This window comes from Paenibacillus sp. JNU01, from assembly GCF_059130585.1.
On record NZ_CP169723.1, the window covers coordinates 3,171,929 to 3,287,271 of the forward strand.

Genomic DNA, 115,343 nt, shown 5'->3' on the forward strand with positions numbered 1-115,343 from the left:
TTGGTTAACTCCGGCCAGTCGCCAATCATGTTGTACCCGTCTACAAGAAGCACATCACGGGAATCAGCCATACCTTCTATTCCTGCGCTTGACGCGAGCGGAGCACTTCATACATGACAACACCCGCTGCCACGGAAGCATTCAAGGAGTTAATCTGACCTTGCATCGGTAATTTGATCAGTACGTCGCATTTCTCACGAATAAGTCGTCCCATTCCCTTGTTTTCATTCCCGATTACCAGTGCAACAGGGCCAGTAAAGACTCCATTACCAAAGACACCTTCATGAGCCGTGACATCTGTCCCTACAACCCATACACCTTCCTCTTTGAGACGATCAATGGTCTGACCAAGATTACTTACACGAGCCACTGGCACGTACTCCACAGCGCCTGCTGACGTTTTGGATACCGTTGCTGTTACTGCTGCCGAGCGACGTTTGGGTACAATAACGCCATGTGCACCCGTGCAGTCCGCTGTCCGCAAAATCGACCCCAGGTTATGAGGATCTTCGATCTCATCCAGCAGAATCAGGAAAGGATGCTCATTCTTCGCTTTCGCTGCGGCAAGAATGTCTTCTACCTCCACATAAGCGTATGGTGCAGCTTGTGCAACTACCCCCTGATGCTGAATGCCTGGTACCGTTTGATCCAGCTTACGCTTGTCCACATGTTGAATGACAATACCTAGTTTTTTGGCTTCCGAGATAATAGGTTGAGTCAGATGTTTCTGTGCTGTATCGGCAATCCATATTTTATTAATGGTCCGGCCTGAACGCAGCGCCTCCGTCACGGAGTGTTTACCCGCGATCCATTCTTCTTCCATCGTTGTTCGTTCCTCTCTGTAATGCGTTGTTTTGTTGAAATTTCTATTTTTTTGTCGGCGAAGACGATTGTTGTTCCGCGTGTTCAATGCCAAGCCTAATCAGTTCAATCATGCGATCATGATGACCACTGCTGTAGAGATAACCAATGAGACATTCAAAAGCCGTGGCATGTCTATACTCCAACACATCTGCATTTTTGGGTACACTACCCGACTTGGCATTCCGCCCTTGCCGGACAATATCGCGTTCTTCCTCTGTCAGTTCAGCCTCAATCATTGCAAGAATGCGGCTCTGTGCCTTCGCTGATACCAATCCGGTTGCACTACGGTGCAGATGATTGGGACGCATGTTGGCTTTCGACAATAGATATTGACGAACAGCTACCTCATATACCGCGTCACCAATATAGGCCAGTGCAATAGGTGGAATCAACTTCGCAGGTCTGGACGGAGGATACGGGAACCATCCTCCCTCCGTGACCTGCTCCTGTTGTTTTGGTGTATTTGGATGTCCTTCGCTCATTTGCGCCGCCATCTCATACCCTGCGCCGTATCCTCAAGCAGAATGCCCCGTGCAGACAACTCATCACGAATTTCATCCGCTCTTGCCCAGTTTTTGGACTTGCGCGCTTCTACACGTTCTTCAATCAACTGTTCTACTTCCTCATCCAGAAGTTCTGGCTCTCCATCTGTATAGATGCGAAGCACAGCATTCAATTCACTGAACAATTCAAGGAGCGCACGTATGTCTGCCGCATTGACAACTTCCTGCTGTAACAGTTGATTGGCTTCCCCTGCCCACTCAAACATAGCAGTGATCGCATCAGGAGTATTGAAATCATCCTGCATCTTCTCATGATATTGCTGACGGATTTGGTCGAGTCTTGCCGCAAACTCTGCTGTGATATCCTGATCTACGGTTACCGCGCTCAGACGATGGTTCAGGTTACCTACAGCATTCGCAATCCGGTCCACACTATTCTGTGCCTGCTCCATCGTATCATCCGTGAAATTCAACGGGTTACGATAGTGGGTAGACAACATAAAGTAACGAATCGCTTCGCGTTTATATTGATTCCGCAAATCTTTAACAAGAACACCGTTACCAAGTGATTTCGACATCTTCTCGTTATCAATCCGGATGAATCCATTATGCATCCAGTAGTTCGCAAGTGGTTTACCTGTTAACACCTCGGATTGGGCGCATTCGCACTCATGGTGCGGGAACTGCAGATCCTGTCCACCCCCGTGAATGTCCAGTGTATCCCCAAGGTACTCCCTAGCCATGGCGGAGCACTCAATATGCCAACCTGGTCGACCATCGCCCCAAGGACTGGACCAATAGATCTCACCTGGTTTTGCAGCCTTCCAGAGCACGAAATCTTCGGGATGCTCTTTGCGCTCGTCCACACCTACACGGATTCCAAATTGCAGCTCCTGTAAATTTTGCTTCGATAGCTTACCATACTCGCTGAATTTGCCTGTACGGTAATAGACGTCACCGCCATTTTCGTATGCGAAACCTTTTTCAACCAACTCACGGATAAAATCAATAATGAGCGGCATGTTTTCCGTTACTCTCGGGTTGCTGCTTGCCTTGGGAATACCCAATCCCTCAAGGTCTTCATAGTAAGCTGCAATAAACTTCTCCGCGACGTGAGGAACGTCTGTTCCAAGTTGTTCGGCTTTGCGAATCAGCTTATCGTCCACATCCGTGAAGTTCACCACATAGTTTACATCATGTCCTGTCTGTTCCAGGTATCCACGAACCGTGTCGAAAAAGATAACCGGGCGTGCATTTCCAATATGAATATAGTCATATACCGTTGGTCCGCAGACATACATTTTTACTTTCCCTGGCTCTTGGGGAACAAATTCTTCTTTTGTACGACTCATCGTATTATAAATCTGAAGCGTCATGGTCACTTATCCTTTCATCCTATACTGCCTTTATTTATTGTATCACGTATCATGCACAGTCTCATTTGCACGGGCATTCTGCAGTGTACGTACTTCTTCCTGCAATCGTTCGAGTTCTTTTTGCATACCACGCAAGGAGTCAACGACCGGATCGGGCAATTGTTGACTGAGGCGGTCTACCCGTCGGCCATCCTGTTTAACAATTCTGCCCGGTATACCTACCACGGTACTATTGGAAGGGACCTCCTTAAGCACAACAGAGTTCGCCCCAATGTTGCTTTGATCCCCCACGCTAAATGAACCCAGCACCTTTGCCCCAGATGAGATAACCACATTATTACCAATGGTCGGATGTCTCTTTCCTTTTTCTTTCCCTGTTCCGCCAAGCGTAACCCCCTGATAGATAACAACATCATCGCCAATCTCACATGTTTCTCCAATAACGACGCCCATTCCATGGTCAATAAACAACCGATTCCCGATCGTAGCTCCAGGATGTATCTCAATCCCTGTCATAAAACGGCTAACCTGCGAAATGAACCTGGCCACCGAGAACCATCTTCGCTTGTATAAAAAATGAGCCATCCGGTGTGCCCATATCGCATGCAGCCCTGAGTAGGTTAGTACCACTTCAAACCAACCTCGGGCCGCCGGATCGTTTTCAAACACCGCCTGGATATCTGATCTGATCTTCTTGAACATGCTCGTTCCCCTCTTGTTCAGGTTCCCGTCCTCCGGCTTACCGGACGGCGCGTTCCTTTGGTAGTGTACTGCACACTCGCCTAAACAAAAAACGCCCCTGCAGCATTTAGCTGCAGAGGCGTTTATCGCGGTCCCACTCTGCTCGGTCCATTCTTAATAGAATGAGCCCTCAAGCGGTTTGGTAACGGAAACCAATCGTCACAACCTATCCTAACGTTTTCCCATGTCATGATCGACAAAGGCGGGGCTGGATTCGGCTGTGCAGCTCACGGGCGCATTTCGACTGATGGACAGTGGATGGTTCACAGCCACCGCATCCAAAGAAATCTCTCTTTGCCGCGGGACCATCCTCTCTGAATCTGTCCGGGTCAGTCTACTCCTCCCGATCTTTGCTGTTCTATTAGATAAATCATATCAATTATTCGTTGTGTTGTTATTATAGCGAAAAGGCCACAAACTGACAACAGCCGACTCCGTAATCCATACATCATAGGACTGTGATCAGATTCCGATTAACGGAATGCCCTCGAATAATCTTATTTTACTTGCGCGAGCAATCGTTCGATCACCGTATCACGACCCAGAAGCACGATCGTTTGGTTCAGATCACGTCCATGCGTCTGTCCAGTCAAGGCTACGCGAATTGGCATAAAGAGCTGTTTGCCCTTAAAGCCGGTTTCTTTCTGTACTTCCTTGATCAAGGCAGCCATTTTACTTGGCGTAAACTCTTCACTTGCCTGCACTTTATCAGCAAATGCCTTCAGCACAGTCGGTACCTGCTCTTCAGCGAGAACTGCGGCACCTTCAGTTTCCAGCTCAATCTCCGAACGGAAGAACACTTCCGACAATTCTACGATATCGGATGCAGCGTTCATCTGTTCCTGATAGAGATGCACGAGGGTATGCGCCCACTCTTTTTGCTCAGCGGACAGATCCCCAGGAAGGCGTCCTGCTTTTTGTAGATGCGGAATGGCCATCTCGGCGATACGTTCCGGATCAGCATGTTTGATATAGTGGTTGTTCAAGTGCGCCAGCTTGTGGGTATCAAATACCGCAGGGCTCTTGGACAGACGTTTCGTATCAAAAATGGAGATCAGTTGCTCTTGCGAGAAGATCTCTTCCTCCCCTTCCGGCGACCAGCCGAGCAGGGAAATGAAGTTAAACATCGCTTCAGGCAAATAGCCGAGCTGATCATATTGCTCGATAAACTGAATAACGGACTCATCCCGTTTACTCAGCTTCTTGTGATTTTCATTCACGATCAGCGTCATATGACCGAATTGCGGTGGCTCCCAGCCAAGCGCTTCATAGATCATCAGTTGACGCGGCGTGTTGGAGATGTGATCTTCCCCACGCAGGACGTGGGAGATCTTCATCAAGTGATCATCCACAGCAACAGCATAGTTGTACGTGGGAATGCCGTCTTTTTTCACAATGACGAAGTCGCCTGATTCCTTGCTGTTGAACGAGATTGTACCTTTAACCATGTCATCAAACGTATATATACGTTCTTCCGGCACACGGAAACGAATACTCGCTACGCGACCTTCCGCTTCAAACGCACTAATCTGCTCTGGAGTCAGATCACGGTGTTTGCCAGAATAACGCGGTGTTTCTCCACGTGCTGACTGCTCCTCGCGCTCTTGCTCCAATTCTTCTTCCGTGCAGAAGCAAGGGTAAGCCAGACCTTTATCCAGCAATTCCTGCGTATATTTACGATAGAGGTCCAGACGTTCCGTTTGACGGTATGGTCCGTATTCTCCGCCCACGTCAATACTTTCATCCCACTCGATTCCGAGCCATTTCAAGTATTTCAGCTGGCTTTCTTCACCACCGGCGATGTTCCGTTTCACGTCCGTATCTTCAATACGAATAATGAATTTACCGTTATTATGTTTGGCATATAGATAGTTAAACAGCGCCGTACGGGCATTCCCGATATGCAGGTGTCCCGTTGGACTCGGCGCGTAACGCACACGAATTTCCGTGCTCATATGATCCCCTCCGTCACGAATTAATTGATGATATCACACACGAACAAGGCAAACCACGGATTGAGTGGCAATGCCCTCTCCCCGTCCCGGGAATCCCAGTTGCTCTGTCGTAGTTGCTTTTACGTTCACCTGTGTTACATCCGCTTCCAGTGCCTTGGCAATCACCTCAGCCATCTTCGGGATGTAAGGAGCCATCTTCGGCTTTTGGGCAATAATCGTTGAATCGATATTGCCTAACCGATATCCGCGATCCTTCACAAGCTGCCATACATGCTCCAGCAATTTCAGGCTGTCGGCATCCTTGAATTCCGGATCGGTATCCGGGAAGTGCTTGCCGATATCCCCAAGTGCCAGCGCACCCAAAATGGCATCACTTATCGCGTGCAACAGCACGTCTGCGTCCGAGTGACCCAGCAGTCCTTTTTCATAAGGAATCGTTACTCCGCCAATAATACACGGGCGTCCCTCTACCAGCTGATGTACATCAAATCCCTGTCCTACACGTATCATCGCTTCTTCTCTCCCCCCAGCAAAAACGCAGCGTATTGCAAATCTTCCGGCGTTGTTAATTTGATATTTGTATAATTGCCTTCCACAACCTTGACCGACATACCCTGACGTTCAGCCAGCATGGCGTCATCTGTTCCCAGAAATCCGTCCTGCTCGGCTGATTCGTAGGCGGAGAGCAGGGAAGAAAGACGAAAAGCCTGCGGGGTTTGAATGCTCCACAGACTGCTGCGATCTGGTGTCGCCGTAACGACTCCCTCCGCATTCACTTGTTTGATCGTATCCTTCACGGGAACCGCCAGTACAGCTGCTCCACCACCGGCTATGGCAGCCGCCATGCATCCCTTGATCTGCTCATGGTTCACAAAAGGACGTACCCCGTCGTGAACGAGAACCCAATCCGTCCCAAGTGCCTCAAGGCCTTTATGGACAGAATGTTGTCTCTCTTTCCCTCCGGGGATAACATGGACACGTGAATCCAGTTGGTATTTTTTTACCCAATCCTGGCAGCGTTCAACATCTGCAGCTCCTGTGACCAGCACCATCTCGCGGATCTCGTCCAGCGCAGCAAATACCTCAAGCGTATGTATGAAAACGGGCTTGTCCTGCAGCAACAGAAACTGTTTGCTCTCGGTCGTCCCCATCCGGGTTCCGCGACCTGCTGCCACAATGACAACGCCCCACCCTTTATCCATGCCGCAATCCCTGCCTTGTCTGTCAGTTTATCGTTCAAAGATACACAATATCATTCAACGATACACTACCCATCATACCGCTTTATTGGGCTTTTTCCAACAGTTTCGGCTTGGCAAAAATCATTCGTCCCGCTGAAGTCTGCAACACACTGGTCACGAGCACTTCCATCATCATGCCAATATACTCGCGTCCGCCCTCCACAACGATCATTGTACCATCATCCAGATAGGCTACACCTTGACCATGCTCCTTGCCATCCTTGATGATCTGCACCATGATCTCCTCACCTGGCAGAACAACCGGCTTCACCGCATTGGCAAGATCATTAATGTTCAACACAGATACACCTTGGAGTTCGCACACTTTGTTCAGGTTAAAGTCATTGGTGACCACTTTGCCCTGAAGCACTTTAGCCAGTTTGACCAGTTTGCTGTCCACCTCGGAGATTTCCTCGAAATCCCCTTCGTAGATCAGGACTTTTACATCAAGTTCCTTCTGGATTTTGTTCAAAATGTCCAGTCCTCGCCGTCCTCTGTTCCGCTTGAGCAGATCCGATGAATCGGCAATATGCTGCAGCTCCTCCAGAACGAATTCCGGAATGACGATCGTGCCTTCAATAAATCCGGTTTTGCATATATCCGCGATACGCCCATCAATAATAACACTGGTATCCAGAATTTTATGTTCTTCCATTCGTCTATCCTCATCCACCTCGGGATGACCCCATCGCCCAGACATCCAGAATGCCCCCAGATCGTCTTTCTTCGCCATGGCAAGGGTGTAGCCGGAATAAGCACCAATCACCGTCAGTGCCACTTGTAGCACTTCTCCTGCCGTTCCCATCCATCCCACAACAGGGTATAACAACAAAGCCACCAGCAAGCCAGCAACGGTACCTGCGGCACCTGCCGCCAGTTCATTCATAGGTACTTTTGCCAATGATTCGATTCCACTATGCAGTCTGTCTGCCATCAATGTTCCACCAATATTACATACAGCCATAAACATTACAGCTCCCAGCAGCGTCGATATACCAGCTCCCAGTAATCCTGCGGACTGAATCCATTCCGCCATCCATGGGACTGATTTTCCTGCCAGATGATATGCCGTGTAGCCGAACCATGCACCGCACAATCCTGTAAAAGTTAAAATGCCTTTTTTCCACATTAGTCCCTGCACCTCCTTCAATGTATCTTGATCTTGATATCCAGTATGATCCAATTCCTAATTTGCTAATCCCTTCCGGAAGAACTTTTTGGAAATGTTGCAATCGTCAGTTGAAAGTAGGTAAATTATTGGCATATAATGAATTCAATTCATATCCCGAGGTGAGTGGCAAAAATGAGTACGCTAAGTTTACAGGCTTTCCAGGATCAAGTTTCTGAACTGTTGTTGCGTCATCGCAGCCTGATTGATGTACTGTCCAAAACGGGACAAGCCGGAGCGTCTGTTAACCGTGCCGTGTCCAAAGCCATTACCGAATGCGGCTGCATCGAGCTGCACGCCACCAAGCAGAAATATGCCCCGGAGAGCGATATCGCTCAAACCAAGGGCCTGCTGGAAACGCATGTGGAAGGTGAATTGTGTGAGAATTGCCGAGAGGTCATCAGCTCTGAACTAGGGCGGAATCTGTTCTACATGTCGGCTCTCTGCAATCTACTGGACATTAACATGGAAGAGGTCGTAAATCACGAATCACAGAAGTGTTCAACGTTAGGGATGTTTAATCTGTCGTAAGAAGATATGTAGGTCGTTCGCAAGGGTTTCTTTTACCGTAAATAGATTGAATAAACAAAAAGCACGCATTCTCCAATGCAGGAGAGTACGTGCTTTCTTTGTCTAGTGTCTGTCACCAAGGTTACTTAACGATCGGAAGGACGGGATGATTTCTCATCCTTGCGCTTTTTCGCCCGACTACGCGAGGCCGCTGTTCGCAGGTTATGCTTCATTCCATACAAGGCGTATAACACCAACGGAATAAAGATCAATTTGGATAGCTGCTCCGGGAAAATCACGGCTACGGCTATGGCAAATAACACAACCCATGGGGCAATCCAGATTGCCTTGCGTGGCAACCCGACCTTTTTGAAATTGGGATATTTAAGCGAACTGACCATCAGATACGATAACAGCAATGTAGCAATCATCATGCTGATGGGACCGATATCCTTGTTAAACAAGGACAATGTGGCCAGCACTCCGCCGGCTGCCGGAATCGGCAAACCTGTGAAGTACCCGGGGATCCCCGGACGAACATTAAACCGGGCAAGACGAATCGCCCCACAGATCGGAAAAGCCGCTGTTGCAATCCAGGCGAGGATCGGCATCGAATCTTGAAACGACACCATAAATATGATCAGGGCTGGTGCTGCCCCAAAGGAAACCATGTCAGACAAGGAATCAAGTTCCTTACCGAATTCGCTCTGGGCATTGAGTGCACGTGCCACTCGGCCATCCAGACCATCCAGCAGCATCGCTACAATGACCATAATGGCAGCCAAACTGTAATTTCCATCAATCGCAAGCAAAATTGCCATCATTCCAAGAAACAGATTACCCAGGGTAAAGAGATTCGGAATGAATCTGGTTAGCATCGTTGTTTCACCTCATCCATTTCAAGCCTTTATATAGGCAAAACCTTACATCTGTCTGTCGATAAACATCTGCTCCTGCAAACGTTTGAGGCCTTCCTTAATGGTCCGGGCTCGAACTTCACCAATACCGTCCACTTCGTCCAGTTCTTCAATTGTAGCCATAATAACATGAGGTAGTTGTTCAAATTGATCCACCAGGTTATGGATAATGACATTGGGCAGACGGGGGATCTTATTTAATACCCGGAATCCGCGAGGTGCAACCGAATCCTCTGACGTGGCCGCTGATGAAGGATAACCGAGCAGACGGACAATATGGTGTGCATCCAGTAATTCATCGTCCGACAATCTTTTCAGTCCCACGATAATTTCACGGATTTTGTCATCACTGTCGTCACGGGCATAGTCTTTATACAACAACCAGGCTTCTTCTTCCGTTGTACCCACAAGCTCTTCCATTTGCATGGAGATGAGTCGTCCCTCATTCCCGAGTTCATGAATGTATCGTTTGATCTCCGTTTTGATCCGCATCACCATCTCGGTACGCTGAATCACATTGACCACTTCAGGAATCGTCACCAATTCCTCAAATTCAGAGGCACTCAGATTCGTAAGGGACTGTGTTAATACCGCTTTGTATTTCTCCAGGGTTTGAATCGCTTGATTCGCTTTGGTCAAAATAACCCCGATTTCCTTGAGGGAATAACGAAGTGTTCCCTGATACAAGGTAATGATATTCCGGCGCTGTGATATGGATACGACCAATTTACCCGTTTGCTTCGCTACACGCTCTGCCGTCCGGTGACGAATGCCCGTCTCTGATGAAGAGATTGAGGAATCGGGAATTAACTGGGTATTGGCGTAAAGAATACGCTTCAAATCTTCGCTAAGAATAATGGCTCCATCCATCTTAGCGAGTTCGTACAGATAGTTGGGGGAGAAGTCACAGTTAATCGAGAATCCCCCATCCACCACTTCCATGACTTCAGGGCTGTATCCTACAACAAGCAGTGCGCCCGTCTTGGCGCGCAGCACATTTTCCAGACCTTCGCGGAAAGGTGTACCTGGTGCGATCAGCCTTAATAATTCATTCATATTATCCAATTGGCTCGAATCTTTCATCTTGTTATGCCCCCTAATCTAAAGCAACCGCTAGTGCATCTGCCACGGTATTCACACCGATCAGTTGTATCCCGCGAGGATGTTTCCAGCCCTTTAAGCTTTTTTCTGGTAAAATAACACGCTTGAAGCCCAGCTTCGCGGCTTCCTTCACTCGTTGTTCTGCTCGTGATACGGCTCGAACTTCACCTGTGAGACCAATCTCGCCAAAGATGACGTCATCCGGCTTGGTCGGTACATCTCTCAAACTGGAGGCAATGCTGACCGCAACCGCCAAATCTACCGCGGGCTCATCCAGCCTTACTCCACCAGCCACGTTAAGATATGCATCCTGGGTTTGTAAAAACATGCCCATCCGTTTCTCCAGCACGGCAATGATCAGATTTAATCGATGCAAGTCTACTCCTGTTGCCATACGGCGGGGAGAAGGGAAATGGGTGGTCGAGATCAACGCCTGCAATTCCACAAGCAGAGGTCGTGTGCCCTCCATGCTGGCAACTACCGTAGAACCCGCTACACCCAGTGGCCGTTCCGACAAAAAGAGTTCTGACGGGTTGCCCACCTCACGAAGTCCATCCTCGCCCATCTCAAAAATGCCAATCTCATTGGTTGAACCAAAACGGTTCTTCACCGCACGCAACAGTCGATACGTATGATGCCGTTCTCCTTCAAAATAAAGCACGCAATCCACCATATGTTCTAACATACGTGGACCGGCAATGGCACCTTCTTTGGTAACATGCCCCACAAGAACCGTTGCAATGCCTCTGCCTTTGGCAATCCGCATGAACCTAGACGTACATTCCCTTACCTGGGCTACACTACCCGGCGCACTGGTAACTTCGGGAAGATACACCGTCTGAATGGAGTCGATGACAAGAAAATGCGGCTGGATCTGATCCACCGCTTCCTCTACACGTTCCATATTGGTTTCACACAGCACATACAACTCGGCAGAGAGTGCCCCGAGACGATCCGCCCGCAATTTGGTTTGCTTGACTGATTCCTCACCAGAAACATATAACACACGTAGACCCGAATGCGTCAAAGCATGAGACGTCTGCAACATCAACGTTGATTTACCGATACCTGGGTCTCCACCCACCAGAACGAGTGAACCTGGAACGATTCCGCCACCCAATACCCGGTTCAACTCGCCGATTCCAGTCTGTACACGCGGTTCCTGACCGCTATCTATATCTATGATAGGAAGCGGTTTATCTTTACTGTCAAACAGAGGAGAATTTCTCCCTTGTGTTTTGACGACCGTCTCTGTTTCTTCCACCATTGAATTCCATGACTGACAACCCGGACACTTCCCGTACCACTTGGGGGCTTCATAGCCGCATTCCGTACATTGAAACTTGGTTTTAACTTTGGCCACTTCAGCACTCCTATAATTTAGTTTTATAACAGCATTTTGCATTATTCGACGAATTTTGCCCAAACTCCCTGACGTGCAGGGTCACTAAAAGTTTACCATTGTTTGAGATTTTTCGTAAAGGATTATCGCAAACTTTACACATGTTCCTGACATAATCATGTCCGTCTTCTGTCCAAAATGCAAAAAATCCTCCCCGGCCAAAGCCGAGAAGGATTAACAATCAATACAAGCTTGAGTTCATTCTCCATAGCTTGTTACATATTATTTGGTTTCGATTTCCTCGTTAGAAGGAACAATCACGTCTTTTTTCGTTACTGACAGTGCACCGTTCTCTTCGTCAATGAGTAGTGAATCCCCTTTGGTTACGTTGCCTGTAAGCAACTCTTCAGACAATTTGTCCTCGATATGCTTCTGGATTGCCCGACGAAGCGGACGCGCACCGTAGGCTGGATCGAAGCCTGCTTTGGCAAGGAATTCCTTGGCATTGTCGGTAAGTTCGAAGTCAACCTCATATTCACGCAGCCGTTTGCGAAGCTCCTCACTCATGAGCGTAACAATCTCTGCAATGTGTTTCTGTTCCAGAGAGTGGAATACGATAATTTCATCAATCCGGTTAAGGAACTCTGGACGGAAGGATTTCTTCAGCTCATCCATGACTTTACCCTTCATGTTATCATAATCCGCACCTGCATCCACAACTGCTGTGAAACCAAGTGTCGAGTTACGTTTGATCGCTTCAGCACCCACGTTGGATGTCAGGATAATCAGCGTATTCCGGAAGTCAACAACGCGACCTTTGGAATCGGTCAGACGACCATCCTCAAGCACTTGCAGCAAGATATTGAATACTTCCGGATGTGCTTTCTCGATTTCATCGAGCAGGACAACGGAATATGGTTTGCGACGAACTTTCTCTGTCAGCTGGCCACCTTCTTCATATCCAACATATCCTGGAGGCGCACCGACGAGTCGGGAAGTCGAATGCTTCTCACCATACTCGGACATATCAATACGGATTACTGCATTTTCATCACCAAACATCGCTTCAGCCAGAGCACGAGCAAGTTCTGTTTTACCTACCCCTGTAGGACCGAGGAAGATAAATGAACCCATCGGACGTTTTGGATCTTTAAGTCCTGCACGCGCACGACGAACCGCACGACTGACCGACTTCACAGCCTCATCCTGGCCGATGACACGTTCATGCAGAATGGATTCCAGATTCATCAGGCGCTGTGTCTCTTCTTCTTTCAGCTTGTTCACCGGAATTCCTGTCCAGTTGGCTACCACTTGTGCGATATCCTCAGGTGTTACTTCGGAATCCGTGCGACCTTGTTTTTCTTTCCATTGGTTCTTCGTTACATCCAGCTCTTCACGGATTTTTTGTTCCGTATCACGCAGAGCGGCTGCTTTTTCGAACTCCTGGCTTTGAACTGCAGCGTCTTTTTCCTTGCGGATATCTTCCAGACGGCTCTCCAGCTGTTTCAGGTTTGGTGGGATCGTGTAAGAGTTCAATCTTACTTTGGAACCCGCCTCGTCAATCAGGTCAATCGCTTTGTCTGGCAGGAAACGGTCTGTGATGTAACGGTCAGACAGCTTAACCGCCTGCACAATCGCTTCGTCCGTAATTTTCACGCGGTGATGCGCCTCATAACGGTCACGCAAGCCGTGCAAGATCTGAATCGCTTCTTCCGGAGAAGGCTGATCTACAGTAATCGGTTGGAAACGACGCTCAAGCGCTGCATCCTTCTCGATGTATTTACGATATTCATCCAGTGTTGTCGCACCGATACATTGCAATTCTCCACGGGCCAGAGCCGGTTTCAAAATATTAGAAGCATCGATGGCACCTTCAGCTCCGCCTGCGCCAATCAAGGTATGCAATTCGTCGATAAACAGGACAATGTTACCTGCTTGGCGAATCTCATCCATGATTTTTTTCAGACGATCTTCGAACTCACCACGATATTTGGTTCCAGCAACTACTGAACCCATATCCAGGGTCATTACACGTTTGTCGCGCAATGTTTCGGGAATCTCATTGGCAATGATTTTTTGTGCAAGGCCTTCAGCAATCGCTGTTTTACCTACACCTGGCTCACCGATCAATACCGGGTTGTTCTTCGTACGACGGCTGAGCACCTGGATGACACGTTCAATTTCTTTGCTACGTCCAATAACCGGGTCAAGGTTATTCTCTCTGGCGTATGCCGTGAGGTCACGTGCCAGACTGTCCAGCGTTGGTGTGCTGACATTGGCAGGTGTTCCATTATGGCTGGATACAGCTTCACTGCTGCCAAGCAACTGTAACACTTGTTGACGTGCTTTGTTCAGGCTGATACCCAGGTTATTGAGCACACGTGCTGCAACACCCTCGCCTTCACGAATCAATCCGAGCAGGATATGCTCTGTGCCTACATAGGTATGGCCCAATTTACGAGCTTCATCCATAGACAACTCAATTACTTTTTTCGCACGTGGCGTATATGCAATGTTGGTAGGCTGCTCTTGGCCACGGCCAATCAGCGTTTCTACTTCATCCTGAATTTTTTCCAATCCGAGTCCCAGGCCGATCAGTGCTTTGGCTGCGATGCCTTCGCCTTCACGAATGAGGCCGAGCAAAATATGCTCAGTACCGATGTTATTATGACCGAGACGGACAGCTTCTTCCTGCGCGAGTGCGAGCACCTTTTGGGCCCGTTCCGTAAATCTTCCAAACATCATATCTCCTGCACCTCCATGGTTTTGGATAAAACGAGGCGTTTCAAAACATCCCCGTCGTATTCTTCATATCATTTTTGTTTGCAGCCGTGCTGCGAATAAAGTCATTCGGCATCGTACATGCCTTATTATATAAAAGCCGCAATGCGGCATGAAACCATAATTCAATACAATATCAGAGTAAGCTAGGACTGCTTCGCTGCATTGATCGTATCACGAATCAACTGAGCTCGATAGATGTCACGCTCATCTGTGCGCATATCTTCCCCGAATGTTTTCTGCAAAAATCCCGGCTGTGTCATCACATTCAACTCATTCATGACCGTGATCGACAGTCCATCCAACAAGCCGAGATCCACGCCAAGGCGTACATCCGATAAGCGCTGTGCTGCTTCCTTGGAATCAACAATAGCTGCATGAGACAATATGCCGTAAGAACGCATGACACGATCCGTAATTCGAAGTCTGGAGTCGGTAATTAACCGCTCTCTGGCTGTACGTTCATGACCAATCATCTGTAACACAACACCATGCAGGTTCTCGATGACTTCCTGTTCGGTCTGTCCCAGTGTAATCTGATTCGAGATCTGGAACAGGTTACCCATAGCTTCGCTGCCTTCACCGTATATGCCTCTTACAGTCAATCCCACTTGGGAAACTGCGGTTAAAATACGGCCAATCTGCTGCGTCATCACCAGGGCAGGCAGGTGCATCATGACAGATGCTCTGACACCTGTACCTACATTCGTAGGACAACTGGTTAAGTATCCTCTGCGATCATCAAAAGCATAATCCACGTGCGCTTCAAAAGCATCATCTATTGCGGAAGCTTTCTCCCAGGCTTCTTTCACCTGGAACCCCGGATAGAGGCACTGGATACGAAGATGATCCTCTTCATTAATCATAATACTGACAGACTCATCCTCACTGAGAATAACCGCACCATGTCTGGATTCATTCGCAAGACTTGGACTGATGAGATGTTTCTCCACCAGCACCCGTTTGTCGAGTTCGTCAATATCGATTAGATCCAAAGTATGAAAATCCCCAAAGGCATGAACATCGTCGTATTGAAGTACTTCGCTCAGCTTATTCAGTACCTCTTCCGATTGCTCATTGGAAGCCAGCATCGGAAACGGAACATGCTGAAGGTTGCGCGCAATCCGGACACGGCTGCTTATGACAATTTCGGAATCAGCCGCATCACTGCGCATCCAGTCGCTGAGCGCCTTCTCTGTAAAGCGCAGATTAGGCATTACGCATCCCTCCTACTCATGACAAACTTTACTCCTGAGCTATTCCTTTTTCAAGTTCTCGAATCTGGTCACGGATCTGAGCCGCCTCTTCAAATTCCTCTTGGGCGATGCTCTCTTGGAGCTCACGCTTGAGATCAGCAATTTGACGTTTCACCTTGATGCGACCACCAGCTCGTGCAGGTACTTTACCTACATGGGACGTACTACCATGAACCCGCTTGAACAAAGGGTCCAGACGGCTGTCAAAATATTTATAACATGAACTGCAGCCAAATCGGCCTATCTTACTGAATTGTGCGTACGTCATACCGCACTCTTCACACTGAAGTGCCTTTGCAGGTGGTGTTCCTGCCGATCCACTTTTGCCGGCTGGATCAAAATCAAGTAACCCGGACAACAAGTTGTGAATGGAAAATCCACCTGCTGTTCCAGGAATCATTTCCCCTTTTTCACGGGCACATGACTCACAAATATGGAATTCCGTCTTCTCTCCATTTACGATCTTCGTAAAATGCAGTGTCGCCGGACGTTTATTGCATTCTTGGCACAGCATAATGATGTACCTCCTTTGACCCCGATAGTTTTCATTTACCGAGCAAAGATATTAGCATCGCCTTTAACATTCTGGCACGAATTTGATCCCGGTAAGGAAGTTTGACCAATATAACCTCTCTAGATACAGCAGCTCGCATCAACCCAGCTTCACGCTTGCTCAAGAAACGTGCTTCTTCCAATTGATAAATCAAACCTTCGGCAGCTGTCTGCCCGATCTCATCACCAATACTATGGTGCAAATGGTTATGCAGAGCTGATTGGGCTGGTAATTCAATGCGCTGTATGCGAACATAACCACCACCGCCGCGTTTACTCTCTACCAGGTATCCCTTCTCGAGTGTAAAACGTGTGCTGATGACATAATTGATCTGGGAAGGTACACATGAGAATTGATCTGCCAGATCATTACGCTGAATTTCAACCATTCCTTCGGGACTTTCATGCAAAATACTCTTCAGATATCGTTCGATAATATCAGAGATATTACGCATCCAATCATCCTCCACTGTCTGAAACGTTAAGTCAATAAGGACCCACACGCCCCCACAGAGTACACCTTCTCTACCCATTTAACCAATCAGGGAAACAGCGAATCTTGCTTCCACAGGAGTCAACAGGAGAGCGAAGGAAGCACGAAGGTCCTTTAATATTCCCTTGATCCTCCGATGAGATGAATCACGTATAGTGGCGATCATGCATCAGATTGTAGAAAGAAAGCTACTTAAGTATTAAACCTTTAGTTGACTTTGACTTTCTTTGACTTTATATACATTATAGCATATTTTGTGGGTTTGCCAAGTGGGGTCACTATTCATTTTTTACGATTTTACACGAAATATTCCCCAGACACAAAAAAACCTCTCCAAAATTGCTGGAGAAGTCCTTTTGTCTTTCAATTACGCCTTATTTCTACATAAGCTAATCCAGTTAAATCGAGTAATCGAGTAGTGGAAGTAGTCATCAGAAGAAATCGAGTAAATAGGTTTCTCGTTCAGGAATCGCTTGTTCCAAAGCCTTGATTGCTGTGTTCGGTCCGTGAATTCTTCCCATTCGTGCCATTTCTGTTGGTCTTCGATATCCCATCAGCACCGCAGTAAGGGCTTGAATATCTACCTTAATAGTCTGATCATCAGTAACTGGCTCCGAAGTTTTCCATATGGATGCTGTTCCATTCATTGCTACGTTCAATTGCCATACTCCTTCATTCCACGGAGCGTGGGAATCCTCTACCTGTAGAACAATCTGAACTGGTGAGTCCTGACTTGCAAATGGATATTGAGATATAAACTGCTCCACACTAACAATACGCGCCATAAAATAAGGTACGATCTCCTGCTGAATCCGTGGATTATCCAACTGGAAAGCAAGCGTATCACTGGCAGGTGCCTGTAATGTAACTTCCTGGATCATGGAATCATGGTTAGCAATAAAGGTCCATAGTCCTTGCCTAGCCTCTTCATTTAGATAGATAATCTCTTTAATGGCAAACTTATTTTCCTTAACCTCATATAAAAGATAACCTTGTGCTGCATTAGCTTCATCGTAATATACAGCCTTTTGGCTGCTTCCATTAACCAGAACTGAATTCTCCCACCTTGCATCGTCCCGAACCAGCGTTCCGTTATAGCATTCAGCATAAGCACTGTATACTTCCTTTAATACACTGAGGCCCGGATCCCCACGCCGAATTGTTCCAGGTGTCGCTTTTTTCAGAGGCAAATGAGCTGTAGGTACTTTATACCGTTTAAATTCAACATACGTCTCCCATCCATACTTTCGATAGAAACCAAAAGAGAATGGATGCAAGAACGATATACTTTGTTTGTTTCGATTCATTTCTTCCAACGCATGCTTGAGCAGACCCGCTACCCAGCCTTTGCGTCTATACTCTGGCCAGGTGGCTACACCCGCAATACCGCCCATCTCGAACGATCTACCATGAATATAGGTTTGAAAAGGAATAATGTGAAGTTTGGCTCCTAACTGCCCGTCCTCATATACACCCCATATATCCTGTGACGAAAATTGACTCCGCCGTTTTTCTTTTTGTTCTTCACTCATTACTACTTGAAAAGCATATTCGGAGAGTGCCATCGCCGGTTCAAAATCATCTACCGTCAATTTTTGAATTTCCATGTCGTCCTACACCCCATTCACTAGAGTTGTTATCAATCCATGATGGCCTGATATCTGATATATGTACCCCTTTGAGTGTGTCAGAGGATTCCTATAAAGTCAAATAAGAGATGCTTGCGCATCCCTTAAAATAAACAAATAAAAACCACCACCGAATAACATCGGCAGTGGTTCTTCGCTTGGCGGCGTCCTACTCTCCCAGGACCCTGCGGTCCAAGTACCATCGGCGCTAGAGGGCTTAACGGTCGTGTTCGGGATGGGTACGTGTGGAACCCCTCCGCCATCGCCACCAAACGCGATTTGTCGAAGCATAGCTTCTTGAAATCAGATATGGAACTGAAAATCATACACACATTCTGTGATGTACCAATTTTCATTTCAGAGATCGTTCTCTGAAAACTAGATTCGAAACGAAACATGCGAATTACAACTTGCTATTGGATAAGCCCTCGACCGATTAGTACTGGTCAGCTCCATGCATTGCTGCACTTCCACCCCCAGCCTATCTACCTCGTCGTCTTCAAGGGGTCTTACATACTGGGAAATCTCATCTTGAGGGGGGCTTCACGCTTAGATGCTTTCAGCGTTTATCCCGTCCGTACATAGCTACCCAGCGGTGCTCCTGGCGGAACAACTGGTACACCAGCGGTACGTCCATCCCGGTCCTCTCGTACTAAGGACAGCTCCTCTCAAATTTCCTACGCCCACGACAGATAGGGACCGAACTGTCTCACGACGTTCTGAACCCAGCTCGCGTACCGCTTTAATGGGCGAACAGCCCAACCCTTGGGACCTACTTCAGCCCCAGGATGCGATGAGCCGACATCGAGGTGCCAAACCTCCCCGTCGATGTGGACTCTTGGGGGAGATAAGCCTGTTATCCCCAGGGTAGCTTTTATCCGTTGAGCGATGGCCCTTCCATGCGGTACCACCGGATCACTAAGCCCGACTTTCGTCCCTGCTCGACTTGTAGGTCTCGCAGTCAAGCTCCCTTATGCCTTTGCACTCTTCGAATGATTTCCAACCATTCTGAGGGAACCTTTGGGCGCCTCCGTTACTCTTTAGGAGGCGACCGCCCCAGTCAAACTGCCCACCTGACACTGTCCCCGCACCGGATTACGGTACCAGGTTAGAACCTAGATACGATCAGGGTGGTATCCCAACGTTGCCTCCACACAAGCTGGCGCTCATGTCTCTCAGGCTCCCACCTATCCTGTACAGATCGTACCCAAATTCAATATCAAGCTGCAGTAAAGCTCCATGGGGTCTTTCCGTCTTGTCGCGGGTAACCTGCATCTTCACAGGTATTAAAATTTCACCGGATCTCTCGTTGAGACAGCGCCCAAGTCGTTACGCCATTCGTGCGGGTCAGAATTTACCTGACAAGGAATTTCGCTACCTTAGGACCGTTATAGTTACGGCCGCCGTTTACTGGGGCTTCGGTTCACAGCTTCGGATTGCTCCTAACCACTCCCCTTAACCTTCCAGCACCGGGCAGGCGTCAGCCCGTATACTTCGCCTTACGGCTTCGCACAGACCTGTGTTTTTGCTAAACAGTCGCTTGGGCCTTTTCACTGCGGCCCCCTCGTGCTATTCACACTACCGGGGCACCCCTTCTCCCGAAGTTACGGGGTCATTTTGCCGAGTTCCTTAACGAGAGTTCTTCCGCGCGCCTTAGAATACTCTTCTCGCCTACCTGTGTCGGTTTGCGGTACGGGCACCTTCACCTGGCTAGAGGCTTTTCTTGGCAGTGTGAGATCATGACCTTCGCTACTACAATTTTCGCTCCCCATCACAGCTCAGCCTTAATGATGTGCGGATTTGCCTACACATCAGCCTTACTGCTTAGACGGACATCCATCAGTCCGCGTCACTACCCTACTGCGTCCCCCCATTGCTCATAACGGCTTACGGTGGTACAGGAATTTCGACCTGTTGTCCTTCGACTACGCCTTTCGGCCTCGCCTTAGGTCCCGACTTACCCTGAGCGGACGAGCCTTCCTCAGGAACCCTTAGGCTTTCGGCGGATCAGATTCTCACTGATCTTTTCGTTACTCATACCGGCATTCTCACTTGTATAATGTCCAGCGCTCCTTACGGTACACCTTCAACCCTTATACAACGCTCCCCTACCCCTGATGCAAGCATCAAGCCATAGCTTCGGTGGTGTGTTTAGCCCCGTTACATTTTCGGCGCAGAGTCACTCGACCAGTGAGCTATTACGCACTCTTTCAATGGTGGCTGCTTCTAAGCCAACATCCTGGTTGTCTGTGCAACTCCACATCCTTTCCCACTTAACACACACTTGGGGACCTTAGCTGATGGTCTGGGCTGTTTCCCTTTTGACAATGGATCTTAGCACTCACTGTCTGACTCCCGGAAGTAAGTCTATGGCATTCGGAGTTTGACTGAGCTTGGTAACCCTTGCGGGCCCCGCACCCAATCAGTGCTCTACCTCCACGACTCTGTTTTCCGAGGCTAGCCCTAAAGCTATTTCGGGGAGAACCAGCTATCTCCGAGTTCGATTGGAATTTCTCCGCTACCCCCACCTCATCCCCGCACTTTTCAACGTGCGTGGGTTCGGGCCTCCAGTGCGTGTTACCGCACCTTCACCCTGGACAGGGGTAGATCACCCGGTTTCGGGTCTACGTCCACGTACTACATCGCCCTATTCAGACTCGCTTTCGCTGCGGCTCCGGCTCTTCACCTTAACCTTGCACGGGAACGTAACTCGCCGGTTCATTCTACAAAAGGCACGCCATCACCCCTAAAACGGGCTCTGACTTTTTGTAAGCACACGGTTTCAGGTTCTATTTCACTCCCCTTCCGGGGTGCTTTTCACCTTTCCCTCACGGTACTGCTTCACTATCGGTCGCTAGGAAGTATTTAGCCTTGGCAGATGGTCCTGCCGGATTCATACGGGGTTTCACGTGCCCCGCACTACTCGGGATCCGTCTCGGAGAGAATCAACTTTCAATTACAGGGCTTTTACCTTCTTTGGCGGGCCTTTCCAGACCTCTTCGTTTAACTGACTCCTTTGTAACTCCATGTGAGACGTCCCACAACCCCAAAGAGCAAGCTCTCTGGTTTGGGCTTCTCCGCGTTCGCTCGCCGCTACTGACGGAATCACTATTGTTTTCTCTTCCTCAGGGTACTTAGATGTTTCAGTTCCCCTGGTATGCCTCTACATAACCTATGTATTCAGTTATGAGTAACTGGAAATTACCCCAGCTGGGTTTCCCCATTCGGACACCCCCGGATCAAAGCTTGCTTACAGCTCCCCGAGGCAGTTTCGTTGTTCGCCACGTCCTTCATCGGCTCCTAGCGCCTAGGCATCCTCCGTGTGCTCTTAGTAGCTTAACCAAATTGCTCCGGTTTCGATCGCTCGCTTCCCTTGTTTTGGACTGCGTCCAAAGCCAAAAGTCGCTCCCACTCGATACCATCGCAACAGCAATTAACTACCGTTTTTATTAAAACTTGTTATACACAAGTTCAGCTAAAAAGGAATGTTCTAATTCGCATTTACTTTCGTTTCGATATCTAGTTTTCAAAGAACAAGCCAAATAGATGAAATTGTTTGGTGGAGCCAAGCGGGATCGAACCGCTGACCTCCTGCTTGCAAGGCAGGCGCTCTCCCAGCTGAGCTATGGCCCCTCAAATTCCATCAAAACTGAACAAATGGATAAGTAACTGTGTTGCTGTTGCAGGTTCTAAGAACCTGCATATTTGAATGTTTCCGCTCGGGAAACGATTCTCCATAGAAAGGAGGTGATCCAGCCGCACCTTCCGATACGGCTACCTTGTTACGACTTCACCCCAATCATCTATCCCACCTTCGGCGGCTGGCTCCTTGCGGTTACCCCACCGACTTCGGGTGTTATAAACTCTCGTGGTGTGACGGGCGGTGTGTACAAGACCCGGGAACGTATTCACCGCGGCATGCTGATCCGCGATTACTAGCAATTCCGACTTCATGCAGGCGAGTTGCAGCCTGCAATCCGAACTGAGACCGGCTTTTTAGGATTCGTTCCACCTCGCGGCTTCACAGCCCGTTGTACCGGCCATTGTAGTACGTGTGTAGCCCAGGTCATAAGGGGCATGATGATTTGACGTCATCCCCACCTTCCTCCGGTTTGTCACCGGCAGTCACCTTAGAGTGCCCATCCGAAATGCTGGCAACTAAGATCAAGGGTTGCGCTCGTTGCGGGACTTAACCCAACATCTCACGACACGAGCTGACGACAACCATGCACCACCTGTCTCCTCTGTCCCGAAGGAAAGATACATCTCTGCATCGATCAGAGGGATGTCAAGACCTGGTAAGGTTCTTCGCGTTGCTTCGAATTAAACCACATACTCCACTGCTTGTGCGGGTCCCCGTCAATTCCTTTGAGTTTCAGTCTTGCGACCGTACTCCCCAGGCGGAGTGCTTAATGTGTTAACTTCGGCACCAAGGGTATCGAAACCCCTAACACCTAGCACTCATCGTTTACGGCGTGGACTACCAGGGTATCTAATCCTGTTTGCTCCCCACGCTTTCGCGCCTCAGCGTCAGTTACAGCCCAGAGAGTCGCCTTCGCCACTGGTGTTCCTCCACATATCTACGCATTTCACCGCTACACGTGGAATTCCACTCTCCTCTTCTGCACTCAAGTCACCCAGTTTCCAGTGCGATCCGGGGTTGAGCCCCGGGATTAAACACCAGACTTAAATGACCGCCTGCGCGCGCTTTACGCCCAATAATTCCGGACAACGCTTGCCCCCTACGTATTACCGCGGCTGCTGGCACGTAGTTAGCCGGGGCTTTCTTCTCAGGTACCGTCACCTTGAGAGCAGTTACTCTCCCAAGCGTTCTTCCCTGGCAACAGAGCTTTACGATCCGAAAACCTTCATCACTCACGCGGCATTGCTCCGTCAGGCTTTCGCCCATTGCGGAAGATTCCCTACTGCTGCCTCCCGTAGGAGTCTGGGCCGTGTCTCAGTCCCAGTGTGGCCGATCACCCTCTCAGGTCGGCTACGCATCGTCGCCTTGGTGAGCCGTTACCCCACCAACTAGCTAATGCGCCGCAGGCCCATCCCCAAGTGACAGATTGCTCCGTCTTTCCAGTTTCCTTCAGGCGAAGGAAACAACTATTCGGTATTAGCTACCGTTTCCGGTAGTTGTCCCAAACTTGAGGGCAGGTTGCCTACGTGTTACTCACCCGTCCGCCGCTAAGCATCAAAGAAGCAAGCTTCTTATCAACTCCGCTCGACTTGCATGTATTAGGCATGCCGCCAGCGTTCGTCCTGAGCCAGGATCAAACTCTCCAATAAAGTATTGAAAAGAGCGATAAGCTCATTTTGAATCTGACGATTCATTGTGAATCAAAAGTTACTATCCATTTGTTCAGTTTTCAAGGAACTTGTATGTCCGTTTTTGTTGATGTTTGTCAACCGGACAGGAATCTTATCATATCATGTTAACTAACTTACTGTCAACACTTTGTTTTTGTCACCTTTCAAGTGATTATGACAATCATTCGTTTGAAGCGACAAGAAATAATATATCATGTCATGATTTATTTAGCAAGCATTTTTTATCAACCATCTATTATCATAAAATCTTCTTAAACGGCACCGTGCTTCCAACCTATATGCGACACATTAACACAATATCTGAAACAAAGATGGAGATTTTAGAAAGGCTGCTCTATATCTAATGAAACGATCATTTCTATATACATTGTATACTTCTATAACCACGAATAATAAGGATCTAAATAAAGATTAGCTAGAGCCCCAATCGGTATAACGCCCTTGCCCTCCTGTTGGTTTGAAGAAAGTGATCCAAAAACTCTATAATAAGGTATATAGATATAGGGATAGGACAGGTAAGCAATTAAATGTAACTCTTCATGTGGTGTGGTTAATTCCTAAACATACGTTAACTGTCTCATACGAACTTTCAACTCAGATATCGCACTCCATTCACAACTGGCTATTACATAACCAATTTCTGAATAAACTCATTACTAAATCTATATGGGGTGATCACACTTGAAACAATGGCTGAAGAATAGACGCAAAGGTTACGGCAAAAAGTTGGTTTCCATCCATGCTTGGAATGCCTGGATTGTTGTAATCCTTGCTATATCAGGTCTTATGTTAGTTGGAGGCTTTTGGCGTGAGATCCTTGGAATCGGGCGTGTATGGTTAAAATGGCTTCATATCATCGTTGGGCTAGCTATGCTGGCACCCGTCGTATATTACTTGATTTTGGCCGGAAAGCATTGGAAACAGCTTCGTAATAGACCTTGGCAAAGGGTGAACACCGTCTTTGTTCTTGCGCTGCTGGTAGGATGGCTACTCTCAGGTATAGTATTATGGCAGTTCAAGCTGGCTGGACCCCGATGGTCGAATGCTGCACTCTTGATCCATGACCTGCTGACTTGGGTGGGCTTACCTTATATTATCTATCACTCAATAACTCGGACCAAATGGTTAAAGGACCCTGCACGTCGTGCGGTTAAAACCAATACAACTTCAACACGAGCTCAAAATGCAGCTGATCCAGCTGATTCAATATTAGATGAAAAAGAAACTCCGGCTGCTATATATTCTTCCCAGTTTGATCGTAATCCCGAGAGAGATTCTCTCAAACCAGAGCAGCGACCTCAACCTGTGTATACACGCCGAGCTTTCATCCGTTCTGCCGTGGGGGTTGGTCTTGCTGTCACACTCGGACCTACTTTTATATCCTGGGTAGGACGCAATCTCAAAATTGATAACAGTATCGACAGTATGCTGGAGAACGATCCTAACCGTATGGTTCCTTTGCCACAACCGTTGTCTGCATCTTCACCTCCCATTGGAGGCGGAGCTGAAGGTCATTTCCGCGTATATACGGTTACGCCCATCCCGTCCTTCTCCAATGCTAACTGGTCTTTCCGTATTGATGGATTGGTTGAACGGGCACAGGTCTGGAACTGGGAACAGTTCGTGAAGCTCGCGCGTACCGTACAGGTTAGTGATTTCCACTGTGTAACAGGATGGTCTGTGTATAAAAATACCTGGGAAGGGATTTCACTTGCACAGCTTTTGAAGCAAGCCGGGGTCAAACCCGAGGCTCATAGTGTGAAGTTTTATTCCGGTGATGGTGTGTATACAGATGCGATTACAATGGATCAAGCACAAATGGAGGATATTATGGTGGCTGTCATGCATGATGGCAAACCCATCCCAGCTGATCTTGGCGGTCCGGTACGGCTCGTCATCCCTCAAATGTATGCATACAAATCAGTAAAATGGTTGAATCGCATTGAACTCATCGACAGTGAACATATTGGTTACTGGGAAGAGCGAGGATATGACAAGGATGCATGGCTTACAGGCGCATCTCAGCGCATCCCTAATAATATAACTGGATCATGATCGGTTCAGTTAAAATTGATTGATTGTTCATTCGTTGTATTAATCATTTCAATAACAGCAAAAGCCCCCGACCACGTTCCGTGTCTTCGGGGGCTTTCTTATAGAAACTCTTTTGTTCGTTTGTCCTCTAACCCTGTGGGTTCAAAAGGCGTACAAGTTCGTCCTCATCCTCAATCGTTGGAATACCGAGATCATGAGCTTTGGTCAATTTGCTACCTGCCTTCTCTCCGGCAATCACCAGATCTGTCTTTTTCGATACACTGCCAGTCACCTTCGCTCCGAGCGCCTCCAGTCTTTGCGTCGCCTCTTCCCGCGTCAATTGGTGCAGCGTTCCGGTCAGGACGACCGTTTTACCACTGAAGAAGGAATCTTCCACAACAACAACTTCTGACACCTCAGGTGCCTGGGCTTTCACACCCAAGTTGAGCATCTTCTCAATCGCAGCCTGTGTAAACGGATCTGCAAAGAAAGTTACGATACTCTCCGCCACAATACCACCAACGTCAGGTAGTTCAACCAATTCTTCTACAGTTGCATTCATAATGGCGTGCAGATCTCGGTAATGATCCGCAAGCATACGTGTGGTAGATTTACCTGTGTTCGGTATACCCAGTGAGTATAAGAACGAAGCCAGATCACGATCCTTACTGAGCTCTAGCGCAGCGAGAAGGTTGTTCGCTTTCTTTTCGCCAAACCGTTCCAGCTTCACCAGATCATCAAACTGTAACGTATACAGGTCAGCAGGCTCGCGCACGTTCAATTCATCGTACAGCTGAATCGCTGTTTTCTCACTGAATGTCTCAATGTCCATGGCATCACGGGAAGCAAAGTGGGAAATACGTGCCACCGTCTGTGGTTTACATGCCAGTCTGTTGTTACAGAACAAGTGCGCTCCACGTTGCTCGAGCGGGAATCCACATGCTGGGCACTGCTCAGGGAAGACGATCTCCTCGCCATCACTTTCCTCAGTCACTTTACCCAAAATTTCTGGAATGACATCATTGGATCGGCGAATAAAGACCCGAGTGCCCAGAGCAAACTTCAGATTTTTGCGCTCAATATCGCCAACATTGTTCAGGGTACAGTTCTGTACCGTTACCCCGGCAAGTTCAACCGGTTCTACGCGTGCCAGCGGAGTCACTTTGCCAGTACGTCCCACATTCCATACCACAGCATTAAGAACTGTCGTGGTCTCTTCTGCCTCGAATTTATATGCTACTGCCCAGCGAGGGAATTTATCGGTATAACCCAATACGTCGCGGGTACGCATGTCTGTAATTTTGATAACAGCTCCATCGATCAGATAGTCTAACTGACCCCGGTTCTCCTGAATCGCAGCCAATTGTTCCATCACATCATCAAACTCATGGAAATAAGTAATCGATGGATTCACCTTGAAACGGTTCTCACGCAAGAAGTCCATCATCTGCTGATGATTGGCGAACTGAATGTCATCCGAATAACCTACGTTATAGAAATAAGCATTCAGTCTACGCTCAGCCGTCGCCTTTGGATTCAGGTTACGCAGTGCTCCCGCTGCTGCATTCCGCGCATTCTTGAGCGGTTCTGCCGCTGTCTCGTTGTATCGCTCCAGGACAGACAGGTTCATGATACCTTCACCCTGTACTTCAATTGTGCCACTTGTGTAAGGAATTTTGAGCGGAACCGATCTGATCGTTCTTACTTGAGCCAAAATACCTTCGCCTACTGTACCGTTCCCTCGTGTAGAGGCTTGCACCAACTCACCGTTGGTGTACGTCAGGTTCAGCGTCAATCCGTCAAACTTCAACTCAATGACATAACCTGGTTCCGGTAAAGGCGTATCGGTATTTTTACTGTTATAATCATTAATCAGTTTCAGTACACGGGTATTCCAGCTGCGCAGCTGCTCAATATTCTGCGCTTTGTCCAGACTCCATAATGGGGATAAATGGCGATGTGGGGTAAACCCTTTGAGCAGTTCCCCACCCACACGCTGGGTTGGAGAATCAGGCAGAACCATGCCGCTTTCCTGTTCCAGCGTAACCAGTTCGTCGTACAGAAGATCATACTCCTTATCGCTGATCTGTGGCTGATCCATCGTGTAGTACTGATAATTATGCTGGTTCAGCTCGGTAACGAGTTGCTCCATCCGGTGCATCGGGTCCATACAGGGCCATCCCTCCGTTAATTTGATCTATATATGTAGAACGAACACTCCTATTGCACTTGAACAACGATAACAGAATAACTTTTCAATCACTGGTGTCACTATATAATTTCAATTAATGATTATCCACACTGACACTCCGATAACATAACAACTTTCCGATCGCTGTTATCTCCAGATTTCTTTTAATTCATGTTAAAAGGTAGAAATCAGGGGATAAAGGCGAACGCGTAGCTTCTACAAGTTATTTATGTTCTCTCCGTTACCGTGCCGATGTTACATTGAATTTATACAGATTTCTAATCATATCAGTAAAGTCAAGCTTAGAAATGACGTGACAAAAACCTTGGCTGATATGAGATGAAGAAGCAGTTTTCTTAGAAAAGTTATTTCTGTTCTCTCGCTAATCGTGCAAAAGGAAGTATCGTTCTTATTCTACTTTGGTAATTGGGGCAAAACCGGCAAGCAAACGTTTCACACCAACCGGAGCCGGGAATGCAATCTGCAGTTCGGTGTCATTCCCTGTCCCTTTGACTGCAACGATTGTGCCTGTCCCCCATTTGCCATGCTGCACTTTGTCTCCTGCCTTAAACCCTGCTTCACCATTCGAAGCTGCCGGCTTGGAAGCAGATGATGGCGTAGAGTATGTCGGGCGGGAAGTACTTGTAGTCACACGCGAAGTTGGCGTGGATGAGGTAGCAGATGAACCGCTCTTGCTTTGATGATCAAAGAGCTTGGTGCCACCACCGAAGTTACTTCCTCCACTGGAACCTAGTCCCCGTCCACCATATGAGCCGCCTCCGCTACTGCCACGGCGGTAACGATCACGAGCCATGGAAGTGTCTTCCTTCAGCTCATCCGGAATTTCGTCCAGGAAGCGGGAAGGTGGATTTGCGGTGGTACGTCCAAACAAGGTACGCATCTGTGCACACGACAGGAAGAGTTGCTCTTCTGCACGAGTAATCCCCACATAAGCAAGTCGGCGTTCTTCCTCCAACTCTTCATTATCCATAAAGGCACGGCTGTGCGGGAAGACTCCTTCCTCCATACCCACGATAAAGACAACCGGGAACTCCAGACCTTTGGCACTGTGCATGGTCATCAGGGTAACCGCATCGCTCTGATCCTCTTCATCATCGTTCATGCTGTCGATGTCCGCAATCAATGCAAGATCGGTGAGGAACGATACGAGCGTTTTGTCTTCATTATTTTTCTCAAATTCCATGGTTACCGACAGGAACTCATCAATGTTCTCGAGCCGTGCACGAGATTCGAGTGTATTTTCATTTTGCATCTCAAGACGATATTGACTCATCTCAAGGATCTTCTCGGTTAATTCAGTTACAGACAGATATTCTACCATCTGATGCAACGCAGCAATCATGTCATAGAACTCCACCAACGCATTACGCGTACGTCCAGCAAAACCAAGATCATCCACAACCTGTAGCACGCGGAAAATGGAAATTCCACGCTCTCCTGCCGCAGCCGCCAACTTCGCTACCGTTGTATCCCCAATGCTACGCTTCGGTACATTAATAATCCGGGTAAGACTGATATCATCGTCGGGGTTGGATAACAGGCGCAGATACGCCAGAATGTCCTTGATCTCTTTACGATCATAGAACTTGATGCCGCCGACAATCTGATACGGAATATCAGACTTGATCAGAATTTCCTCTATAACCCGGGACTGGGCGTTGGTACGGTACAAAATGGCATGGTTTTGATAGGATTTGCCGTTCTTCACATTTTTACTAATCTCGGAGGTTACAAAGTACCCCTCATCATGTTCAGAATCCGCACGGTACACCTTGATCTTCGAACCGCCCTCTTTGTCCGTCCACAGTTTCTTCGGTTTACGCCCTGTATTCAGGCCGATCACTTCATTCGCTGCATTCAGGATATTGGACGTAGAACGATAGTTCTGTTCCAGCAAAATCGTATTTGCTTCTGGATAGTCTTTCTCAAAGTTCAGGATATTGCTGATATCGGCCCCGCGCCAGCGATAGATCGACTGGTCACTATCCCCTACAACACAGATGCGGTGGTGACTGTCAGCAAGCATGCGGCACAGCATGTACTGTGCACGGTTCGTATCCTGATACTCGTCCACGTGAATATACTGGAATTTCTTTTGATAAAAGTCGAGGACTTCCGGTACTTCCTTGAACAGTTGAATCGTCTGCATAATAAGATCATCGAAATCGAGTGAGTTGTTGGCTCTTAACCGTTTCTGATACATCTTATATATTTTGGCTACAATACCCTCGAAATAGTCTCCTGCCTGCTTCTCATATTGCTCCGGACTGATCAGTTCATTCTTGGCCGTACTCATCATCGATTGAACTGCTTTGGGTTCAAATTTCTTGGTATCAATATTCTGGTCTTTCATACAGCTGCGAATAACAGATAATTGGTCCGATGAGTCCAGAATACTGAAGTTGGAGGTGAAGCCAATACGTTCAATATCTCGGCGCAAAATACGCACGCACATGGAGTGGAACGTGGATACCCAAATGTCGCGGCCCTGGGAGCCACCTACGAGTTGGGAAACCCGATCCTGCATCTCACGAGCGGCTTTGTTCGTAAAGGTAATTGCTAAAATGCCCCACGGGGGTGCTTTCCGTGTTGCAATGAGGTAGGCAATCCGGTGTGTCAGCACCCGGGTCTTGCCGGAGCCCGCTCCGGCCATAATCAGCAGCGGGCCATCCGTCGCCTCGACGGCTTGCCGTTGAGGGGTGTTAAGCCGTGCAACGGCATCATGTATATTTACAGGTTGCATGCATGCATGCTCCTTTCGTTGGTTGGTCTATAAAGCAAAATTAATAGGTTACACTCGCCACTCCGATGACAGAATAATCTTCCGATCGCTGTTATTCCCGGATTTTTCGATCTACTTTTTCAAAGGGGAAAATCCGGTAATAAAGGCGAACGCTCCGCTTCTCCAGCTTATTTCTGTCCTCTTCGTTCTCGTGTAAAAATTAGTTTAGCTTATATTTAAGGGTAGTAAAAAAAAAGAGAAAACTTCGTTTTTGTGTAAACATAGTTCCTTTATACGAATTTCCTACTCGTGTAAACGACATTACGCTCATATAACTTCTTAAACTTAGTAAGGGCAAAGTTCTATTTTAACAGATCATAAGGGGAAAATGGGGGAATGGTAAACTAAACCGTTTCATCGGTACCTTTTACGGCCAACACCGTCTCAAGTGCTTTGTTCAGATCACTATACAATATGTTACCTACAACGATGGTATCTGCCACCTGAGCAGCTTGGGCGGCTTTCTCCGGATCATCAATTCCGCCGCCGTAGATGAGATGTGCCCGCTCCAACTGTCTGTGTGTCTCACCAACAAGCTCCATATCTCCGAACGTTCCGCTGTACTCCATGTATACAATAGGAAGATGGAGCAGACGTTCCGCAGCCTGGGCATATGCCACCGCAGCTCCTGTCGTCAGATCCGTATCCGCACCCGTCAACCGCGCTACCGTGGAGTTTGCATTAAGCACAATATAACCCTCGGCAATCAGCAGATCCCATGGGATCAGATAACCGTAACGCTCTATAGCCTTCTGGTGGTGCCCAATCATCCATTTGCTGTCCGTTGCATTCAGCACCATCGGGATCAGATATCCGTCAAACCCGGGAACAACAGCCTCCAGATCGGATACTTCAAGCACACAGGGCAGCTCATAGCGACGCACACGGGACATCAGGTCTACCGTGTTATCATAGGTAATTCCTGAAGATCCACCGACGATAATTGCATCGGTCCCCGACATGCAGACCTGATCAAGTTCTTCGTCCGTAATCTCCCTGTCCGGGTCAAGCTTAAATACATGTCTCCACTGCTTAATCATGTCTATCAACGAACATTCCTCCAGAGGTTCTTCTGCATCCTAGAAAGCTTGTAAACTAAGTCTAAGTCAGCAGACAGTGAGTGTCAATGTTCGTATAAAAAGGGGAACAGAAAATCACAGACATTTCCCTGTTCTGGTATGGAAAAGCCTGTGATTTGGATTTTGTAATGATTGTAATTACGACATTTTACGGTTTCCAGGCAAACCGTGTATTCATCTCATCCAGTTCCTGCTCCGTCAGCACGTCCGAGTACACCCCATACACGCCCCACTTCTCATAGTTAGCCACCTGTTCAGTGTCATTGATGGTGTGCACGTAAGTAACTGAGCCTGCACTATTAAGCTTGGCGACAAAATTCTGGTTTACTTTATATTCCGGCATGGTCACGGCATCAATATCATTTTTTTGCACAAAATCAACAACCTGATCTTCTGTATCCTGTGTGGCGTATAACGTATAGATAATGGAAGGGAATGCATAGACTTCTTTCACCGTTTCAAGCATGGGTTCGTTGTAGATCTGTACAACCACGCGATCAAGCACGGAGGGATCATGTTCTTTGGCAGCATCCACGAGGGATCTTAACACCTGCTGTATATCTTCATCCTTCTGTTCTTTGGTATCGGTTACGATATACATATCCGGGTATTTAGCCAGTACATCTATAATGCCGTCGGCATCCATGGGTTGGTACATACCCAGAATAGGCGTATTCATGAACTCATCATGTGTCAGCGCCCCGGCTTGTTTTTCCTCGGGAAGCTCTTGGTCCTGTCCTAGCATTTTACTCATATTAGCGGTCCACTCATGTCTGGCTACGGCTTTGCGATCCGAGGTCAGCATAAAGTCGATCTCAAAAACACGTGTGCCTTTCTCGTAATTGGCAATCATCGCTTCATAGGCGTTGGTATATGGTTGATCCCGAATGCTGCCCATCGCATGGGCAATTAATCTATAAGCGGTAAATCCGTCCCGTTGTTCCTCACTCTCGCTTTCATAGGCGAAAAAGAGTGTGCCCACGGTAACGATCAGTAGTATTAACACGGCGGCAATGCGTTTCATATCACATTCACATCCTCAGTACCTTTTTGTTAGCTAACTACCCGAATTGAGGAGATGTAAAACAAAATAGCCGCTTGAAGGCGGCTGTTAAATAGAGGATATATTTTAGATAAATCGCGGACCATCAACATGCTCAGTCCTTTTGCTGTGCACTCAACTCATTCAAAAATGCAATCAGCGCCTCACGCCAGTGTCTCAGAGGTTGCAGACCGTTCGTTCGAATCGCCAAATGATCCATGACCGAGTATGCAGGACGAGGGGCAGGACGCGGAAACTGTTCAGTTGTGCATGGTGTAAGTTCGGCTGTAGGCTCGAATACACTCTGCTTACTGGCTTCTTCTCTTATTACCTTTGCAAACTCGTACCATGTGCAAGTTCCTGAATTGGAAGCATGATAGATGCCATACTTTTCACTTACGGAAAGGAGATGGATGAATCGGGCAAGATCCACCGTATAGGTAGGTGAACCTTGTTGGTCATGAACCACTTGAAGTTGTGGACGCTTCACCATAAGTTCCAGCATGGTTTTGACAAAATTATTGCCATGCACGCCAAACACCCATGATGTTCGAATGATAAACCATTGCGTACACAAACTTTGAACCAGCCGTTCCCCGGCAAGCTTCGACTTGCCATAAACACCCTGTGGATTCGTTACATCGTACTCCTGGTATGGTGTGCTCCCGCTCCCATCGAATACATAATCGGTACTGATATATACCAGCTTTGCTTTCACACTCTCGGCGGCAACTGCAATATTTCTAGTACCTGATGCATTGATTGCGAATGCTGTATCCTCATCTGCCTCAGCCTGATCGACAGCCGTAAAAGCAGCGCAATGAATAATGATGTGCGGTCGGAACGTTGTAATTATATCTGTGCACTGCTGTTGATCGGTAATATCCATCTGCTTCTTGTCACAGGCCAATACCTGATGACCCTCTGCTTCGAAGGTCTTCACCACATCATAACCCAGCTGTCCGGCTGCGCCAGTCACCATAACTCTATAATTCATTTGGATGAATCACCCATCCGTTTACCGTACTGAAGCTGAACATAGTCCTGATATGTGCCTGATTGAATTCTCGTCCACCAGTCTTGATGCTTCAGATACCATTGGATCGTCTCCTTGATCCCTGTCTCAAAATTGTGGGCGGGTTGCCAGCCAAGCTCTGTACGTATCTTGGTAGGATCTATACCGTAACGTCGGTCATGTCCCAACCGATCTTGTACATATTGTATCAAACTCGCTGGCTTACCCAGTTGCTCCAATACGCTCTCCACAATGTATATATTTGTACGTTCATTATTACCACCAATGTTGTACACTTCTCCAGATTGTCCATTATGAATTACCAGATCAATCGCGCTACAGTGATCCTCGACATAAAGCCAGTCACGAATATTGAGCCCGTCACCATATACCGGAATGGCTTCATCATTCAATGCCCGGGATATAATCAGCGGAATCAGTTTCTCCGGGAATTGAAAAGGCCCATAGTTATTGGAGCAACGTGTAATATTTACGGGAAGTCCAAATGTTTCATGATAGGCTCTTACAAGCAGGTCCCCGCCAGCTTTACTTGCAGAGTAAGGACTGTTTGGCATCAAAGGTGTATTTTCAGTAAATAAACCTGTTGGACCTAGTGATCCATATACCTCATCCGTCGATACCTGAACAAATTTGGTGACTTGATATTTCTTTGCCGCATCCAGCAGAACCTGAGTACCCATCACATTGGTACGTACAAAGATATCCGGGGACAGAATACTTCGATCCACATGAGACTCGGCAGCGAAATTCACAACCACATCGATGCCTTGGGAAAAAACAGTTTCCATCTGCTGTACATCTGCAATATCTGCTTGGATGAAGGTATATCGGGGATTGGACTCTACCGTATGCAAGTTCTCCAAGTTCCCCGCATACGTTAATGCATCCACATTGATAATCTCATAACTCGGATGTTCACGAAGCATATATAGCACAAAGTTGCTGCCGATAAATCCGGCCCCACCCGTAACCAGTAGTTTCATGCTGTCACTCTCCCTCTGCCTCCAGATACAGAAGTATCTGAATAGTCTGATTAATTAGTCGAAATTCAGTTCAGCATCTTTCAGTAAAGGATGCTTCTGATCCTTCTCCGATAATATAGGTTTCGTCACAGGCCAATCAATGGCGAGTGCCGGATCGTTCCACAGAATTCCACGGTCATGTTCAGGAGAATAATAGGCGTCCACCTTATAAGTTACCTGGGAATGAGGCACCAAGGTACAGAATCCATGAGCAAAGCCATGAGGAACAAGCAGCTGCCGCTGGTTATACTCACTTAGAATGACACTTTTCCATTGACCAAAGGTAGGGGATGAAGTGCGGACATCCACGATCACATCATATATAGCCCCAGATATAACCCTCACCAATTTAGTTTGCGCTTTGGGCTGAAGCTGGTAATGAAGCCCACGTAAAACACCTGCTTCAGCCGACAAGGATTGATTGTCCTGAATAAAGACGTGCTGTATTCCCTGTTCATGCAGAACCTGCTCATTATAACTCTCCATAAAATATCCACGGTGATCACCATAAATCTTGGGTTCCAAGATGGCAGCGCCATCCATAAACAGCGGAAGTACCTTCATGACATCCCTCCGTTTTGCTGTTGACATCATTTCTTCATATTGACTATGTATATGTAAAGTGTCAGGTAAGTGTTTGTTCATTGGCCTGTATAATCCTCATATTTACCCTTCCATAAAATAAATTAAAGCCCAGCCGCGATATCATTCTTCGGCTGGACTTCAAGGACATGCAGTAACCAATTATTGACCCTTTACAACCTGTTCCAAATACTTCAAAAGATCTTTCCGCAGATCCGGGCGCTGCAATGCGTAGTGAATCGACGTTTCGATAAAACCCAACTTCTCACCAACATCATGACGCAGTCCATCAAAATGATACGCGATAATCTGCCGCTGTTCATTCAATCGGGATAAGGCATCCGTGAGCTGAATTTCGCCCCCAACGCCAGCAGATTGTTGACCTAGTATTTCAAAAATATCCGGTGTAAGAATGTAACGTCCCATAATAGCCAGGTTGGATGGAGAATCTTCAGTTTTTGGTTTCTCAATTAGGCGGCGAGCACGAAAGACACGATCATCGGTAGGGGTCAACAACTCTCCGTCCACAATCCCGTAGCGAGATACCTCATTCCAATCAACTGGCTGTACACCAACAATCGGAGATTGCAATTCATCGTAGACCTCGATCATCTGCCTCAGACAGGGATGGTCCGATTCCACGATGTCGTCCCCTAGCAGGACGGCAAAAGGCTCGTTGCCGATAAACTTGCGGGCGCACCAGATGGCGTGACCAAGTCCCTTCGGTTCCTTTTGACGGATATAATGGATATCTGCCATCTCGGAGGGTTTACGTACTTCGTTAAGCAAGTCCCACTTCTGTTTGTCCGCCAGGTTCTGCTCCAGCTCAAACGAATAGTCGAAGTGATCTTCGATGGCCCGCTTCCCTTTACCTGTCACAATAATGATATCTTCAATACCTGAAGCAACGGCTTCTTCAATAATGTACTGGATCGTTGGCTTGTCCACGATGGGCAGCATTTCCTTAGGCATCGCCTTGGTGGCAGGCAGAAACCGGGTACCCAGCCCTGCGGCTGGAATAATCGCTTTGCGAATACGCACACGAACCTACTCCTTTTGCTAAACAAGTTGAACTAAAAGTTATTTACACTGACACTACGATAACAGAACAACCTTCCGATCGCTGTTATCCCCCGATTTTTTAATTCACTTTTACAAAGGTTAAAATCTGGTAATAACATATGCTTCCGATGCAGCTTTCTTTCAGAAAGCTTTTAGGCGAAGTGTACGCTTTCGAAGTAGCTTTCTTGCAGAAAGCTTGTAGCTCCGCTTCTCCAGTTTTTTCTGTCCTCTACGTTTCTCGTGTAAATCATTAGTCCATCTTGTATAGTTTCATATATTTAATGATTCTTATTGCTACGATGCTTGGACTTCATTATACCATCAACAATTCGCGAATATCCTGTTCGGATAAGGTTGTTGATCCGCCGTCTCCCGGCTCAATCACTTCGGCAATCAAGTCCTTCTTCCGTTGCTGGAGTTCCAGAATCTTCTCTTCGATTGTACCTTCGGTAACCAAGCGGATGACTTGCACCACCTGTTTCTGTCCCATACGATGGGCACGGCCAATCGCCTGTTCTTCCACCGCGGGATTCCACCACAGATCATATAATATAACGGTATCTGCCCCTGTTAAGTTGAGTCCGGTCCCTCCAGCTTTCAGGGAGATTAAGAATAGTTCAGCTTCACCCTCATTAAATCTGTGGCACATCTCCACACGGCTCTGCGCCGGGGTCTGACCATCGAGGTAAAACAGGTTTTTTCCCTGTGCCGCGAGTGTCTGACGAATCAGGTTCAACATGCTCGCGAATTGGGAGAAAATAAGAATACGTTTGCCTGCGGCCAAACAATCCTCGACCGTTTCAAGCAACTGCTCCATTTTCCCAGAATCGCCTTGATAGCCTTCGACAAAGAGGGCCGGATGGCAGCACAACTGACGCAAACGGGTGATGCCTGCTAGAATTTTGATACGATTCTTCTGGAATCCATTATCCTCCATGTCCTTCGATGCTTCATCCTGAAGCTGGGAAAGGTATGCGGCGTACAGTTTCTTCTGTTCAACCGTAAGCTCTGACCGCTGTACCGTTTCAATTCGATCAGGCAATTCTTCCAACACATCCTTCTTCAGACGGCGCAAAATAAACGGACGTACCATCCGCGAGATCCGTTCCGGTGGAAGGTCGCGGAATCTTCTGTAGCTTGGAAACAGTCCAGGGAATACCGCTTCGAAAATGGACCACAATTCATCCAGCGAGTTCTCCACAGGTGTGCCTGTGAGTGCAAAACGGCGCGGTGCCTGAATTTGTTTCACTGCCTGTGCAGTCTGGGAAGAAGCATTTTTAATCGCCTGAGCTTCATCCAGAATGAGTGTATGAAATGTTCGGCCAAGGTAGGTGTCCAGATCCCGACGTAACAAAGGATACGATGTCACAATCACATCTACCTCATCCATGCCTGAAAGCATATTGGCTCGTTCTTCTTTCTGCCCGGCTGCGATCAAGACGTTCAGATGCGGGGCAAACCTCGCAAACTCATTCGCCCAGTTATAGGTCAGCGAAGCAGGGGCCACGACAAGTACCGGAGGATGAATAACCTTCGTTCGGACCGTCAATCCATCCTGCTGCATCGTGGACCATGAGCCATCCGTATTCTCTGAAGTCATCTTATCCAAAGGGAGCCCAGTTTCGGGATCAATGCCGGCAGTCGCCAACGTTTCACCGCCCCATAATGAGCCACTCTCCCGGTATTTATCAACGTCCGCATTGTCCGTATTGTACTCGGGCTTCTCTTGAAGTACCGCTGTGATATAGGCGATGCTTTGCAACGTTTTGCCAAGTCCCATATCATCCGCCAGAATGCCGCCAAACCGATAATAAGCGAGGGTACGCAGCCACTGGTATCCGCTGTTCTGATAGTCCCGCAGTATGGAGGTCAGAGGCCCCGGTAATGCAAAATCCATCCGCTCGGGATCTCGGAGATCATCAAGGAAACGTTTCAGAGAACCTCCCCACTTCACATGTCCTGAAACCTCATCCCTGCCTGGCAATTGCAACGCCCGAACAGCTGGCAGCCGGATATGGCTGCTCTTGATGTCATCTGCTCCAAGTCCAAGCGAATCAGCCATGTGAGCGAAGCTGTCTGCACCTTCATTTTCAAGCGAGAGAAAGACACCGCTCTTGAGACGGAAATATGGTTTCTTTTCCACAATGCGGCGCATGAGTTCCTGAAGTTCCTCTTCGTCCACACCTTCCATCTCAAATGAAATCTCCAGCCAGTCCAATCCTCTTCCCAAATCTGCTCGTACTTTCGGCGGTGTTGGATAGGATTGCACCATCGCCTTCACAGCATTTGGCATATAGATATCGACCTGTTTCTCAAGCTCAGGCAACAGATGATACATGACATCATAGATCGCATCTTCGCGTTCGCTCGCCCAGACACTACCCTCCCTTTCGAGAAAGGATCGATCAAGCCGCTCAATCAAGTTCCGTTCTTTATATCGATCACGCACCAAAATAACCTTTTTCTCTTCTTCATCTATCAAGTACTCTGCCAGCGGATTAATAACCATGACCTCATAGTCGAATTCCAGACGTGCTGTAATACGTTCGCGGTAGAAGTCGATGTATAACTTCGGTCTAAGTTCCGGTTCCGCGATCTGTTCACGCACCTGCGAATCAATGGACAGATGTCCAAGCGTACGCAGTTCAGGCACGACATGTTGCACAAATTCATCCACCTGCTGGGTCGAAATATCAATGCTCTCCTTAATCCCATATGAAGTGAGTGCCGCACTCAAGTCCTCCAGACTTCGCATCTGCATCGGCTCCAACATATGCAACTGTCCTTCCACCACAGCAGCATCATAAGCAGGGAGAAGAATCAGCTCGCGCAGTCCCGAAATTTCAAGCTGATACCCTTCATTCGTTCCTTGGGCAATCCGGTAAAACAAAGGTAATACACCCTCACCGAGCGTGAGTGGCCCATTGGCAAATCCTGTACCCTCCATCCGACTGTCGGCCTGTAGTAGCAATTCCAGCAATGGCTTCCATACGAGCGGAGCAATCAGTATATCCCGTCCGTCCGACGCTCCCAAATAACCGGAGATAGATTGGCGATAGGCCTCTTCACTCTGTCTCATTCGAATGAGCATCGAGAGAATGGCCTGATCCTGCGGATTGAACACATGCATCAATGGATCATAGTGGAACAGCTTGGTAAATGCCATCGGCTCGCCCTTTTCAATGCAATTCAGGAACTGCTTTACTTTCTGCACCACATACAGACGTTTGTTACCCACTTTCAATTCAAGAGCAAGTTTCCCACCACCCTTGTGAACCTGTGTCAGCTTGCATATAAACTGGACCTGCAATTCTTCCCGCAGGGAGGAACGGCTGACAGGAGCCGTGTACTTACGATCCTTTCCATGCAGTGGTCTCCGATCCTTGGCAAACATGGACAGAATCTGATCTGCCGTACGGTACGAAGGTTTATCTGCCGAGCGGCCCCACCCCGAAGCTGAACTTGGACGACCTGCTTGGGCAAAGTGAACGGGCGGATGCTCTGAAGGATCATCCAGTTGCTCTCGTTGTGAATAAGACTGGGGGCGCTCCCACTTGCTCTCTTCGACCAGCGTCCCAACCCTGGACTTGGAACCTATGCTAGAACTGGTATTGACGCCTTGACCTGTAGCAGATTGAGCAGGCTTCCCAGATTCAATTGTGACATTACGCTCCTGTTGCTCACCCCATTCGTGAATAGCCAACAGGACAGCAGCCACATGTTTACAATAGTCATAATGCCTGCCGTCACCCGGACAACTGCAGCCTGCCACAACCTCTCCCGTTTCATCTATATCCACCGTTACCTGATAGCGCTCCGATCCACGTACCTGTGCTTCATAATGAAGCTGATCCTTACTGACCACCAGATTGGTCACCCTGCCAGATTGGTTATAATCTTCTCCGCGCTTGAATGCCGTGACCCCGCACAGCAATTTGATATCCATAATTGTGAATGGCGCCACGCTTCTTCGCCTCCTGTGTCATGATGTAAAAAAACCCCAAGAGCTCCTTAAAGCAGAGATTGGGGTTCCTTCATGCTGTAACTGTTGTTGTACCATACAATCTAATTATTTCACCAATTGACCACGTGTAACACCCAGTTGGTTCGTTGCTTTGAGTGTTTTCCAAACTTGTGTACCACTGATCTCCCCGCGCAGTGCACGGTTGTACAGATCAATGACTTCGCGCACCTGATCCGGTGTCTCTTCCAGGAACTCCACACGGTAACGCGATACACCCAGATCCATAAAGTTGGTCAGATACTCGGCACCTGACTGCTCCACTGCATTGTATACCGTATTGCGGCAACCTTCATCCACACGTACCGGGTGGGACATACCAATTCGGTCTTGCAGGGATGCACGTTGTTCCTCACAAGGACGACCACAGTTCGTATAGTCCGTTCCTTCACTCATAAACGTACAATACACACAGTGCTCGGTATGGAACATCGGTAGATGCTGATGGATAACCACTTCGGTCTGACTTGTACGGGAGTGGCCCAGCAAATCAACCATTTGTTGAATGTTCAGGTCATAGGATGGCGTAATCCAGTCACATCCGGCTTCCAGGAACAATTCAACGGCTTTGTGATTGGCGATGTTCAATGAGAAGTCGCCGATCAGTTCCGGGTGCGTTGCATCCGGGTTTTCCATACGGTGGCGCAGGTAGAAGTACAGTGCACCTGTATTACGTACCAATACCGCATCCGGCTTCAGACGCAAGATATTGTTGTGATAACCGTTCTCCCCAGGCATGTGAATACGCGGTGTTGCCAGCGCGATCTTGCGACCAGCGGCATGCACAGCTTCCACAGCTGCCGGGAACTGCTTGATAAACTCGAAGTCGGCATAGATCATGCCGATTCCTGCTTCAATCGCTGCCTCCACTTGTGGCAGGCTGCGACAGAGCGCGGTCAACTCGGCTTGACCGCGAGCGACTGGCGATGCCGGTTTAACCGAATCGCCGTACACATCGACCACCCGTTTCACGTAGACAGGTGGTTTAGGACGTTCACCCGCAAGTTGTTCTACAGCCTGACGGCGAATGTTATTCAACTCGCGCATCGGGATGATGACATCACCGTGCAAGTTGACGTCCATTCCCTCCAACTGGAACACGGTGCCTCCCAGACGTCCGAACTGCTCTTCGAGCAATTCATGCGTCATTGGACGCTTCTGTGCGATGTCCAGTTCCATCTCGGAATCAATCCGGACGGTTGTGCCTTTCTGCACGTCTGTCCACCAAGTGCTAAGCGGCTGGCCTGGGCTGCCGATGACCTTCACCTTCACGGGGAATACACGGAACGGTTTCTCGGTCTCAAAGCTTTGACGCAGACGTTTGTCCAGCGCCGGGTCATTCGTTTTCCACACTTTGTCGCCAACTTTCACGCGGCGCAGATCCACGTCACTGCGGCCTGGTACAACGTCAACGATCCAGCCCTCTTCGGCTTCGCCTTCGAGTTTTACACCTTTGCGACGTACATCGTATACCCGTCCGCCTTCTTCCTTCTTCGTTGGGTCTCCAGCGTCAAATACGATCCCGTCTCCACGTTTCACGGGTGCATCCAGCTTCAGGACCACACCATCGCGCAACACTTGATCCACACGACCAAGGTAGACACCACGGCTTTTCGGGAACGTTCCATCCACCAGTTCTTTATTATTCGTACCGCTCAGGAAACCATGCGTGAATCCACGGGAGAAGCTTTGCTGCAATTCGCGAACTTCTTCCTTGCTTGGCGGTGTGTTATCTCCATCAAAATAACGGTCAATCGCTTTACGATATTTGCTTACCACGTTTGCTACGTATTCCGGCGTTTTGAGACGTCCTTCAATTTTGAAAGAAGTCACTCCTGCTTCGATCAGTTCCGGCATCAGATCAATCGCTGCCAGATCCTTCGGAGACAACAGATAGGCTACATCACCCATCGGCTTGTGCACTCCATCCACCATTAGATCGTATGGAAGACGACAAGCTTGTGCGCACTCCCCGCGGTTCGCCGAACGTCCTCCCCACATTTCGGAAGTCAGACATTGCCCCGAGTAGGATACACACAATGCACCATGAACGAATACTTCCATGGGAAGCTTCGCCTGTTCACCGATCTTCTGGATCTGCTTCAGGTTGTTCTCCCGTCCCAGGACGACACGTTCCATATCAAACGGCTTCGTAAACTCGACCGCTTCCGGTGACGTAATCGTCATCTGTGTTGAACCGTGAATCGGGAAATCCGGCGAGATCTCGCGGATCATCTTCACCAGACCCAAATCCTGAACAATTACAGCGTCTACACCAGCATCGACACATGCATCAATCAGTTCTTTGGCATCCGTCAATTCATTTTCAAAAATCAATATATTAAAGGTCAAAAAACCTTTTACGCCATAACTGTGCAAAAACGCCATAATCTCCGGCAGCTCGTCCATGCGGAAATTGTTCGCCCGTGCCCGTGCATTAAACTTTTCGACTCCGAAGAAAATTGCATCTGCGCCATTGGCTACCGCCGAACGCATACAATCCCAGTCACCAGCAGGTGCCAGAAGTTCAACGTCTTCTCTTCGTATTGTTGCTGTTTTCATGTAGATCCTCCCCATAGCCGGCTATCCGCCGGATTTCATCCCTATATCCTTAAACGCCTGAACATACCAAGCTTGAGACTGCACCTTATCGGGTACACCTACATTGTCACGGTATTTACTATATCTATCTATTATGTCTGTATTGCCTGAACTCCAAGCTTACAGTCATTCATATTCACCAGATCAGCAGTCATAACTCCTGAACTAGTATAGTGTACCACTTCTGCACCGACTCTTCTACGTTTTCCTGAAAAAACCGTTTACCATTTTCATTTCCATTAAGATTTACACTAGGCACTCCGATTGCAGTACCATCTTCCGATCGCTCGATAAACGCGTAGCCTATACTTCCGATGAAGCTTTCCTTCAGAAAGCTTGTAGCTTCGCTTCTTCAGATCGGTTCTGCACTCTTCGTCCCAGTGTAAATATTTAATTTATCTTATAAAGGAAACAAATAAGCCGGAAGGTCACTGACCCTCCGGCATGCATCAATATTATTTAATAAAAGTAAATGAGTTCACTGCTTTTTCCAAGGCTGCCGCCTGAACTTCTGTCTTGTTGGCATCATTCAGACCACTTGTGATCGTATAGGTCGTTCCGTCCTTTTCAAACACGATCTGGCGACCCGCATATGGCACGCCTTTGTCCAGCTCATGATACGTGAAGGAAAATGCAGGCACACCCGCAAACGTCAGTTCCTCACTGCGAAGCAGCTGAAAGTTTTTCCGCGTTTTGGTGGCTTCAGCGTAAGCTTCTCTCAGTTGACTGACCGTCATCTCGATCGACTTGTCTTCACTCGCCGCAATGGAGAATTCTCCGCCCGTGAAGGTGTACACCACAGGTGAATACTCAAAACGATCACTGTAAGGTGTCCAGTAACGCGGAATATCCACACTGTATTTATAACGTTTGGATGTACGCGTAAGTGTCTTCGTTTTGTCCGTCAAATACGGATCTTCATCCAGCTGACCGAAATTATCGGCAACCGTATCAAAATCAATCTCGACACTCTTCATAATCCGTTCAAACCATGCCCGATCTGCACTTTGCTCTTCCGGGAATGTATACTCTGCATAATATCGATACCCATTCTTCTGCAAAAGAACATCGAATTCGGTCTGCCAGCCGCCGCCAAAGTTATAACGGAATTCGTTCACCTCGGCAGTCTCTCCCGAGATATCCATCGTATATGAGCCAATTGGCTCATAACTCTCTGGTGTAAATGTCTCGCGCATCCACTTATCCAGTTGGCCGCTCCAGTCTTTGACCGTTGTACCTGCTTTCGCCGAAGTGACACGCCATTGCAGATATGCACCATCTTTGGCTTCATAGATCATCTGATTGTTGTCGATCGACCAGCCCGCAGGAATCTTAAATTCAATACCATAGTCATCATTCCATGCGGAGCGCATGCCGTTATCTACAGTGGAGAGATCCTTGATCGTTCGATCCGATTCCGCATAGGTTGGCTGGAATGAATTGAGCAGCGCTGCACGTTTGCCCAGATCCTTATAATTCAGGGCTTCGTAATCTGCGAGGTACACATCATATTGACGGCCCTCGTTCAGATACTGACGCATCTCCCACAACATGCCATCTACATCTTTCACAATGATGCGTGCATAAGGCGTTTTACCTTTCGACACCGCTTCACGATCCAGCACCGTATCTCCCGATTGTTTGGCCTCCTGGACAAGTTGCTGCAACAAATCATCCGCATCCAGAGCCACGTCCTGATCGCTGACGTACACCTCAAGATAATAACTGTTGTCCGCAGCGCCAAAAGTCATCATGCGCTCCTGCTCACCGGTCTGGAAAACCATAAGGTCTGCCGGATAGTTAATGGACCAGCCGTAAAAGCTGTTGCCAATTCTGGTTTTGCCTTCATCCGGATGAAGGCCGTCCTCATCGTCTACCGAATCATCGGTTTGCAACAGACGAATCACCATTTCTCCGGAACTGTTCGGAGCTAGCGTTGCTCCAATCCCGGCGGCAACCGGACGAAGTGGAACCATAAGTACGCCATTCACCATCTTCGGAGCGGCACCCATCTCATGCTTTACACCATCTACCCAGGCAATTGAACTGCCAATCGTTAGGGTAACCGTGTGCGGACCTTCCTTGATTTTGACAATATCATTTTTCTCCAGCCGGATTTCACTGCCAAATGCTTTTTTGAATACACCGACAGGCACCATCGTAACACCCTTGACCTTGTAAGGTTTGGCTATGGCCTGCTTATCGCCGTTAATATAAGCGCTTGTGCTGCCCGCTTTGACCCGTAGTTCACTTGTCGTCAGATCAGATGCCCATACAGGTAATGCCGCTCCAATGGTCAGCATCCCGGTTAATACACCTGTGCTTAGCACACGTATCCATGACTTTTTCATTCCGTTCTTTCGTCCTCTCTCCATCCGGGCTGATCGCCGGGCTTTATTGTTCTTCATCTGCAAGGAACGCTTCATCTTCCTCGTCTACGATGTCTGCGCGATCAGCAAGTACCAACGTGCGGGTGACGATATCGCCATCCGATTGCATCAATAGCTTTACCTTTTGCCCAGGCAGATACGTTTTGAGCAGCTCATTGATATCTACTACAGAGGAGACACGTGTACCTGCCACACTATAGATGAAGTCGCCCTCTTTGATTTTGGCTTTCTTCGCTTCAGGAGACAGTACACCCGTGATCGTTAAAGGATCATCTGTAGGAAGGCCCACAATCGCAGACCAGCTTTCTTCCAGCTGTAGTCCCAGACTTGCACGTTTTATTTTGCCATATTTAAAAAACTGATCGATGATGTATTGAACGGTATCCACCGGAATCGAAAATCCCAAACTCTCTACGCCGACCGCAGAAAATTTCATGGAATTGATACCGACGACCTCACCCTTCAGGTTGACCAGCGGTCCTCCGCTATTTCCTGGGTTAATGGCCGTGTCGGTCTGAATTAACCGATAGGTCGCCTCAACACCACGATTCAAACCGCTAATGACCCCTACCGTTGCCGAGTTGCGCAAGGAAAAGGAAATCGGCGTACCCAAGGCGATCACCGTTTCACCAACAGAGGTTTGTGAAGCTTTGGCGAAGCTCGCCGGTTGGAGTGATTTGGCATTGATTTTGATTAGCGCCAGATCACTGAGTGCATCACTGTATGTTTTCGTAATTTTGTATGTATTGCCATCCGTCGTTACGACCACAGGGTTTGTTAATCCATCCACCACATGGGCATTCGTTACGATCCATCCATTGGATCGGATAATGACACCTGTACCATGCGCAATATTATAGCGGTTGTCTGATGATGCACCTTCTTGCACTTCGGTAGATTTCCCAATAATGCCTACAACCGAAGGAGATACCTTTTCGATCACTTTGGGGATGGCTTCACTTCCCTTGTACGTGTACATTCCTGATTTGGCATCATATTGTCCACTTCCACCAACTGCCTTGAGCAGATCTTTGGTATTCACATAGACTTGACCGTCCACCACTTTCGCTTGCATTGCCGCTTTGGATTCAGCCGCACCGGCCGTTGCCGCTACACTAATCGAGAGTACAGCAGCCATCAGTATGGCTATTCCCTTTTTACCCAACACGCTCATATTCTCACCTGACCCTCTCTATACATCCTTCTTGCGCGACTCGACATCGGATTCATCGCTGAATCTATTCTCTCTTTCTCTCATCTGCAATTCCGGTATCCTTCAATGTATCATACAAAATCTGGATATACAATTGTTTTAAGTCCTATTTTAGTAGAGAAGATAGAATCTTAATCAATCGCTCGATATAAACGAAAAAAACACCCTCCATGTCTCCCGTGGAAAGTGTTCCTTCATACCTCTTTTAGAGGTTGTTCAATAAGTTCGCTTTTGATTACGAAGGATGCCTAGTGGCATCATCAGCATCGAAGTTGAAATTCAGCCGAAATGTCCGTTGCTCACGTAGTTTGCCTACGCTCCGCTACTCCATTTCTAGCTTCATTCCATCTTCTCGGCACTGAAAACCGATCTTTTTGAACATGCACTAATCGCTTATATATCCTTCACTTCAGTGGCCTTTCTACTGAGCAAACCAACCGGTTATCATCGCATAATCCGTCATCAAAAATACAAGTAGACTGACTACTGCAAATCCGATCGCAAACAGATTCTTCTTCGGTGCCCGAAGAAGCCGAACGACTCCGATGAAAATCAGGATCGTAAATAAGATGACAAAAATATCAAATGCATTAAAATTCGATGTACTCGCCGTGGCAGCTTCTGCAAACAGCATGGATAGACAGACCTCCTTACCATAGTTGAACAGCTAACCCATACCCTAATATCTTCCTCTATGTTATCTGTACCCTGCTTGTAATGCAAGCCCTATCATCCATAAAAATGAAAAAAATCCAAATTGGCCGAATATTCCTGTAATGCTCGTCATAATGCATATGTAAACACTTTCACGCAATAACCTTAGACCGATCAAAACTGTGCATCATTCAAACTTAAAAAAGCCCTTCTTCCCGGAAGCAGAGCACGTTAGATCGTAATCCAACGTCTCAACCATTTCGAAAAGAAGGGCCAATACTGTCATTCATATGGTTCTAACTACTGGTTAGAGAATCTTAGTCCACCAATTGCAGTGCTTTGCTCCGCTCGGTATCCCGTTCCAGAACTGGCTTCAAGTACTTGCCCGTATACGAAGCCTCCACTTTGATGATGTCCTCAGGGGTTCCCGTTGCAACAATGGTTCCTCCACCGCTACCGCCTTCCGGACCCAGATCAACAACATAGTCTGCTGTTTTGATTACATCCAGGTTATGCTCAATCACCAAGACTGATTCACCTGAATCAACGAGACGGTGCAATACGTTGAGCAAACGGTCGATATCATCGACATGCAAACCGGTCGTCGGTTCATCGAGGATGTAGATGGTTTTCCCTGTACTGCGGCGATACAGCTCGGAAGCGAGCTTCACCCGCTGGGCTTCACCACCAGACAAGGTCGTTGCAGGTTGTCCCAGGTTGATATAACCGAGGCCCACATCCATCAGAGTCTGCATTTTACGATGTATCTTCGGAATGTTCTCGAAGAATTGGGTTGCATCTTCCACCGTCATTTCCAGCACATCGGAAATATTTCTGTTTTTGTATTTCACTTCAAGCGTTTCCCGATTGTATCGTTTGCCTTTGCAGACTTCACAAGGCACATAAACGTCCGGCAAGAAGTGCATCTCGATTTTGATAATACCGTCTCCACGGCAGGCTTCACAACGTCCACCTTTGATATTAAAGCTGAATCGGCCTTTCTTGTATCCACGTACCTTGGCTTCGTTCGTCTGGGCAAACAGATCCCGGATATCATCAAAGACGCCTGTATACGTAGCCGGGTTGGAACGTGGTGTCCGCCCGATTGGCGACTGGTCAATATCGATAACTTTATCAATATGTTCAAGACCACGAATTTCTTTATGCTGACCCGGACGTACCCGGGCACGGTTCAGATCACGTGCCAACGTTTTGTACAAAATCTCATTAATCAATGTGGATTTACCTGAGCCAGACACACCTGTTACCGCTGTAAATACACCTACCGGAATCTTCACGTTCAGATTCTTGAGGTTATTCTCTTTGGCTCCGCGCACTTCCAACCAACGGTCTCCTACACTACGGCGCTCTGTACGCACAGGAATGAACTTGCGACCACTCAGATATTGACCGGTTAAGGAGTTTTCATCGTTCATGATCTCTTCCGGTGTACCTTGTGACATAATGGTGCCTCCGTGGATACCTGCACCCGGTCCAATATCAATAATATAGTCCGCAGCCATCATCGTATCCTCATCATGTTCAACCACGATCAACGTGTTACCAATATCACGCATATGCGCAAGCGTTGAGATCAGACGGTCATTATCCCGTTGATGCAGACCAATACTCGGCTCATCCAGAATATAAAGTACACCCATCAGGCTGGAACCGATCTGTGTAGCCAGTCTGATCCGCTGGGCTTCTCCACCAGACAAGGTTCCGGCAGCACGACTCAGTGTAAGGTAATCCAGACCAACATTCACCAGGAAGCCGAGACGGCTGTTGATTTCTTTTAAAATAAGCTTGGCAATCGTCCGCTCCTTCTCCGTCAAATCCAATGTTTCGAAGAATCGGCCGGCTTCACCAATGGACAAACTAGTCACATAGGCCATGTTGTGATCATTGATTGTAACTGCAAGGCTCTCGCGTTTCAGACGCTGACCTTTACACGTACCACAAGGCTTTGCACTCATGTAACCCTCAATGAATTCACGGATACCTTCCGATGCTGTATCACGGTAACGACGCTCCAGATTGTTCACGATACCTTCAAAGGTAACCAGTGCTTCCTTGCGTTGTCCAAAATCGTTCTCATATCGGAAACGGATTTTCTCCGAACCCGTACCCTGCAGCAACTTGTTCATCTGCTCAGCGGGTAGATCTTCGACAGGTACATTTTGCGGAATGTTAAAGTGCTCACATACCGACTTCAAAAACTGCGGATAATAAGTAGATGTGCCACCTGTCCAGGCATCAAAAGCACCGTCTTCAATCGTCTTGCTGCGATCCGGTACGAGCAGATCAGGGTCAACGATCATTTTGACACCTAACCCATCACAATCCGGGCAAGCGCCGAAGGGACTGTTAAATGAGAACATCCGTGGTGCAAGCTCTTCAATACTGAATCCACACACCGGGCAGGCAAAGTTGGAACTGAAGCGCAACTCTTCTTCACCCATAATGTCCACCAGGAGTTGTCCGCCGGACAAATTAAGTGCTGTTTCAATAGAGTCGGCCAGACGCGCCTGTACATCATCTTTTACAACGATCCGGTCAACAACGACTTCAATTGTATGCTTTTTGTTTTTCTCCAATTGGATATCTTCTGACAGGTCACGAAGTTCCCCGTTCACCCGTACACGGACAAAGCCCTGCTTGGACACATCGGCAAATACACTTTTGTGCTCACCCTTACGTCCCGAGATAATGGGGGCCAGTATTTGTAGCCGGGTACGCTCCGGGTATTGCATGATACGGTCAACCATTTGTTCTACGGTCTGGGAGCTGATTTCCACGCCATGGTCCGGACAGTGTGGATGGCCCACACGTGCAAATAACAGACGCAGGTAATCATAGATTTCCGTCACCGTTCCCACCGTGGAACGCGGGTTACGGCTTGTTGTTTTTTGATCTATTGAAATGGCAGGAGATAATCCTTCGATGGAATCCACATCCGGTTTCTCCATCTGTCCCAGAAACTGCCGTGCGTAAGCTGACAATGATTCGACATACCGTCGCTGTCCTTCTGCGTATATGGTGTCAAAAGCCAGCGAGGACTTGCCTGAGCCACTCAGGCCGGTCAATACAACAAAGCGGTCACGCGGGATGGTAATGTCGATATTTTTCAGGTTATGCGCTCGTGCGCCTTTAATGACAATGTTATCGCTCGCCAATAGTATTCATCCTCTCAAATTTACTATCCAAACCTTTTAAAAGGCTTTTCGATCCCTCCCAAACCCTCCCTTCCAAGGGAGGGCCCCAGAGGGCGCAGCCCTCTGGACACCCGAAACAAGCGGTGCAGCGGTGAGAGGTCGGGTCTTGCTATGTGAAGGGTTGCCGTGTGCCCGCGGTTTCTGATAAGGTTCCGGCCTATTGCCGGAACCTTATCAGACCGCTCTACTGCGAGGGGACGCTCTCGGCTTCGCCACGTTCGCGACGGGTCGCCATTGCCTTTGGCTCGGCTCCGAGGTCAAGAACGGGACGCTCTCGGCTTCGCCTTGGTCGCGACGGGTCGCCATTGCGTTCGGCTCGGCTCCAAGGTCAATAACATCGTACCTCTTGGCTATCAGGGGGACACGACTCCCAATTGCTTTCCTATAAACCTTTTAACCAATTTCAACATTTCTATCAGTATAGACCCGAATTCAAGATTTCAACATCTCTTATTATCGGTACATATCAACGATTTCCTTACTCAACAAGAGAACGGCCAATTGGCCGTTCTCTTGTTACAGATCCATCTTTACTGGAGCATATGAATGAGCTGTATCTTATTCAGCGCGAAGTTCCAGCAACGCATCACGAAGCTCGGCAGCACGCTCAAACTGCAAGTTTTTGGCTGCATCTTTCATCTCTACCTCTAGGCGCTGAATAAGCGCCTGACGGTCTTTCTTCGACATCTTCTCGGCAGCGCCGGTGAGATAGTCTTTCTTAGATTCGGCAACTTTGGTTGCCTCAATCACATCACGCACTTTTTTGCGAATCGTCTGTGGTGTGATTCCATGCTTCTCGTTGTACTCGATCTGGATTGCACGACGACGTTCGGTCTCCTTTATCGCCTTATCCATCGAATCGGTCACTTTGTCACCGTATAGAATAACGCGACCGTCGCTGTTCCGTGCCGCCCGCCCAATCGTTTGGATCAGTGAGCGTTCAGAACGCAAGAATCCTTCCTTATCAGCATCCAAAATGGCTACCAAGGATACTTCGGGCAGATCGAGACCTTCCCGTAACAAGTTGATCCCGATCAGGACATGGAAAACACCCAACCTTAAATCACGTAAAATGGCCATCCGTTCCAACGTCTTAATCTCGGAGTGCAAGTAACGTACCTTAATTCCAATTTCCTTCAGATAATCCGTCAGGTCCTCAGACATCTTCTTCGTTAATGTTGTAATCAACACACGCTCGTCTTTGGCAATCCGGTCATTAATCTCACCAATCAAATCATCAATCTGTCCCTTTGTTGGACGCAGTTCAATAATTGGATCAAGCAATCCGGTTGGACGGATAATCTGTTGCACCATCGTATCGGTATGCTCAATCTCATACGGGCCTGGTGTTGCTGATACATAGATAATCTGATCCATTTTGCCTTCAAACTCTTCGAATTTGAGCGGACGATTATCCAGCGCTGACGGCAGGCGGAAACCATGTTCAACCAGTACTGTCTTCCGCGCTTGGTCACCATTGTACATCGCACGGATCTGTGGCAGAGTCACGTGAGACTCATCGACCACGATCAACATGTCATCCGGGAAATAGTCCATCAATGTATATGGAGTATCGCCGCGTTCGCGGAAAGTCAGGGGACCGGAATAGTTCTCAATCCCCGAACAGAATCCGACTTCCTTCATCATCTCGATATCATACCGTGTGCGCTGCTCCAGTCGCTGAGCCTCCAACAGTTTCCCCTGTTCACGCAACACTTCAAGACGCTCCTCCAGTTCACGCTCAATGTTCACCAGCGCAACCTTCATCGTCTCTTCTTGCGTTACGAAGTGAGACGCCGGGAAGATGGCAATATGTTCACGTTCGCCAATCAGTTCTCCGGTCAACACATCAATCTCCGTAATCTTCTCGATCTCATCACCAAACAATTCAACACGAATTGCATGTTCACCCTTGGAAGCAGGGAAAATCTCAACAACATCCCCACGAACACGGAACGTACCCCGTACAAAGTTAATATCGTTCCGCTGATACTGAATCTCTACCAGACGGGACAAAATCTGATTGCGCGGTTTCTCCATGCCTACCCGAAGTGACAGCAACATGCTTGAATACGAGTGCGGTGAACCCAAACCATAGATGCAAGAAACACTCGCTACAATGATGACGTCCCTACGCTCAAACAACGAACTTGTCGCTGCATGCCGCAGTTTGTCGATCTCTTCATTAATACTTGAATCCTTCTCGATATACGTATCGGAGGACGGAATATATGCTTCTGGCTGAAAATAATCGTAATAACTGACAAAATACTCAACCATGTTATTAGGAAAAAAGTCTTTGAACTCACTTGCAAGCTGCGCTGCCAACGTCTTGTTGTGTGCAATAATCAGCGTAGGACGTTGCAGTTGGGCTATCGTCTGGGCGATCGTAAACGTCTTACCCGTACCGGTTGCACCCAGCAGTGTCTGGTACCTCTTCCCCTCCTGAACACCCTTCACCAATTCTTTAATGGCAGCAGGTTGATCACCTTGGGGAGAAAACTCTGACTCGATTTCGAACGTTTTGTCGCTCATTATAATATCGCTCATTGCCGTATCTCACCCTATCGTCTAAAATAATAGTCACTATATATTGTCGAAGTTCCCCGAATTTTCATATGGGAAAACTTATAGTAATAGGAATATTTGTTCCCTTTTAATTATACCTCGTTCGTTTTAGTGATGCAAACGTGAAATGAAGATAGGAGTGGGTTAATTTATGGATATTGCGACACTTATCGGTATTATTGCCGGAATTGCCGCAGTCATTAGCGGTTTTTTGTGGGAAGGCGGCCAGTTGTCCGGTCTTCTGCAAAAAACGGCTGCTTTAATTGTATTCGGTGGAACGATTGCTGCTGTGGTTGCCAGTTTCCCAGCGCATCGTCTTCGTACGATTCCAGCTGCCCTGCGTATGGCTTTTGGACGTCACAATAATGATTCAGGCTTGTGGGTTGAAGAATTGGTCGAGATGTCTTCGATCGCACGCCGCTCAGGTGTGCTTGCATTGGAACGCAAGGTTATGGATCATCCGCATCCATTTTTGCAAGACGGTATTCAGATGGTTGTCGATGGTACGGATCAGGATGTGGTTCGCCAGATCCTTGAGATGGAGATTGACTCTATTGAACAAAAACATGAGGGCTACGCCAAAATTTTCGAATCTGCTGGCGGTTATGCCCCAACCATGGGTATCATCGGAACCGTGATGGGACTTATTCAGGTCCTTGGCAGTTTGACCGATCCCACCGGACTCGGACCTGCTATTGCTGTTGCCTTTACCGCAACCCTGTATGGGGTCGCCAGTGCCAATCTTATCTTTTTGCCCATTGCATCCAAAATCAAATCCAGAGGTGCTGACGAAGTGCAGACCATGGAAATGCTTCTTGAGGGTGTACTTGCCATTCAGAACGGTGAGAATCCCCAGCTTGTACGCAAAAGACTGGAGTCTTTCACCCTTACGCATCGTCAGCCTATACGCCCCCTAGCAAAGGAGGGATTGGATGAGTCGGCGCAGTAAACGGCGCGGAAAACGTGAAACAGTTGATCATCGGGATCGCTGGATGATAACTTATGCCGATCTCATAACCTTGCTTCTGATCTTTTTTGTCATCATGTACGCCATGAGCAATCTGGATTCCGGTAAATATGACGTCGTTACTCAGTCGTTACAAAATACATTCAATGCGTCCGACTCGATCCTTGAACTTGGTGAAGGACTCGGCGAGAAACCCGGACAGACGATTACTGAGACTCCACCATCCGGAATTCAAGGGGAAGATTCTTCAAAAGGTGAAGGAAACCCTTCCGATTCCGGAACGGCAACGCCAGATGATGATGACAAGCCCCTCACAGAACGGGAAGAACAATTCAGATCACAGGAGCAGGAACTGCAAAATCTGTTCAATGTGATTACCCAATATATCGAGGATAATAAACTGGAAAATCAGATTTTTGTTGCGGACAAGCCACAGGGCCTATCCATTACACTTAGTGACCGCTTCCTGTTTGATCAGGGACAGGCCGCTCTGAAGGACGGTGCAGCACCAACGCTCAGTAAGCTTGCCAGCCTGTTCCGGGATCTAAATACCGTTGTCAGCATTGAGGGTCATACCGATAACGTTCCTGTCGGAGCAAACTCGGCCTATACTGATAACTGGCAGCTTTCCGGGGAACGCGCACTGTCTGTATTACGCTTTTTTCTGGATACAGAGAAACTTAACCCGGACGGATTCCAGTATGCCGGATATGCGGATACTCGCCCAACGGGTGACAACACCACAGCGGCCGGAAGACAAAAGAACCGTCGGGTCGAAATCACTGTCTTGCGTCAACTCCAACCTTAATCATCTATATCTCGTTTAATGCATCATTAACATTCTTTAATCTTCATTCTTATATCAAACAAAAAGCACGTTCTGCTGAATCAAGTTCAGGCAGAACGTGCTTTTTGTTTGATATCTTTTTCGGTTGACATTAGCTCTCCAAAACTCGTCTTGATCTTGATCTACACCTTATGCCTATGCCTCTACTCCTGGCTGGCTAGGACGCAGAATAGCCGAGCCTACAGTCAGCAAAATGGCAGCCATGCCAAACAAAATCAATAGTGGCAGTGTAATATCCGACAGTGTACCACCAGCAGAGATCGTCTCCACCGCCTGAATCGCCCATTTCTGCGGAACAAAGTTGGCGAGCTTTTGCATATAGTCAGGCATGAACGAGATGGGCCAGAAACAACCGCCTATCATACAGGTAGGCATAATGACAAGTGAATTCAGCATATTCGCATTTTTGGGATTACGGATTAATCCTGCCACGGTACTTGCGAGCCCCATGGAGACCAACATGAATGCTGCCAAGATCAGGAAATGAATGCCAAAAGGAATACCGGCATCATAATGAATCAGCCACCTGCTGACTCCCAAAACGATTACAATCTGAATCATACCAATGACAAAGCTACCCAGGAAATTGCCAAGCGCAATCTCATATGCACGAACGGGTGCCGTATATACTCTCGCCATCGTACGTTTCCTGCGATCTTCCATGATCACAGCCACTGCACTGGTCAGCAGCCCCATCATAAACATGATTGTAAATCCAGTCACATTGTTCAGGCCTGGCTTGGGATAGATCTGCAGAGCGGTGACTTCACCAGCAACCCGATGCTTTCCTATCTCCTGTAAAAGCTGTTCAAATCGCTTCTGTATACTCGATAGTTTATCAGTCTCACTTGAGACAGGACCTGCGGCCAACGTAATAGCTGAAGCAGATTGTTGCAATCCACTCGCCAAACCTTCAACAGCTGCTCGCAGTGTGTAGGAAGCTTCGCTTATCCGCAGCTCCACCAGTTGAATTTCAGTTGCCTTGCCTTGTAAGAGATCTTCCGTATATCGCTTTGGAATAATGATGCCAGAACTTCCTTTTTGCTGAGCGATGGCTTCCTTCACTTCTGCTTCGTTAGTCATCGGCTTGAGCAGGTACTCCTCTCTGCCAGCAAGTTCTTGAATCATCCACGCTCCTGCTGCCCCTCCACCCTCATTGACATAGGGGATAACAGTACGTGCACTCTGCTCGTTTCCAAAAAGAGCAACCGCCCCTGTAACCACCAGGCAAGGCAGAAGTAGAAACGTAATGAAGCCCATTTTACGACCTAGTGTACGTCTAATCATCAACCAGGCGATGTGTAGACTATTCATATCGGTATCCTGCCTTTCTATAGATTAATCCCGAGATCAACAGTAATACAGCGCATACCACGCCTAGCATCAGAATGCTATATACAATCTCGCCTACTGGTGCATCCAGCATCATTCTCAGAAAACTCTGGAGCGCCCAGTGGTTAACCGTGAATTCGCTAAGCCGTTGTACAAAATCAATCGGAATGGGTCTAAACCCGCCACTAATGAATGTCATAGCTATGATGATACCTTGGATGGTTGCGCTGGCCGATGCCGTGGTTTTGCATATTAATGCCACGATCACGCCAAGGGTCATGGATGCCAATGTGATTCCTACACAAGTCAGCACAATATACCAGGGATGGGTTCCCCAATCTACACCGTAGAACCAAGACGTCATAAGGATAATCGTCGTTGCCTGCAAGAAAGCGAGCAGACTATTGCCTGCAATTTTGCCAGCGAAAATAACTCCGTTACCAATCGGCGCAGCCTGAAGGCGAATCAACGTTCGGTTATCCCGCTCTCCAAAAAGGCTGGTACTTGTCGTCATACCGGAGTACAACATGAACATGGCCAGCATGGATGCGGCATAGTATTGAGAAGCGCTGTAGGCTGTGCCTGTTTTTCCGGGATTGACGACAGTTATGGACGTGGAACTCTCCGCACCAGACTTCGAAGAAGAGGACATGACAGCAATCACTTCCGGACCAAGCACTCTGGTCATCGCCATCTGTCGGTTCCATTCATCCGTAAATCGCGTGAACAAAGTTTCGCCCAAGATATTGAGCGTATTATCCTTTCCTCGTATCCATTGTAACCTGGCCTCTTTCCCCGTCATCACGTTTTCCTCAAAATCCGAAGGAATCATTACAGCAAAGTCCAGCTTGCCGGTACGCAGCGAATGGACAGCCTCTTCCTCTGTTTTAAAGTTCTGCACCTTGACCATCTCAGCCACTCCCGGGGATGCAACGAATGTATCCAGCGCTTGATTAAGCGTATCTGATCCTCCACCAGATTCAGTACTCAAATGGATAATTCCCACACGTACACTATCTGGAATAACATCATCCGCCGTCCCCATCGTACTGGAAAGAGCCGTGCCCAATATAAAAATCAGTAACAACGGCAGGATGAACAGGTTCAATACCACAGATCGAATCTTAAGAATACGTCTTAACTCAAAGATGCAAATATGCCATATATTCATCTCTTGCTCCCCCTAGTCTCGAAGCGTACGCCCGGTCAGATTGAGGAACAATGTTTCCAAATCCGGTTCTTCAACCTTAAGTGATTGAATGGATATTTCATGTTTGCTGCAAATGAAGAGCAGATCCTGGAGATCCTGCTGTGCCGAAGGCAGCGTAATGGTCAATGTATTCTCTGAAACGTCTACCGATCGCACGCGAGGGTGAAGTTTCAATTCTTCCACGACGCCCGGACCGATACCGGAAGTGGAGAGCACTACTTTTTCCTCCGATGCCACCCGTTCTCTCAGCTCTGCTTCCGTGCCACAGGCAATGATTCGCCCTTGATCCATAATCGCAACCCGGTGACTAATCGCCGCCACTTCCTCCATGTAATGACTTGTATATATAATCGTTGAACCCATCTTGTTGAGTGTGCGTACCGATTCAAGGATATGATTCCGCGATTGTGGATCAATGCCTACTGTTGGTTCATCCATAATAATGAGATCCGGGCGATGTGTAATCGCACATGCGATGTTTAACCTGCGTTTCATACCGCCGGAGAAGGTCGAGGGAGCATCCTTAGCTTTATCCTGTAACCCTACAAATTCAAGGGACTCCTGCACTCTTTCCTTCAGCAATTTCCCACGCAATCCATACAGGCGGGCGAAAAAGGTTACATTCTCGGCAGCCGTCATCGTTTCGTACAAAGCCAGATCCTGCGGAACCAGTCCAATCTTGCGCTTTACCTCAAGTGGCTGCTCCTTAACCGATATACCATCTAATCTGATCTCCCCCTGATCCATGTTCAGGAGCCCGGCTATCATGCTGATGGTGGTACTTTTTCCTGCTCCATTGGGACCGAGTAATCCAAAAATTTCGCCTTTGCCAACACTAAGGTTCAAATGATCCACGGACAACCTGCTGCCGTATCGTTTCACAACATGATGTACTTCAAGTATACCCATCCCTTTTACGCCCCTCTTCCGTTTCGGCCTCTGCCGCTGGATTTCATATTTGTATTGTAACGGATCGCACTCTTTAGCGAAGGTACGAAAAGTCATGAATCGAAGGTGACTTAGGTCATCTCCTGCTTCAAATGCTGCTTATGGTATAATCAAGGGCGCATTACCGAGAGATTTTCTACTCCACTTTTTATATAAAGGATGTCACAACCCTATGCCGATGCGGTTTCTGCAATACGGATTAATTATCATTCCAGCCGTACTGTACATGTTGATGCTGCCCTTGGAAAACGAAGCTGTCTACACCCTATATATCATCATCGCGCTCGGACTCTCCGTGTGGAAAGATTTCAACCGTTCAAGTACACAGCAGTGGCTGTTGCTTTTGGCCGAAATACTCTGGAGCTGTTGGCTGATTGCTTCGTATGGACCCATCCTGCTATTCCTCTCTCTATCCGTGCTCTACGTGTATATATACAGACTCGAGGGAAACCGGAGATGGTTGATGTTTGCCATTCAGCTTGCCACAAGCAATGTCGCTTTGGGATGGTATTATTCTGTGCCACAGGTAACGCAGCCAGGGTTAACCACACTAAATACAATCACCACCACATTATTCTCCGCAGAGGCAACAACGATGGTCCTTGGCAACCTGCTTCTGCTCATCACAGCGGCTCTCTCCTGGCAGGGATCAAGAACAGCTACCAGCCGCGGACAACTGGAACAAGTCTATGACGAGCTCCGCAGTAAACATTACGAGCTTCAAGAAGCACGTGCACAGCTCCTGTTATTTACAAAGCAACTTGAAGGAGTAGCTCAGGCAGAGGAACGCACACGTATCTCCAGACAGCTTCATGATGATATCGGACATCGACTGATTCGCACCAAAATGATGTCGGAAGCCGCTCTGATGACTCTCCCCCGAGATCCGGAAAAAGGAACGGAAATGGTGAGACAGATTCGTGATCAATTGGCCACCAGTATGGATGATATGCGAAGTACACTTCACAAACTGCGACCGGATTCCTATGGTTCCAATACCTATGCACTGGATCGTCTTCTGGAGGAAGTGGGCAGAGATACCGGGGTGAAGACACATTTTGAAGTTCAAGGCGCATCCCATGTGCTGTACCCCAGCATACAAATCGTTTTATACAAAAATGTCAAAGAAGCCGTAACGAATGCACTACGACACGGAAATGCCTCTTCTATCACATTGGAGTTGGTATTCGCGGATCAGGAAATCTGTATGAGCGTAAGTAATGATGGCAAAATTAATCCGCATTCGTCTAAATCAAGTGGCATAGGACAGGAAAGCATGCGTATACGTACACAAATGGTGGGAGGAACCTTGGAGATCCAATCAGCTTATCCGTATACCGTGATTACACGCATTCCAATAACGAACCAGATGGATCTACTCTGAAAAAAGGAAGTGAATGTGCTCATGTCCGAACGGAATGATATGAACAACAAAAAGGATTCAGCCCAGCACCCACTTATTCGGCTGCTTCTCGCCGATGATGACTACTTCATCCGTGAGAGCCTGAAAGTGCTGCTTGGACTCGACTCTGGCATTCGCGTTACAGGTACGGCCTCAAATGGACAGGAAGCGTTGGAATTGCTTGAAGCAGGCACACCTGCGGATGTGGTGTTGATGGATATTCGGATGCCGGAATGTGACGGAGTTGAAGGTACTGGGCTGATCAAGGCACGCTTTCCTGAAATTCAGGTGCTCATGCTGACTACGTTTGACGACGATGAGTATATCATTCAGGCATTACAGAATGGAGCAAGCGGTTATTTGCTTAAAAATGTGCCGCCTGAACGGATTATTCAAGGCATCAAGACCGTACATAACGGCGATATGTTAATCCATCCGGATATTGCCCGCAAGCTAACAGGCCTTCTTCGTCCTTCTCCAACTTCCCAGACTCATCACCCAATCGAAGCCTATGGACTGACCCGTATGGAGCTGGCGGTTGCCGAGGCCATATCGGAGGGGCTATCCAACAAGGAAATTGCCGCCAAACTGTTCCTCAGTGAAGGCACGGTCAAGAACTACGTAACCGATATTCTGGGCAAGCTGAACTTGCGTGATCGGACCCAAATCGCTATCTTCATGTTAAAAAAATAACAAAAAGGTATTTCCCTTGCCTGCGACGGCGCTCAGAAATACCTTTTTCATTGCTTGATGTATGCAACATACTTCATCACATATGTTAGTTACATCTCCACGGACCCTTTATCACTGGCCACAGGAGCTGGCGGTAATGCCAAGGGAGCTTCGTCCCTGTGTGGTTTTTTCAGACGGGCAAGCAACTTGAGGTTGATGATATGGAACAGCGTCAGTGGACGCAACCGAATCGCCCAGACCTCGTGATTGTCAGGTGCCATAATGACCCCAAGCTGATGATGTTCCCCTTCATAGATTGCTCGCTGCATGAACTTGCTTTCTCCCTGGTGATTTCGTACCTCCAGCTTGCAAAAAGCCGGATTCATCCGCAGGGCGCGATGCAACTCTTCCGGTGAATGAACCAACTTGCCATTCACCTTGTACAATGTCTCTCCAGCTTCAATCCCCAGATCCGCAGCAGGACTCTCCGGAATAACAGCCAATACCTTCAACCCATGCTGCGGATGGACAAATACCGGGCTGCGGTTTTGCTCTTCAAATGCACTGTACCATACCAGAAATTCATGTCCAATAAATGCAATCAGCGCAGCAACCACCATAAGTGGAGACCACCATGCAGCAAGCAAACTGAACACGAGCAAGGTTGTCCCATATAACATCAACCGTTGGGACGAGATCTGCACCTTCCGTCCAGGAAGCATACTTTGCGTTATTTCACCAAATCCGAGCATGATGGGCAACGCAAACAGCATATAGCTCTGGCCGGCATTCATGAGTGGATTCCAAGCCAGTTCCGCGCCATTACCTGTGACTGGTACAAGAATCAGTAGGGGAATAGCCCAGAACTGTTGCAGTTGATATCCACCAACCAGTTTCCCGCGTTTTCCCTCGAAGAGAAGCGGTGATGCCATGGATACTCCCTGCATGCGTACCAACAGGGCTTCACCCATATGTAGAAGGGCCGCCAGGACAAGCAGTGCAGGCATATCCAAGGTACGTAACGTTTCCGTTATACTCCCTACCCAACCTGAAGGTTGCCAGCCTGAAGCCAGATTCAAACCAAATTGTAGCACACCCAGTAACCCGGCCGCGTAGGCAAAACACAGATACCGGATACGAAACAAGGATAGAATTAACGTTGCAGCCCATATGCATATCAGGCTTCCCAGTGTGAGATGTGCACCGAGGAATAGGGATACAATCGAGACGATGGTACCAATGAGTATGCCTCCCAGTACGGCACGAATCGTCTGTGTAATTGAGCTTTGCAAACGAACATGAAACAATTTACGCTCCTGCAGTAATTGACGATGATAGATGAGCGCAATCAGGATCACCGCAATATAATAAAACGGCTGAATAAACAACTGCAACACTGCTTCGCCTAATGTAGTTAACCACGGCCATACCCATTCCATCGTGGTTCTTCACCCCTCTCTTTCAGCCGGTTCAGAAAAAAAGAAGGCTGAAAATCAGCCTTCTTTATGGCTTCGACACAGCGGACGAAATATCCTTTGAGACATTTTCGATCGCGCGTTTCAGCTGTGCATCATATTGAGGATTGGCAATACGTTCAATCAGAGCCGCTTCCAGTGATTCAGCGGTTTTCTCGTCAATCTGGCCTGTGGCCTGAATGCCTTTTTGCTTCTGGAATGCCTTGACCGCTTCTTCCGTCTTCTGGTCGTAGTATCCATCCACACGATCCGGTTTGAAATCGAGTCCTCTCAGCATCGTCTGCGCACTTTTCACATCCGTGCTATTGCTGTCATATTTCAGTGGTAACTTCTCTTTATTAATCGGTGCCACCGAGAAATAATCCGGCTGGTCTACCGCAATATCCGGTTTGATTCCTTTTTCATGAATCCAGTCCCCGTTCGGCGTGAGCCATTTGGCAATGGTAATCTTCAGCAAGCTGCCGTCACCCATTTGCTTGTCATAACTCGTCTGCACGGTTCCTTTACCAAAGGAATTTTCACCAATCAACTTCGCACCTGCTGACTGTTGTAATGCACCGGCCAAAATCTCCGACGCACTGGCACTGCCTTTGTTCATCAGGACTGTGACTGGATAAGCTTTGGCTGATCCATTGGATTTGCTTTGTTCCCTTTTGCCGTTCTTGTCTTCAACTTGCACAATAACCTTGCCTTTAGGAACAAACTGTTCAGCAATATCAATCACGACTTGCAATACACCGCCTGGGTCATTCCGTACGTCGATGACCAGACCTTTCATGTTCTGCTTCTCAAGCTTCGCCAACTCTTCCTTGAAGCGATCGCCTGTATTCAAAGAGAATTGAGTAATGGCAATGACGCCAATTCCGCCATCCTCCATGTGAGCATATACGGTCTCCAGATCTATGTCATCCCGCACAATAACAAACTCAATCAGTTCGGTAGATCCGGCACGTTTGACCTGTACCTTCGCTTCACTACCCTTAGGACCTCTGATTTTGTTGACAGCCTTGTTCAGTTCCAACCCTTGCAGGGATTCGCCGTTGACTGACATAATCATGTCTTTCGCACGAATACCCGCTTTTTCGGCAGGTGATCCTTTGATTGGGGAAACAACAACGACATTTCCATCCTGTGAGGATACCTCTGCGCCAATACCGGTAAATGAACCTTCGATCGACTCTTCAAACTGAGCAGCCGTTTCCTGCCCCATATAGTTGGAGTACGGATCACCAAGGGATTCCATCATGCCGTTGATCGCACCGTCAATCAATTTGGTCTGATCCACGTCTTTATAATAGTTGCTTGAGATCAAATCCATCGCGGTTTCAATCTTCTTCAAATCGTTCTTCTGCTGCGTACTGCCGGTTACACTGGCTAGCAAACCCTCGCCAGCTGTGGTCTGGTTCGCTATTCCCGGGTAAGTCATTAGTACCAGGGTTAGCAAACTACCACCCAGAAGACCCAAAATGACAAGCAGTAGCGCCGATCTTTTTTTCATCATCCGTTTGTCACCGCCTTTCGTTTTAAAGCGTGTCCGATTCCATTGTTGCTTGGACCCATTCCCTGAACATGCCAGCTTAGTATATGTCTAGCTTGTACGGAATATGTTTTTTCCATTCGGTCAATGGAGCAATAATTACAAATAGTTCATCGGATTTACCGCGGTACCGTTATCTCTTACTTCAAAGTGCAAGTGAGGTCCCGTGGAGTTTCCTGTATTACCTGACTCAGCAATGGTATCACCTTTGCTTACAGTGTCTCCCTTGCTGACTTTAAATCCACCTTCGCGCAAGTGACCATATAACGTCCAAAGACCACCGCCATGGTCCACAATAACGGTATAACCATAACCGCTATACCATTCAGCCATGATCACGATTCCGCCAGAGGCCGCGTGAACTGAAGTTCCCTGAGGAACAGCAAAATCGACACCGGCATGCATTTTACCCACTACACCCGTAATTGGATGGGTACGGGGACCGAAACCAGAAGAAATACGTCCTCCAGATACCGGTTTTGAGAAGATACCATTACCGGATGAATAGGTAACCTCACTGCTGCTATCCGCGCTGACTCTGGTTGGTGCCTTGGCAGCAGCTTTCGCCCGGGCAGCAGCTGCTGCTTTGGCTTTCGCCGCTGCGGCTGCTTGCTGTTCACGCAATTTATTTTTCTCTTGAAGAAGGGCCGAACGTTTGCTGGCAATCTGCATCAATACGTCTTCCTGCTCTTGTGTCAACTCTTCTGACTCTTCGATTTTAGCATCATATGAAGCGAGAAGCACTTGCTTTTCCGCTTCTTTTTCATTCAATTGGGACTTACGCTGTTTCTTCTGTGCATACAGGCTCTTGGCTTCCGCATATTGCACATCCAATTCTGCCTTTTTGTCCACGACAAGTTGCTTGTCCGCTTTGTGCTCATCCAGCAGATGCTGATCCTGATCCACGATCGTTTTGAGTGAATCCGCACGGGTCAGAAAGTCAGTGAAGCTGGTGGAGGACAACAATACATCCAGATAGGATACAGCACCGTCTGTATACATCAGGCGTACACGTGACTCCAACAATTTCTCCCTTGCAACAATGCGTTCTTCTGCCGCTTGCAGATCTTTCTTCGTTGTACGGAGATCTTCCTCCGTGTTCTCGATTTGCAAGGATACGCTAGCCAGTTCATCACTAACGACATTAATCTGTTCCATGACAACCTTCAGATAAGCGTTGGTTTTGTTTTTGTAATGCTGCGCTTCCTTTTTGTTGGAAGCCGCTTTTTTTTGCTCCTGCTTGGCAGAAGCTGCCTTGCTCTCCAGTTGCTGAATCTGTTGGTCAATATCGCTGATGCTGCTCTTGGCATATCCGTCAGAAGGTTGAAGCGTCAAACTGGCCAATAACGTAAAGGCCAGCAGCGAAGCAGTTTTTTTCAAAATGATGATCCCCCATCCTATGATTTCACAAGAAAGCAACCTGCACAGGTGGCGAACAGCATGTTCTTTGCTTTCTTCCATCTTAAAGACTCCGTCTTTCCTACATATCGTCAAACAGCGCCCATTAATGAACCTGCTTTACCATTCTTTTCGACATATTCTGCAATTTGATCGTTTCAAAACAAAATTTAAACGTTAAGTGATTTTCGAATGGACAATGTACTTCCCAAAATACCTACCAGCACACCGAGTCCGATCAACAGGGTTCCAAACAGCAGCCAGATTTCGCTGAGCGGAATCAAGTTAAGCATCTGCATGAAGACATCCTGACCAATGGTGGCCATCAACTGGCTGTATCCGACGAACAGTACCGCAACCGTAATCACAGAGCCAATAAATCCAATGAGTGCACCTTCAATAAAGAAAGGCCAGCGGATAAAGGTGTTGGTTGCACCAACCAGCTTCATAATACCAATCTCCCGGCGACGGGCCAGAATCGTTACGCGAATCGTATTCGAGATCAGGAACATGGACATAAGACCTAGTCCCCCAACAAAAATAAATCCGATGTTACGAACAAGCTTCGTAAATTTGAACAACACTTCCACCGTTTCCTTGCCGTAATTCACTTTCATGATTGGCTTCTCCGGGTGTTTTTCGTTCAAAGCTTCGATTTTTTGCGCCACAAAAGTGACGGTTTCCGGTTCAATGACCTCAACTTCAATGGTCTCCGGCAGTGGGTTGTTGTCCACATCGAAACCGCTGAGCACATTATCTGCACTCTCTCCAAGACGATCACGGAATTCCTTGAGTCCTTCTTCCTTGGAAACAAAACGAATCTCACTTACTTCAGGCATCGCGCTGATTTCTTGTTCCAATGTGTTACGCAGGTTCTCGTCCACATTCAGTTCGAGAAATGTGCTGATCTCCACCTGGCTATCCACTTGATTCGCCATGGAGTTCACATTAAGCACCAACAGCATAAACACACCAAGAATCAATAGCGACACAATGATGGACATGATGGAGGCCACAGACATCCAGCCGTTGCGGAATACGTTTTTGAATCCCTCCCGCAGATGGCGCAAGAGAGTACTAAAATTCATAACCGTATTCCCCTCTCATCTGATCCCGTACAATCTGTCCACGTTCAATGGCGATAACCCGTTTACGCATCGTATTCACGATATCTTTGTTGTGGGTTGCCATAACAATGGTTGTTCCCCGGAAATTAATCTCATCCAGCAGCTGCATAATGCCCCACGACGTCTCCGGATCGAGGTTACCTGTAGGCTCATCCGCGATAATAACCGATGGGTTATTGACGATAGCCCGCGCAATGGCAATACGTTGCTGTTCCCCGCCTGAGAGCTGAGAAGGTTCACGATTCGCTTTGCTGCGCAGTCCCACCAAGTCGAGTACTTCCATGACCCGTTTCTTGATGTGCCGCTTAGGCGCCTCAATGACTTCCATGGCAAATGCCACATTCTCAAAAGCCGTCATTCTCGGCAACAGACGGAAGTCTTGGAACACAACGCCGATGTTGCGGCGCACATAAGGAATCTTTCTTGGCTTCAACTTACCAATATTAAATCCGTTAATGGATATTTGTCCTTTGGTCGGAACTTCTTCTCTGTACATCAATTTCATAAATGTCGATTTGCCTGCGCCGGACGGACCGACGATATAGACAAATTCATTGCGGTCGATCTTCACCGACACCCCTTGTAATGCGTGGGTCCCATTGGCGTAGGTCTTCCACACGTCCTGCATTTCTATCACATCATCACTTCCTGCTCGCATAGTTAGCCATTATCATTTCGACACAATCCCGGCATTTCCTTTAAAAAGACCTGAATTTCATCAGGAAAAAATCCACTTCGTTCCTGTTTCGATGGTGAAGCATGGATTCATATGAAGTTTATTGTAACAAATTTGTTACCTATTGAGTACCCGAAAGTTTTCCTGCATTGGATCATATATATAGAAAGTGTTACAAAATCGGGAACAACAGAAGTATAAAGGAGCGTACGGTTATGAAAAAAATACATTTAACGGTCATTGTTCTATTCTCCATCCTCTTGATCGGCTCCGCGTCATATGGATTGCTGTATATGTATGTGAACCAGCCTGCGCTGCGCAAGAATGTGTATGTTGGCGGCATGCTAGTGGAAGGCAATCGTAAGAACGTATTGCATGAATTGAACGAACAGATTCAAAAGCTGGAGGACTGGCCTGTCACCTTTGAAGTGCTTGAACCCGATCCCCAGACGATGACGTATACCGTAGATCAGGTGGGGGTGAGCTACAACGTTAAAAGCCTGGAATCCGCCATACAGCAACTGGAGGAAGGTAACCTGTGGGAACGCGCATATGCACGTTATCATTTCCCGAAAGAGTTCTCCCTTCATATGAGTTACAACTTAGAACCACTTAAAGAACATCTAAGCCCTGCTTGGGAAAAAGAAACCTTCGGCACACCCGCGAACGCTGTTCGGCGCATTACCGCAAATGACAAAGTGCAGTATATCCCGGAAAAGGGTGTCCGCCGGATTGATTGGGAAACACTCGCAAGTCTCATTCAGACGAAGCTGCACAGGGATTTCAGTGTACTGAGCCCGGATGAGAAACCCACCCCATTGCTGATCCAGGTACCACTGTATACGCTGAAACCTGAAGTAACCCTTGATTCGCTACGTCAGGAAGGCATTGACCGAAAGATCATCCAGTTCTCCACAGGTCTGGGCAATAGTAGCGAAGGCCGGATACATAATGTCAGCGCAGCGGCGGAAGCGATTAACGGCATGATTCTGCCACCGAATGCCACATTCGATTATGAGAAGGTCATCCGTAAAGCGGAGAAGGATTATGGGTTTCGTGAGGCCCCGGTCATTGTCAATGGAAGACTGACCCCCGGGATTGGCGGGGGAATCTGCCAGGTATCAAGTACGGTGTATAACGCAGCGCTATTGACGGGTCTTGATATTATTGAGCGTCGCAACCACTCCCTGCCGGTCAAATATTTGCCGAAAGGACTGGATGCCACCTTTGCCTCCGGAGCCATTAACTTTCGCTTCAAGAACAATACTGGAAAATCCTTACTAATTCATGCAGAAGTGAAGAACCACCAATTGATGGTGAAATTTTTCGGCACATTCCCGGAGAACGTCAGCTATGCACTTGAATCTCGCACCATTGAAACATTAAGTGTTCCAGTGAAATATGTGTCCAGTGCGGTACTGCCTGATGGTGCTCAGCAGGTGCTGCAGGACGGACAGCCTGGTTATATTGTCGAGACGGTACGAACCAAGCGTATAGACGGTAAGGTGGTCGAATCCAAAACGATTACACGGGATACGTACAAAGCCCAGAATCGTCTGATCGCCCGCTCCGGTCATAGCAGCCTGCCTGATCCACAAGAACCTTCTGTGGTTGAGGACGGGATCAGCGATACGAAGCGACCATAATTTTTTTTCAAAGCAACCGACAACTTACAGATCACGGAATGGTACAAACAAGGTCCTGCCGTAATTCATGGATAAGCATAAGCTGATCACACGAAAACAAAAAGACACACTTCACGTCCCTTTTGAGGATAAGCGAGAAGTGTGTCTCTACATTTTCAAGATAAGTTATTCGAGTTTTACCAAGCTAAGATTAGCTTTACTACCGTAACTTACGGTTTACTGCATTACGATTTAGTGACCGCCTGTGTATTCGCCTTGCTCTTCGCCTACGACCATCTTCTCTTTCCCCATGAAGAAGGAAGCGACCAACGCGAGTGCAGCCGGAATCACAGCCCAGGCAAATAACTGCACGATGGAAGAAGACAGGGCATGTGTGATGGTATCCAGCACCTGAGGCGGAATCGCCTGTCTGAGTTCTGGTGAGAGCAGCGCATGCGGATCGGTCAGATCCACTCCCTGAGGCATGCCACCCGCTGAAGCACCACCTGCTTCCGCAGCTGAACCAGCGAGAGCATCATTCATTTTACGCGTAAATACCTGGCTCTGTACGATACCAAAGATCGTAATGCCCATCGTCATGCCGAGGGACCGCAAAAAGTTAAGCGTGGAGCTTGCTGCTCCGCGTCTTCGCGGTTCAAATGCGTTCATGGCTGCATTGCTGAGTACCGAGAACGAAGCCCCGACACCCAGACCAACCATCACCATGTAAATACGTATCGTCCAGAGGGAAGAACTCTCATCCAACGTAGTCAGCAATCCGAGTCCAATGACAAGTAAGGCCAACGTAGGAATCATGATATTGCGATATTTGATTTTGGTCATGAGCACCCCGCCCAGGGATGCCGTCACAACGGACCCTAGCATCATCGGTAAAAGTACGAGACCGGAGTTGGTCGCTTTACCACCGAGTACGCCCTGTATGAAGATCGGAATGTACACGGATGCTGTAATGAACGCCGCACCACTGAACATCCCAATAACGTTACTGGACCAGTAAACCCGGTTGCGGAACATGCCGAAGGAGATGATCGGTTCCTTGGCTTTTGTTTCTGCAAACAGGAAAAGCAGTGCTAGTGCTACAAATCCGGCAAACAAGCCAAGAATCTGCCATGAACCCCAGGCAAACGTCTTGCCACCCAGTTCCAGACCGAAGATCAGGCACACAACAGCACCGATCAGCGTTACAGCACCCAGCCAGTCGATCTGTTGGGATTGATGCTGATGAGACTCCTTGTAGAAGCATGCAATAAACACAAATGCAATCAAGCCTAGCGGCAGGTTGATATAAAATACCCATTCCCATGTCGCATACTGAGTAATGTAAGCACCCAGCAGTGGTCCAAAGACGCTGGACAGGCCGAAAACCGCTCCAAACAATCCACCCAATTTACCCCGAGATTCTGGTGCTACGACATCAAACATGATCGTAAAAGCAATCGGCACCAAGGCACCCGCACCAATACCCTGAATCGCTCTGTACATCGTCAATTCAACAATAGACGTTGCCGTTCCGCACAGTGCTGAGCCAAGCATAAACACAATAATACCAAATACAAAAAACTTCTTCCGGCCATACATGTCGGACAACTTACCGAAGATCGGCATCCCTGCCATCTCAGCCACCATGTACGCGGAGGTCACCCAGACGAACTTGTCGAGCCCACCCAGCTTCCCGACAATATCCCCCATTGCTGTTGCCACGATGGTATTATCCATCGAAGCCATTAGTATGCTGAGCAGTAGCCCTGCCAGCACCAATCCAATACTGTTTTTACGTGCAACCATTGTACTCAATCTCTCCATTCACGCTCTATTCATATGACTGCATTAGTATATCCGAAAGGAAGTCTGCGTTAATCAGTCCAAAGACCGATTGCTTTGCAGCAAAACTTCCGATTGCGGATGAATTTGCAGAGATGAACGGTATTCCACTGAGCCAATCCGGCAGCCAGGGCCGATTTTTATTTTATCGCCACGGACAATCTCAGCCTCTGTATTCTCTAATTCAATGTCATCACCTTCAATGATCTCTGCCTTGAGAATCGACTTATTCCCCGTGAACAAGTCATTCAACCGGCCACTCTTCACCGAGATGATAGAACCGCCCATTTCCTTGACCTCGGATGGACCCATGATTTTGAGGAACATGTGTTCAGCGCTGAGCATCCCCGCTATCGTCAACCGTCCGTTCAGCTTGATATTTTCTGCCTGACAATCCCCTGACAAATGAAGCTCACCAACCACTTTGATATGCTCAGCTTTGGCATGCAGGCCAGATGCCTGAATTCCATCCTCACCATCGTTGCTGACAGCTCGATCTGTCAAAGTAAGGGTTCCCGTAATTTTAATCTCTGTGGCTTCAAGCGATCCGTATATGACCGATGTACCCGTACATTTGAAACGATCACAAGATAGATTGTCGTTAAAGGACGCATCCCCTATGACCTTAACCTTGCCATACACGCCCCCAGCAGAACTGCCATCACCAACGATGCTGATATCCATTTTGTTGTCCAATGAACGCCCAGGATTGTTATTCATGTCGATCTCATCCCTTTCTCTCCATATCCAAAATTTAAATTCGCTGACTGCTGCCCACCTTGGCATCCTGATCTACCTCAAGTTCACCTGAATATTCGACCAGCCTGATGTTACAGCCGCGACCGATGAAAATGTTACTCCCCCGAACAATATCAGCTTCGGTATCTTCCAGCACAATCTCATCGCCCTCAATCAAGGATGTCTTAAATGATGGAGTTCCGCCCAGGCCAATACTTTTCCAGAACCCGTTTTGTTGTTCCTTGCGACGAATATCAATACGCTCTCCGCCAATCTCTTTAGCCGAAGAAGAGGTGTGAAGTCTGATCTCCACTGTTCCCGCATTCAGGAAGCCGCTGATCTTGATATTTCCCTGTACGTTCAGGGACTCACATTGCACATCACCTTCAATATCAATCACACCGCCAATATCAATTCGTTCCGCATCCACTCGTCCCCGTACGGTGCATTTCCCGTTCACTTCAAGCTCAGGGCTATGGAGATCTCCGTTAATCGTCGTCATGCCATCCACCCGGACACGCGAACTGGTCAAAGGGCCGTTCAACGTACACATGCCGTTAATCGTCGCACTCTCGGAGCTTAAAGCGCCGTGCATCTTCAATGTTCCATTCACTTCCATAGAGGTACAGTCCAGATTACCATTCACCTTAGCCATGCCATCAATCGATACACGGTGAAACTCCCCACCTGCCGTTTGACTCATACCCGATACATTCAGATCATTCCGCTTATTCCGTTCTTCCATGCAATCCCTCTCCTTATCCCAATTTGAGTTTTAATTCTTCCATAAATGTTCCCATCGGCTGCCTAACAACCACCTTCACACCATTGTCAAAATAAAACTCCGTTCCTGCTGGTACCAGCATGAATGAAGGAACACCCATCTTACGAATAAGCACCAGTTCGCTGGGTTTGCCTGTAAAACGATAATAATGTTCGGACATCACATCGATTAGCAACACACCCTCTTGCCGAGTAATATCTCCGCTCATTAACAGCTTATCAAGGACGTAGAGCATCATGATCTGCTCCAAAGCATATAACGATTGTTCCCGACCTGCTTCTTTCATCAAATCCAGCGATATTTGCGAAACAATGTTTCGCTCTAACAACTGTTGTGCGGACATCTCCACTTCACCCAACGTAGGTGAGAACACGTCCGCCAGCTCATCCAGCGATAATCCGTCTTTCATATTGAGAATCTTGTCAATGCGCAGTAAAATCTGTTGTTTGGGAAAAAAGGTCTCTTGTCCGGTGTAGGACGACTTCCGAATAAACCATTCTTCCGGAATGAGATTTTTCCGCTTCCAGCGGTATAACTGGCCGTAGGAGATTCCTGTCAGGTCCAGCAGTTCTTTTTTGGAGATCAAATCATCCGTCATATATGGTCCCCCTTTATCGTGAAATCAGTGTAACATAACATTGTTACGTTGTAAATAACGTCGTAATAATGTTGATCTTCCCTCCACGCCACTCATCTGGCTTAGCCTGTTGAAACCTTACAATTTAGAGATACTTCTGCATAATTTTTTAATGTGCATCTTTGTTATTGCATTGCACCAGCAATGCGTATAACCTGTTAAATATGGACACTTAAAAGCTAATAGGGAGCAATCCCGGCTCATCCTCTCAAGTCAAAAATACGTGGTTAACGAACTTATGAAAGGGGTTTCTTATACTCATGGCACTTATTAAATGTGATTTTTACTCCGATACACTTGGGCTGAGTACCAGTATGCATGTCATTCTGCCGCAACAAACCCACAATCAGATCGGTATGGAGAACGTGACTGGCAAAGGACTTCATCCAACCCTGTACCTGTTACACGGTCTATCGGATGATGATTCCATCTGGCTGCGCCGCACATCGATTGAACGTTATGTAGCCAACCTAGGAATCGCCGTTGTTATGCCGCAAGTACATCGCAGTTTCTATACAGATATGGTCGAAGGCGGAAAATACTGGACGTTTATCAGCGAAGAACTGCCTAAACTTGCTCGTTCTTTCTTCCCTCTGTCACCAAAGCGTGAGGATAACTTCGTTGCTGGATTATCCATGGGTGGTTATGGCGCGTTCAAGCTGGCCCTTCGTAAACCAGAACAGTATGCGGCAGCTGCCAGTTTGTCTGGTGCTCTCGATATGTCTGCACATATGGATAGAAACGCATCCTCAGCCTTACAACAAACGGAGTTACAGCGGATTTTCGGACCCGATGTGACAGGTACAGAGAACGATCTGATCCATCTGTTAAAAGAAAATCAATCTGGCGAAAGCCCACGACCTTTGCTCTACCAATGTTGCGGAACGGAAGATTTCCTGTATGAGGATAATCAAACTTTCCGTCAAGCCTGCGAACAAACCAACTTCGAATTGACGTACGAGGAAGGGCCTGGTGAACATGAATGGGGCTACTGGGATGCCAAGATCCAGGATGTATTGAAATGGTTGCCTTTGCCCAAGCGCGATTAGTAGAGCATTAATAACCGCTGCAGACAATGAAGACTGGCATTCAGATGGCAACAACCTTCTATTGCTATGGAGCTGGAATGATCCACATCATATCGCTGTAAAACACAAAAAAGCAGGCCATGGAGAACAAAGTTCTCTGGCCTGCTTCTTTATTGTCCTGTCCTATCTGTACAAATACCTATAGTAACCGTGATATTAACCGCGGTTCGTAATCCATTGCTCGGTAATCTCCAGTACCTTCTCACTGCGTGTGATGGCTTCGGCAACTTGACCCGAAGCTGTTCCACCGTAAACGTTACGAGCGTTCACTACCGCTTCCGGTTGAAGTACATCATAGATCCGGTCATCGAACAGTGGTGAGAACTGCTTGAATTCATCGATCGTCAGATCCAGCAAATACTTGCTGTTCTGGATGCAGTAAAGCACCGTTTTACCAATCACTTCATGCGCCTGACGGAAAGGCAAGCCTTCGCCTACGAGGAAATCGGCAATATCCGTAGCGTTCGAGAAATCCTGGTTGACCGCTTGACGCATCCGATCCTTGTTCACAGTCATTGTTGCGATCATTGGAGCAAACAGTTGAAGTGCACCTTCCAGCGTTGCTACCGTATCGAACATGCCTTCTTTGTCTTCCTGCATATCTTTGTTGTATGCCAGTGGAAGAGATTTCAGTACGGTCAGCAAACCAATCAGGTTGCCGTACACACGTCCTGTTTTACCACGAACGAGTTCAGGAACGTCCGGGTTTTTCTTCTGAGGCATAATGCTGCTGCCTGTGCAGAACGCATCGTCCAGTTCAACGAATCCAAACTCTGTGCTGCTCCACAATACCAGCTCTTCACTCAGACGAGACAAGTGAGTCATGATCAGCGAAGCTGCCGCCAGGAACTCAACGATAAAGTCACGGTCGCTTACTGCGTCCAGACTGTTCTCGTACACGCCATCGAAGCCCAGTTGTTCCGCTACAAAATGACGGTCAATCGGGAATGTTGTGCCCGCGAGCGCACCTGCACCCAGTGGCAGGATGTTAATGCGTTTGTAGCTGTCCATTAGACGCTCCGCATCACGTTGGAACATGGATACATATGCCATCAGATGATGGGCGAACAAAATTGGCTGTGCCCGCTGAAGATGCGTATAACCCGGTACGATGGTATCGAGGTTATCTTTTGCTTGTCCAATCAATGCTTCCTGCAAGGAATGCAGCATGCCTACAAAACCAACCACGCGCTCACGCAGATACAAGTGCATATCCGTTGCAACCTGATCGTTCCGGCTACGGCCTGTATGTAATTTACCGCCTACAGGGCCAATCGTTTCGATCAGGTTTTTCTCAATGTTCATGTGAATGTCTTCGTCCGATACGGAGAATTCCACTTCGCCTGCACGGATTTTGTGCAGAACGGTAATTAGACCTTCTTTGATCGTTTCCATATCTTCCGCCGGAAGAATACCGCATTTACCCAACATCGTTACATGGGCCAGACTTCCCTGAATGTCTTCCTCAGCCAAAGCTTTGTCAAAATTGATTGATGCCGTATATTCCTCAACCAAATGATTGGTTTGTTTCGTAAAACGTCCTCCCCACAGCTTGCTCACAGTGAGTACTCCCCTTTCGCTCATGGACAAAGCCGCTCCTGCCAGATGTGCAAGAACGGCCTGCCTTGTCAATTATATTAATGTAGCTCTAGTAAGCAGGTTGAAGTTAGTTTTTGTTCTGCTCCACACCAGAGTTTACTTTCAAACGCAGTGCATTCAGGCGAATAAAGCCTGTTGCATCCCCTTGATCGTAAGCTTGCGTTGGATCAGCTTCCATCGTTGCGATGTCCGGGTTGTAAAGGCTGACAGGACTTTTCACACCTGCGCCGATGATGTTACCTTTGTACAGTTTCACACGAACCGTACCTGTTACGTTCTTCTGGCTCTCTGTTACCAGCGCTTGCAATGCAAGACGCTCCGGTGCGAACCAGAAACCGTTGTATACCAGGGTGCTATAACGTGTGATTAGGCTATCACGCAGGTTCATCACTTCACGGTCCATCGTGATGGATTCCATTTTGCGATGTGCGGTGAACAAGATTGTTCCACCCGGTGTTTCATATACGCCACGGCTCTTCATACCAACAAAACGGTTCTCAACCATATCTACACGTCCGATACCATGTTTGCCACCCAGCTCGTTCAATTGCTCCATCACTTGCAATGGGCTCAAACGCTCACCGTTCAGTGCAACACAGTCGCCTTTTTCGAATTCAAGCTCGACATATTCCGCTTGATCCGGTGCATCTTCAGGCGCACTGCTCAGCAGGAACATGTCTTTGTTCTCGTCCGCACTTGGATCGAACCAAGGATCTTCCAGCACACCGCTCTCATAGCTGATATGAAGCAGGTTGCGGTCTGTGGAGTATGGTTTAGCCGCAGATGCAGTTACCGGAATGCCATGTTTCTCAGCATACGCGATCATCTCGGCACGTCCCGGGAATTGGTTGCGGAATTCTTCCAAACGCCAAGGTGCAATGACGTTAATGTCTGGTGTCAGCGCGGCCGCGTTCAACTCAAAGCGAACTTGGTCATTCCCTTTACCCGTAGCGCCGTGAGCGATGGCTGTAGCGCCTTCTGCACGAGCGATATCCACCATGCGTTTAGCGATCAGTGGACGAGCGATACTTGTGCCAAGCAGGTATTGTCCTTCATAAAGGGCACCTGCCTGGAACATTGGATAGATGAAATCTTTCGCGAATTCATCGCGCAGATCGTCAATGTATACTTTGGAAGCGCCCGTAGCGAGTGCTTTTTCCTCCAAGCCATCCAGTTCGTCCTTTTGTCCGATATCCGCTGTGAAGGCGATAATCTCAGCATCATATGTTTCTTTCAACCATTTCAAAATTACAGATGTGTCCAACCCGCCTGAATACGCGAGTACAATTTTTTCCTTAGCCATGTTCGATGGTCCTCCCCAAGATCAGTTGCTATAAGTTAAACCCTTGTTCATCCACTGATCACTACGACTACAGAAAACCTTTTGATCGCTGTTATCCCCTAATTTTCTTGAATCCTTTTTAAAAAGAGAAAATTAGGTTATAAAGGCGAACGCTTCGCTTCTACAGGCTCTTTCTGTAATCTCCGTTTTTGTGTATGTTTCAGTTTAAACTTATTAATCATTTATTTTTTATCTATCATCGCGAAATCTGCGCCTAAAATCAACCCATAAAGGCAAACAACATCTATTCGCTCATTAACGCAGCCATTAATGCTTTCTGTGCATGCAAGCGATTCTCTGCCTGATCAAAGATCAGGGAGTTCGGTCCGTCAATTACACCGGCACTCACTTCTTCGCCGCGGTGTGCTGGCAGACAGTGCAAGAACATGTAGTCCGGCTTCGCGCCTTTCATCAGTTCCTCATCCACTTGGTATGCCGCAAACGCTTGCTCACGAATCTTCTGCTCTTCTTCAAAGCCCATGCTTGCCCACACATCCGTGTACACGATATCTGCATCTTTGGCGGCTTCTTGTGCACTGTACGTTACAGTCACTTCAGAACCGCTCTCCTGTGCGATAATACGTGCCTGCTCCACTACTGCGCTATCCGGCTCATAACCTTCTGGCGTTGCTACAGCAACATGCATCCCCATCTTCGCTGCACCGAGCATCAGGGAGTGTGCCATGTTGTTGCCATCTCCGATGTAAGCCATTTTCAGACCTGCGAGCTTGCCTTTGTGCTCCAGCACCGTTTGGAAGTCTGCCAGTACCTGGCAAGGATGCGCTGCATCGCTCAGACCGTTAATGACTGGAACATCCGCATGCTCTGCCAGTTCAGTTACATTATGGTGTCCAAAGGTACGAATCATGATGCCGTCCAGGTAGCGGGACAATACTTTGGCTGTATCATGTGTTGTTTCCCCACGACCCAGCTGGATATCATTTTTGCTCAGGAAGAGCGCGTGTCCGCCCAATTGGAACATGCCTACTTCAAAGGATACACGCGTACGTGTGGATGATTTTTCAAAAATAAGGCCGATCGTTTTACCTTTCAACGGTTGAAACGGTATACCGCTTTTTTGCTTGCCTTTAATCTCGATCGCGAGATCAAGCAGATAACGAATCTCCTCTGCCGTGTAGTCCGTGAACTCGATAAAATCCCGGCCTCTCAGATCAATCTTCTGAATCTTTTCCGTCTGTTGTGCTGTCATCTATAATGTCCTCCTTATTTCCGGTTCCCTGCACCCGCATGGGCAGAAGAGAGAGCAACGTTGACACGTTATCTGGGTGCTTCTCACGTTTTGTAATCATTTCCGCCTTCTGCAAGTTCACCGCGCGGCTACAGGGATTCATCATCTCATTCTGCTTCGAGGCCGGTAATGGCCCCGAGACAGAAAGGTTCTCATTTATATTAGGCTTTCGCCGCTACGTGCTCTTCGATCAATGTGCCTACCAGCGATACGGCCTCGTCGATCTCTTCTTTGCTCACATACAGGTTCGGAAGCAAACGAATCACATTCGGTCCTGCAGAGACAAACAAAATACCGCGTTTTTGCCCAGCAAGCACAATATCACCTACCGGCTCAGCACATTCAATACCAACGAGCAATCCCATGCCACGTACTTCCTTCACAAAGGAATTGCCTGCCAAACGATTCCGCAGGGAGCTCATCAGGTATTCACCCATCTCCGCTGCACGCTCTGGCAAACGATCTTCCAACATCGTTTCGATGGTTGCAATCACAACGGATGAAGCAAGTGGTGTTCCGCCAAATGTCGTCGCATGGCTACCTGGTGTAAACGCATCCCGCAGGAAACCTTTACCCAACATCGCGCCTACAGGGAAACCACTGCCGATACCTTTAGCCACAGTAAACACATCTGGCTCGATGCCATAATGTTCGTGCGCAAACAATTTACCAGTACGTCCCATTCCAGTCTGCACTTCATCCACAATGAGTAACAATCCGTGCTCGTCACACAGTTTCCGTACATGCTTGACGAATTCCGGCTCAACTGGATATACACCACCCTCGGCCTGAACCATTTCCAGCATAATTGCTGCTGTCTTAGGTCCAATTGCCGCTTCAAGTGCAGGAATATCATGCAAAGGTACAGTTACAAATCCGGCTGGCAATGGCAAAAATCCTTCTTTCACCTTATCCTGTCCAGTTGCCGTCAATGTTGCAAGTGTCCGTCCGTGGAAGGACTGGGCAAAGGTGATCACTTCATAGCGATCTGTTCCTTTCACTTTCTGGTGATAACGACGTGCTACTTTGATTGCCGCTTCGTTCGCTTCGGCACCACTGTTACAGAAGAACACGGCATCAGCACATGTATTGGCTGTCAGCAGTGCTGCTGCTTTCTCCTGGCCCGGAATCTGGAACAGGTTGGACACATGCCACAGCTCATCAATCTGAGCTTTCAGCTTGGCGCCGACTTTCTCCGGTGCATGGCCGAGGCTGGTTACAGCAAGTCCGCACATGAAATCGAGATAACGGTTGCCCTGGTCATCCCACAACCAACTGCCTTTACCTTTGACCAGACTGATTGGATAACGCGCATACGTTTGAAAAAGCGAGCTTTCCGTCTGTACCGCTGCACCTGTTGCTGCTGCGCCCGCTACCGCTGTGCCAGAACCTGGCCGTTCGTTGCCTTTTGCCATCACCATATCACTCCTATTGGTTGGTGCAACGGCACTAATTATGAGAACACCTTAACTTTACACTTTTCACTTCGATGCAGAACAACCTTCCGATCGCTGTTATCCCCGGATTTTTTGATTGCCCCTTAAAGGGGAAAATCCGGGGATAGTGTATGCTTCCGAAGTAGCTTTCTTTCAGAAAGCTTTTAGGCGCACGCTTCGCTTCTTCAGGTTATTTCTGTCCTCTACGTTATTGTGTGATGTTCAATCTTCACATAAAAAAGCCCTGCACATATTTTTTGTTTTAATATAAGACCATGAAGACCCTAGCGCACTGAGCATAATTATTGCATACGGATAATTTTTGTTCCGATAATTTCTCCGCCGAGCACTCGGCTTAGGATCTGGGGTTCGCTTCCGTCTACGATGATGACCTCACGTACTTGACCATGAATACATGCGATAGCTGCACGCACTTTGGGAATCATGCCACCATAGATTTCTCCGGTTTGGATCATATCCTCGATCTCCTGTACAGAGACGGATGGCAGTACTTTTTTCTCGCCGCCTACGTTCTTCATGATGCCAGGAACGTCGGTTACGACAATCATCCGGCTTACTCCAAGATGAGACGCCACAGCACCCGCAGCTGTATCTGCATTGATGTTGTAGCGTTGTCCGGTGGCATCCACACCAACTGGCGCGATAACCGGCATGTAACCCATGTTCACAATGCCTTGGATAATTTCTGCGTTCACACCCGTGACATCGCCTACCCAGCCGATCTCTGCGTGATTTGTAACAGGTTTAGCCTGGATCAAACCACCGTCCACGCCGGATAAACCTAGTGCACGACCGCCCACACGTTGGATCAGGCGCACGATCTGTTTGTTGATACTGCCCGCAAGCACCATCTCCACTACATCCAGCACAGGTTCAGTTGTTTTGCGCAGACCATTAACGAATTCGGTTTCGATACCAAGCTTCGCCAGGTTATCCGAAATTGCAGGGCCTCCACCATGCACGATTACCGGCTGCGTGCCCTGAGATTGCAAATCACGCAGATCCGCAAAGAAGGACTCTGGCAATGCCGCCAGTGTGCTGCCTCCACATTTCATGACAAACATCTGTTTCTCTGTGCTCGCTTCCGTTGCGGTACTGTTGTTTGGCATTGTTGAATTCATGAGGGCAAGCTCCTTTCTTAGTAAAAATCACATTCAATAAAATTCAACACCTTTAAAAGATGACAAAGGCTGCTATGAGTCCATTCCGAATTCGGATTGTTCTTTCGATCGCTGTTGTCTCCAGGTTTTTCGATTCCCTTTATAAAGGGGAAACCCGGAGACAAAGGCGAACGCTTCGCTTCTACAGAATCGATTCCGTCTTCTCCACTGCCTTCGCCAGTTATCTCAAAGACCAAATAAAGTTCAATCCTTAAAGATTTTCTATATATTTACGAAACAGCTTCTCATAGGGAAGCTGTTAGCTTCAATAGAATAAATGCTAAGACGTATTACGTGCGGTATGCTGCGTTAATTCGGACGTAGTCATAAGTCAGGTCACAGCCCCAGGCTGTTGCCGTTCCTTCGCCGTGGTGCAGATCCACCACAATGCGTACCGTATCGGTCTGCAAATACGCCAATGCTGCTTCTTCGTCGAAAACGACTGGACGGGACTGTTCGAGTACCGAGATCTCTCCCAAACGAATATTTACCGTATCCGGGTTCACTGGTTGTCCGGCACGTCCTACGGCTGCAATAATCCGTCCCCAGTTGGCGTCAGCGCCGAACATGGCGGATTTCACCAGACTGGACCCGATAACCGTTTTGGCAATCGCTTGCGCAGATTCATCACTTACCGCACCCGTAACTTCTACCTCAACCAGTTTGGTTGCTCCTTCACCATCGCGAGCAATGGCTTTGGCCAGCACTTGGCATACATAGGTGAAGCCGGCTGCAAAAGCGTCCCAATCCGGGTGCTCTGTTGTCAGCTCTTCATTGCCTGCATATCCACTGGACATGGCTACCAGCATGTCGTTCGTACTTGTATCCCCATCTACAGTAATCATGTTAAATGTGTGATTGGTTGCCTGGCGCAGCAGGCGCTGCAACGCTTCTGCACCAATGACCGCGTCAGAGGTCATAAAAGCGAGCATCGTCGCCATATTCGGATGAATCATTCCCGAGCCTTTGGCGGCTCCCGCAATCGTAACCGTCTTGCCGTTAACCAGAACGGAGACGCAGGCTTCCTTTTTCACCAAATCCGTTGTCAGAATCGCTTGTGAAAATTGTTCCGCCTCATTCGGCTCCTTGCCCATATGCGCCGGAAGGCCGGTAATGCCTGAATGCACGGCATCCATTTTGAGCAATTCCCCAATGACACCTGTGGAAGCCACCGCCACGTCCTCTTCTGCCACACCCAACTCACGCGCAGCAGCCGAGCGCATCGCATATGCATCTTCTTCCCCTTGTTGCCCTGTGCATGCATTAGCGTTACCGCTGTTAACGATAACAGCCTGGAGTCGTCCGTTGTTCAAGCTTTCGCGCGTTACTTTGAGTGGCGCTGCCTGAAACACGTTCGTTGTATACACAGCAGCAGCTGTAGCCGGTACATCACATCGGATCGCTCCGATGTCATTACGAGAAGTTTTTTTCAATCCGCAGTGAAGTCCACCAGCAGTGAATCCCCCAGGGGTTACAATTGTTCCGTTCTCAATCACGGTAAAACTCTGTTGCTCCACATTCGTTCCCATATCATATCCCCCGTATGCGTTCAGCTATATGCCGATGATCCGCCTGCTTAACCTGATCCGATCTCCCTAAGTTCACTCCAAGAATGCACTCTTACTTTAACTTCGAATATTCCAGTGCCTTCTGAATTCCAATCCTTATGGATATACCGGTGTCATGTTCAGCCCGAGGTTCTCCTCCCATCCCATCATCAGGTTCATATTTTGAATCGCTTGCCCGGATGCACCCTTCACCAGGTTGTCGATGACCGAAATAATCGTCAAACGCCCTGTGCGAGGATCTACCGCAAATCCGATATCACAATAGTTGGATCCGTACACTTCTTTGGTAGAAGGCCAGATGCCCGGTTCACGTACACGTACGAAAGGTCTGTTCTCATAATATTTGCGATATAAATCCACGATCTCCCGGTCGCTGTGTTCCCCAATGAGTTTTGCATACATCGTACTCATGATTCCACGTGTCATTGGCACCAGATGTGTGGTGAAGGTAACCGTAACGGGCGTTCCCGTTATGTTGCCAAGCACTTGCTCGATCTCGGGAATATGTTGGTGTTTGTTCAGTTTATAGGCTTTGAAATTCTCATTCATCTCTGCATAATGGTTCGTCAGACTTGTTCCGCGTCCTGCTCCGGATACGCCTGATTTGGCATCTATAATAATAGTAGAAGGATCAATCCAGCCTGCCTCTACTGCAGGAATCAGTCCAAGAAGTGTAGCCGTTGGATAACAGCCTGGGTTAGATATGAAATTCTGTCCCTTCACCTTATCACCGTACACCTCAGCCATGCCGTACACCGCTTGTTCCAGCAAATCAGATGAAGGCGCCGGATGTTTGTACCACTCTTCATACACCGTTCCATCCTTGAGTCTGAAATCGCCAGACAGATCAATGACCTTAAGCCCTGCTGCCAGCAAACTTGGTACGAGCTTCGCACTTACGCCGGACGGGGTCGCTGTGAATACCAGATCCGCACGACTCGCAATCTCAGCCGGATCTACGCCGTCAAGTGGCCTGTGAATCACGTCCGTCAAATGCGGAAACCCATCTGCGATGGATTCACCACTGCTCGATGATGAGATCACCGATGTGATTTCAACCTGCGGATGGTTCTGGAAAAAACGAATCAGCTCCACCCCGCCGTAGCCGGTGGAACCGACGATTGCTACTTTTAATTTGTTATTCACTCTCGCTCCCCCAATCTCGATGTATGCGCTACTTGTGCTATGTCCTTGCATGAATGAAGCTCGAACACAGCAATTCCGTCGCTTATATGCATATTTGTGTATTATTATACGACTCTGGTTATATAAATACAACACTCTATCATCAATTTCACATGGATTTCCATCCAATCCGAACATATCTTTTTTAACATCCGGGACGAACAGGTATACTTCTGTTAAAATACGTATTAGTAGGAAACATTACAATCAAGGTCTCATTCATAACTAACCTGCTAATCAAGGACATATGAATAGATTCATGATGGTCATTATGAGACGTGGGGGACTATAGTGCATATCGAATCCATTTTACTTATTGTACTCCTGGGCCTGAATATTATTTTTGCGGCAGCCGTTGTTTTCTTCGAACGGAAGGATGCTAGTGCTTCATGGGCTTGGCTGCTTGTCTTGAACTTTATTCCGGTGTTTGGGTTTGTACTTTATCTTTTAACCGGTCAGAATCTGACCCGATACCGGCTTTTCCAATGGAAGGAACGCAAAAAACTCGGGCTGGAGGAACGTATCGAAGCTCAGCTCGCACAGTTGCATGATAACCGCACCCCTTTCCGCAACCAGGCAACCGAGAGTAGCCAAGACATGATCTATATGAACCTGAAGCAGAACGGTGCCCTGCTGACCGAGGATAATGCGGTTGAGATCATTACGGACGGAACAGACAAATTCCAGCGGCTCTTGGATGACATCGAAGCGGCTAAGGATCACGTGCACGTGCAATACTACATTTATAGAGGCGACCGTCTGGGCAAAAGAATTCGGGATGCACTCATCCGCAAAGCGCGGGAAGGCATCAAAGTTCGTTTGCTGTATGATGCGCTCGGCTCGCGGCGGGTATCCAAACGCTTTTTCAAAGAATTGCGCGAAGCAGGCGGATTGGTTGAAGTCTTTTTCCCGTCCAAATTCAGTCTGATCAACTTGCGTATGAACTATCGTAATCACCGTAAGATTGTCATCATTGATGGTAACCTGGGGTACACGGGCGGATTTAATGTTGGAGATGAGTATCTTGGCTTGAACTCGAAATTTGGTTACTGGCGTGACACACATCTGCGTATTCAGGGGAATGCCGTTCATGCATTGCAGACCCGTTTCCTCCTGGATTGGAATGAAGCGTCCAAACAACACGACACACCATATGTTCCGGCACATTTCCCTCATATTGAGGGTACGGGCAACACGGCCATGCAGATTGTCTCCAGTGGACCGGATGCAGAGACTGAGCATATCAAGAACAGTTATCTCAAAATGATTAATGGTGCCAAACATTCGATTCTGATCCAAACGCCTTATTTTATCCCGGATGCCAGCGTATTCGAAGCGATTCGTCTCGCATGTCTGTCCGGTATCGATGTTCGCATTATGATCCCGAATAAACCAGACCATGCCTTCGTCTATTGGGCTACGCTATCTTATATTGGCGAGTTGTTGAAGGTTGGCGCCAAGGTATTTATATATGACAATGGCTTCATTCATGCCAAAACACTTATCATTGACAGTTTGGTTGCATCCGTGGGAACCGCCAATATTGACTACCGCAGTTTCCGGTTGAACTTTGAGGTGAATGCCTTTATGTACGATGAAACGATTGCGACAGCACTTGTACAAACCTTTGAGCACGACCTGCATGTATCGCGCGAGATGACACTCGAGGAGTACCAGAAACGCAGTCTGATTATTCGTTTCAAAGAAGCGATTTCCCGTCTGTTATCTCCGATTCTGTAGGCGGTAGGCACTCCGATGACAGGATATCCTTCTCATAGCTTTATCCCCAGATTTTTTTGATTCCCTATTCTTAAGGGGAAAATCCGGGGATAGCATATGCTTCCGAAGTAGCTTCCTTTCAGAAAGCTTTCAGGCGAACGTCCCACTTCTTCAGGATATTTCTGTCCTCTCCGTTATGTGAAATGTTAAGTTGAACTTTTAATAGTAGAAAAGCAGGTACTCCCTCTCTGCCATTGCAGAGAAGGATGTACCTGCTTTTTTTGAATTTTTATTCCCAAACGTATGAGCACTACAACGGCTCACTCACCTAATTCTCACACCGTTCACACATGCTCTCCCCGTTTAAAACCTTCGCCGAGCACTTCGTGCGCGTTACTAATAATGACAAAAGCCCCCGGGTCTACGGACCGGATCAACGTTTTGAGCCTTGGCACCTCATTTTGCCCAACCACCACCATCAGGACGGTTCGCTGATCATCGGTGTAACCACCTTTAGCTTCAAGCTTCGTCAAACCGCGATCCAGATCATCCAAAATCACTTTGCTAATCGCTTCAGTCTGGTTGGAGATAATATAAGCCACCTTGGAGAAACCCAGCCCCATCTCAACGGCATCGATCACTTTCCCCGTAACATACAATCCAATCAGTGCATAGAGAGATTGCTCTAATGACAATACAAATGCAGCCATAATAATAACGGTAGCATCCATAATCACCACACAGATTGAGTAACTCAGCCCACTATATTTCTGCACGATTCTGGCCAGAATGCTCATGCCCCCTGTTGATCCTCGACCGCGGTATACAATGCCGATCCCCAGACCAACGCCAATACCGCCATACAGTGAACCAAGCAACGGATTTGTTGTTGGAATAGCCCAATCCTTCGTCAGATAAACTAATAGCGGCAGGACGATACTGCCGAGGACTGAGCGAATTCCATACTGCTTACCAATGAGCAAAAATCCTGCAATCAGAAGTGGAATGTTAATCGCCCACTGGGTATATGCCGGTTCCCAATTAAGCCATTCCTTGCCCAGGATCGATAAACCAGACACCCCGCCTGAAGCGATCTGATTCGGTAATAAAAACAAATTAAAGGCTACTGCAATTAAAAACGAACCTACAATAATGGATAACGTATCCACGACGTTTCTCCATGGTCCGTTTAGGGGGATGAGGCTGGTTAACCTCTTTTTGCGATTATTATGAAATTGTGATCGTTGTTGCATTTTCTCGTGCTCTCCTTTGTTGTGACTGATCAGTTGTTCGTTCATGTTCTCTATATCTTATAAAATGATTCAAAAAAAAGCTCCTGTATACACCAGCATACGCCTAGACGTATGGGTCCATACAGGAACTTCTATTAATCGGTTTCTACTTTAATCTGGCTACGCAAATAACCATCGATGAATGCATCGAGGTCGCCGTCCATTACTGCTCCTGTGTTTCCTGTCTCTACACTTGTACGGTGATCCTTTACCATACTATAGGGATGGAACACATAGGAGCGAATCTGGCTACCCCATGAAATATCCGACTGATCTCCTCGGATTTCATCCAGCTGTTGTTTTTGCTCTTCAATTTTACGCTCATACAATTTCGAACGAAGCATCGTCATCGCTCGCTCACGGTTCTTGATCTGTGAACGTTCATTCTGACACGTTACAACTACACCTGTTGGAAGGTGAGTAATCCGTACGGCAGAGTCGGTGGTATTGATATGCTGTCCACCCGCGCCACTTGCCCGGTACGTATCGATCTTGAGATCCTCTGTACGGATATCAACTTCAATCGTGTCATCAATCTCCGGTACCACATCACAGGATACGAAGGACGTATGTCTACGGCCAGATGAGTCAAAAGGAGAGATCCGCACCAGTCGGTGTACACCTTTCTCGGCTTTTAGATAACCATAAGCGTTATGTCCTTTGATCGACAACGTAACACTCTTGATCCCAGCCTCATCACCTGGCAGATAATCCAGTACCTCCACCTTGAAACCTCGCTTCTCAGACCAGCGTGTGTACATGCGAAGAAGCATCTGGCCCCAATCCTGAGACTCGGTACCACCCGCACCCGGGTGAAGCTCCAGAATCGCATTCATCTTGTCATATGGCTGGTTCAGGAGAAGCTGAAGCTCGAACTCTGCAACCTTATTCACGATCGCTGTAATACTGTTACCAATCTCGGTAGCGAGATCTTCGTCGCCTTCTTCATCCGCCAGCTCTATCATCATCACTGCATCATCATAATCCTGCTGAAGTTTGGTGTATCGATCTACAGATCCCTTTACCGCATTCAGCTCAGCGATTACAGATTGCGCCTTATCACTGTCGTCCCAAAAATCCGGGGCAGACATCTTCACTTCGAAGTTGCCAATCATCTCTTGCTTCAGATCTAAGTCAAAGAGACCCCCTAAGGTTTGTTAGTTTCTTGCCTATTTCACGCAGGTCATGCTTCACATTTGGATCGATCATGTGCAATTCCTCTTTTCATTAAGATAAGCTCCCCGCATCCAGGGCATTCCTTCAGATCAGGTATCAGATGCACCACTCTGGTGTTGAGACTACTGTTGTATCAGTATATCTCTCCTCCGTGATCATGGTCATATTATTATAACTATGCACCATTCATCGGTTTTGCATCCTTCACTTCATCCTATGGAATACCCGGCTGCGAGGAGCCGTTCATGTCATCGTGTATATAAAAATCGTTGTACTACTCTTGACCGTGGCAGTGTTTGAACTTCTTGCCACTACCGCATGGGCATGGATCGTTACGTCCGATTTGGTCAGAAACCTTCACTGGACGTTTCTCAGCAGGTTCACCGCTTGTCGAGATCTGACTTTCCTCAACAACCGCTTGACGCTCCTGATTGCTCTCAATCTGTGCTCTCATCACATAAGTCGCTACTTCTTCTTGAATTGAAGCGATCATCTGATGGAACATCTCGAAGCCTTCGAACTGGTACTCACGCAGTGGATCTGTACCGCCGTAAGCGCGAAGGTGGATACCTTGACGTAATTGATCCATTGCATCAATATGATCCATCCACTTGCTGTCTACTGCACGCAGCACAACCACTTTCTCGAACTCACGAACCATCTCTTCGCCAATTCGCTCTTCACGTGCATTGTACTTGTTCTGAACTTTCGTGAACAGGTACTCGATGATCTCTTCTGCTTCCTTACCCCATAGATCATCTTTCGTTACCGAACCATCATCCAGCAATTTGCTGTTCATGTAATCGGCAACTTCCTGCAGCTCCCAGTTTTCCGGAATATCGTCACTACAATGTGCTTCAACGATACGTTCAATGGAAGGTTTGATCATATCCATAACGATCTGTTTGATATTTTCGGACTCCAGTACCTCGCGGCGCTGTTTATAAATAATTTCACGTTGTTGGTTCATGACATCATCGTATTGAAGAACGACTTTACGCACGTCAAAGTTATTACCTTCAACACGCTTCTGCGCCGATTCTACTGCACGGGTAATCATCCGGCTCTCGATCGGTTGGTCTTCTTCAAAACCAAGGCGCTCCATCATGTTCAATACATTGTCTGCACCGAAACGTCTCATCAATTCATCACCCAGTGACAGGTAGAATTGTGTTGAACCCGGGTCACCCTGACGTCCCGCACGACCACGCAGCTGATTATCAATCCGGCGTGATTCGTGACGCTCTGTACCGATGATATGAAGGCCGCCTACTTCAGCTACACCTTCACCCAAGATAATATCTGTACCCCGTCCTGCCATGTTGGTAGCAATCGTTACTGCACCCGCTTGGCCAGCACCTGAGATAATCTCTGCTTCTTCCGCGTGGTACTTGGCGTTCAGTACCTGGTGTTTTACACCACGGCGCTTAAGCATATCAGACAAGCGTTCAGAGTTCTCGATGGATACTGTACCTACCAGAACCGGTTGATTCTTGCTGTGGCGCTCCACGATTTCTTCTACAACCGCCTTGAACTTGCCATCGATGCTCTTGTACACGACATCTGCCATGTCATCCCGTTTGTTCGGACGGTTGGTTGGAATCTGTAGTACTTCGAGACCGTAGATTTTTTTAAACTCTTCTTCCTCGGTTTTCGCTGTACCCGTCATACCCGCAAGTTTACGGTACATCCGGAAATAGTTCTGGAAAGTAATCGTAGCAAGCGTCATGCTCTCGTTTTGTACTTCAATACCTTCTTTGGCTTCAATCGCCTGGTGCAATCCATCACTGTAACGACGTCCAGACATCAGACGACCTGTGAATTCATCAACGATCATAACTTCTTCGTCACTGACTACATAATCCACGTCACGACGCATGATTACGTTCGCTTTCAAACCCTGTACAATGTGATGGTTGAGCGTAACGTTGGCATGATCATACAAGTTCTCGATCCCAAATGCTTTCTCTGCTTTGGCCACACCCGCCTCAGTCAACGCTACGGATTTCACCTTGATGTCTACCGTAAAGTCTTCCTCTGGTACCAAACGCTTCACAAAACGGTCAGCTGCATAATACAGATCTGTCGATTTCTGAGCTTGTCCAGAGATAATGAGTGGCGTACGCGCCTCATCGACCAAGATGGAGTCCACCTCATCAATGATACAGAAGAACAATGGACGTTGTACCATTTGTTCTTTGTATAGCACCATGTTGTCACGCAGATAGTCAAAACCAAATTCATTGTTCGTTCCGTACGTAATATCACATGCATATGCATGCTGTTTCAACGCATGGTCCATACCGCTCAGGTTAACCCCTACCGTCATGCCCATGAATTCGTAGATTTGTCCCATTTCCTGGCTATCCCGCTGTGCCAAATAGTCATTGACCGTGACCACGTGAACACCTTTGGACATCAACGCGTTCAGGTATACCGGAAGTGTTCCTACCAGCGTTTTACCTTCACCCGTTTTCATCTCGGAAATACGGCCTTCATGCAGCGCGATACCGCCTAGCATCTGTACATCGTAGTGGCGCTTGCCCAGTACACGGCGTGATGCCTCACGTACAGTTGCAAATGCCTCTGGAAGAAGCTCATCTGTTGTTTCTCCCTTTTCGATACGAGCACGGTATTCCTCCGTTTTACCTTTCAGTTGTTCATCAGATAACGCCTGAAATTGTGGTTCCAGTTTATTGATCACATCGACCGTCTTCATCAGACGTTTAACATCACGTTCATTCATGTCGCCGAAGATCTTTTTGACAAGTCCTAGCATGGTATACCCCTTTCGTGCAAAACAGAATAGACCCCCTGTTGCCGCCACGCGACACCATCGGATGGATGTTGCTCCACTTGCCCGGGGGTGACAAACAATATAATTTGAGCTTATGAAGGTTACACTTCATCAACTCAGTTGCCAGAATGTCCTTTTGATCGCTGTTATCCCCTGATTTCTTTTAAACTCTCTTCTCAGAGGGGGAATTCCGGGGATAAGCGTATGCTTCCGATGTAGCTTTCTTTCAGAAAGCTTTCAGGCGAACGCTTCGCTTCTACAGGTCATTTCTGCCCTCTTCGTCATCCGTGTAAAAATCAAATTCAAATCATATGCTAATAAGTAATATGATGAATCAACTCCAGGCTTGCCAAGGGTTCCTCATGAAGCTGATTCGGTGTTCAGACGGATTCGGTTATTAGAAACTAGCCGAAGCCCGCGCCTTGCGAATCATGTTCATGGTGCTGTGCCTGTCATTGATTATGATTAGCGATCATTCGTTGACAATTCCTCATCAGGACAATGATTCTCTTTGCATAAATTGTAACAGTTTGTAAGGGTCGCCGCAACACGCCACGGCACACTTCTTTGAACTTCTGAGACATATCAAATGGAGTTTAAGTGCAAAAAATCATAGTCGTTAGCGGAAGCGTTCGATTGTCTTCTTTCATTTTACAAGGCAGACTGCCCTGTCAACGAATTTTGAGGGTAAATTTGGATGATAATCTCAAAATTAAGTTCTCGATATTAGGTGTACGAATATTTTCGTAACCATCGGAATCTGGTGGTTAAATTGTACCGATTATTGATTCTTCATACTATCTATTAGACGCAGCAGCATAGGGAATAGTTTCACCATTTTATTTCCATAGGTCATTTCCCAGCTCCTCTACGCACAAAAGAGCCCCATCCCCTAAGGGATGGAAGCTCTTGTTAACTCTAATCCAGGAAACTACAGTTCCTGAGTTCATTATTAAAATTTAGATATTCTTATTCAGTTCCGATGATCCTGTACGTTAAAATTAACCTTGTTCGATCAAACCGTACTTACCATCGTTCCGTTTATAAACCACGCTAACTTCTTCACTGTCAATGTTGGAGAATACGAAGAAATTGTGACCAACCATGTTCATTTGGAGGATGGCCTCTTCAACGTCCATTGGTTTCAGCATAAAGCGTTTCGTACGTACAACTTCCAAATCATCTTCATCCGTGTCCGCATCCAGTTCAGCTGTAGCTACAGTACCTGTTGGATCTTCAACGAAGAGTGTTTTCAGGCTGCCTTCCTGGCGGAACTTACGGTTAATTTTAGTTTTGTGTTTGCGGATCTGACGTTCCAGCTTGTCCACCACGGAGTCAATGGATGCGTACATATCGTCGCTCTCATCCTCAGCGCGGAGCACAATGCCTTTCAAAGGGATCGTCACCTCTACCGTATGCAAACCTCTCGTCGTGCTCAATGTAACAGCACCGTCAGAGTTAAGGGGTGCATCGAAATACTTCTCGAGTCTACTCAACTTTTTGTCGACATAATCCTTCAAAGCATCAGTAACCTCGATTTGTTGACCTCGAATACTTAAATTCATAGGGCACTCCTCCTTTTTCCTTTGCCACTTCATTATAACACGAATGTAAGCGCCATGTAAAAACTCCCGGTGACCGAATAATGACATCTGTTGAAGCCACATCTGCCAACATAGGCATAACGCCATATTTCGCGATATTTCATCATATTCAGCCATAATCGAATATTTAGTTGGTATGAATTATTAGGCGCTTGATGATGTAATTAACCGTTTTTGAGCCACCTCAATCTAATATGTATAATGAACTTCACTCGATCTCTTGGATCTACTGCTACAACCTATTAAACTCACAAAAATACTGTTCCCGGAATGATCTTAATCTCGAATCTATTGAAACAAAAAAAGACCCCGGAACATACCGGAGTCTGATGCTAGCGATAATTCAATTTGGTAACCATCTAACCATATATGTAGGTCGGATTGTCCGGATGATTATAATTTGATTACGTTAGCTGCTTGCGGTCCACGCGCGCCTTCGACGATGTCGAATTCTACGGATTGACCTTCTTCCAAAGTTTTGAATCCTTCGGATTGAATTGCGGAGAAATGTACGAATACGTCGCCGCCATCTTCAGTCTCAATGAAACCGTAACCTTTTTCTGCGTTGAACCATTTTACTTTACCTTGCATGCACTAACATTCCCTTCGTCATCAAATGAAGTGAAGCTTTCGGCCTTAACCTCTGCCCACAATTCAGATAATACCATCCAAAGTTATCCATTGTCAATTGGTAAAGTAAATGTTTTCTTGGAATTTTTTGTAGATTAATTGGGGATTGTGTTGAAAGGTGGGATATCTTGAATATATCAGGTAATCGGAGGGTTGGTAAGTCTATTTTTAATGTATTAATGATGGAAACTCGGATGAGAGTTTACTATTCAGATAACGAGTGAATAACAAAATATACGAAAGTTAAACATTTTATAATTTTACTATTATAGTTAATTAGTATAAGGGGTTATTTTAGAATAAGCAGAAAATTGACCTGTACTAAAAAGTAGTAGATCACTAAAAAGATGGCATTGTTTGCTTAAATCTATTAACTCATATTTATATGAACAATCAATTATTTATTAAAACAATCTTCATTGTCATAGATAAGACGAGTTAACAGACTACGTTTAAAATAAAACAGAGCAAATCTTAGGAGATCTGCCCTGTTCTTTATATGTTATTTTCTTCTATCCATAAGCATACTATCTGGCGCATAAGCAGTCTCATATACGTTACGCTGCATTTTTGCTTGATTACGTTTATGCAGCCAATCTTGTGCCTCAACCCGAAGTGCGTTCATACGATTAAGTAAAGTTTTATCATAGGCCAAAATCCGATGAACTTCCTCTTTTTGTTTCACACCCAGAGGACAATTCTCACTCTCTTTAACTATAGCATCAACAATATGTTGTCGATCTTCTATGAAGGACTCCAGTTCCTCATATGAGATCTCCTCAATCCGCTCAATGACTTTCTGAGTCATTATAGACAATTGCTCAATAAGATTATCCATGAGCACTTTCAGTCTGAGAAGAGGCAAGTTTAGAAGCCTGCACCCAAGTTTCCCGCAAATCCGTCAAATATCCAATGGCTTCTTCTGCTTTTTCTGGACTTTTACGAATATTAGCCTCGATTAACAGATAGTTCGTATACTCATAGAGAGCGAACAAGTTTTTGGATACATCGAATGACTGGTCTAGCGTAGACATAAGTTCGCTAATAATCGTCTGAGCTTTACCCAGATTCAAATTTGCCTTTTCAATATCCTGGTTATTCAGGCCCTCAAGTCCAACTTTTACAAATCGGATTGCCCCATCATACAGCATAATAACCAGTTGAGCTGGCGTTGAAGTCTGAACGGAAGATTGACGATATTTTTCATATGGAGATTTAATCAATTAGGTCACCCTCTATTATAAAATTTCTCTTAGCTTGTGGTAGAGAATAGACTGGACGACTGTGAACTGAGTTTGTTCATTGCTGTTTCCATCGCAGTGAACTGTTTATAATAACGAGTTTCTGTGTTTTCCAAAATGGTAAGCATATTCGTAATTCGACTATTATACTCTTTGAGTTTCCTACCCATAGCACTTTCTTCTTTGTAACTCACTGTGAGATCAGCTGAGAATTTACTGGTTCCGACACGTGTAACGAGACTATCCAACGAACCTGATATCTTGTCTGCCAACTTGTCAAAGATACCATTATTCGCCTCACTGCCTGTGCCTTGGAACAGATCGACCGCTTTTTGAGGATTCTCAGTCAATGCTTTTTTCAAAACGACTTCATCCAGAACAATTTTGCCCCCTGAGTTGTAGGATCCCATTGTAATCCCCATCTCAGACAAAGCGACGACTTGACCAGATATAATACCTCTCATGTTAGAAAGAGCTGATCTTAAAATGTCATCATTCTTCAGTAGACCACTCTTAGCTTTGTCAGTCCAGTTGGTAATATCCGTATCTTTCATTGCCGTCTTTTGTTCGTCGGTCAACGGCTTGAAGTCACGATATTTATTTTCGTCTAACTTCGTATTTAACAACGTTATTAACGAGTTGTAGTCCTCTACAAAGCTCTTAATGGTTTGCATAGCAGTCTCAGTATCACTCGATGTCGTAATGATAACAGGTATGTCCTTAGAAGGATCTGCCGGATCTGCTGTAGTCTTCTGAAGAGTTAACTGCACACCGTTAATGGTAACAGTATTGCTCTTATCCGTATAATCTCGGCCGTTAACACTGAATTTGGCATCTACAGCATTTGTTGTTTTATATTTCTCAGGACCATCTGTGCCTGAATCGTATTTTTGATTAAACAGCTCAAGTAAACTATTATCATCTGTTGCTACCAGATCTGCCTTACCATCAGTACCGCTATTTTTAGCGTTGATAATCAATTTACCACTTATTTCATCGTACTTGGCAGTCACATTAGCTTTAGTATTACCATTTATTGTGGCAACCATCGTAGCAATGGAAGTAGATCCGGTAAATAGAGACTTACCATTACTATCCACAAAACTTACACCATTTATTGTAAAATTAAATTCCTTGGCAGCTAAAGCTTCACGGTCGGCATCCGTCATAGTGGCTGGATCAAAACCTGGTGTTTTCATCAACTCCAGATCACCCAGCGTTTTGGTATTAGATACAGGGGAATTAAGTCCAAAGGTTTCTACTGTTTTTTTAGTTGCTAATTGCGTAATACTGACTTTCATATCAATTCCGTTAGCGTTTGCCGAAGCTTCAGCTTTTAGAGCGTCGGTGTTTCCACTCACAACAGCTTTTTGTGTATTTAATGCTGCACTTTTACCATACTTATCAATGAGTTTGTTCGTGCGAAAATCTACGAGTTTGCTGTTAATTTCTCTATAACTATCACGTTTCCATTCAAGGATTTGCTTTTCCTGATTCAGTTTATCCAGCGGAATACGCTTGGCTGTCATCATGCTCTTAACCATGCTATCGACGTCCATACCGGAGAAGCCGTTAATACGTGTAACCATTCAATCCCTCCTATAATTATATTTTCTCGTCTACCAATATACCTGCGATCTCCATCATCTTGGCAACCAAGTCCAGCGTTTTCTCTGGTGGAATCTCACGAATAAGTTCTCCCGTATCTTTATTCATCACTTTCACCATAATATCATGAGTCTTCTCATGTACACTGATTTCGAGCGTAGTCTCGGGGCCTTGCAAAGATTGCACCGCACGTTCAATCGTTTTAATCAATTGCTCATCTGCAACCGAAATTTTGGCACCTTGGCTTTCTTTCGTGCTTAGATCTTTATAATTTTTAATAGCTAACGCTGAAGATATTGATTCACTTGCACTTTGAACAGGAGCTACTTCTGGTCGGGGCTGTCCGTTAGCTGCGCCGGATGCCGAGAAGGAAAACTGTACATTCATGTGCTCTATCCTCCAAGAACGCTTGATTTATTATATATATCGGTCATTGGTCATCGTTATTTTAGGGAATTCCTAGCAAAACAAAAAAAAGCCCCGGAATAATCCGGAGCTTTCGGTATTGAAGTAAATCTTAACGAAGCAATTGCAGAACGCCTTGTGGTTGTTGGTTAGCTTGAGCCAACATCGCTTGTGCAGCTTGTGCAAGGATGTTGTTCTTCGTTTGTTCCATCATTTCTTTAGCCATGTCTACGTCACGTACACGGGACTCAGCTGCAGTCAGGTTCTCGGAAGATGTGTTCAAGTTGTTGATTGTGTGTTCCAGACGGTTTTGAACCGCACCCAATTTAGCGCGCTCGCTGGAAACGGAGCTGATAGCTTTATCCAAAGAAGTGATTGCGTTGGAAGCACCAGCTGTAGTAGAGATATCCACACCAGAAATACCAAGCGCAGTAGAACGCATGTCATTTACACCGAAAGTGATGCTTTGACCTTTGTTTGCACCGATTTGGAATGTAACGCCACCATTGCTAGAAGCATCTGTTTGAGCTTGGGAAAGACCAAGATCAGAAACCGTAGTTTTACCTGCACGGTCAGCAAAAGTAATAGGACCATTTTCATTGTTAAGTGACAATCTTCCATCAGCTTCTGCTTTTACAGTTATCGGGCTCAAGAAACCTTCTTCTCCAGCTGTCTTACCAGTTGCAGTGTTTCTTGCAGTAACTGCAGTGTCAATAGCAGTCTGCAATGCTGTAGCTAGAGCGTCCATTGTAGTTGTTCCGTTTGTCACTGCAGCAGTAAGTTCAACTTCAAGAAGAACACCATTTACTTTAACATCAAACTTAGAGTTAGCAGCAATGGTAGTGCCATTATATACTGAAGTACCAGCTGTTTCAGTTGCAGCATCGGCTGTCATGTCGAACAACACGCCCGCTGTAGTTGTAATTGCAGAGGCTGTACCTTTAGAACCACTCTCAATTACCAAGTTAGTTCCATCGCTATAACCTGATACGTGAGCAACTTTTCCTCCACCTGCATCAATAGCTTGGTTAATTTTATCAACAACCAATTTAGCAGCAGCATTTTTGGATTGAGCATCTGTATCAGCGTTTTTGAGGACAGCTTTTTCATCAGCTGTAAGGTCCTGCCAGTTAACTTCAACATCAGTACCATCAATTTTGATAGTTTCTTTCACGAAGTCAGTATCAGCTGCAACATTAGTAATCGCACCAGAAACACTTCCGCCAGTCAACTTAGCAATTTGTGATCCAACAGTGCTGTCTTGACTTACAGTAGCGCCTCCAGCAGTTTTCAAAGCACCATTCAGCAATTTCTTAGTGTTGAACTCCGTAGTATCACCGATACGGTCGATTTCGGATTTCAATTGTGAAACTTCGCTTTGCAATGCTTTACGATCTTCTTCAGTGTTCGTACCGTTAGCGGATTGAACGGAAAGTTCACGTACACGTTGCAGGATGGAGTGAGTTTCGCTCAATGCGCCCTCAGCTGTTTGGATCAAAGAGATACCATCTTGAGCATTTTTGGAAGCCATATCCAAACCGCGGATTTGACCGCGCATTTTTTCGGAGATTGCCAAGCCTGCAGCATCGTCACCAGCACGGTTGATACGAAGACCGGAAGACAACTTCTCGATGTTTTTGCTAGTTGCAGCAGAGTTAGTGGACAGTTGGCGGTGAGTGTTCAACGCCGTAATATTATGATTGATAATCATTTGATATTTCCTCCCTGAAGATAAATTAGTTCCACATCCTTGTGGTAAACGCCGCGACATTAAGGTCGGCCGCCCTGCCGAAGCAGCGTCTAAATTATATATCGACGGAAGGTGAGCAACTGTTTATAGCAAATTGGAATATTTTTAATCTTTTTTGAGTTCTGTATTTCGTAGACGTTCCATAAATGCTTCAATATTGGCTGCAAGCGGCGTAGCAGACTCCCGATTGGCCTCTTGAATGGATGCATATATTTCCTGCCTGAATATATCAATATGCTTGGGTGCGGAGATTCCAATACGTACTGTATCTCCCTCTACAGCGAGTACAGTCACCTCAATCTGATCCTGAATGATAATAGACTCGCCTTTTTTACGTGATAATACCAGCATTTACACTCCACCTTTCACTGATTTGGCATCGTCTTCTGCCCAGATCAGATGACGTGTATCATAAGAAGACTGATGGAGCACGACTTGTTTACCTAAATGTCGCTCGGGGTTAAGAACTACGGGTGCAAGCAGATTCATTGTTGATTTATTCGCCTGTGAATGAATCGTAACCATGGAGTATACAGACACTTGCTCCACAATCTGCAATTCTACCTTATCTACCTCTCCCAATTCAAAACTATAATCCGGTACAAAAGTGAACGGACTTACCAAGAGGAATGCCAGTCCCGGTTCTCTTGTAGACTGTAAATAACTGAAAGGTGTATCCTCCCAAGGAACCAATGCGAACTCAGTTTCCTCTTCAAATCCGGGTAAACCCTTAGGAAATTGATATACCTCTTCCATTTTGACCTCTAATGATCCCCACATGCTTGTCTGAATATTAATAATAAACGCCTCCCTGGCGAAAGTTTTATGCAAAAAGAGCCATAGATGTCTAAGATCAAGACCGTCTATAGCTCTACTTTATAATAACTAGAATCCTATATCTATGGCAGGTGGCGTGTACTGAATCGATGCATACTGCTTCACATAGATATCAAGCTTGCCCCGATTATACTCAATCTCCGGTCTATTCACAATGACATTCATTTCCGAGACAGCTGGAGTAAAGTTGATATCCGGCGCCTGAGTATAGACACGAGTCTCTACATTCCCGGAAGAAGCGGGTGTCCGCGTTTCCGGAAACGGCCTCGCCTGCCAGTCTGAGCCAATAATATTTGCGATGGTATTTCCAGGCTTATGAATTGCAGCCAATTCATTGCCCTGCTGAACTCGTTCAGCCATATTTTGCAAAAAGATCTGTTGAATGCCTGAATAGATCCGTGCATTCATATCAATCATATTACCGCCTGTGTAAGCAGAGAACGCCTTGCTCTGATCTACACTCAGTCTCATCGGATGACTCTCCACCGTTAGCTTGGCAGGTCTGGTGTTCAACTGTACCTCAGCTTTGGGTTGACGAATGGAGAACTGTCCTGGATCAGCATCAATACTTAATAGAGTCGGCGTTGTCCTAATCTGAAGAATGGGAAGAGTACTCAAACGTTAACTCCTCCTTTTTATCTTAAGAAGTCCACCAAAGATGGAGAGATAATTTTGGCACCTGCAGACAAGGAAGCGTTATAAATGTTTTCCTGAATCTTCGATTGCATTGCCAGTTCCGCATAATCCGCATCCTCGACTTTGGATTGCAGATCTGTCAGGTTAATTCCGAGATCATCCAAACGCCCCATCATCAGATCGACCCGGTTCGTTTTGGCACCAATCTCAGAACGAATCGCAAGCATCTTGTCGGTACGGCTATCAATATTGTTCAACTGATTGGATAATTCTTTTTGATTTCCTTCTGTGAGAGCTTTCATGATGTTATTCACGATGTTGAACAAGTTATCTTCTTCCGTCTCTGTGCCGAACACTTCATTACCACTCACGTTAATAGGTAATTGAACACTTTCACCTACGATGAAGTTAATCTTCCCTTTATCGGTCACAATAGAAGTAGCATTCGTTGTATCTAAAGTACCGTCTGGATTAGACGGGAAATCATAAGGCTTAATATCGTATGTCTCGCCATTAAAAATATATTTCCCGTTAAGCTTACTGTTCGAGATATCAATCAGCTGTTCTTTCAACTGTTTGACCTCTTCATTAATACTGTCCAGCGCGGACTGTGGATTCGTTCCTGTCGAAGCTTGTACCGTCAACTCGCGCAGGCGCTGTACGGCGTTACCCGCCTGATTCATAACCGTATCATTGAACTCAAGCCAGGATATAGCACTGTCTACGTTTTTCTGATACTGATCATTCGATGAAAGTTCTGCACGATAACGAAGGGAGTATGTGATCCCTACCGGATCGTCCGAAGGTTTGTTGATCTTGCGACCTGTTGCCAGTTGTGTCTGGGTGTTGTTCATCTGCTGTGCGTTCCGGTTCAAGTTCAAAAGCAACTGTGAACTAAGCATGTTATTCGTTATTCTCATGGTCTGTTATGTCACTCCCTTCTATTATCTGCCTACTGTTCCAGTAGAGTTGATCAACTTATCAAGTAATTCATCATATGTGGTCATAAATCGAGCAGAAGCATTATAGGCGTGCTGGAACTTGATCATATTGGACATCTCTTCATCCAAAGATACGCCACTCACGGATTGGCGACGAGTATCCACTTGCTCTACCAGGAACTCTGAGTTGGATGTCTGACGAGCCGCTTCCTGGGATTGTACCCCCAGTTGTCCCACAATGGCACTGAATTGTGCACCGATCGTTGCATTACGTAAACCGTCCGCTGATTTCATCGGTGTATCTTTCAGATTCGCAAGCAAGATGGCAAGTGTATTGTTACCTTTGATTACAGTCTCTGTACCAGAAGCATCCGATGTTCGTAGTGAAGTCGCAATTTTATTCGGATCAGCCAGGATTTCTGCGTTCAATGAGATATTGCCGGCTGTAATGGTTGTTCCACCACCCGCTGCTGTAAAGAATGGGACACCTCCCGTGTTCGTACCATCCATGCTGTACCCCAGCTGATGCAGTCCATTCAGACCCTTGACTGTAACCTTCAAGTCTGTTGCAAGTGTACGTGCTGCACCCGTGTATGTAACCCCATCCAGTACAGTATTGTCTGGTAAAACCGAACCTGCCGGAAGAGTTATCTCGATATCTCCATTAGCAAGGGTATTAGCCAAGTCGTCCATTTGTTTTCGGTAATCACTTACCAAGGTATCTCTGGACTTAATCATGCCATGAACTTCACCATTGGTGAGTGTACCGGCAGTATATGCATCATTCAAAAAAGCAGGATCTACCGCGACTTGTACTGCTCCGCCTGTAACGAGTGCCTGTCCATTCATCTGAATCTGATATCCTTGCGGGGAATCCGTAACGGTAACATTCATGATTTTGGACAGCTTGTCCGTCATTAGATCGCGTTGGTCACGCAAATCGTTGGCATTGTCGCCAAGTGACTCAATTTTCACAATGGCACTATTGAGGTTCGCAATATTCCCCAGGTAACCCTGGATCTCATTACTTTTCACAGCGATGTTACTATCCAAATCCTGACTGAGTGCATCCAATTGGCGGCTAATCTGATTCATCGCATCTGTAAGAGCGAGTGTGGTTTCCTTAACAATCCGGCGTGCCGTAACGTCCTCAGGGTTCTTGCTCAGATCCGACCATGATTTGTAGAAGTTATCCATAACCGTCCGGAATCCAGTGTCCGATGGCTCGTTCACAATCGCTTCCAGTTTCTCAAGTGTATCTCGTTGAATGGACCAACTCCCGAAGTTGGTGTTTTCATTACGATATTGGTCATCTAGGAATTTCTCGCGTACACGTGTGATAGAGTCAAACTCTACCCCAGTACCGAGCTGTCCTGGTGTTGTGCTATGCAGAAATGCAAATGGCTCCATTGGAATGGATGCCTGCATGTTTACCTTTTGGCGTGAGTACCCTTCCGTGTTGGCATTGGCTACGTTATGGCCTGTTGTGCTAAGAGCTGTCGTCTGTGTGAACAAACTGCGTTTAGCCGTTTCGATTGAATGAAATGTAGATGTCACCTGGTTTCCCCCTAATTAATCAGGCACGCGTGTCAAACAGACCGATTCGCCCTGGATTGCCGTTCTTATCAGCAGGATGCTGATATGTGGCATCCTGTTCTGGCCGAGAAGCAAAGATGTCCATTGAAAGATCAATAAACATCAACGACTGCTCGATCAGTTTTTGATTCAGTTGATTGATTTCCTTTAACTCCTGCAGTGTTCCCGCCAGCTTCTTCTGGACTTCGAGCAATCGCTGTTTGTCAGCCGGATCAAATATCAGTTTGGAGATCTCTGTAATGTTCAGGTTCAGCATGGACTTGATTCCACGCTCCTGAAGCAATTCGTGAACCGCACTCTGTCGTTCAATCTCCAATGGCTCCTGTTGTTTCATGAAACGGGACTCTTTGTTCAGAACGGCAATGAGTTCATCCACATCGTTTTTGACAATGACCTGTCTCTTGACCTCGCTGAGTGCCAGCATATCGCGGTGACTTTGTTCCATTTGCTGCAAAACTGCAATTAATCTGTCCAGTGCTGCCATTACGTGATCACCTATTCCTTATCAAAAGACTTAAAATACGGTAGCAATTTGTCAGCAAGCTTACTACTATCTACCTGATACGTTCCCGAACTCACTTGTTCTTTAAGTTCCTGTATCCGTTGTATGCGTCCTGCATCCTGTGTACGACTTTGTTCCTCAAGCATCTTCATCGCCTCCGGAGAAATGGATACTTCGTCCTTACGGCGGCTCTTCTTGGCATCAGCCTGCTGATTGGATTCAACGTTCCTTTGATATGAATTGATGGCGCCAATTCTACTCGGTTCATTGATTTTCATTTAAAATGCACTTCCTTCCACGTTAGAATTTTACATTGATATACGTTTTTCTTACTTTATCTTTATGTTATCGAAATGATTAGGATAATAAAAAAAACCGATAATCTTTAATAAGTTTATCGGTACGTTTCAAAACATTTGTTATAGCAAAACATGTAATTGAGCCCTCGCTCCTATGAATCGCGTAGTTTGTCGAGAGCATTGTAGGTTCGTCCGCCTATATTGCCGTTATCCTTCTGACCTACATCGCGAGCCGCACTAGCCAAGTCTTTCGTCAAGCGATGACGACAAGAGTCACACATATGACCTTCACGAATCAATGTTCCGCATACTTCACAAGGATACATCATATTCGGGGCATTTTCGATGGAAATCCGTCCCTCACGGATGAACTTGGTAATGGTCTTGATCGAAACTTCTGTTGCATCAGATAGTTCCTGTATATTGGTGCCTTTGTTTTCGCGCAGATACTCTACACAGATCTGATATTCCTGTTCCATTTCCTTAATACAATTCGAGCATACATCTCGAAAATTCAACGCATATAATTTACCACAGCGAGGACAATTACCTAGATTCATCGCTAAAACGCCCCTCTCAAACTTCCATTTCCGAATAGATAATAACTATACATTACCTTATTTTCTCTGATGAATCCATAGTCTATTTGCAAAACAAAAGAGGGGCGCAGGATGCACATATACGCAACCCTGCTCCCCAATTTTATATTCCTAATTCAATGTTCTAATACTTATTACAGAAGACCAGATGCTTGTGTTCTGATCGTTGAATGCGCGAATGCGATATTTATGCAAACTGGACGGTAACAAGTCAGAATGAGTAAATGTTGCATCACTGACCGTCGCCACAATTTGCCCATCGGCTTCAATTTCGTAAAACGAAGCCCCCATAACCGCACCCCATGTCAGAATAACGTTTGTTCTGTCGGAAGTCCCCTTCAGCACAGGTGTAGTTAATTGAGTCATTCCCGTTATCATCTCACTCCAAGCTCCTGCACCAGAAGCATTTTTAGCAAGAATTCGGAAGGTATGCTCCGTATTTGGGGCAAGTCCGCTCTTCGTATAAGCGACTCCACTCACGGCAACTACTGTACCATCAATCTCTAGATCATATCCTGTAGCTCCAGTTGCAGCAGTCCATCTCAGCGCGATAGCCGCTGTAGTTGCAGAGGTAATACTTAAACCTGAGACACTGGCAGGCAACGTAGTTTGGGACAGTATTGCTGTCCAGGCACTCACATTAGTATCGGTCAGGGCACGTATACGGTACTTATGCGCCGTCCCACCAAGTAGTCCATTGTGGATATACAAGGGATCACTCACTGTTGCAACCACTATGCCATCGGCCTCAATCTCATATTTTGTTGCACCCGCAACTTCATTCCATGTCAGCGTAACTGCGGTTTCTTCAGGTACAGCTTTCAGCGTTGTTGGTACATTTAATTGAGTCGAAGCGGTTACGATCTCACTCCAGCTACCCATGCCAGCAGCATTCTTCGCACGAATACGGAAGGTATGATCTGTATTCGCTAGAAGACCACTTTTCGTATAAGCAGATCCACTCACAGAAACTACAGCACCGTCAATTTCCATATCATAAGCGGTAGCACCTGTAACTGGGCTCCATTTCATTGAGATCGCAACAGGTGTAGCGTTATTTAACATGAAACCGTTAACTGCAGCAGGGATGGTACTTTGCGTCAGCACTGCTGTCCATGCACTTGTGTTTTCACCTTTTAAAGCACGAATTCTATACTTGTGTGCTGTTCCGGGCAATAAACCATCGTGTATATATACTGGCTCACTAACTATGCCAACAATTGTACCATCGACCTCAACTTCATACGCGGTCATATCTTCTACATCCGACCATGATAGATTAATTGTTGTTTCTTCCGATGTTGCCTTTAATACAGGTGTATTCAAAAGAGTCATACCACTGATTAGATCGCTCCAAGCACCTACTCCTGCGGAGTTCTTTGAACGAATTCGGAAGGTGTGCTCCGTATTCGCAGCAAGACTACTCTTCGTATAGGCTACTCCCGTTACCGGGACAACCGTTCCGTCGATCTCCAGATCATATCCCGTGGCTCCCGTTACTGCTGTCCATTTTAGAGTGATGCCCACATTCGTAACAGAACTAATATTAAGTCCTGCAACTGAAGCAGGTATCGTACTTTGCGACAGTACAGCAGTCCATGCACTCGTATTGTTATCCGTTAGAGCACGTATACGATACTTGTGCGCTGTTCCTGGTAACAACTCGATATGTGAATATGCCGGATCACTAACTGCGGCAATCAATGTACCGTCGGCTTCAATTTCATAAGTAGTAGCGTCTACAACCGCTGCCCAAGTTAAATTAATTGCCGTTTCTTCTGATGTTGCTTTTAATACGGGTGTATTCAGTAATGTCTTCCCACCAATCAGATCACTCCAGGCACCCACGCCTGCCGCATTCTTCGAACGAATACGGAAAGTATGGTCTGTATTTGCTGCAAGACCGCTTTTCGTATAGGCTACTCCCGTTACTGGGACAACGGTTCCGTCAATCTCTATATCATATCCCGTCGCTCCAGTTACTGCCGTCCATTTCAAGGCAATGGCTACGTTCGTCGCAGAGCTAATATTCAACCCTGTAACCGAAGCCGGTATTGTACTTTGCGTCAACATCGTTGTCCATGCACTCGTATTGATATCCGTAAGAGCACGAATTCGATACTTATGCGCAGTACCTGGTAACAGATCAACATGTTCATACGCTGGATCACTAATTGTTGCAATTACTGCACCATCGGCTTCAATTTCATAAGTAGTAGCGTCTGCAACAGCTGCCCAAGTTAGGTTAATTGCCGTTTCTTCTGATGTTGCTTTTAATACGGGTGTATTGAGTAGTGTTGTTCCACTAATCAGATCGCTCCAGGCACCTACGCCTGCGGCGTTCTTCGAACGGATACGGAAGGTATGATCTGTATTTGCTGCAAGACCGCTCTTCGTATAGGCCACTCCCGTTACTGGGACAATGATACCGTCGATTTCCAGGTCATACCCCGTCGCTCCAGTTACTGCTGTCCATTTCAAGGCAATCGCCACGTTCGTCGCAGAGCTAATATTCAACCCTGTAACCGAAGCCGGTATCGTGCTTTGCGTCAACATTGTTGTCCATGCACTTGTATTGTTTTCTGTCAAAGCACGAATACGATACTTATGTGCCGTTCCCGGCAATAGATCGCTGTGTACAAATGTTAGTTCGCTGGATGTTGTCATAACCGTACCATCGGCTTCAATCTCGTATGTAGTCGCATCTGGTACATCTGCCCAAGTCAGATTGATACTCGTTTCTGCTGAAGTAGCCTTTAATACAGGTGTATTCAACAGTGTCGTTGTACTGAGAGGATCACTCCAATCACCCACGCCTGCTGCATTTTTCGAACGAATACGGAAGGTGTGTTCTGTATTTGCTGCAAGGCTACTCTTTGTGTAGGCTACGCCAGTAACAGGTACATTTGTACCGTCAATCTCCAAATCATATCCTGTCGCCCCTGTCACTGCTGTCCATTTCAGACCAATAGCTGCATTAGTGACTGAGTTTATAGTGAGATTCGAAACAGGGCCGGGGAGTGTACTTTGAGACAAAACTGCAGTCCATGCACTTGTATTGGTATCATTCAAAGCTCGTACACGATATTTATGAAGTGTTCCTGGTAATAGATCAGAGTGTGTATAAGCTGGTTCTACAACAATTCCTACATTAACTCCATCTGCTTCCACCTCATAAGAGGTAGCCCCCTCAATTGCAGGCCATACCAAAATCATCTCTTCTTGCGATGAAATTGCTTTAAGAACAGGCGTACCTAAAAGTGTCGAAACAGTTAGCATATCAGTCCACTTACCTACGCCGCCTGCATTTTTAGATCTCAATCGAAATGTGTGCTCGGTATTGGGCATAAGAGCCGTCTTGCTGTACGTTGTACCAGAGACCGGAACAATTACCCCATCAACCTCCAGATCATATCCACTAGAACCTTTAATTGCAGTCCAACTTAAAGAGATTTTATTGAATGTATTTTCTGTAATTTTCAAACCACTGGCTGAGTCTGGCACAACAAGTTGCGTAGCCGTTCTACTCCAGTTGCTCTCATTATCTGAAGATACTGCTTTTAATGCATAGGTATGACTGGAGTTGGCCTCCAAACCAACGTGTTCGTAATTCGTTACATTACCTAGATCAATCGGGGCTTCACCATCAATCTGAAGTTGATAACCATCGGCATGATTAATTGCAGCCCACTCTATTATATTTTTCCCTTGCTCAGAGCTCGTGGAGATCACAGGTTCGCTAAGCAGTGTTTTAATAGTAAAGACACTACTCCATTCACTTTTTCCTATCGAATTTAAGGCACGTATTTTGTAAGAGTAATTTTGGTTAGGAATGAGCACGGCATCATCGAAGCTGGTACCATAATAAGGACCCATTAAAGTACCATCACGCTCAATTTCATATTGTACAGCTTCCTGTGCATGATCCCAACGAATATGAGTCGTGTTTTCACTGGAGTTACCCGTTATATTCGAAGGCACAGATGGTACATTATTAATCGGTAATGGATTTACCTCCTGTTTGGTAAAAGAAGCAGGTTCAGCTTTACGTGTATAGTACGGATTAAGTTCAGAGTAAAAATCTACAACTTCTCCCGTATCTGCGTTTACAACCAAACTCAACTGTCTGACATCATAATCATATACATCAATCGGTGTCAGTTGACCTAGCACATTATAATGTGTGATCTCCCATTGTCCGACTTGGTTATACGGTTGTCTGTACGTCATCTCGGTAGCAATCTCACGAACTTTGCTTAAATCAATGAGAAAAGCATTATCGATCTGTCCGGCATATTTGGATGTATACGATCCAAAGCTTATGTTGGTAATATCACTTGTGAAACCCAGGATAGACTGCATTCTGGTGAAAGAATATCCCGTTGATGAAATATTGTAGGATCTAGCCCAACTCAGTTTAACTGATTTTTGGTTCACCTCTAATTGGCCGTTATTGTTGGTCATTACATATTGATAATCATTGCTTGATGAGACTATCCCGCTTCCTACCGCTGCATGTGCCCGGTTCCCCCCGTACATGCCAAACTGTCCGAATACCAGCATGAATACTAGTAGACGGACAGTCCATAAGTAAAATCCGTTTTTTCTTTTTCCTGCGACCACTTTTGTTCTCCCCTTCAAAAGATATGTTGTGCCACTCCCTATGCTGTCACCTCTATGAACGGCAAAACTATCTATTCTGCGCGAGAAAACCAATTCCTCTTTTTTTACATGTAAAAAATTTCTTGTTGCGTTTTCATTTATAATTTCATCAAACAATTATATTTCACACGGTATACATGGAAAGGTGATACACACATATGCACCAACGATTAATAAAAGAACATATTTTCCTGTCTACTATTAATCATAAAGTATAGATCCCACACCTAAAGTGGCTGAAAGATGCTGGGCAGTCATTCATTATTCGGAGCTCCTTTCTATGATCTTGCCAGTGTTAGTGTGTAAATCTCAACCGGAATTCCCATGGTAAAACCATCATTTAAGATAACCTGCCCACAAGCGTCCAAGGTGCTGCCTGTTGTATATATATCATCGATCAGTAGGATCTGAATGGGTTTGACATGTGACATGCCTATATGTGTTGGCAGATAAGATTTGCTATATAGTTCTTCAATTAAATGCATGCCATCCGGGTTGATGGAAAAAACGTTCTTCATCGTTTCGATACGCTCACCGCGTGATTTGAAGCTTTGTTTGGTGGTGTTGATCTGGCGCTGCAACAGATCAACGATAGGTAGGCGGCAGGCGGTGGCAAGCCCAGCAGCCAGCCGCTCCGCCTGATTGAAGCCGCGCTCGGCCAGGCGCTCGCTACTCACGGGAACATAGGTGACCGCGGCAGGCCGCCATTGCGGCTTCGTTTGTTGAGCAGGCTTGGCGAGATGAGCCACGGGAGCTGGGGGTTCTTTTGCCAAAGTAGAAATGTGTTCATCGTTCATCGCTTGAAAGGCTTGAATCAACAGCGCGGTTAAGAGCGGCGCGTATCGTTCATGGCCTCTGAATTTGTACATGCCAATCCATTCCTTCATAAGATGGGTGTACTGTACGGCGCTGCGGTTGAGGATAAAAGAACGGTTTTGCATATGTGGACGAGCACAGTCCGGGCACCCAACGCTCCGACCACAACGCAGGCAGCGGATGGAACGAATCCATGGAATCTGTTGCACACAACGTGGGCATATACCCGGATAGAGCGAGGATAGGATCGCCCGAGTGCCACATGTCAGACAAGTCGCTCCAGGTGGGGCGAGCAGATGATGGAGGCGTTGGGTAAGAAGCTGAGCGTGATCGGTGATGTTGCTGAGCCAGTTAAACATAATAGTGTAAACCTCCAATCTGGTCTGGAGAATCTAATGGTATGTAGGAAATATACGCTGTGTGTACTTTGAACTATGGATGCTAATTCATATATTTAGGCAGATCACAATTAACAATTATGTCTGGGATGGCGGATGCAGGTAGCCTTTGCGACGAGCGATGGTGTTCATTTTCCGAATTTGTGCAACGGCCTTCACCTGTGAACGTGTCCGACGAGATGATGCAAAAACCACTCTTCCCGCCGGGTCATCCATCGAACGCCCTGCTCTGCCCGCCATCTGAACCAGTGAAGCTTCATCAAAGAGTCCATTGTCTGCATCCAATATAAAGACATCGCTACGCGGAATGGTCACGCCACGCTCCAGAATTGTGGTGGTTACGAGCAGACGAATTGTACGTTCACGAAAGGCTGTAACTTTGCTGGCGCGATCGGGATCCTGAGATGAAGTTCCTTCGATATGTATTCCGGGAAAGGTACGGCGCATCAGATTCACAAACGCCTCAATCTGGGCAATGCGTGTCACAAACACAAATACCTGGGCGTCACGCTGCAATGAAATTTGGATGTTAGATTTCAAAGAAGACGGAAGATTTCGTTTCCTAATACATTCAGCAACGGTAACCATCTTAATCAATCTTGGTACGGGCAAAGGATGACGGTGGAAACGTACTGGAACTTTGGCATGATTGAGTTTTCCCTGCGCTGCTTCCCTTTGTAGCCGAGCTGGTGGCGTGGCAGACAAATATACAAAATTCCCATCCGGTTTACAGGAAGATGCCGCCGCGTGAGCGAGCATGGGATCGTTATGGTAAGGGAAGGCATCCAGTTCATCGATGATGACGAGATCGAACCCCTGATAAAAACGCATCAGTTGGTGTGTGGTCGCGAGCGTGAGCTGAGCATCTTTCCAGCGTTCGTCACTGCCGCCGTAAAGGGTAGCGAGGGAGGTGTCCGGAAAGGCTTTGGCCAGACGCGGAGCCAGTTCCAGTACCACATCCCTGCGCGGCGTAGCGACCAGCGCTCGTCCACCGCGATCCAATGTATGTTGGAGCAAGGGGAAAATCATCTCGGTCTTGCCGGCCCCGGTCACGGCCCACAGCAAGAACTGCCCCGGCCCATCCCCTGCGGGTGGGCGGGCCAAAAACGCAAGCGCCGCGGCTGCTGCCGCGCTCTGCGCTGCGCTAAGCCCCCACCGGGCAAGCCCGCCGCCAGTGGGGGCCAAAGCCGTGCCACGCGGTGCGTCGCCGCGTACTGGCACGGCCCCTTGCGCTGCACTGCGTAGCAGCAGCGCACAAGCACGGCTGCGCCCCAGCGCGAGGCAGGCCTCGCAGTAGGCGCACGCCGCCAGGCCGCAGGCAGCGCAGGGCACGCGCTGCCTGGCTTCGCTGCCACAACGGTGGCAGCGGGGCGCGCTCCGCGCGCGTCCAAGCCACGCGTGCCGACGGCGCGTGGCAGGCCCTTGGAGGGCGGCTGTGATACTCAGCCGCCCGTGCAAGCGCGCGAGCTGCGCAGCCGCGCGCCACTCCCTTGGCGGCTGGGCGGTATCCGCCAGCAACGCCTCCGCCTCGGCCGCCAGTAATTGGCGGCCGCTGATCCGCTCAGCCAGCAGGGCCGCGTCCCGCTCCAGCTGAGCCCACTGCCCGGCGGGATACGACGGCGGCATCCCGCCTACCTGAATGCGACGCGCAGCGACATTCCCCGCTGTGCCCGCTACACCTTTTCTCGCCTCAACTTCCCCCGAGGCCAGTTCAAATACATCCAGCTTCCTCGCAAGATAACTCTGCCATTCGCGCTGGCCCCACTGATCCATGCTTCGCTCCATCTCAAAATGTTCAACCAACCAGGATGCCTGACTTAACGGCAATGCCTGATCTAACAGCAACCAGCGCAGCACATGTCGCCCACTTCCTCCCTCTAGCCACCAGGCCACATCCACACGAATATCGAGTGACAACATCATGCTCCACCCTTCACCTGTACGGCACACATATAAGGCAACCTTCATTTACTCTCCTCCCCCCTCGTTATTTTTCCGAACGCAAAAAAGCACATGCCTACCCGGCTAATCGCCGGCGCATGTGCTTCATGTCCATAATCATCTTCTTATGATCAATCTACTTATCACTATACCAATTGAATCTTCACAGCACAAGGTTAGTCACGCATCATACAATTCTTCTAATAACCAGAATCTTTCTATAAAATTGCGAAACTTTTTCCAATCTCTATCGTCTATACTTTTAAATTAAGAGTTCTGACTTCGAAAATCTTATTTCCATGATCAGGAACTCCTCAAACCCAGGCAATAACCATAGATTGCATAAAAACCCATTTTTAATTTAAAAGCAGACTTGGCTACAATTACAAAAAAAGACTACAGCTTCTGCTGTAATCTTTTCACTGTAGATCTACGAAATGTTAATCCCATTTCCCGTTCAGATGATGATTTATTGCTCAGACTCACGCAAATCGATCAGTCGAAAAGTGTGATCGGTTTGTGCTATCCGTTCAATATCAGCAGGGACAGCAGGCAGATAAGATGTCTCCATTCCTTGCCTTTGCATCAACTTTTCAATAATCGTAATCGTTTCCGCTTCTGTACGATCAGCAACAACGGTTAATCTGAAGCTCTTTCCACGGTATAACAATTCCCGGCAAAGTGCTCTTACAATGCCTTCGATCCGCCCTGCCTGATTGGAAGGAATGAGCAGGATCTGCTCGAATCCTTCAGATTCCGGACGAGAAAGATGGCGCTGGTGCATGGCATGAACGGCCATTGCCGCCAGGAAGTATATGAGCAGAATCATAGTCAGATGAGCAACCATGGCAACTGCACCTCCTCGGAAGGTCATGCTCACCCATGGCGAACATCCCTGTATACAACAAGTATATGCTGTACTTCCTGAAGGGTTACACTTGCATTTCCTATCACTCATATTCCACGCTGATCGACACCGGACGAAGAAAGACAGGCCAGGTCATTCATTCACGCCTAAGCTTGAACACATGTTCCGCACAACCTTACGCTTTGCTCATTTGCAGTGATAAAGTCCATTAACCCGCAGACCAATCCAGCATTCTGGAAAGGGCGCGAGTGAACACCAATCTATACTTCGTCAAGGTTGAATCAACCAATGGACTGACTTACCATAAGAATACTGCTTCTACGATAAACATAAGGTATTAGAGCGTAACCCAACCATATTTGATCGAATTGATAACAGCTTGTGTACGGTCGTCCACTTCCATCTTCTGCAGAATACTGCTGACATGGTTTTTTACTGTTTTTTCACTGATGAACAGGAATTCACCAATCATTTTGTTGCTCTTACCTTCTGCCATTAAGCGAAGCACTTCAGCCTCACGACGTGTGAGCGGGTTATTGTCACCAGCGACAAATTTAACGCCCGCTTCCTTCGAAGCTCCTTCACTCATCGCCCCTGTTTCATTAAGATACGTCATACGACGCAGCTGCATGATCAGTTTGCCTGTTACTTTTGGATGGATGAACGCATGTCCTTCATGCACGGAACGAATCGCATTGATCAGAGACTCGGCCTCCATATCCTTCAGCAAGTATCCGTTAGCCCCTTTACGAAGCGTCTCAAACACATAACTTTCATCATCATGAATGGACAAGATAATGACTTTGACATCAGGGAACAGCTCACGCAATTTCTCCGTTGCTTCAACCCCATTTTCAATCGGCATGTTGATATCCATCAATACGATATCCGGTTTATCCTGATTGCAGAATTCGAGCACTTGAATACCATCGCCGCATTCACCGATGACCTCAATGTCGTCCTCCATGTTTAAAATGCGTTTCAGTCCCTCACGGAACAGCTGATGATCATCAGCCAAAAGAACTTTAATCGATGCTTTACCAGTATCACGGTTTTCCATCATCCTGCTACTCCTTTCCCTTATCCACGTTTGTCGGGATATGAATCACTATTTTGGTTCCTTGATTTTCTCCGGACTCAATCTCTATTCTTCCTTCTAACAGTTCAACCCGTTCTCTCATCCCAATCAGACCGAAGTGGGTATGATCCTTGCTTTTCTTTGCAAGAAGCTCCGGTTTGAACCCAAGCCCATTGTCCTGAACGACAATTTTGACGAGCTGAGCCTGGTATGTAATTTCCACTACAACATAAGTGGGATAAGCATGCTTTGCAGCATTCGACAGACCTTCCTGCACAAGGCGGTAGATCGCTGCCTCCATCGCGGAAGATAAACGGTGTTCCTTACCTCTTGTTTCAAAAAGCGACCGGATTTTTGTTTTTACCTCAAAATCCTGCACATACTTCCGAAGCGTTGGAATCAGTCCCAGATCATCCAGTGCCATAGGACGCAGATTGAAAATAACTTTTCTCATTTCTTCAAGACTGGAACGAACCTGGCCTTTCAAATCTACTATTTCGGCCTGGACCATCTTAAAATCCTGCTTAATGAGCATTCTTTCTACAATTTCCGTCCTAAGCACTAGATTTGCGAGCATCTGTGCAGGCCCGTCATGAATCTCACGAGCAATACGTTTCCGCTCTTCTTCCTGGGCCAAAATTATTTTCAAACCAATCATTTGTCGATTCTTGGCAGATTCGATGATCCGGGTCACTTGACCCAGTTCACCTGACAGGTATTCGAGTACAACACCCATCTGCGAACCGATGGTCTCGGCACGCTCTACAGAAGCTTCCACATTTTTGGCACGCTTCTGCAGATCATCCCGACGGGCTTTCAGATACATTTCCTTCTCACGATAAATCATCAGATCCAGCTGCAGCTGTGTTGCTTTCTCGTACGCCTGCTTGATATCATGCTCGGAATAACGGACAAAGTCGCGGCTAACCTCAGTCAGCCGGATCCGGGAACGGCGGTAGTTCAACTCCAATTGATCTACTTTCTCGATCGTTTCCGCCGTTTCCTTCAGTACCGACTTCAACTCCTCGTTGAGTGTCTTCAGCTCATCTCGAGTTGCGTCCATAATTTCGAACATTTGATATTTGCTGTTTTCCATGACTTGTATGGCGTTTTTAATGACGCGGTCTATGGCATCGGCTTGTAAATCCACGTTTGTTCGACTCCATTTCTATCGTTTCCGGTATATATCATACCATATCACGATGAGATGGTAACGGTCTTCGTTTTCTGTTCCCATTTTACAGTGAGTCCAAGCTGCTCGGAAACGAGTCTGAGCGGGACTAAAGTCCTACCACCCGTTACGTATGGTGCAACAGTTGCGCTTTGTCTTTTACCATTTAGAATGAATTCTTTCTGCCCTACAACTAGATCAATCAGCTTGCTACCACGTAATACTGTGATCCGCTGATTTTTGCTATCCCAGCTTGCCTGACCACCAAAAGCGTCCAAAACATGTTTGATTGGCACATACGTCGTACCATTTTTCAGGACTGGTGCTGCATCAATTGCTTTTTTCGTTCCATTCACCGTCATCGATTTCTGTCCAAGCACAAGCGAAGCTGTTCCCGTAGGCAATCCAACTTCACTGGACTTGGAAGGCATCGTGAATGCGATATTGTCAAAAGCAACCGTACCTGTCTTCGCGCGCTCATCCTGACCCTCTTCCACATTCACCACATAAACTCGCTTCAGCTTTGCCGGATAGGCGATATTCAGTCCGTTCAGGTCCACGCTCAGCTTCTTCCATCCGCTCCAGTCAATCGCTTTAGCAAGATCGGCATATACCGTTTTGCCATTGGCATCCGTGAATTCAGCGCGCAACCAGTTCAGGCTCTTATCTCCCATAACATCCATCGACATTGATGTCGCTGCAGCAGATACCTCTCTGCCGGTAGAGCCGTTCAGTTGTGCATAAGCGTACATTTTGCCTGTTCCAGCAGTCATGTCATAACCAAGTTGCAATACATTGGAGCCGGCTTTTTCACCCGTTCCTGCTGTAACAGTTGCCGATCCGGTCACACCCGCTGCGTTTGTCGTGAAGTTGATCGGATAGCTCACATTTTCGAAGTTCTCCCAGATCGTTTCGCTTGCAGAAGCCGAGAGTACAACGACTGTGCTGTAACCATCATAACGTCCAATCGCATATCCCACTTGTGCACCAGAGTTGACCGAAGATACGGTTAATTGGTCCGCCGTAACTTTACCTTTGAACCCGATAAATTCCCATGTCAGCGAATCGGCCGGAACCGTCACACTTTGTCCGCTCTTCGTTGTTGCCGTTACAGGAATGGACATCGTTGTGCCCGCTTTGAGCGAACCGAGACCTGATCCTGCTGTCAGAGAAGCCAATTCACTTCCACCCAGTACCGATACTTTAATGGAAGATGAGGCTCCATTGCTCGTTGCCGTCAGCGTTGCTGTGCCTGGCTTCACGCCTTTGATCGTCCCGTTGCTGACACTCACAATGCCGTTGTTGCTGGACTTCCAGGACATGCTGATATCGCCTGTTGCGATCGGGTTGTAGTAGGTGTCATATCCTTTGGCTGTGTACTTGCCCTCTTGCCCCACCAGCAACGTTTGGCTGCCACTCACGGCAAAGCCCTTCAGTTTACCTACTGGAGCCGTAGAGAACACACCCAGCGTGTTTACAACCTGACGTTGCTCGGTGCCATACTCTGTGTTGAACGTTAGACCGGCGGTTTGCTCACCTAACGGACGTGTAACCATTGTCGTGGAGCCGCCACCGTCCAGGTTCATGCCTTTCCAGACGCCCACGCTGGTCATAAAGGATTGCAGTTCTGTCAGCGA

At 47.2% G+C, this 115,343-nt stretch carries 84 protein-coding genes, 1 tRNA gene, 3 rRNA genes and 2 pseudogenes (2 of these 90 running past the window's edge); 9 read left to right on the plus strand and 81 right to left on the minus strand.

Translation table 11 applies throughout. The features are described 5' to 3' along the window. From NLBNIHML_RS13915 to NLBNIHML_RS13955, 9 genes are all read right to left on the minus strand, one after another. Positions 1–71 carry the 5' portion of an NYN domain-containing protein gene (locus tag NLBNIHML_RS13915; protein WP_036607162.1) on the minus strand. 451 nt of this gene lie to the left of the window's left edge, so only the first 71 of its 522 coding nucleotides appear in the window; it begins with the start codon at positions 69–71; its stop codon lies beyond the left edge, outside the window. Positions 72–76: 5 nt separating this feature from the next. Next, positions 77–823, minus strand: coding sequence for a 23S rRNA (guanosine(2251)-2'-O)-methyltransferase RlmB (gene rlmB / locus NLBNIHML_RS13920; protein ID WP_339238014.1), 747 nt, complete (start codon positions 821–823; stop codon positions 77–79). 43 nt (positions 824–866) lie between these two features. Then, positions 867–1,346 (minus strand): Mini-ribonuclease 3, encoded by a 480-nt coding sequence (locus NLBNIHML_RS13925; RefSeq protein WP_494354561.1) that lies wholly within the window; start codon positions 1,344–1,346, stop codon positions 867–869. Further along, entirely contained in the window at positions 1,343–2,743 is a 1,401-nt protein-coding gene (cysS, locus tag NLBNIHML_RS13930) for a cysteine--tRNA ligase (protein ID WP_339257571.1), read from the minus strand. Before cysS ends, NLBNIHML_RS13925 begins: the two co-directional genes overlap by 4 nt. A 42-nt stretch (positions 2,744–2,785) precedes the next feature. Next, positions 2,786–3,445, minus strand: a complete 660-nt coding sequence (gene cysE, locus NLBNIHML_RS13935; RefSeq protein WP_339238019.1) for a serine O-acetyltransferase — start codon at positions 3,443–3,445, stop codon at positions 2,786–2,788. A gap of 536 nt (positions 3,446–3,981) precedes the next feature. Beyond that, entirely contained in the window at positions 3,982–5,439 is a 1,458-nt protein-coding gene (gene gltX / locus NLBNIHML_RS13940; RefSeq protein ID WP_494354562.1) for a glutamate--tRNA ligase, read from the minus strand. Between the two features lie 33 nt (positions 5,440–5,472). Beyond that, positions 5,473–5,949 (minus strand): 2-C-methyl-D-erythritol 2,4-cyclodiphosphate synthase, encoded by a 477-nt coding sequence (gene ispF, locus NLBNIHML_RS13945; protein WP_494354563.1) that lies wholly within the window; start codon positions 5,947–5,949, stop codon positions 5,473–5,475. Then, the gene (gene ispD, locus NLBNIHML_RS13950) at positions 5,946–6,641 is read right to left on the minus strand and encodes a 2-C-methyl-D-erythritol 4-phosphate cytidylyltransferase (RefSeq protein WP_339238025.1); all 696 of its coding nucleotides are present in this window, start codon (positions 6,639–6,641) and stop codon (positions 5,946–5,948) included. The genes ispF and ispD overlap by 4 nt, the downstream gene beginning before the upstream one ends. Positions 6,642–6,723: 82 nt before the next feature. Continuing rightward, on the minus strand, positions 6,724–7,809 hold the full coding sequence (locus tag NLBNIHML_RS13955) for a PIN/TRAM domain-containing protein (RefSeq protein WP_339238027.1): 1,086 nt from the start codon (positions 7,807–7,809) through the stop codon (positions 6,724–6,726). Between the two features lie 174 nt (positions 7,810–7,983). Between NLBNIHML_RS13955 and NLBNIHML_RS13960 the strand changes: the two genes are divergently transcribed. Further along, the gene (locus NLBNIHML_RS13960; RefSeq protein ID WP_017692049.1) at positions 7,984–8,379 is read left to right on the plus strand and encodes a nucleoside triphosphate pyrophosphohydrolase family protein; all 396 of its coding nucleotides are present in this window, start codon (positions 7,984–7,986) and stop codon (positions 8,377–8,379) included. 125 nt (positions 8,380–8,504) lie between these two features. Here NLBNIHML_RS13960 and pssA read toward each other — a convergent pair whose 3' ends face one another. The 12 genes from pssA to NLBNIHML_RS14020 form a co-directional block, all read right to left on the minus strand. Beyond that, positions 8,505–9,236 carry a CDP-diacylglycerol--serine O-phosphatidyltransferase gene (gene pssA / locus NLBNIHML_RS13965; RefSeq protein WP_339238030.1) on the minus strand — a complete coding sequence of 244 codons (732 nt, stop codon included), beginning with the start codon at positions 9,234–9,236 and terminating at the stop codon, positions 8,505–8,507. 45 nt (positions 9,237–9,281) lie between these two features. After that, the gene (disA, locus tag NLBNIHML_RS13970) at positions 9,282–10,358 is read right to left on the minus strand and encodes a DNA integrity scanning diadenylate cyclase DisA (protein ID WP_062836168.1); all 1,077 of its coding nucleotides are present in this window, start codon (positions 10,356–10,358) and stop codon (positions 9,282–9,284) included. Positions 10,359–10,371: 13 nt separating this feature from the next. After that, positions 10,372–11,739, minus strand: a complete 1,368-nt coding sequence (gene radA, locus NLBNIHML_RS13975) for a DNA repair protein RadA (RefSeq protein WP_036671578.1) — start codon at positions 11,737–11,739, stop codon at positions 10,372–10,374. 261 nt (positions 11,740–12,000) lie between these two features. Beyond that, positions 12,001–14,463, minus strand: coding sequence for an ATP-dependent Clp protease ATP-binding subunit (locus tag NLBNIHML_RS13980; RefSeq protein WP_339238032.1), 2,463 nt, complete (start codon positions 14,461–14,463; stop codon positions 12,001–12,003). Between the two features lie 182 nt (positions 14,464–14,645). Then, on the minus strand, positions 14,646–15,716 hold the full coding sequence (mcsB, locus tag NLBNIHML_RS13985; RefSeq protein ID WP_339238034.1) for a protein-arginine kinase McsB: 1,071 nt from the start codon (positions 15,714–15,716) through the stop codon (positions 14,646–14,648). A gap of 28 nt (positions 15,717–15,744) precedes the next feature. After that, positions 15,745–16,269 (minus strand): protein-arginine kinase activator protein McsA, encoded by a 525-nt coding sequence (gene mcsA / locus NLBNIHML_RS13990; protein ID WP_339238036.1) that lies wholly within the window; start codon positions 16,267–16,269, stop codon positions 15,745–15,747. 31 nt (positions 16,270–16,300) lie between these two features. After that, positions 16,301–16,762, minus strand: a complete 462-nt coding sequence (locus tag NLBNIHML_RS13995; RefSeq protein ID WP_062836165.1) for a CtsR family transcriptional regulator — start codon at positions 16,760–16,762, stop codon at positions 16,301–16,303. Positions 16,763–17,231: 469 nt separating this feature from the next. Further along, complete coding sequence (locus NLBNIHML_RS14000) at positions 17,232–18,407, minus strand: GNAT family N-acetyltransferase (RefSeq protein ID WP_494354564.1); 1,176 nt, start codon at positions 18,405–18,407, stop codon at positions 17,232–17,234. Positions 18,408–18,584: 177 nt separating this feature from the next. Next, a 5S ribosomal RNA gene (rrf, locus tag NLBNIHML_RS14005) occupies positions 18,585–18,701 on the minus strand. A 143-nt stretch (positions 18,702–18,844) separates the two neighbouring features. Beyond that, positions 18,845–21,770, minus strand: a 23S ribosomal RNA gene (locus NLBNIHML_RS14010). Positions 21,771–21,985: 215 nt separating this feature from the next. Beyond that, positions 21,986–22,061 (minus strand) — tRNA-Ala (locus tag NLBNIHML_RS14015). Positions 22,062–22,168: 107 nt separating this feature from the next. Then, a 16S ribosomal RNA gene (locus NLBNIHML_RS14020) occupies positions 22,169–23,720 on the minus strand. Together the 16S, 23S and 5S rRNA genes with 1 tRNA gene alongside form the textbook arrangement of a ribosomal RNA operon. 723 nt (positions 23,721–24,443) lie before the next feature. Between NLBNIHML_RS14020 and NLBNIHML_RS14025 the strand changes: the two genes are divergently transcribed. Beyond that, a complete protein-coding gene (locus tag NLBNIHML_RS14025; protein ID WP_494354565.1) occupies positions 24,444–25,817 on the plus strand; it encodes a molybdopterin-dependent oxidoreductase in 1,374 nt (457 codons plus the stop codon). A gap of 127 nt (positions 25,818–25,944) precedes the next feature. Here the strand turns inward: NLBNIHML_RS14025 and ligA are convergent, their stop codons facing one another. The 16 genes and pseudogenes from ligA to uvrB all read right to left on the minus strand — a co-directional run bounded on the left by ligA (position 25,945) and on the right by uvrB (position 53,257). Beyond that, entirely contained in the window at positions 25,945–27,966 is a 2,022-nt protein-coding gene (gene ligA / locus NLBNIHML_RS14030) for an NAD-dependent DNA ligase LigA (RefSeq protein ID WP_494354566.1), read from the minus strand. A 430-nt stretch (positions 27,967–28,396) separates the two neighbouring features. Continuing rightward, complete coding sequence (gene pcrA / locus NLBNIHML_RS14035) at positions 28,397–30,751, minus strand: DNA helicase PcrA (protein ID WP_339238044.1); 2,355 nt, start codon at positions 30,749–30,751, stop codon at positions 28,397–28,399. Between the two features lie 383 nt (positions 30,752–31,134). Next, on the minus strand, positions 31,135–31,830 hold the full coding sequence (gene pcrB, locus NLBNIHML_RS14040; RefSeq protein WP_494354709.1) for a heptaprenylglyceryl phosphate synthase: 696 nt from the start codon (positions 31,828–31,830) through the stop codon (positions 31,135–31,137). 187 nt (positions 31,831–32,017) lie between these two features. Next, positions 32,018–32,893, minus strand: a complete 876-nt coding sequence (locus NLBNIHML_RS14045; protein WP_339238048.1) for a phosphatidylinositol-specific phospholipase C/glycerophosphodiester phosphodiesterase family protein — start codon at positions 32,891–32,893, stop codon at positions 32,018–32,020. Positions 32,894–33,026: 133 nt separating this feature from the next. Beyond that, entirely contained in the window at positions 33,027–33,908 is an 882-nt protein-coding gene (gene rfbD / locus NLBNIHML_RS14050) for a dTDP-4-dehydrorhamnose reductase (protein WP_494354567.1), read from the minus strand. After that, positions 33,905–34,930: a dTDP-glucose 4,6-dehydratase gene (gene rfbB / locus NLBNIHML_RS14055; RefSeq protein WP_339238052.1), complete on the minus strand. Its 1,026-nt coding sequence runs from the start codon at positions 34,928–34,930 to the stop codon at positions 33,905–33,907. The genes rfbD and rfbB overlap by 4 nt, the downstream gene beginning before the upstream one ends. 54 nt (positions 34,931–34,984) lie before the next feature. Beyond that, the gene (gene rfbC / locus NLBNIHML_RS14060; protein ID WP_339238054.1) at positions 34,985–35,533 is read right to left on the minus strand and encodes a dTDP-4-dehydrorhamnose 3,5-epimerase; all 549 of its coding nucleotides are present in this window, start codon (positions 35,531–35,533) and stop codon (positions 34,985–34,987) included. Between the two features lie 180 nt (positions 35,534–35,713). Beyond that, entirely contained in the window at positions 35,714–36,592 is an 879-nt protein-coding gene (galU, locus tag NLBNIHML_RS14065; RefSeq protein WP_339238056.1) for a UTP--glucose-1-phosphate uridylyltransferase GalU, read from the minus strand. Positions 36,593–36,926: 334 nt separating this feature from the next. Continuing rightward, a pseudogene (locus tag NLBNIHML_RS14070) lies at positions 36,927–38,471 on the minus strand (DEAD/DEAH box helicase); the annotation flags it as partial. A gap of 81 nt (positions 38,472–38,552) precedes the next feature. Further along, a pseudogene (locus NLBNIHML_RS14075) lies at positions 38,553–40,559 on the minus strand (SNF2 helicase associated domain-containing protein); the annotation flags it as partial. A gap of 123 nt (positions 40,560–40,682) precedes the next feature. Next, positions 40,683–43,196: a U32 family peptidase gene (locus NLBNIHML_RS14080; RefSeq protein WP_494354568.1), complete on the minus strand. Its 2,514-nt coding sequence runs from the start codon at positions 43,194–43,196 to the stop codon at positions 40,683–40,685. A 494-nt stretch (positions 43,197–43,690) separates the two neighbouring features. Beyond that, the gene (locus NLBNIHML_RS14085; RefSeq protein WP_494354569.1) at positions 43,691–45,586 is read right to left on the minus strand and encodes a stalk domain-containing protein; all 1,896 of its coding nucleotides are present in this window, start codon (positions 45,584–45,586) and stop codon (positions 43,691–43,693) included. 43 nt (positions 45,587–45,629) lie between these two features. Next, a complete protein-coding gene (locus NLBNIHML_RS14090; RefSeq protein ID WP_494354570.1) occupies positions 45,630–46,799 on the minus strand; it encodes a S1C family serine protease in 1,170 nt (389 codons plus the stop codon). 460 nt (positions 46,800–47,259) lie between these two features. Beyond that, the gene (locus NLBNIHML_RS14095) at positions 47,260–47,472 is read right to left on the minus strand and encodes a hypothetical protein (protein WP_017692026.1); all 213 of its coding nucleotides are present in this window, start codon (positions 47,470–47,472) and stop codon (positions 47,260–47,262) included. Positions 47,473–47,809: 337 nt separating this feature from the next. Beyond that, on the minus strand, positions 47,810–50,668 hold the full coding sequence (gene uvrA / locus NLBNIHML_RS14100; RefSeq protein WP_339257602.1) for an excinuclease ABC subunit UvrA: 2,859 nt from the start codon (positions 50,666–50,668) through the stop codon (positions 47,810–47,812). A gap of 597 nt (positions 50,669–51,265) precedes the next feature. Beyond that, positions 51,266–53,257: an excinuclease ABC subunit UvrB gene (uvrB, locus tag NLBNIHML_RS14105; protein WP_342571153.1), complete on the minus strand. Its 1,992-nt coding sequence runs from the start codon at positions 53,255–53,257 to the stop codon at positions 51,266–51,268. A 169-nt stretch (positions 53,258–53,426) separates the two neighbouring features. On the opposite strand from uvrB, the gene NLBNIHML_RS14110 reads away from it, so the two are divergent. Beyond that, entirely contained in the window at positions 53,427–54,224 is a 798-nt protein-coding gene (locus NLBNIHML_RS14110; protein WP_339238065.1) for a flagellar motor protein, read from the plus strand. Continuing rightward, positions 54,208–55,050: a flagellar motor protein MotB gene (locus NLBNIHML_RS14115; RefSeq protein WP_339257606.1), complete on the plus strand. Its 843-nt coding sequence runs from the start codon at positions 54,208–54,210 to the stop codon at positions 55,048–55,050. Before NLBNIHML_RS14110 ends, NLBNIHML_RS14115 begins: the two co-directional genes overlap by 17 nt. A 174-nt stretch (positions 55,051–55,224) precedes the next feature. Here the strand turns inward: NLBNIHML_RS14115 and NLBNIHML_RS14120 are convergent, their stop codons facing one another. Genes NLBNIHML_RS14120 through NLBNIHML_RS14130 form a run of 3 tightly spaced genes read right to left on the minus strand, consistent with a single transcriptional unit; the run spans position 55,225 to position 58,540 of the window. Further along, on the minus strand, positions 55,225–56,403 hold the full coding sequence (locus NLBNIHML_RS14120) for an ABC transporter permease (protein WP_472476145.1): 1,179 nt from the start codon (positions 56,401–56,403) through the stop codon (positions 55,225–55,227). After that, on the minus strand, positions 56,396–57,592 hold the full coding sequence (locus NLBNIHML_RS14125; protein WP_472476143.1) for an ABC transporter permease: 1,197 nt from the start codon (positions 57,590–57,592) through the stop codon (positions 56,396–56,398). Before NLBNIHML_RS14125 ends, NLBNIHML_RS14120 begins: the two co-directional genes overlap by 8 nt. Positions 57,593–57,604: 12 nt before the next feature. Further along, complete coding sequence (locus tag NLBNIHML_RS14130; protein WP_342571157.1) at positions 57,605–58,540, minus strand: ABC transporter ATP-binding protein; 936 nt, start codon at positions 58,538–58,540, stop codon at positions 57,605–57,607. A gap of 211 nt (positions 58,541–58,751) precedes the next feature. Between NLBNIHML_RS14130 and NLBNIHML_RS14135 the strand changes: the two genes are divergently transcribed. Then, positions 58,752–59,963 carry a sensor histidine kinase gene (locus tag NLBNIHML_RS14135; RefSeq protein ID WP_472476141.1) on the plus strand — a complete coding sequence of 404 codons (1,212 nt, stop codon included), beginning with the start codon at positions 58,752–58,754 and terminating at the stop codon, positions 59,961–59,963. A 21-nt stretch (positions 59,964–59,984) separates the two neighbouring features. Then, positions 59,985–60,674, plus strand: coding sequence for a response regulator transcription factor (locus NLBNIHML_RS14140; protein WP_339257615.1), 690 nt, complete (start codon positions 59,985–59,987; stop codon positions 60,672–60,674). An 89-nt stretch (positions 60,675–60,763) separates the two neighbouring features. Here NLBNIHML_RS14140 and NLBNIHML_RS14145 read toward each other — a convergent pair whose 3' ends face one another. From NLBNIHML_RS14145 to ftsE, 5 genes are all read right to left on the minus strand, one after another. After that, positions 60,764–62,092 carry a PDZ domain-containing protein gene (locus NLBNIHML_RS14145; RefSeq protein ID WP_494354571.1) on the minus strand — a complete coding sequence of 443 codons (1,329 nt, stop codon included), beginning with the start codon at positions 62,090–62,092 and terminating at the stop codon, positions 60,764–60,766. A gap of 64 nt (positions 62,093–62,156) precedes the next feature. After that, positions 62,157–63,629, minus strand: a complete 1,473-nt coding sequence (locus NLBNIHML_RS14150) for a S41 family peptidase (protein WP_494354572.1) — start codon at positions 63,627–63,629, stop codon at positions 62,157–62,159. A 135-nt stretch (positions 63,630–63,764) separates the two neighbouring features. Beyond that, on the minus strand, positions 63,765–65,045 hold the full coding sequence (locus NLBNIHML_RS14155; RefSeq protein ID WP_339238082.1) for a murein hydrolase activator EnvC family protein: 1,281 nt from the start codon (positions 65,043–65,045) through the stop codon (positions 63,765–63,767). Positions 65,046–65,233: 188 nt separating this feature from the next. Next, on the minus strand, positions 65,234–66,151 hold the full coding sequence (ftsX, locus tag NLBNIHML_RS14160) for a permease-like cell division protein FtsX (protein ID WP_494354573.1): 918 nt from the start codon (positions 66,149–66,151) through the stop codon (positions 65,234–65,236). Then, positions 66,141–66,827: a cell division ATP-binding protein FtsE gene (ftsE, locus tag NLBNIHML_RS14165; protein ID WP_024631580.1), complete on the minus strand. Its 687-nt coding sequence runs from the start codon at positions 66,825–66,827 to the stop codon at positions 66,141–66,143. The genes ftsX and ftsE overlap by 11 nt, the downstream gene beginning before the upstream one ends. Before the next feature lie 254 nt (positions 66,828–67,081). Here ftsE and NLBNIHML_RS14170 point away from each other — a divergent pair, with 254 nt between their 5' ends. Then, complete coding sequence (locus tag NLBNIHML_RS14170) at positions 67,082–68,512, plus strand: VanW family protein (RefSeq protein ID WP_494354574.1); 1,431 nt, start codon at positions 67,082–67,084, stop codon at positions 68,510–68,512. A gap of 231 nt (positions 68,513–68,743) precedes the next feature. Here NLBNIHML_RS14170 and NLBNIHML_RS14175 read toward each other — a convergent pair whose 3' ends face one another. From NLBNIHML_RS14175 to NLBNIHML_RS14190, 4 genes are all read right to left on the minus strand, one after another. Then, the gene (locus NLBNIHML_RS14175) at positions 68,744–70,297 is read right to left on the minus strand and encodes an MDR family MFS transporter (RefSeq protein ID WP_494354575.1); all 1,554 of its coding nucleotides are present in this window, start codon (positions 70,295–70,297) and stop codon (positions 68,744–68,746) included. A 72-nt stretch (positions 70,298–70,369) separates the two neighbouring features. After that, on the minus strand, positions 70,370–71,053 hold the full coding sequence (locus NLBNIHML_RS14180; RefSeq protein WP_494354576.1) for a hypothetical protein: 684 nt from the start codon (positions 71,051–71,053) through the stop codon (positions 70,370–70,372). Positions 71,054–71,087: 34 nt separating this feature from the next. Next, positions 71,088–71,816, minus strand: coding sequence for a polymer-forming cytoskeletal protein (locus NLBNIHML_RS14185; RefSeq protein ID WP_339257622.1), 729 nt, complete (start codon positions 71,814–71,816; stop codon positions 71,088–71,090). Positions 71,817–71,829: 13 nt separating this feature from the next. Further along, positions 71,830–72,453: a YhbD family protein gene (locus NLBNIHML_RS14190; protein WP_494354577.1), complete on the minus strand. Its 624-nt coding sequence runs from the start codon at positions 72,451–72,453 to the stop codon at positions 71,830–71,832. A 299-nt stretch (positions 72,454–72,752) separates the two neighbouring features. Here NLBNIHML_RS14190 and NLBNIHML_RS14195 point away from each other — a divergent pair, with 299 nt between their 5' ends. Next, on the plus strand, positions 72,753–73,541 hold the full coding sequence (locus NLBNIHML_RS14195) for an alpha/beta hydrolase (RefSeq protein ID WP_339238098.1): 789 nt from the start codon (positions 72,753–72,755) through the stop codon (positions 73,539–73,541). 195 nt (positions 73,542–73,736) lie between these two features. Here the strand turns inward: NLBNIHML_RS14195 and argH are convergent, their stop codons facing one another. The 7 genes from argH to argC form a co-directional block, all read right to left on the minus strand. Next, a complete protein-coding gene (gene argH / locus NLBNIHML_RS14200) occupies positions 73,737–75,140 on the minus strand; it encodes an argininosuccinate lyase (protein ID WP_494354710.1) in 1,404 nt (467 codons plus the stop codon). A gap of 106 nt (positions 75,141–75,246) precedes the next feature. Then, a complete protein-coding gene (locus NLBNIHML_RS14205) occupies positions 75,247–76,482 on the minus strand; it encodes an argininosuccinate synthase (RefSeq protein WP_145324334.1) in 1,236 nt (411 codons plus the stop codon). Positions 76,483–76,765: 283 nt separating this feature from the next. After that, entirely contained in the window at positions 76,766–77,731 is a 966-nt protein-coding gene (gene argF, locus NLBNIHML_RS14210; protein ID WP_494354578.1) for an ornithine carbamoyltransferase, read from the minus strand. A gap of 200 nt (positions 77,732–77,931) precedes the next feature. Next, the gene (locus NLBNIHML_RS14215) at positions 77,932–79,185 is read right to left on the minus strand and encodes an aspartate aminotransferase family protein (protein WP_494354579.1); all 1,254 of its coding nucleotides are present in this window, start codon (positions 79,183–79,185) and stop codon (positions 77,932–77,934) included. 323 nt (positions 79,186–79,508) lie between these two features. Next, complete coding sequence (gene argB, locus NLBNIHML_RS14220; protein ID WP_339305396.1) at positions 79,509–80,348, minus strand: acetylglutamate kinase; 840 nt, start codon at positions 80,346–80,348, stop codon at positions 79,509–79,511. A gap of 329 nt (positions 80,349–80,677) precedes the next feature. Continuing rightward, positions 80,678–81,916 carry a bifunctional glutamate N-acetyltransferase/amino-acid acetyltransferase ArgJ gene (gene argJ, locus NLBNIHML_RS14225; protein ID WP_342571166.1) on the minus strand — a complete coding sequence of 413 codons (1,239 nt, stop codon included), beginning with the start codon at positions 81,914–81,916 and terminating at the stop codon, positions 80,678–80,680. Between the two features lie 135 nt (positions 81,917–82,051). Beyond that, on the minus strand, positions 82,052–83,101 hold the full coding sequence (argC, locus tag NLBNIHML_RS14230; RefSeq protein WP_339257637.1) for an N-acetyl-gamma-glutamyl-phosphate reductase: 1,050 nt from the start codon (positions 83,099–83,101) through the stop codon (positions 82,052–82,054). A 330-nt stretch (positions 83,102–83,431) separates the two neighbouring features. On the opposite strand from argC, the gene cls reads away from it, so the two are divergent. Further along, on the plus strand, positions 83,432–84,880 hold the full coding sequence (cls, locus tag NLBNIHML_RS14235) for a cardiolipin synthase (RefSeq protein WP_339238109.1): 1,449 nt from the start codon (positions 83,432–83,434) through the stop codon (positions 84,878–84,880). Positions 84,881–85,203: 323 nt separating this feature from the next. Here cls and NLBNIHML_RS14240 read toward each other — a convergent pair whose 3' ends face one another. From NLBNIHML_RS14240 to NLBNIHML_RS14360, 25 genes are all read right to left on the minus strand, one after another. Next, positions 85,204–86,112, minus strand: coding sequence for a YitT family protein (locus tag NLBNIHML_RS14240; RefSeq protein ID WP_339238111.1), 909 nt, complete (start codon positions 86,110–86,112; stop codon positions 85,204–85,206). A 134-nt stretch (positions 86,113–86,246) separates the two neighbouring features. Further along, positions 86,247–87,360 (minus strand): peptide chain release factor 2 gene (prfB, locus tag NLBNIHML_RS14245; RefSeq protein ID WP_494354580.1). Its coding sequence is split into 2 segments (ribosomal slippage): positions 86,247–87,287 and positions 87,289–87,360, totalling 1,113 coding nucleotides; the frame shifts between segments, so codons are not numbered across the junction. A 241-nt stretch (positions 87,361–87,601) separates the two neighbouring features. Beyond that, positions 87,602–90,106: a preprotein translocase subunit SecA gene (secA, locus tag NLBNIHML_RS14250; RefSeq protein ID WP_339238115.1), complete on the minus strand. Its 2,505-nt coding sequence runs from the start codon at positions 90,104–90,106 to the stop codon at positions 87,602–87,604. Between the two features lie 1,019 nt (positions 90,107–91,125). Beyond that, positions 91,126–91,689 (minus strand): ribosome hibernation-promoting factor, HPF/YfiA family, encoded by a 564-nt coding sequence (gene hpf / locus NLBNIHML_RS14255; protein WP_124116500.1) that lies wholly within the window; start codon positions 91,687–91,689, stop codon positions 91,126–91,128. Positions 91,690–92,121: 432 nt separating this feature from the next. Next, on the minus strand, positions 92,122–92,319 hold the full coding sequence (locus tag NLBNIHML_RS14260) for a cold shock domain-containing protein (RefSeq protein WP_024631599.1): 198 nt from the start codon (positions 92,317–92,319) through the stop codon (positions 92,122–92,124). A gap of 541 nt (positions 92,320–92,860) precedes the next feature. Beyond that, positions 92,861–93,196: a flagellar protein FliT gene (gene fliT / locus NLBNIHML_RS14265; RefSeq protein ID WP_494354581.1), complete on the minus strand. Its 336-nt coding sequence runs from the start codon at positions 93,194–93,196 to the stop codon at positions 92,861–92,863. Beyond that, positions 93,189–93,581 (minus strand): flagellar export chaperone FliS, encoded by a 393-nt coding sequence (fliS, locus tag NLBNIHML_RS14270; RefSeq protein WP_440391358.1) that lies wholly within the window; start codon positions 93,579–93,581, stop codon positions 93,189–93,191. Before fliS ends, fliT begins: the two co-directional genes overlap by 8 nt. Positions 93,582–93,610: 29 nt before the next feature. After that, the gene (gene fliD / locus NLBNIHML_RS14275) at positions 93,611–95,188 is read right to left on the minus strand and encodes a flagellar filament capping protein FliD (RefSeq protein WP_494354582.1); all 1,578 of its coding nucleotides are present in this window, start codon (positions 95,186–95,188) and stop codon (positions 93,611–93,613) included. Positions 95,189–95,204: 16 nt separating this feature from the next. Further along, complete coding sequence (locus NLBNIHML_RS14280; protein ID WP_076334001.1) at positions 95,205–95,594, minus strand: flagellar protein FlaG; 390 nt, start codon at positions 95,592–95,594, stop codon at positions 95,205–95,207. A gap of 130 nt (positions 95,595–95,724) precedes the next feature. Continuing rightward, entirely contained in the window at positions 95,725–97,323 is a 1,599-nt protein-coding gene (locus NLBNIHML_RS14285; RefSeq protein WP_494354583.1) for a flagellin N-terminal helical domain-containing protein, read from the minus strand. Positions 97,324–97,467: 144 nt separating this feature from the next. Then, complete coding sequence (csrA, locus tag NLBNIHML_RS14290; RefSeq protein WP_076333999.1) at positions 97,468–97,713, minus strand: carbon storage regulator CsrA; 246 nt, start codon at positions 97,711–97,713, stop codon at positions 97,468–97,470. Then, on the minus strand, positions 97,714–98,118 hold the full coding sequence (locus NLBNIHML_RS14295) for a flagellar assembly protein FliW (RefSeq protein WP_494354584.1): 405 nt from the start codon (positions 98,116–98,118) through the stop codon (positions 97,714–97,716). A 129-nt stretch (positions 98,119–98,247) separates the two neighbouring features. Further along, positions 98,248–98,817 (minus strand): DUF6470 family protein, encoded by a 570-nt coding sequence (locus NLBNIHML_RS14300; protein WP_494354585.1) that lies wholly within the window; start codon positions 98,815–98,817, stop codon positions 98,248–98,250. A 17-nt stretch (positions 98,818–98,834) separates the two neighbouring features. After that, positions 98,835–99,755, minus strand: a complete 921-nt coding sequence (gene flgL / locus NLBNIHML_RS14305) for a flagellar hook-associated protein FlgL (protein ID WP_494354586.1) — start codon at positions 99,753–99,755, stop codon at positions 98,835–98,837. Positions 99,756–99,779: 24 nt separating this feature from the next. Further along, positions 99,780–101,333, minus strand: a complete 1,554-nt coding sequence (flgK, locus tag NLBNIHML_RS14310) for a flagellar hook-associated protein FlgK (protein WP_494354587.1) — start codon at positions 101,331–101,333, stop codon at positions 99,780–99,782. A 19-nt stretch (positions 101,334–101,352) separates the two neighbouring features. Beyond that, on the minus strand, positions 101,353–101,856 hold the full coding sequence (locus NLBNIHML_RS14315) for a flagellar protein FlgN (protein ID WP_076333996.1): 504 nt from the start codon (positions 101,854–101,856) through the stop codon (positions 101,353–101,355). Between the two features lie 11 nt (positions 101,857–101,867). After that, entirely contained in the window at positions 101,868–102,152 is a 285-nt protein-coding gene (gene flgM / locus NLBNIHML_RS14320) for a flagellar biosynthesis anti-sigma factor FlgM (RefSeq protein WP_047840678.1), read from the minus strand. Between the two features lie 173 nt (positions 102,153–102,325). Then, positions 102,326–102,733, minus strand: coding sequence for a TIGR03826 family flagellar region protein (locus tag NLBNIHML_RS14325; RefSeq protein WP_494354588.1), 408 nt, complete (start codon positions 102,731–102,733; stop codon positions 102,326–102,328). A gap of 150 nt (positions 102,734–102,883) precedes the next feature. Beyond that, complete coding sequence (locus NLBNIHML_RS14330; protein WP_494354589.1) at positions 102,884–107,395, minus strand: fibronectin type III domain-containing protein; 4,512 nt, start codon at positions 107,393–107,395, stop codon at positions 102,884–102,886. A 317-nt stretch (positions 107,396–107,712) separates the two neighbouring features. After that, positions 107,713–108,303 (minus strand): ComF family protein, encoded by a 591-nt coding sequence (locus NLBNIHML_RS14335; protein ID WP_494354590.1) that lies wholly within the window; start codon positions 108,301–108,303, stop codon positions 107,713–107,715. 423 nt (positions 108,304–108,726) lie between these two features. Beyond that, the gene (locus NLBNIHML_RS14340; protein ID WP_494354591.1) at positions 108,727–110,616 is read right to left on the minus strand and encodes a helicase-related protein; all 1,890 of its coding nucleotides are present in this window, start codon (positions 110,614–110,616) and stop codon (positions 108,727–108,729) included. Between the two features lie 442 nt (positions 110,617–111,058). Beyond that, positions 111,059–111,436: a hypothetical protein gene (locus NLBNIHML_RS14345; RefSeq protein WP_339238150.1), complete on the minus strand. Its 378-nt coding sequence runs from the start codon at positions 111,434–111,436 to the stop codon at positions 111,059–111,061. A 358-nt stretch (positions 111,437–111,794) separates the two neighbouring features. Further along, the gene (locus NLBNIHML_RS14350) at positions 111,795–112,517 is read right to left on the minus strand and encodes a response regulator transcription factor (protein WP_026081439.1); all 723 of its coding nucleotides are present in this window, start codon (positions 112,515–112,517) and stop codon (positions 111,795–111,797) included. Between the two features lie 7 nt (positions 112,518–112,524). Beyond that, positions 112,525–113,685 carry a sensor histidine kinase gene (locus tag NLBNIHML_RS14355; protein WP_074092506.1) on the minus strand — a complete coding sequence of 387 codons (1,161 nt, stop codon included), beginning with the start codon at positions 113,683–113,685 and terminating at the stop codon, positions 112,525–112,527. A 47-nt stretch (positions 113,686–113,732) separates the two neighbouring features. Next, positions 113,733–115,343: the 3' portion of a stalk domain-containing protein gene (locus tag NLBNIHML_RS14360; protein WP_494354592.1), read on the minus strand. The gene runs 1,113 nt beyond the window's last position; only the last 1,611 of its 2,724 coding nucleotides appear in the window; its start codon lies beyond the right edge, outside the window — the gene reads right to left on this strand; the stop codon is at positions 113,733–113,735.

What these genes read in the sequence shown, in the direction of transcription:
- NLBNIHML_RS14145 (WP_494354571.1), bottom strand. Translation starts at nt 62,092, where the DNA reads ATGGAATGGGTATGGCCGTGGTTAACTACATTAGGCGAAGCAGTGTTG.
- hpf (WP_124116500.1), bottom strand. Translation starts at nt 91,689, where the DNA reads ATGAATTTAAGTATTCGAGGTCAACAAATCGAGGTTACTGATGCTTTG.
- NLBNIHML_RS14180 (WP_494354576.1), bottom strand. Translation starts at nt 71,053, where the DNA reads ATGAATAACAATCCTGGGCGTTCATTGGACAACAAAATGGATATCAGC.
- NLBNIHML_RS14215 (WP_494354579.1), bottom strand. Translation starts at nt 79,185, where the DNA reads ATGGCAAAAGGCAACGAACGGCCAGGTTCTGGCACAGCGGTAGCGGGC.
- uvrB (WP_342571153.1), bottom strand. Translation starts at nt 53,257, where the DNA reads ATGAGCGATATTATAATGAGCGACAAAACGTTCGAAATCGAGTCAGAG.
- argJ (WP_342571166.1), bottom strand. Translation starts at nt 81,916, where the DNA reads ATGGGAACGAATGTGGAGCAACAGAGTTTTACCGTGATTGAGAACGGA.
- NLBNIHML_RS14090 (WP_494354570.1), bottom strand. Translation starts at nt 46,799, where the DNA reads ATGAGCGTGTTGGGTAAAAAGGGAATAGCCATACTGATGGCTGCTGTA.
- ligA (WP_494354566.1), bottom strand. Translation starts at nt 27,966, where the DNA reads ATGGACCCGATGCACCGGATGGAGCAACTCGTTACCGAGCTGAACCAG.
- flgM (WP_047840678.1), bottom strand. Translation starts at nt 102,152, where the DNA reads ATGAAAATCAATGAACCGAGTAGAATTGGCGCCATCAATTCATATCAA.
- fliT (WP_494354581.1), bottom strand. Translation starts at nt 93,196, where the DNA reads ATGGATAATCTTATTGAGCAATTGTCTATAATGACTCAGAAAGTCATT.
- rfbC (WP_339238054.1), bottom strand. Translation starts at nt 35,533, where the DNA reads ATGAAGGTACTTCCGCTGTTTATGGATGGCGCTGCCATCTTGGAACCC.
- NLBNIHML_RS14205 (WP_145324334.1), bottom strand. Translation starts at nt 76,482, where the DNA reads ATGGCTAAGGAAAAAATTGTACTCGCGTATTCAGGCGGGTTGGACACA.
- NLBNIHML_RS14170 (WP_494354574.1), top strand. Translation starts at nt 67,082, where the DNA reads ATGAAAAAAATACATTTAACGGTCATTGTTCTATTCTCCATCCTCTTG.
- ispD (WP_339238025.1), bottom strand. Translation starts at nt 6,641, where the DNA reads ATGGATAAAGGGTGGGGCGTTGTCATTGTGGCAGCAGGTCGCGGAACC.
- NLBNIHML_RS14120 (WP_472476145.1), bottom strand. Translation starts at nt 56,403, where the DNA reads ATGAATAGTCTACACATCGCCTGGTTGATGATTAGACGTACACTAGGT.
- argB (WP_339305396.1), bottom strand. Translation starts at nt 80,348, where the DNA reads ATGAATTCAACAATGCCAAACAACAGTACCGCAACGGAAGCGAGCACA.
- cysS (WP_339257571.1), bottom strand. Translation starts at nt 2,743, where the DNA reads ATGACGCTTCAGATTTATAATACGATGAGTCGTACAAAAGAAGAATTT.
- rfbD (WP_494354567.1), bottom strand. Translation starts at nt 33,908, where the DNA reads ATGAATTATAGAGTTATGGTGACTGGCGCAGCCGGACAGCTGGGTTAT.
- NLBNIHML_RS14240 (WP_339238111.1), bottom strand. Translation starts at nt 86,112, where the DNA reads ATGCAACAACGATCACAATTTCATAATAATCGCAAAAAGAGGTTAACC.
- NLBNIHML_RS14110 (WP_339238065.1), top strand. Translation starts at nt 53,427, where the DNA reads ATGGATATTGCGACACTTATCGGTATTATTGCCGGAATTGCCGCAGTC.
- NLBNIHML_RS14185 (WP_339257622.1), bottom strand. Translation starts at nt 71,816, where the DNA reads ATGGAAGAACGGAATAAGCGGAATGATCTGAATGTATCGGGTATGAGT.
- NLBNIHML_RS14115 (WP_339257606.1), top strand. Translation starts at nt 54,208, where the DNA reads ATGAGTCGGCGCAGTAAACGGCGCGGAAAACGTGAAACAGTTGATCAT.
- NLBNIHML_RS14175 (WP_494354575.1), bottom strand. Translation starts at nt 70,297, where the DNA reads ATGGTTGCACGTAAAAACAGTATTGGATTGGTGCTGGCAGGGCTACTG.
- NLBNIHML_RS13980 (WP_339238032.1), bottom strand. Translation starts at nt 14,463, where the DNA reads ATGATGTTTGGAAGATTTACGGAACGGGCCCAAAAGGTGCTCGCACTC.
- NLBNIHML_RS13995 (WP_062836165.1), bottom strand. Translation starts at nt 16,762, where the DNA reads ATGCGTAATATCTCTGATATTATCGAACGATATCTGAAGAGTATTTTG.
- NLBNIHML_RS14095 (WP_017692026.1), bottom strand. Translation starts at nt 47,472, where the DNA reads ATGCTGTTTGCAGAAGCTGCCACGGCGAGTACATCGAATTTTAATGCA.
- NLBNIHML_RS14340 (WP_494354591.1), bottom strand. Translation starts at nt 110,616, where the DNA reads ATGAAGGTTGCCTTATATGTGTGCCGTACAGGTGAAGGGTGGAGCATG.
- NLBNIHML_RS14150 (WP_494354572.1), bottom strand. Translation starts at nt 63,629, where the DNA reads ATGATGAAAAAAAGATCGGCGCTACTGCTTGTCATTTTGGGTCTTCTG.
- NLBNIHML_RS14045 (WP_339238048.1), bottom strand. Translation starts at nt 32,893, where the DNA reads ATGAAACGCATTGCCGCCGTGTTAATACTACTGATCGTTACCGTGGGC.
- NLBNIHML_RS14345 (WP_339238150.1), bottom strand. Translation starts at nt 111,436, where the DNA reads ATGGTTGCTCATCTGACTATGATTCTGCTCATATACTTCCTGGCGGCA.
- NLBNIHML_RS14135 (WP_472476141.1), top strand. Translation starts at nt 58,752, where the DNA reads ATGCCGATGCGGTTTCTGCAATACGGATTAATTATCATTCCAGCCGTA.
- NLBNIHML_RS14195 (WP_339238098.1), top strand. Translation starts at nt 72,753, where the DNA reads ATGGCACTTATTAAATGTGATTTTTACTCCGATACACTTGGGCTGAGT.
- NLBNIHML_RS13960 (WP_017692049.1), top strand. Translation starts at nt 7,984, where the DNA reads ATGAGTACGCTAAGTTTACAGGCTTTCCAGGATCAAGTTTCTGAACTG.
- argF (WP_494354578.1), bottom strand. Translation starts at nt 77,731, where the DNA reads ATGACAGCACAACAGACGGAAAAGATTCAGAAGATTGATCTGAGAGGC.
- NLBNIHML_RS14260 (WP_024631599.1), bottom strand. Translation starts at nt 92,319, where the DNA reads ATGCAAGGTAAAGTAAAATGGTTCAACGCAGAAAAAGGTTACGGTTTC.
- pcrA (WP_339238044.1), bottom strand. Translation starts at nt 30,751, where the DNA reads ATGCAACCTGTAAATATACATGATGCCGTTGCACGGCTTAACACCCCT.
- NLBNIHML_RS14130 (WP_342571157.1), bottom strand. Translation starts at nt 58,540, where the DNA reads ATGGGTATACTTGAAGTACATCATGTTGTGAAACGATACGGCAGCAGG.
- ispF (WP_494354563.1), bottom strand. Translation starts at nt 5,949, where the DNA reads ATGATACGTGTAGGACAGGGATTTGATGTACATCAGCTGGTAGAGGGA.
- fliD (WP_494354582.1), bottom strand. Translation starts at nt 95,188, where the DNA reads ATGGTTACACGTATTAACGGCTTCTCCGGTATGGACGTCGATAGCATG.
- secA (WP_339238115.1), bottom strand. Translation starts at nt 90,106, where the DNA reads ATGCTAGGACTTGTCAAAAAGATCTTCGGCGACATGAATGAACGTGAT.
- ftsX (WP_494354573.1), bottom strand. Translation starts at nt 66,151, where the DNA reads ATGAATTTTAGTACTCTCTTGCGCCATCTGCGGGAGGGATTCAAAAAC.
- NLBNIHML_RS14000 (WP_494354564.1), bottom strand. Translation starts at nt 18,407, where the DNA reads ATGGAAATTCAAAAATTGACGGTAGATGATTTTGAACCGGCGATGGCA.
- NLBNIHML_RS14315 (WP_076333996.1), bottom strand. Translation starts at nt 101,856, where the DNA reads ATGGCAGCACTGGACAGATTAATTGCAGTTTTGCAGCAAATGGAACAA.
- NLBNIHML_RS14190 (WP_494354577.1), bottom strand. Translation starts at nt 72,453, where the DNA reads ATGACGGATGATTTGATCTCCAAAAAAGAACTGCTGGACCTGACAGGA.
- pcrB (WP_494354709.1), bottom strand. Translation starts at nt 31,830, where the DNA reads ATGATTAAGCAGTGGAGACATGTATTTAAGCTTGACCCGGACAGGGAG.
- rfbB (WP_339238052.1), bottom strand. Translation starts at nt 34,930, where the DNA reads ATGAAACTACTGGTTACGGGTGGGGCCGGATTTATCGGCAGCAACTTT.
- NLBNIHML_RS14295 (WP_494354584.1), bottom strand. Translation starts at nt 98,118, where the DNA reads ATGGAAGAGGTATATCAATTTCCTAAGGGTTTACCCGGATTTGAAGAG.
- mcsB (WP_339238034.1), bottom strand. Translation starts at nt 15,716, where the DNA reads ATGCCTAATCTGCGCTTTACAGAGAAGGCGCTCAGCGACTGGATGCGC.
- NLBNIHML_RS13925 (WP_494354561.1), bottom strand. Translation starts at nt 1,346, where the DNA reads ATGAGCGAAGGACATCCAAATACACCAAAACAACAGGAGCAGGTCACG.
- NLBNIHML_RS14125 (WP_472476143.1), bottom strand. Translation starts at nt 57,592, where the DNA reads ATGAATATATGGCATATTTGCATCTTTGAGTTAAGACGTATTCTTAAG.
- NLBNIHML_RS14085 (WP_494354569.1), bottom strand. Translation starts at nt 45,586, where the DNA reads ATGAAAAAGTCATGGATACGTGTGCTAAGCACAGGTGTATTAACCGGG.
- NLBNIHML_RS14080 (WP_494354568.1), bottom strand. Translation starts at nt 43,196, where the DNA reads ATGAAAACAGCAACAATACGAAGAGAAGACGTTGAACTTCTGGCACCT.
- pssA (WP_339238030.1), bottom strand. Translation starts at nt 9,236, where the DNA reads ATGCTAACCAGATTCATTCCGAATCTCTTTACCCTGGGTAATCTGTTT.
- NLBNIHML_RS14325 (WP_494354588.1), bottom strand. Translation starts at nt 102,733, where the DNA reads ATGAATCTAGGTAATTGTCCTCGCTGTGGTAAATTATATGCGTTGAAT.
- NLBNIHML_RS14140 (WP_339257615.1), top strand. Translation starts at nt 59,985, where the DNA reads ATGTCCGAACGGAATGATATGAACAACAAAAAGGATTCAGCCCAGCAC.
- csrA (WP_076333999.1), bottom strand. Translation starts at nt 97,713, where the DNA reads ATGCTGGTATTATCACGTAAAAAAGGCGAGTCTATTATCATTCAGGAT.
- NLBNIHML_RS14280 (WP_076334001.1), bottom strand. Translation starts at nt 95,594, where the DNA reads ATGAATGTACAGTTTTCCTTCTCGGCATCCGGCGCAGCTAACGGACAG.
- NLBNIHML_RS14285 (WP_494354583.1), bottom strand. Translation starts at nt 97,323, where the DNA reads ATGATTATCAATCATAATATTACGGCGTTGAACACTCACCGCCAACTG.
- flgL (WP_494354586.1), bottom strand. Translation starts at nt 99,755, where the DNA reads ATGAGAATAACGAATAACATGCTTAGTTCACAGTTGCTTTTGAACTTG.
- disA (WP_062836168.1), bottom strand. Translation starts at nt 10,358, where the DNA reads ATGAAAGATTCGAGCCAATTGGATAATATGAATGAATTATTAAGGCTG.
- NLBNIHML_RS14350 (WP_026081439.1), bottom strand. Translation starts at nt 112,517, where the DNA reads ATGGAAAACCGTGATACTGGTAAAGCATCGATTAAAGTTCTTTTGGCT.
- mcsA (WP_339238036.1), bottom strand. Translation starts at nt 16,269, where the DNA reads ATGCTGTGCCAAGAATGCAATAAACGTCCGGCGACACTGCATTTTACG.
- rlmB (WP_339238014.1), bottom strand. Translation starts at nt 823, where the DNA reads ATGGAAGAAGAATGGATCGCGGGTAAACACTCCGTGACGGAGGCGCTG.
- cysE (WP_339238019.1), bottom strand. Translation starts at nt 3,445, where the DNA reads ATGTTCAAGAAGATCAGATCAGATATCCAGGCGGTGTTTGAAAACGAT.
- NLBNIHML_RS14335 (WP_494354590.1), bottom strand. Translation starts at nt 108,303, where the DNA reads ATGTACAAATTCAGAGGCCATGAACGATACGCGCCGCTCTTAACCGCG.
- NLBNIHML_RS13955 (WP_339238027.1), bottom strand. Translation starts at nt 7,809, where the DNA reads ATGTGGAAAAAAGGCATTTTAACTTTTACAGGATTGTGCGGTGCATGG.
- gltX (WP_494354562.1), bottom strand. Translation starts at nt 5,439, where the DNA reads ATGAGCACGGAAATTCGTGTGCGTTACGCGCCGAGTCCAACGGGACAC.